We start from the raw sequence: 88,975 nt of genomic DNA, 5'->3' as shown, positions 1-88,975 counted from the left end.
GAGGCGACACCTCCCGCTACTGAGCAGCCTCAGACCGAGGCAGAGGCGACACCTCCCGCTACTGAGCAGCCTCAGACCGAGGCAGAGGCGACACCTCCCGCTACAGAACAGCCTCAGACCGAGGCAGAGGCGACACCTCCCGCTACTGAGCAGCCTCAGACCGAGGCAGAGGCGACACCTCCCGCTACAGAACAGCCTCAGACCGAGGTGGAGGCAACACCTCCGGCCACAGAGCAGCCTCAGACTGAGGCAGAAACCGAGGTCGAAGAACCCGTCAACATTGCCGAACCTGAAGGCGAACTGATGATCGACATAAGCAATCAGGACAGCCGCGGAAACATTGGCAAAGTGCTGGGTTACTCTGACGCCGAAGAAATTGCTTTCTCGGTCGAGATGACCCGAGGTGGAGAGGATACCGGTGCCGAGCGGCTTATCTGGAACCACTCGAACTTCGGCCTGAAACTGACCAAAAAGGGGCATCTGGTCGCGAAAGTCGACAACAATGATGGCGGTTTCCGTGACGGTTATAAGATCAAGAATCTTGATCTGAATGACGGAGAGACGCACCAGGTGACCATGATGGTCGATCAGAACACCGATCGCCTTCAGGTTCTGGTAGACGGTGCTGTTGTCCTGGACGAAACCGAAACGGATTTCGACTTTGCAGGCGGCCGGGAACGCGACTGGTACGTTGGTGACAGCGTGGAAACCTTTGGCATCGGAGATGATGCCGATTTCCTGGACACATCATCGAATCCATACCCGGATTTGTTTGCCTGACGGCAACAACCCCCTCTGGCTAGAACAATTGTCGATCAAACCACGGGCGGGGCTCAGATTTGAGCCTCGCCCGTGTCTTCTCCGGGCTGGCGCGCTGTGGAACATGTGAAACAGCGCGGATACGCCCTTTATGCGGCATCCCTGTTGACTTAAAGCTGATTGCCAGCAACGCCAAATTGATTACGAAACATGCAAAAAAGGGTTTTGGCCACATTCAGGAACTTTGCGCCCCATATCGCACCCCCTTTTCAAGACCGGGCTGTCCAAACGGATCGGTTCCTTAACGGGGTTGCGGCAGTTTGGCCTTCCGGGGTGAAGAGTATTTGTCTCGACACATGATCCTGCATCGGCATCATATATGGCAGACATACGGGCCATGACCTTGCTTACGAGTGAACTTATTCAATTACGGGACCACGAAATGAAACCTGAGAAAATGCCGGTGACCGCAGCAAGCTACCAAGCTTACCTGAACAGCCCGTACAAAAGCAGCAAGCATTCGACTTACTTCGATGTGTATGACAAGCTTTTCTCTCCTTATGTCGGCAAGCCGATTACCTTCGTCGAAATCGGGGTTCTGAGCGGCGGCTCTCTGTTCATGTGGCGCGAATTTTTTGGACCACAGGCCCGCATCATCGGTGTTGAACTGAACCCCGGCGCAAAGCGTTGGGAGCAGGAAGGCTTTGAAATTTTCATAGGCAGCCAGAGCGATCCTGCCTTTCTCGAAAAACTTGCAAACGAGATCGGTGAAATCGACATTGTCCTGGACGATGGCGGCCACACCTATGAACAACAGATTATCACAACAGAGTGCCTGCTGCCGCATATCCGCGATGGAGGCATGCTGGTCGTGGAAGACACACATACATCCTATATGGAAGGCTTCGGTCCCAAGCACCGTTCCTTCGTAAAATACGCCATGAGCATGGTAGATCGCGTAAACCGGCGCTTTTCCAAACTCCTATCGGATGCTGCGGAAAAGCGGGTTTGGGGCATCCGTTTCTATGAATCTTTTGTTATATTCGATGTGAACCGCAAGGCGACCTCTATCGTGTCCGTACCAACCGACAATGGCGGGGAGGACCTGAACGCAAAAGACTTCCGCCACGCGGACAACCAGACCTATGAAAATTTCCTGAAAGCGTCTAAAAGCCTGTCGGCCCTCAAGGTCATCCCAGGTACGCGATCCTTGGCCAAGCTGGCCCGACATGTGATATCGCTGCCATCAAACCTGAAGCATGCGCGGAAACTGAAAGAGTTTTTCTGAATTTCCACCGCCTTTTCGGCTGAACGCATTGCCGGTTTCAGATCGTCAACATCCCTGGGATCGTCAGGTCGATGCGCTACAAGACTGTTCGGGCATACCGAGCTTGTCCCCGGCAGAGTTATACACCGCAATGGTCAGGAGAATGCTCGCTTCATCTTTTTGGTCATGGGTTTTTCGATCATGGAAAAAACCAGACACCCTGCGGCTACGCTGCTTATCAGGCACAAGATGGACAGAACGTCACCATTTACGGGCCTGAGGACAATCGAAGACACTTTATAAAAGGCGGGAATGGTGAGTATCTGGACAAGGTAGATGCTGTAGGATGCATCTCCGAGATAAACCAAAAACCGATTTGAAATCTGCGTCGCAAACAGCAGCCCAAAAACGATAAAAAACGACGGTACACCCCAGATAATGACACGGTTTGTTGGGTCGACCTCAAGTTCACTCGACAGGGAGGCACATAAAAGAAGCATCCCGAAAACAAATATCAAGACCCCTGTCTTTTCCCTGATTTCAAACCCCTTGTTGTAAAAATACGCAACAGCCATCCCAAACAGGAACTCAAGCGATATAAAATCACCGGACGCCAGGGACACCCCGGCCAGAACCAGGCTGACAACCAGGAAAACATGGCCCCACGACCTCAGGAAGAGAGACAGTCCAAAAACAAAGTAAAAGAGCATCTCCCATTCCAGGGTCCACCCAACATAAACAATCGGCGGCTCACCAAGCACCAGAAGCGAAGAAAACAGAAGCGATGACAATATGATGGTTCCTGAAAGCTCCATGGACCTGAAGATCCCGGGAACAGCGTAATAAACCGCCACAACAAAAAGTGTGATCAGCCAGTAAATTGGCACGATCCTTATAATTCTCGACTTCAAGAAAGCGCCTGTGTGCCGCTTTTTCTGCATTTGTGTGTGCAGCATGACAAAGCCGGATATCACGAAAAAAATATCGACCCCATTTGCACCCCACCCGGCCAGGAAGGATAAATAATCGGTGCTTTGTCCATATGTTGATGCCGTCTTGATGACATGGAGGAAAACCACATTTATGGCAGCAAAGGCTCGTAAGGCTTGAATATTATTGATCATCTGTTTCGAGTTTATTTCCCGGATAAAATTCTGACCGAACTGGCACGTCACGGATTGAAATGCTGTGACTGCCTCGCCCCTCAGCATTCACTGATTCAAGAGTTATCTTTCCTCCAGCCGACAAATCGATGGCGGCGCATCCTGTCGCCAATGAACGGTCCCATTTCGGCGGTGGACCCCCTGTCCGATGGGCAAGAACCCCGCTGAAAGAATGCCGCGTTCTGACGACAAATTACTGTCACTGCAATCAATATAAATACGCGTGGTCCCCTCTTCTGCCAGCGTGCGGCACACATGTTTCAGAATTTCCACATAATACCCCCGGCCCCGCATATCAGGAACGGTAAAGCAGTGAGAGATCAGAGCACAGTGCTCGGTCATCGGGAAGAAATATACGTTCACGTTTTGCCCGGAGCGGGTTTGCGCAATGGTTGCCGGAACCCCGCCGGAAAACCCGATCCAGACGGACATGCCCGCGTTCAGATCGCCTTGAACATCCCAGTGGATCTTGTCCTGATTGCGCTTCAGAAAGTCTTTGCTTTGATCATCAAGATCGGACCAACTGCGAAAACACTGCACGGTCAACGTGTTTGACATGCTGTCGATCTGCCGGGCCTTGCCGCCACTCATGGCAAAGAGCAACCTATGCTGTCCGACGACACGATCCCTGAAAAGCATCCATATTGTCTTCAATCCGCCAACACCTCCCCCCCGGCGAAAGGACCGCAAGACAAGATTGAGTCGGTGGAAAGATGCCATCAAACGCCCCTGCCTGGTTTTGCCATCCGGACGGCAACAGAACCGGTATTTCGTTCGACTTCAAGAAACACAGGCCGCATCCCCTGCGATCTTTCGGAAGGTGCGGTAGCTAAGAAAATACGCTCCAACACCTGTGAACAGGTTGATAAGAATTCGTTTTCCGGCGTTATGGGGGTTAATTTGGCAGATGCGGCAAAGAGGCTGGCTCTTCCGAAACCAGACGTTTCTGGGTCAATTTCTGGACCCGGCCTGAAAGTATCAAAGCACCTGTGCTTTGCCTTCACGCAAGATGCTTTCACTCTTTTTCGAATTTCGAATGTCATGCATCGCCCTTTCACTTCTGCACAAACCTTCCTCAATCAGTTTGAGATGTATAGTACTCACTATCTTCATCTTGATGAGCATTCGGTTTTCTTTTTTCGAGCCCCAAAAGCGCGCGCTTGGTTACTCACATTGATCACGCTAAAAAAGCCGCTATTCCCGATGCGCACCATGAATTACTTATTGGCGGTGAAAAGGTACTAAAAATCGAAATTTTGCGCGCCCATACAGAACCTTTTGAACCGAAGTCAAATCCATGATCACCTGTGTCCAGACGAACGGGAAAAGATACGCGTTATGACGCCGTTAAACATTAGTACCCCCACAACTCCGTCCCGGGAAAAAGCCTTGGACCAAAGCGCTCCGACGCTCAGCATCATCGTGCCCATGTTCAATGAAGAAGAGGTTCTGCCGGCCCTGTTCGAACGTTTGGGGCAATTCCTCGATCAGCTTGGGGAAAGCTACGAGATCATCTGCGTGAACGACGGCAGCACAGACGCGACCGCCAGGATTCTGGCCGCCGCGTATGAGCGCGATGATCGTATCAAGGTGCTTAACTTTTCACGTAATTTCGGCAAGGAAATCGCATTGACGGCGGGGCTGGATGCAGCTGCGGGTGAAGCCGTTGTTCCCATAGACGCGGATTTGCAGGATCCGCCTGAACTGATCGAGACATTTCTGGAAAAATGGCGCGAAGGGTTCGATGTCGTCTATGCCGTCCGGCGCCACCGCGACAGCGATACCGCGATGAAACGCTGGACAGCGCGGAAGTTCTATCAGGTCATCAACCGGCTTTCGGGGGTACCGATACCCGCCAATACCGGCGATTTCCGCCTTATGGACCGGCGCGTGGTTCAGGCTGTAGGGCAGCTGCGCGAGCACAACCGCTTTATGAAGGGCCTTTTTGCCTGGGTCGGGTTTCGGCACACCGAGGTGGCGTATGACCGCCCCGAGCGTGCGGCGGGGCAGACCAAATTCAACTACTGGCGCCTTTGGAACTTTGCGCTGGACGGTATTACCGGGTTCAGCACCGTACCTCTCAGGATTGCGGGCTATGTCGGCATGCTGACTGCGTTGGCCGCGATCATCTATGGTGTTTTCCTGATCTCACGCACCCTTGTCTACGGGGTGGATGTACCCGGCTATGCCTCATTGATGGTTGCAGTGCTGTTGATCGGTGGCCTGCAACTTGTCGTGCTGGGCGTCATCGGGGAATATCTGGGGCGGCTTTATGCAGAGGCTCAGAAACGCCCGCTTTACATTGTCGAAAGCAGCCTGGGGCTGAATGATCAGGCCCTTTGACCCGCCTGCGGACAAGCCACCTAGCCCGCAGACCAGCATTTGTCTGCCAGACACGGCCATCCTTCGTAACAGCGCCACCAGAAGGACCACTCGGGTAATTAATGCCCGGTGTCGGGCTCGAAAAGCTCGGCGCTGGCCCGCAAACGTTCAAGTTTCAGAGTGAGTTCATAATTCTGAAGAGCTTCACGCCGTACATCGTTGATAGCGGATTGTCCCACATCGGGCCACGTGAGTAACCAGACCCGAGCATCGGGATTACGTCGCAAAGCCGCGCCATAATCCGCGACGATGAATTGTGCGTCATTGATGTAGTAGAATAGCGGCGTATCAACCCAATTACGGTCCCGCAGGAAAACGAGGTCTCCATCTTTCATTTCTGGCCGCACGGCGGTTGCAATACCCTGATAGTCATTAGGAGAGCCCGGCTTGCCAGCGGCGTAAGGTATACTGGCTGCGAACACCACCACGCACAGGCTGATCAAAGCTATCCTGAAGCGGTGGCGCTGGAACAGCCAGACTGCACCCGCCGCACACAGGATCAGCAGATAAGGCACAAAAAGCAAAAAAGCCCTGGGAGCAAGGATAGAAACCTTGTGAGACGCTGCGAACAGGATCAGCGGAGAAACAACCGCGATCAGCCACAAAAGCAGTGTCCGCTCCTGAGGGTAGTGCAACGTGTTCGAAGGTAACCTGGGCACAAAGCTCCCCCATATGCTGCCCAGAACGGGAATAAGTAGCGCCAGAAAGGGTAAAACAGACATCGCCATCAGCGCTTCGTTTCTGCGATGGGCGATCGAACCCAGCCAAAACATGAAACAGGCCAGGCAGACCGCCGACGACACCAAAACCCATACCGGGATTTTCTGCTGCGCGCGCATCACTGGCACTTCGCGTTTTGGAGCTTTCAGGCTGGCCGCTAGGAGCAACAGGGCGAAGCCCAGAACCAGCCAGGTCCAGATCCGCCCGATTTGCAGCAGCGGGACAGCAAAATCGTCTATCGCAAACAGGAACCCAAAAGAGAAATACTCGACCAGGAAATCAAAAGAAGGATCAGGAGCTGCTCCTTTGCGCGCTCGATAAACCGCATGTGTTAGGGCCGGAGCAGACAGTATAAAGGCAAGCGCTTGCACCTGCAGCAACCGTGGGGCTTGCCGCAGACCGATACGTTGACGGAACCGTAGGCCATCCACTTTTGGTCGGGGCAGCACCAGGGCAGCCCAGAAGACGTGTATCATGATCAGGGGCCAGAACAGCTCAACCGTCAGAACCCCTGCGATAACCGAGGCGACATAAGCAATCTCAAAACCCGGGCGCGGCTCACGTGTTCTGACGAGACAAAGAAGGAGCCAGGTCGCCAGCAACGATAGAAAAGCCCCCGCGACGTACATGCGCGCCATCTGACTCCAGAACACATGAAAACCGTGAAGAGACAGCAACAACGCGGCCAGACACCCCACGGTCGATCCGAATATGCTGCGGGCGATCAGGAAAATCAGTGGAATCGAGCCGACGGCAAACAAAACGCTGGGGAACCGCAGGGCAAAATGGGATGTTCCAAAAGCTTTGGTCCAGCCCAGCATGGACACATACCAGCCCATGGGATGCGGTTCATCGTGGAAATGCCACCAGATGGTTTCAGCCAGGTTATGGCGCGGCGGCGGTTCGGATATACCGGAAACCAGGTTGATGCCAGGGACATAGATTTCCGGATGGGACATACTGCGCAGATCAATTCCCCAGAGCCGCAGTATCAGCGTCAGCAAAACCGCGATCGTCAAGGCAAACAGGACGGCGCCTGTGCGATACTCGCGTCTGTTGGGAAAAACAGAACCTTTTTCGGATGTCGTCATGAAATTTTTGTCTCTTACTGCGCGTTATGACCGCGGGAGGAACACAATCGTCCCGGTAGAAACCGTCCAGGTCTCGTCACGGAATAAACCAGCCTTTAGTTCACCATGATGCGACCAAAACAGTCAATTCGGGCTAAGTCTGTTTCACAGCTCTCTCGACCGAGATGTATATGCACCGGATTGAAACATAATTACACATAGCTAGAAATTGTTTCGTTAAACTGCGATCATCAGCAGAATAAGTTCCTGATGATCCAAAAATTGATATGAGTGATAAGAAATGAAATCTCTGTCGTATTCTCGGCACAGGTAGAGCCGGGTTTGCAAAATTCCGCAGAGCACTTAGGACATAAACGTTAATGGTATTGAGTACATAGTTGGATGGGCAGGCTTTCTTTTGGCGCTTTGGCGGGAGTGACGGGTGCTATTTTAGGGCTGCTTTTACCAGTCGGTCTGTTCACCTGGGTGTTGCGCGGCACCGATCCGGCGGCCGATCCAGCCTTTACCCAAGGGGTTTGGCTGTTCAAGGCCGGTCTCATCATCATAGGGGCATATCTTCTTTTACTGCGGCTTCTGCCTATTGGCCGTCCGCTATCTCCACAGCGCCCCGAGGTTTCTCCCGCTAGCCCGGTCCAGACACTGATCTTTGGCCTTCTGCTGATTTGCGCCGCGGCTTTGCGGTTTTACCGACTTGATACCGGCATCTGGTATGATGAAATTCTGACATCCGTAAATTACATGCCCCTCACAATCGGGCAGATCGTCAGCACCTATCACGATGCCAACAACCATGTCCTGTTTTCGGTGCTGGCGCGCCTGTCTTTGTCGGTCTTCGGTGACAGTGTCTGGGCCTTGAGATTGCCTGCGGTCGGTTTTGGCATTGCCGGCATTGCCGCTATTTACTTTTTTGCCCGCCGCGTCGGCCCGACTCGTGAGGCTCTGTTTGCGGCGGCACTAATGGCGTTTTCCTATCACCACATCTGGTTCAGCCAGAATGCACGTGGTTACACCGCATTACTGTTCTTTGCCCTGCTTTCCAGCACCTGGTTTCTGGACGCCATGCGCCAGGGGAGCCCCCGCAAATGGGGGCTGTATTGCCTTGCCGTCGTCCTAGGGGCGTATGCGCACCCTACCATGGGGCTGATGGTGCTTGCGCATTTTGCAATCTGGAGCGCGGCCTGGGTCCAGCAAAACAAGCAATGCAAGCGCTATCGCTGGAACGGGTTGTTTTGTGGCTTCATCCCGGTGGGTCTGTTTACGTTTCAGGTCTATGCTCTGGTCTTGCCCAGTATGGTCGGCGGGGCGCTATTGAATTCCGGACTGAAGGGCGAAGACAACGAGTGGACCAACCCTTTTTGGGCATTGGCAGAACTGTTCAGCAGTCTGCAAATCGGGTTGGCCAGTGCGGGTGTTGTGATAGCCGCCGGTCTTGTCTTTGCGATTGGTGTCATCAGCTTTGCCCGAACGCGACCGGCTGTTGTGGCGTTGTTTCTGATCCCGGTTGGAGTCGGTTTCATAGCAATGACCAGTATCGGGTATACCCTGTTCCCAAGGTTTTTCTTTTTCACCTTCGGATTTGCGATACTTATCGTGATCCGCGGTGCCTTTGTTGCCGGCCAGTTGACTGCGCACCTGGCACGGTTGCCCGCCGCAGCCACGAAATGGCTGCCCGGACTGATATGCGCAGGCATTGTGGCGGTATCTCTTTTATCCCTCCGGCACGTGTATCTGCCAAAACAGGATTTCAATGGTGCCATCAATCTGATTGAAAGCGACCTGCAACCCGGGGACACGGTTCTTGCTGTCGGGATCGCAGGATTTCCGTTCAATGCATACTATGACAAGGGGTGGGATGTCATCGAAACGACCGATGATCTGGATCGCCTAGCCTCACAGTCAGGCAGAACCTGGTTGGTCTATACGATGCCGGTGCACGCCCGGACCACATATCCGGGAATACTGGAGAGGATCAAAAAGGAATACGCTACCGTTGCGCGGTTCCGGGGTTCTCTGGGCGGGGGAGACGTGGTGGTCAACCTCGCAGATCCGACCAAGGCCCAAGCCACAGGAAAGAGTACAAGTACTGTAAAGGATAACGATTGATATGTGCGGAATATGCGGAATCCTGCAGGTCGACCCGGCGGCTGATCGCCCCGAAAAAGAGCTGATCACGGCAATGGCAGCAACATTGGCCCATCGCGGACCAAATGATGATGGCGTCTGGCTGGACGAGGACGTTGCGCTGGGTTTTCGGCGTCTTTCGGTGATTGACCTGTCTTATGCAGGTCATCAGCCAATGACAAACGAGGACGGCACTGTAGTGATTGTCTTCAATGGCGAAATCTACAACTTTCAGGAACTGAAAGAGAAATACCGCCTTGAAGAGCGCGGCCATGTCTTCAAGTCCCGCACGGATACCGAGGTTCTGATCCATCTTTACGAGGAAATTGGCCTCGACATGATCCCGGAACTCAACGGGATGTTTGCATTTGCGATCTGGGACACGCGCAGTAAGTCATTGCACTTGGCGCGTGACCGCTATGGGATCAAACCCTTCTTCTACCAGAAAGATAATGACCATTTTCGCTTTGGCTCTGAGATCAAGGCGATCATCGCCGATGACCGGGTTGTGCGGAAACCGTCGATGCAGGCCCTGCATGACTTTCTGACCTTCAACTACATCCCGGGAACCCAGACAGCCTTTGACGGTATTTCCGAAATACCGCCGGGGCATCACATGACGGTCACCCGTGACGGCACAATCTCGATACGGCGGTACTGGGATCTGAACTTCCATGTCGATCCCGGTATGACCGAAGCACAGGCGATTCAAAAGTCTTATGAACTCATGGACAAGGCTTTGCAGCGCCGTCTGGTCGCGGATGTTCCGATTGGCGTGTTCCTGTCGGGAGGACTGGATTCCAGTACCCTGGTCGCACTCATGCACAAACATGTGGATGAGCCGATCCACACCTATTCCGTCGGCTTCGAAGATCAAAGCTTCAATGAGCTGCCCTATGCCCGAATTGTGGCCGAAAAGTTCAACACCAAACATCGTGAAGTAACCGTCACCGCCGATATGGTGCGGGACATGCTACCAAAATACCTGAGCTTCACCGATGAGCCATATGGCGACGGGTCTGCAATACCGACGTATTTCATCAGCGAACTGGCCCAGGACGAAGTGGTTGTCGTTCTGTCGGGCGAAGGCGGCGACGAGGCGTTCGCCGGCTATGATACACACGCAGCCTACAACATGTATAAACAGGCCCGAAAGATACCCGGGTTCATTCGGAATGGCGTGATGAAACCGCTGGTGAACTGTTTGCCCGTGTCAGACAAGAAGCTCAGCTTCGAATTCAAGGCCAAGCGGTTTCTGGGCGGGCTGGACCTGCCGCCTGAAGAAGCCCATCTTTGGTGGCGGATTGTCCTGGGCGAAGCTGAAAAACTGGACCTTTACGCAGATGGTGTGGCCGAAACCGAGACTTTGCAGCCTTCAGTGCGGCATTTTCAGGCGGCCTACGAACATTGCGGCGCGGAAGAGACCCTGTCACGTCTGATGTATATCGATTCAACCATCTTCCTGCCCGACGATCTGATGATCAAGAATGACCGGATGACCATGGCGCATTCTCTTGAGGCCCGGGTGCCCTTTACCGACCCGGAGCTGACCGGATTCATGGCCACAGTCCCCTCACATCTGAAAATGAAGAACCGGCGCAAGAAACATCTCATGCGGCGGGCAATGGAAAACGATCTGCCCGACAGCATTCTCAACAAAAAGAAGGTCGGGCTTGAAATGCCCTATTCCCGCTGGCTCAAGATCGAGCTGAAGGATCTGATGATGCGCTATCTCGGGCCCGAGAATATTCAGCGTACAGGCCTGTTTCGGGGTCAGGCGGTGCAGACACTGATCAACGACCATCTGAGCGGGAAACGGGACAATGGCCGCCCGCTCTGGGGTCTTTTGAACTACATGATGTGGTACGAGCTTTACATCGATGCCTAATCCGGTTTGCGGAATACCCAGAGTGTCGAAATCACATAGCTGGTAACAAAAGATGCCCCGATCGCAACCAACAGGATAAACCAGAAAGGCAGGGTGGTCGCATATCCCAGCCCTGCCACTACTGCGAGGCGGGCCACCAAAGATGACAGGACCGCCAGAAGGTATTTCCCATACCCCAGGAGCGAGATTGTACCTTTGTCGGTGTGCTCATAGCTGAAGATATTATGCCCGCAGTAATTGACAAATGAGCCCAGCACAAAGCCGCATATCGAAGCAAAAACATAAGGGGCTGCAAAAGTCAGAACGAGCAAAAGCGCCAACAGGTAATCCGCAATCGTACCCAGAACGCTGATACTGAGAAACCTGAGGAGCAGGCGCTTATCTTTGAGCTCTGAAATCATGGCTTTAAAGCTTCAAAATGGTCATTGGCTGGAGATAACGGGGAAAAATGGTTTCCGTTTAAATAACTATCAAGAACAAAGTTAATCCGATGGAAATCTGAGAACGATGTATTGCTCAAATCTCCCTCGTTTAGCTCTTAGGACGTATGACAGGATAAGGTGGTTGTGTTACAAAATAAAATCTTAACTAAATACTCGGCTTTAAACAGAGTCTTGTCGGAACCTTTGCGCTTAAACAAGAAACACTCACCCGATCAAACCCGGAATGTTAATAAACCCAAGCGCCCATGTTTTGAAAACATTCGATATCAGCCAAGCTACCTTTGACGCTCCTTACACAATATAATGGGGTAATAATCCGACACTAACCCGTATTGTCCTGTTTGCAAATCGGGCGCTCCATACACATCATCGCAGGGATACAGGCAACTAGGGCACGCAGGAAGTTTGGAGCCTTTGTACCTGAGAGCTAAAGTGCTAACCTTCTTGACGATTGCATGAGTGCTGCCCCGCTGTACCGTACTTATGTGAGTTGAAGATTGAGGTGATAACCACAATGCGTATATTAATTCTTTTATCCGGGTTACTTATCATTCCAACGACCGCACTGGCGTATATCGGACCCGGGGCTGGGCTGGGCGCAATCGGCACGCTTGTCGCACTGGTCGGAGCCGTACTGCTCGCGATTATCGGGTTCGTGTGGTACCCGGTCAAACGCATGATGCGGCGGCGGAAACCTGTGGACGGGGTATCCGGAGACGACCCGAAATCAAATACGTGATCGTAGCCGTCGGATTGACCGCAGTAGTCGCGTTTGTGCTGGCTCTGGTCGCGTTGCGCCTCATACCGACAGCAATATCAGCGATCAATATTGCTTCTGCTGCTGTTGCGGCTATGCGCGACCCTAGCCTGAACGAAGAAGCACGCGAAACTGCCGTACAACGTGCATCGCTGCGCCTATTCGGTTGTTTCGGACAAATACTCTGGCGCTTTCTGACAATCCTTGCCATCAGCGCGGCCCCAATCCTGACAGCGAACGCTCTAGGGCTTGCCGAGACTGAGGCCGTCACTGCCTGGCTTCTGCGCTGGGATGTGATCATCATCCTGTCTGTCTCTCTGATCGCACTTTGGTATTTGAAGGGGCGGGTGTGGACTTTGAAGTAAGATACAACCGGTCTGAGCGGATATTTCACCGGCTGGCTTTTTCGGGCCCGTCCGTCCAAATGGTCGCAGCTGATATAGAAAATATCACATTGGCCCGGCAATTTACGGGCGCCAATGATCGTAACCCCGTGTTTATTACATCGTTGGCCCGTGCCGGAACAACACTGGTATTGGAGCTTTTGTCCCAACATCCAGATTTAGCCTCTCATACATATCGCGACATGCCGTTTGTTCTGGCACCGGTTTTTTGGGACCGGTTCTTTGGGCGCTTCCGTCGGGAGGGCGAAGCCCGCGAACGCGCTCATGGCGATGGGGTACAAATTGGGTTCGACAGCCCCGAAAGCTTTGAAGAGGTATTCTGGAAGGCGCATTGGCCCGATCATTATCGACGCGCGAAGCAGATTCCGCTTTGGAAACCACGTCATCTCCATACAGAAGCGACGGCATTTTTTCGCAAACACATGCAAAAGATCGTGTCCCTCAGGCGGCCCGAGAACAGCGCTGTGGCGCGCTATGTCTCAAAGAATAACGCTAACATCGCACGTATCGACCTTTTGAAAGAAATGTTGCCCGATGCTCATATTCTGGTTGTCTTGCGTCATCCGCTGGAACACGCGGCCTCGCTTTTGCGTCAACATAGAAATTTTGCGATGCAACAGGCCGCAGATTCGTTCGTCACACGGTATATGGCAGATATCGGCCATTTCGAGTTTGGAGAACTGCACCGCCCATTCGGATTTCCCGGGCTGTCAGAACGCGCAACACCAGACGCGCATGATTATTGGTTGGCCTATTGGATCGCTGCTTTCCAACATGTCGAAGAACGGTACGAACACGTACAGATATTGCCCTATGAGGCGCTTTGTTCTGATCCCGGACCGGTCCTGCAACAATTGTGTCTGACGCTGGATCTGGATCCGGATGAATTATCCGGAGCGACCGATCTGATCCGCCCACTGACACGCAAAACCGATCCCGGGCAGTTTTCACCGGCGCTGGTCGCAGAGGCGGAGGCGATCTATGCCACACTTTCCACGCGCTCCGGCTACCCGCACGCGCATGCTGATCAGGAACAGACCCAGACGGACCGATCAACATAATCCAAGGGATAGCGCCGCGCCTCTTCTACGAGCGCAGCCGAGCTGGTTCCGGCCACAAACACCATAGACCAGACAAGCTCTCCGTCTGGGGTGATTTCGAAAACACGGCCAGACATGCTTTCGGTCACAAGGATATTCCCATTAGGCAAAGTCTGGTGCGTGCCCATTATAAAGCTGAAAAACAAATGATCCTCTGTTGACGGATAAATCGTCTCGGTCAGACTGGTGGCAGGATCAAAGCGAAGAATACGTGCCCCGGCGAAATCGCGCCCGGGCACCATAGCACCACCGCCATTATCAAAAACCGTGATGGTCCCGTCCGGCGCTATGTCCGGATCATGCTGCTGTACCCATGGCCCGTGCTGCATCCAGACGATCTTGCCACTGGCTTTGTTAAGCACAGCCAGCGCGTTGAGATTGCGCATGGACAGCAGTAAGTCACCGGCTTCCGCACCAGGAATGCGCGCACTCAATTCAGGAGTGACAACTTCGATATCATTGAGATGTACGGGATCTAGATCTTCCGGATTGAGCCCGTGGATGATTTCAAACTCTTGGTGCTCGGCCAACCAGTCGATTGTCGGCTCAAGGATCGGGATATCTTCGACAACACGCCCCTCCGGGTCAATCCGCAGGGCTGAATCGGCATAATAATTGTCGGAATTCAGGATAGCCTCGACTGAGGCGCCCGGAAGCATGTATTCCGGAGCCACCGTTGAAGGATCACGCTTATTTGGAATCCAGTAGCTCCCGTCCGGGTTTTCCGTGATCGAGTGGTGGGTCATCTGATCAACGGTCCAGACGACATCACCACAAGGGTCAAGACGTACCGTGCCACGTTCTGCGAAATTGATCAGGACAGACCCGTCTTCCTGCAGAGCAATTCCTTGCGTGTGATATCCCCCTGATCCTTGGGGAATTGCGCTGGCAGGCACGATATGGGTCGGATCAGGCCAGATGGCGTGGAAATCAAGCGGCCACTCACGCAGAAGCGTACCATCTGTATCGTAGACCCGTGCCTGTATGCCCTCGTCGAACATGCCCTGCATAACCGTAAGCCCGGGCCAACTGCGTTCAGTGTCATGCTTTACCAAACCAACGCCTTCATACCGGCGCGGCATCCACCGGGGATCACGGTACCACGGCCCCCTGATCAGTTCCTCTGCGGTATCCTTTGCCTCGCGGATTAAGGCCGTCGGTGGCAGGTTCAGCACCGCAGCCGAAATGCCCGCAAGAAAAGCAAGTAGCGCGCCGCTTGCCAGAAAAATAACAAGCCCAAGTACATTCCTGCTCCCCATTGCGACATACTCCCGTTAATTAAATGTATCGAATATTTCCTCCAGAGGGCGTGCATCCTTCACGTCATATTCGATCATCCACGCCGTTTCGGACGCTGCCAACTTATGCTCTATCCGCAAAGTCGAGAACGGGAGGTTAGCCGTCTCGACAAACCGATAACAAAGGCCGTTCATTTCGGTATCTTTAGCTTGCCAGTAAAACTGATTCGACCTGATCCATCGCCCGGCTTCATCCAGCTGTGTCGCAACAATCTGACCAGTACCGGGATCAATATCGGCGCAGGTCTGACCGATCAAAACCGCCATCCCATCAGAATAACAAATCGCACCGCGTGCATTACCGCCCAGTGGAAAACAGGTGAGTTGAACTCGCAAGGGGTTCAGGTTTTCGAAACAGACAAACAGTGTATCGTCGACCATAAAAACCGATCCATCTACCGGAAACCCCGTGCATGCCTGCGGCGGGGTCAATACCGACCCAGCGTAGTCTGTCGCACCATAGCGAACCTGAAAAATGGAGTTCATATCCACACCGCGATGAAACGTGCTTTGGGTTTGAAAATCGCCGAATTTCAAAGACGGAGACCAGGGCTCACCGACTGAGCGGATCGGTGTAGATCTGACATTGAACCCATCCAGCAACCGGGCTCGTTCTACAATAGCGTCCGCCAATTCTATGTCCCGCTCCGCCATTTGGTTAAACAGGGGCCAGATATGTGATGAGGCGACTACCTGACCGACGCCATAAACCAAGCACAAACTCATCACTCCAGCCAATACCAAGCGTGATATAGACACCCCATCGGCCGCCTGCGCGATAACCGTGCCCGAAGCCAAAACAATGCCCACAAAGATAAACCCGACAAACCCGATGCTACGCCCGATCAAATAGGGTTCCGGATAGAGAAACCAGATCAGAACTGGCAAAATGAAAAGCGCGCCTAGTCCTCCGACTAACACGCGCAATCCTCCTATCAACCCACTAGCAGAAAGCCTGCCGGCAGCAAAGACTGCTATCGTCGCCGCGGCCAAAACCAAGATGCAGGCGGCGGCCAGGCTCAACAAAAACAGACGCCGATAAAAAGACGGCATCCCCAGGAGCCCACCGCTATGGATCAACTTCTCAATCCAGTAGAGAGCAGACAGCTTATCGGCAAGGACAGCGGTATCTATACCACTCGAGAAACGGAAATCTACCTTGAGATCCAGAGCGTAAATCGTAGCGTCACGTTGTAACTGATACAGGATCAGAGCTGCACCAGAGGCGATCAGGACCCTCAACAGAAAGAACAGGCATTGCCGGTGGTCAAATCGATCGACCCGGATCAGAACCAGAGCCGGTATAATAAACCCCAGCAAAACATAGCTTTGATAAAAGCCAATGGATATAGCCAGCAGTTCGGCGGCTACGGCCATTCGTAGAAGCAGTCCGGAACGCGACCACCGCCCCTGGGGCTTAACCAATACCATGGCCCCAACGGATGCGAGTAGACCAAGACAAAACCACGGTGCCAGCGTCTGATAGTGCAAAAGCTCGGTCAGATAAACATGCGAAGACCCGGCCAGAAAAACTGTTAGGATGGAAGCTACGACCATGGCTGGCCCCGTCGTCGCAATAGCCTCACGTGCAATCAGAGCAGCAACCCCAAATAAAGCCGCAAAAATGATGGAGACTAGGATTGCAATCGACGCACCCTGTTCAAAAAGAACCTCGTGAGCCCAATGCGCCGCCCAGCGACCGTGAACTTCAGCAAACCCTCGTTCAAGGCCAGCCGCAAACCGCCATTCATCCGGATTGTATCCAGATCGTGCGATACCGATCCCGGCAGTAGGCAGAAACAAAACGGCAGCAATGACAGCTGATACAAACAGAAGCCGTGCTGGTATCCTTGCATCGGTCATGGGGAAGTCCAATTATGAACCACACAAACCAATACCACCCGACAAGACCTTTCTTCGAAATCCGCCTCTGTTATTAGTAAATCTCCCACCTTTTGTCATCCGACGCTCTGAGGACGAGCAATAAGGGAAAGAACTGTTTCCGAAATGCGCATTATTGCTCCGAAATTGTTATTTTACACAATAAATGAGGTCAAAAGCTTTAATCCGCGCGCAGACCGGAAAGAGTTGTTGTAACGATGATCAAAGTACAAAAAACGGATGCGGAAAAACGAATGGAACAGGCCAGCGTCAGCTTGTCAATCGTAGTGCCCTGCTTCAACGAAGAAGCGGTTTTGCCGGAACTCATTCGCCGGGTCAGCTCCGTGGCCGAAACATGCGTTGGATCATCCTGGGAACTCATCCTGGTCGATGACGGGTCCACCGATCGCACACGGGGCATGATCATGGAGCTTGCGGAAACCAAGTTCAATATCCGTGCAATTATCCTGTCTCGAAACCACGGCCACCAGAAGGCACTTTCAGCCGGGCTGACGTATGTGCGCGGGACAAATATTCTGGTGCTGGATGCGGATCTGCAAGACCCGCCTGAACTCCTACCCGATATGCTGGATCTGATGCAGGACGGAGCTGATGTCGTTTACGGGCAACGTCGACAACGAGCGGGAGAAACGGTGGCCAAACGAACAACCGCAGCTGCGTTCTATCGCCTGTTGGACCGATTGACCGATGTTGATATTCCTGTCGATACCGGAGATTTCCGCTTAATGTCCCGAACAGTGGTCGACTACCTGAACGCCATGCCGGAAGAAGACCGCTTTATCCGCGGAATGGTCAGTTGGCTAGGGTTTCGGCAAGTCCCATTGCTGTATGACCGGGCTGAACGCTTTGCCGGGGAAACCAAGTACCCGTTTAGAAAAATGCTGCGCTTGGCGGTTGATGCCATCACCGGATTTTCCATTGTTCCACTGCGCTTGGCGACGTGGCTGGCACTTTTGACCACAGTACTAGGGCTGGCTTTGATCGTATGGGTCTTATTCCAATGGTTTACCGGGGATGTCGTCTCAGGCTGGTCCTCGGTGATGGTGATAGTGCTATTGGTAAGCTCGGTTCAGCTTCTAACAATCGGTATTCTTGGTGAGTATATTGGCAGGCTCTACCTGCAAAGCAAACAACGCCCCCGCTTTGTGGTGGAGCGCGTCGTTTCAGGTCCGGACGAGCACTCGTGAAACCCTTTGATCTAAGAAGTATCCTGTCCTTCGGGGTTGTTGGTATCCTCGCGACAGTCACTCACGCTCTTGTTGCGATTGCATTGATTGAAATCTGCAGCCTGCATCCATTCTCAGCCAACGCATTTGGCTTTGTAACAGGGTTTATGGTGTCTTATTTCGGCCATCACCGCTTCAGCTTTCAATCCGAGGCCGGCCACAGGCGGGCCATGCCACGGTTTCTGGCGATTGCCGGCCTTGGTCTGTTTCTCAACCAGGTGATCGTCTACCTCATGGTCAACCTGGGTGGGGTGAACTATTTTCTGGCTCTTTGCGTGATTATCTTAACGGTTCCGGCAATCACGTATCTGACATCCCGTCGATGGGCTTTCGCCAAGCCATCTTCATGAAGATGGTTTTGGATACCCCGCTTACTACAGCGCCTAAGACCTTATATTCAGAATTATTTGGCTTTTTTATATTGAGGCTTATGTCAAGTAAAACGCAAAAAGTTCCGAAAACGAGGCCTACAGTATTTTCTGATTTGTTGACCATTCATATTCGATAAGTATTCCTTATCACGTTTGATTGATTTTACCCAGAAACTGGCTCAGAATGGCGCGTATGAAGCCCCCTGCCCTATATCTCCCCGCCGCCGCCCCTGCCCTGTCGCAGGCAGATCAGGACGCGCTGAGTGATCTCTATATCCGCGGCACCCCCGCCAATACGCTGCGCGCCTATGAACGCGATCTGATCTATGTGGCGGCGTGGAAAATGGCGCGCTTCGGGGCGGCGCTGGACTGGCCGGAATCTGAGGCCACCGCCCTCGCCTTCATTCTCGATCACGCCCGCGACCTCAGCGACGCACCAGAGGCCGACATCGCGCGTCAGAGCGCCGAGATGCTGATCAAACAGGGCCTGCGCAAATCCCTCGCCTGCCCCGCCCCATCGACGTTGGACCGGCGCATCGCCTCGTGGCTGGCCTTTCACCGTATGAAGAACCTCACCAGCCCGTTCGACGCCCCTCAGGTCAAACAGGCCCGGGCCAAGGCGCGCCGGGCGGCAGCACGCCCCCCTGCCCCAAAGTCGCAGCATCCGATCACCCGCGGAGTGCTGGAACAGTTGCTTACCACCTGCCGTGGGTCGCGGCGCGATTGCCGTGACCGAGCGATCCTGATGCTGGGCTGGGCCAGCGGCGGGCGGCGCCGGTCCGAGATCACCGGGTTGATGCGCGAGGATGTGTCGCTGAAGGAGTTCGACAAGACCGGCGTGGCCTGGCTTTCTCTGCTGGAAACCAAGACCACAGCCAAGGGAGAGACGCCGCGTCTGATCCTAAAGGGCCGTGCCGCGCAGGCGCTGGTGCATTGGATCGAAGCCGGAGACATTACAGGTGGCCCGCTGTTCCGCCCCATCTCCAAGGCGGACCGGGTGCTGAAACGCCGTCTGACCCCGGATGCGATCTATCAGATCATAAAGCATCGACTCAGGCTGGCCGGATTGCCTGAGGATTTCGCCTCGCCGCATGGATTGCGGTCTGGCTTTCTGACCCAGGCCGCGCTGGACGGTGCGCCGATCCAGGCCGCCATGCGGCTGTCGCTGCACCGCTCTGTGGCGCAGGCACAGAAATACTATGACGACGTGGATATTGCCGAAAACCCGGCGGCGGATCTGTTGGGGTGATGGGAGGATCTGTTTCGCGCGCGAAACATCATGTGCCGCGCGCGTGCAGCCAGGCTTTCAGCTCTGCAAGAAATGTCTCGGACATTCCCTCGCCGGACAGGGTGACCTGTGCACCGTTTCGACTCTGTTTCAACTGAATGCCGCCGAATGTCTCTTTCAGGGGGGTCTTGGCAGCAGGTGGGTTTTCCCCATTCGACCCCAGGCCGTTCACTGCACGGGTCAGAGCTGAAATCTCGGCTTCCCCGTTCTGAGGCGCGGCCTTCCGCAGAGCGGTGGTGATCAAGGAAGCTGCTTTTGCCTCCTCTTTCAGGACCTTTGCAATCGACAGCCCCAACCGTTCAGGAATAGCTGACGCAAAGCGCAGATGGTCATCCAGGGCGTGATAGATCGCGATGAACGAGCCAATCTTGGATCGCTTCGCCCGGCTGGCCGAGGCAAACAGCCCACGCAGGGCCACAGTTTCATCCGGGTAAACGCCCTGCTCTGCCGCGCGCGCCACGATCCGGGCGCGCTCGTAATAGCTCAGCCCGACGCGGATTTCATTTTCCTCGACCATGGCCACATAGGCATCAGATGCGCTCTGCGGCTGCCTGAGAAAGGCACGCACGGTCTCAAAGCGGGCCTCGCCCGTCTCCTGCGCCAAAGCCCGCAGCGCTGTCAGACGCCGCCAGCCCGAGATCAACCCGTAACGTCCGCCCTCCAGTTCCACGACCTCGATCGGGGTTTGCTGCCCGCGGGTCTTCAGGCTTTCCTTCAACGCCTCCATATCCGCGTCATCTGCCGCCATGCGGTCACGGACCAGATAAGTTTCCTCGATGGCGTCCAATGGCACATCCTGCACCAAACGCCCTTCGGCCCGCGCGGCACGCAATTCTCCGGACAGCTCTTCTAGCGCCGCCTGAGCCGCCGTGGCCCCGGCCACCTGCGCAACCGGCGGCGTGGTCCGGGGGGCGTCTGTGGGGAACATCGGGTTCAGCCCAGGGGCAGGGCGGTTGTCTTCCAGATAATCCGGCCGGGCAGGGGTCAGTCGTTTGCGTTTTGCCATTGGTTTCTCCTTTTCCTGCGCGGATCAGACTCGGTTTCGGGATGTGGCAGGCGTGTTTCGCGCGCGAAACATCGCGCTCAGAGCGACAATTCCGGTGTTCCCGCCTCTTCGGCCTGCCGGGCCCGTTCTTCGCCCCGCCAGACGCCGATCAGCAGCTTCTTGAACGAGGCATAGGTGGCATCAAAGGTTTCCCGCCCGCGCACATAGGTCTCGCGGTTGAAATCGCGGTAATCGGCCTCGTAGATACCGTTGACCTGTTCCCCCGCCTGACCGATCAGCGCTGTGTAACCCTGCCAGTGTGGCGACAGGGTCCGGCCCAGATAGGCCTGCATCAGCCCGGCCAGTTCCGCCTGCTGGCTGCCGTCATAGCGGGTGATGATCGTGCGCACCGCATCCCACTGAAACGCCATCTCGGGCCGCCCCAGGGCGCGGGCGGCCATGTTCTCGCCATCCTCGATGGATTGGAAGGTGGAATGCAGCATGTCAAAGAAGCGCCCCGTGGAGTCGAACTCCAGGAACGAGGCCCCCATGGGCACCAGAAGGATATCCGAGGCGGCCAGCCCGTTGATCGTCAGATAGCCAAGGGCAGGGGGGGTATCGATGAAAATGATATCGTAATCGTCCAGCACCCCATCTTCGTCCAGCGTATCCGTCAGCGCATCCCACAGCTTCCAGCTGCGGCCCTGCATTCGCCAGACGGGGATCTGGAATTCCGCCCAATAGAGGTTCAGCTGCGCTCCGATCAGATCGATATTCGGCCAGTGGGTGGTTTGGATCAGATCGCTGCTGCGGGTCTTCAGCGCCTCGGACAGGGTGTCGTCGATCGGATGCGGGGCCTCACCCCGGTCAAGACGTCCCTGATTGTCCCGGCGCAGATGGGTGGCGTAGTGGCGGGCAAGCAAGGGGAACACCGTCTGCCATTCATCGCTGACTTTGCCGCCAAAGATCGACGTCATCGAACCCTGGCTGTCCAGGTCGATGACCAGCACCTTGTAACCGTCCAGAGCTGCCGACATGGCCAGATGCGCGCAGGTCGAGGTTTTGCCAACACCGCCCTTGAAATTGGCCACGGACACGATCTTGGCGGGCAGACCCTCGGGGCGGTAGGGGCGGTATTCTTTCGCCTTGGATCCTTCCGAGGCGAAATGTGCCCGCAACCGTAGAACCTCATCCAGCGTGAACCACTTGGCACCGCCTTCGGTTTCGGACTGTCCCTGGGGCAAATCCGGATTGCCTTTCAGGACCCGGCGAAAATGAGCGGGCGCCACAGGGATCAGATATTTGGTGATTTCCCAGGTCGAAAACAGGCGCAGCTTTTTCTGACCGTTTTCTTCCAGCCCCCGGTTCGCCAGGTCGCTACGCCCCCGCGCACAGGCATCCGCGATTTGCGAGAACTCATGTGTTCCGGTTGGGTCGCCCAGTTCAGCATAGGCCAGATCCGGGTCGATATTGAAATACGGGGGAAGCCCCTCGGACGTTGCTGCTCGCATTGAAATGCTGTCCATGTGCTATGTTTTCGTCAATATACCACAAAAGAAGGCATGTGAAAGCATTATGAGCACAAAACCGGATTTTCTAAGCAAAATTAAAGGGTAGAAAGCCTTCGAGACGCTGCTTTTGGGCGTATAGCAAAAAAATGTTCAGTTAGAATCCTGTTATCTTATTAGTTACGGCTGAATTTGAACTCTATTAAGTATAAGAAAAAAAAGCGCTTTTTGTATCTTTTGTAGGTCACACTGAATCTGATCCCACGATAGAGTGACTCTGATCCCACGTTGCAGTGACTCTGAACCCACGTTCCGGCGGCTTTACGCATCCTGTGGATAACTCTACGGTGAGCGTCAATAAAACCACGAACAAAGATTCGGGCAGGACATATGGGCAGGGCAGTATGAGCGGGTCAGGGGCGTTGTTGCCTGACCGGCACCCAACGGGCGATTTTTTTGTATGCGATATCTTCGATGCGCTGCCCAAGACAGATATGGGTTCGATGGAGCATCCTATGTTTTCGCTCTCGACCCGGCCGGACCGGCGCATCCTCAATTACGAACATAACGGGGTCGAGATCACGGTGACGCCTTCGGTGCGCGGTCTGGCGACGATCCACGACAAGGACATCCTGATCTTTTGCATCAGCCAGCTGATGGCGGCGATCAATGCGGGCCGCACGGTCAGCCGGGTGTTGCATCTGAAGGCGCATGATCTGCTGGTGGCCACCAACCGCGAAACCAGCGGTGACGGTTACAAGCGTCTGCGCGAAGCGTTCGAGCGGCTGGCCGGCACAAGGATCACCACCAACATTGTGACGGGTGAAAAGGAAACCACCACCGGGTTCGGCCTGATCGAAAGCTGGGAAATCGTGCGTCACACAAGGGCGGGGCGGATGGCCAGCGTCAGCGTGAAGCTGTCGGACTGGCTGTTCCGTGCGGTGCTGGCGAAATCGGTGCTGACCCTCAGCCGCGATTACTTCCGCCTGCGTAAACCGCTCGAGCGGCGGATCTATGAGCTGGCGCGCAAACATTGCGGGCGTCAGCCCGAGTGGCGGATCTCGGTCGAGGTGCTGTTGAAAAAGTCCGGCTCGGCCTCACCTCGGCGGGTGTTCCGCAAGATGATCCGTGACATGATCGCAGCCGATCACCTACCCGATTATGAGATGACCGAAGAGCCGGGCGACCTGATCCGGTTCTCGCGCCGGGGTCAGGTGGTCGAGGGGCCGGACAAGCCGATCCTGCCGCCGCAGGCGCTGGAGGAGGCCAGGGCGATGGCGCCGGGCCACGATGTCTATGCGCTGGAAGCGGATTGGCTGGCTTATTGGGCCGCGTCAGGCCGCCCACAGATCAGAAACCCGCAGCGGGCGTTTCTGGGCTATGTGGCCAAAAGGGTCGCCGGACGGGACTAGGCGCTTAGCTGGAATAGGCGGGGTTTTGTTTCTGCACGCGTGTCTTCACGATTTTGACGGCGCCGATAACAATGAGGGCTGCAATGATGAACAGCCAGCCGAAGAGGATGTAGCTGCCCAGAGCCATCAGGATGGACGCACCGGAAATCAAAGCAAACCCGCCGGCGCACAGGCCAACTAGAATGGCTATCCCGATAATTCCAATCATCTTCTCCAAGTCCTCCGGCTATGGTCTTGGTCTTGCCAACCCCAAGTGGGCGCCGTCATGCCATTGAGCAGATGCCCAAAATGATTCCGCGATGAAATCATGGCAAAACTTTGAACCACCAGAGGTTAAAATTTGGTTATTTTTACCGGGAGGAGCATTGCTCCACTACTCGTGCGACACTGCTTATAATTTATTGAGACATGAATATGTCTGAACAGATAGTTCCCTAAAACTTTTGTGACAGCAATATAGAATGCCGACGACCCCAGAAAATGTGCAAAGGCCCGCCTATGACACAGTTTTGTCAATCCGCGATCATTTGGATGGAATGGCAGACTCGCGCGCTTTGGCCATTGAATGATCAGAGGTTTTGGGGGGTCACATCTTGACCAGCCGTCCGTCTGCCACCCTGATCCCCTGCTTTTCAAAGACGTTGCGCGTGTCGAAGACCAGCGCGGCCTCGCGCGCGACCAGACCATAATCCGGGGCGCTGTGATCGGTGATTACGGCCACCGCCGCATAGCGTTTCAGGTTGTCCGCCGTCAGCGGCTGCGAGGTCCGGCCCGCAAGCTGCGGGTATTCGCCACCTTCGGGCAGGCGGGGGAAATACGGATCGTGATAGTCAACCTCGGCCCCCAGCTTTTCCAGCTCGGCCAGCAGCACCAGCGCCGGGCTGCGGCGGGTGTCCTCGACATCGCGTTTATAGGCGATGCCCATCAACAGAATGCGCTGTCCGGTCAGGGGTTGCCCGGTTTCCGCCAGTGCAGACCCGTTGCGCGCGGCCAGTTCCGCCGCCATCCGTGCCGCCAGCATCGAAGGGACCGCGTCATTGCTGGAGCGGGCCAGATTGATCAGCGGCGTATCAGATCCTGCATCCGCGGCGCGCCAGGCCAGATAGGCCGGAGACACCGGGATGCAGGCCCCACCAATTCCAGGACCGGGATAGAAGGGCATGAAGCCAAACGGCTTGGTCGCCGCAGCCTCGATCACTTCCCAGACATCCACGTCCATTGCTTCAAGCGCGGTCTTCAATTCGTTGACCAGCGCGATATTGACGGTGCGAAAGCTGTTTTCGACCAGCTTCACCGCTTCGGCGGTGGCGGCCGAGCTGACCGGCACGGCGCTGGTGACGATGGCGCGATAGAAATCCTCGACCAGTTGCCGCGATTGCGGATCGTCGGCACCGACCACTTTCGGGATGCTGTGCGTGTCGAACTTGTCATTGCCGGGGTCTTCGCGCTCGGGCGAGAAGGCCAGGAAGAAATCGGAACCTGCCCGCAGACCGCCCGCTTCGAGGATCGGCTGAACCAGCGTGGTCGTGGCTCCGGGCCAGACGCTGCTTTCCAGCACCACCATCTGACCGGGGCGCAGATGCTGTGCGATGGTCTGCGCGGCGGCGGCGACAAAGCGCATGTCGGGATCTTGTGCGTCGGTCAGCGGGGTCGGCACACAGATCAGGATGATATCGGCCTCGGCCAGTGCTGCGGCGTCCTGCGTTGCGCGAAAGCGCCCACTCTCTACCGCTTGTGCGATCCGGTCGGATGCCAGATAGGAGATGACCTGATCGCCCTGATTGATCCGCGCCACCCGGTCGGGGTTGAGATCAACGCCGGTGGTATCAAACCCTTCATCATAAGCCGTCAGCGCCAGCGGCAGGCCAACATAGCCCAGCCCGACCACGGCAACCCGCGCATCGCGCGCCGCGATAAGCTGCTTGAGGGACTGATGGTGCGAGGTTTCGTAGTTCATAATCTATCCTGATCGTACAAAGTCACACTGAATTAAAATTAGCTTAGCAGATTGGAAACCTTCTCTCTTCATCGGATAGGACAGATCGGGAACGAAGCCAACTAATTTGTCGTTCCCGGCAAAGACCCGGAATGGGTGTTTCCAAAAACAAGGCAGTCTTGAATCAGCGTGCCGATTGTTTTCGCATATGCTCGATCCATTCGTCGAAGGAAACACGAGGCACATACCCGATCTGATCCTGTGCATGTCGGGTTGAAACCTCTGGCTGACCGGCAAAAAGCCTGCGCCCCGCCATATCAGGCATCACGGGCCGGGGTTTCGCCAGCCGGGCCTGAACGGACCGTGCCCAGTTTGCGGCGGCCTCGACCCGGCGGCGCCCGACAAGGCGGCGCAGATGCGCGCTGAGCTGCCCCGCCAGAGAGGGGCCTGAGGGCGCATTGCCATTGGGCGACGGCGGCGGGGTCGGGTTCGCAGCCGGATCAATCCGAACCTCCCCGCATCCGGCAAGCCGGGCATAGCCTTCGAAAAACGTCTTCCACCCCAGCGTGTCCGGGCCGCTGATCAGGTATCGCTCGACCCCGGTCCGGGGTGATGAGGCCGCGCGCAGGGCGGCTTGTACCACGTCATCGACATGCACGGCCGGGCATTGTCCGGGCGGGTCGGGCAGGATGATGCCGCCCCTGCGCATCATCGCCAATGGCCCGTTGGTCCAAAGCGCACTGCCGGGCCCATAGACGATGGTCGGCTGCAAGATGGCGGCGTCGCATTTCCCCTGCAACAGTCTCTGTTCCATCGCAATTTTGGCGCCGCGATAGCTTTGCACATCTTCCGGCGTGATTGGGTTGCGTTCGGTGATCGGCCCGTTGGGCCAGCTGTCATAGACCACGGCGGAACTCAGATGCACGATACGGTTGCAAGACCCGTCTTCGGCGGCTTTGGCAAGCGCGTCGAAGGCTGCAAGGTTGTCCGCGCCGGGGGCCCGGAAATCGTAAGCCAGATGAAACAGAGCCGCCGCACCGTCCAGCGCCTGCGTCAGAGCCGGGCCGGGGTGCAGCGGGCAAACCAGTGCCTTTGCTCCGGCCTGTTCCAACGCGGCAGCCCCGTGGCGCGTGCGCAGCAAGGCGGTCACGTCACATCCCAGTTTCAGCAGCGCATCGATCAGGCGCCGGCCGATAAAGCCGGTGGCGCCGGTCACGACCACGCGCTGGCCTGCAAGCCCGTCGCCGGGGCGGGGGTCCACGTGTTTTTCGGTCATGTCCGCAGGTTCAACATTCTTAATGCGTTGTGCAACAATTCAGCCCTTTTTCCAAAACTGTGCAGGCCTGGCCTGTCAGCGCACCATAGCGGTATCTACCATTTGGTGGCCACCGATCCCTATGCTAAGCCTGTGGCATTAGAGTGGATTCTGTTGGTACGAGGGTTTTTCATGCAAATATTGATCACGGGCGGGGCCGGTTTTATCGGATCACATCTGGCCGAGCGTCTGATTGGCAATGGGCATGAGGTGACGGTGCTGGATGACCTGTCCACCGGGTCGCTGCAAAACCTGTCTTCCGTTCAGGGTCATTCCGCCTTTCGTTTTGTCGAAGGCAGCGTTCTGGATGCCACATTGGTCGAGGAACTGGTCGGGGCTGCTGACGCGGTGTTTCACATGGCCGCCGCGGTCGGGGTCAAGCTGATCATGGATCAGCCCAGCCAGTCGATTGCAACCAATGTGGACGGCACGCAGAACGTGTTGCGCGCGGCCCTGCGCAACAAGCCGCTGGTCTTCATCGCCTCCAGTTCCGAGGTTTACGGCAAGGCCTCGAAATTCCCGTTCAACGAGGATGACGACCTGACGATCGGCGCAACCAGCGTGCTGCGCTGGTCCTATGCCTGCGCCAAAACGCTGGATGAGTTCATGGCACTGGCCTATGCGCGCGAGGTGGATCTGCCGGTGGTCGTGCTGCGCTTTTTCAACACGACTGGCCCGCGCCAGACCGGGCGCTATGGCATGGTGGTGCCGAACTTCATCGAAGCGGCCCTGGCCGGTCAGCCGATTCAGGTTCATGGCACCGGCGAGCAATCGCGCTGTTTCAGCCATGTGGCCGATGTGATCGAGGCGCTTGTGCGTCTGCTCGATGTCCCCGAAGCCCGGGGGCAGGTCTTCAATATCGGTGGTGAACAGGAAGTGACGATCCGGGGGTTGGCCGAAAAGGTAATCGCGATGACGGGCTCAACCTCGGAAATCCGGCTGGTGCCTTACGAAGAGGTCTATCCCGAAGGGTTCGAAGACATGGCCCGCCGTCTGCCCGATGTCTCGAAGCTGCGGCGGTTCACCGGGTTCAGCCCGGCGCGCACGCTGGATGACATCATCGCTGACATCATGGCCGAGAAACGCGCCAAAGCCTACGCATGAAGAGCCAAACACGATGACACCGGGACAAAGAGTTGAAAAGCTGGTGCGCGACACCGCGACCGTGCTGCTGCCGGAACGGCTGCGCAAATGGATCCGCAAGCAACAGCGATTGCACAATCTTCAGTCGGTGCCGGTTGGGTCGGTCGATTTCGGCGGCTTGCGGCGGCTGTCGCCGATCAGCGCCGTGTTCGGGCAGGATCGCGACCTGCTGACCATCGAACGCTATTACATGGAAGAATTCCTGCAAAACCACAGCGACGATATCCGTGGCCGGGTTCTGGAATTCGGCGATCCGGCCTATACGAAGAAATTCGGCGGTGACCGGGTCACGCAGGCGGATGTACTGAGCTATGTCGAGGGCAATCCACAAGCGACCATCGTGGCGGATATCACCGATGCGCCGCATATTCCCGACAACAGTTTCGACTGCATCATCATCACCCAGACCCTTCAGATGATCTTTGAGGTCGACAAGGCGATTGCTACGCTGGAACGCATTCTGAAACCCGGTGGCGTGGTGCTGTGCACCTCGCATGGGATGACCCGTGTGGCGCGGCGCGAAGGCGTGGATGACTGGGGCGAATACTGGCATTTCACCAGCCAGTCCAAGCGCCGCCTGTTCCGGGCGGTCTTCCCGGCAGAGAATGTCGAGGTGTCGACCGTTGGCAATGTCTTTACCTGCATCTGCAACCTGCACGGCCTTGGGGCCAGTGAAATTGCGCCCGAAGAACTGTCCACCCATGATCCCAACTATGAAATGCTGGTTCTGGTCCGGGCAGTAAAGGCGCAGTGAGCGATCTTGTCATAGGGTCCGGGCCTGCCGGGGTTTCCGTCGCCCGGGCCTTGCTGGCGCGGGGACGAAACGTCACGATGCTGGATGCCGGGGTGGAACCGGGGCCCGGGGTTACGGATCGGGTGCAGCAGATGTCCCGAACCCGCGCCGAAGACTGGAGCGCCGAGGCGCGTACAGCCTGGATGGAGCCTCAGTTTCAGGCCCCGGAGGGCGAGGTGTGGCGCTATGGAACAGGTTATGCGCTGGCCTCATCTGCGCGTACACTGGTGGAAGGGGCGGATTGGTTTGCTTTGCGCGCGTCGCGGGCGGCGGGCGGGCTGTCCAATGTCTGGGGCGCTGCGGTCTTGCCGTATCGGCAGGCGGATATCGACGACTGGCCCATAACAACCGACGATCTTGCCCCACATTACAGGGCGGTGGCGGACATAATGCCCGTGTCCGGGCAACAGGACGGGCTGCAAGACCTCTTTCCCACCTGCGATATGACAGGCCGAACACCCGTTCCACCAACCGCGCAGGCCGAGATTCTGCTGGCCCGTTCCAGGCAGAAGGCGAAGGCATTGCAGGGGGCTGGGGTGCATGTCGGTCTGGCGCGGCAGGCGGTTGGGCCGGGCTGTCAGACCTGCGGGCTGTGTCTGCACGGGTGCCCGTGGTCGCTGATCTGGTCTGCAAGACAAACCCGCATGGCGTTGCAGGCAGAGCCAGGCTTTGCCTACCGCGCGGATCACGTGGTGCGGCAGGTCCGCGAGGAAGGCGACGAGGTTGCCGTCACTTTGGCAGATGGCAGCGATGTCCGCGGAAACCGGGTGTTTCTGGCCACCGGGGTGCTGGAAAGCGCGCGTATCCTGTTGGCGTCACCCGGCTTGCGGGGCAAGGAACTGGTGTTGAAAGACAGCCAGCAGGCCTTTTTGCCGATGCTGCACCGCTGGCGGGCGCCCAGGCGGCCCGATGTTTTGCCCTATCAGACGCTGCCGCAGCTTTTTGCCGAACTGGATGACCCGACCGTGTCGCGGCAACTGGTTCACGCGCAGATCTATACCTGGAATGAATACTATGCCCGCGATCTGAAACAGAACTATGGCCGCCGGATACCCGGCAGCGGGCCGCTGCTTGAGGCGCTGGCCCGACGTCTGATCGTGGCGCAGGTTTTCCTGCATTCCGATCATTCGCATGAAATAGCCTTGCGTCTGGCAGAGGATGGGCGGCTGCGCCCGGAACTGAACGAAAATCCCGCAACCGCCGAGACAATGCGGGCAGCGCTTGCGCGCTATGGCCGGGCCTTGCGGGGGCTTGGTCTGACCAGCCTGTCTTTTGCAGCGCGGTTCGGGGCGCCGGGGGCCAGTTTTCATGTCGGAGGTGATCTGCCGATGTCGGATGACCCGGGCCCGGGTGAAAGCGATGTGCTGGGGCGCCCGCATGGCGCGACGCGCATTCACGTCGTTGATGCCTCTGTCCTGCCGACCATCCCGGCGACGACAATTACATTCAGTGTGATGGCGAATGCCCACCGGATCGGAACGCTTGCACCCGAAGTCTGACACTCAGTTGATGGGCAGCACCCTGCTCAGCCCGCTTCGCACGCCGCGCATCAGTTTGCGGGCCGCCAAATAGGACCCGCCGCGCCCGGCAAGATGAGCCTGCCAGCGGGCGATGTCGGTGAAATAGAACATCTCGAGCCGGGGCAGGTCGTGGATGTCATCCCCTGGCCCGGCCACGCCCAGACGGGTGCCGACCGAGGTATCGTAGTGCCGGGCAATCTGTGCGCGTACATTCGGGTTTGACGCGCCATAGGGCGGGGCAAAATGCCGGACGGGTTGACCAAGCCGGGCGGCAATATCCTGACCGGATCCGGTGACTTCTTCCTCCAAGGTCTCTGCATCCAGCGTCGACAGATCGGGATGGCTGACACTATGTGCGCCAAAGCTGACCCCTTCCGCTGCCAGCGCCTTGACCCTGTCCCAATCCATCAGCGGGCGGGGCGGGATGTTGCCCCCGGCCCAGCTGTCGGTGCCACCCATCAGGCCCGAGGGCAGATAGACGATCGGGCAGAAGCCATGTTCGCGCAGGATCGGCCAGGCGGTATCGGCGAAATCCTGGAACCCGTCATCGAAGCTGATGATGACCACACGGGGGGCAGGCGGGTTGGCCAGCGCGTCCGGCGTCACCACCGGCAGGCCGGACGCCGCCAGCGCCTGCATCTGCGCCGCAAAGATGTCGGGCGCGATCGAGGTTGGTCCCGGCGCGTCCGAGATCGAATGATACATCAGGATATCGGCCTGCCAGGCGGGCATGGGTCAGTCTTCCACCACATGGGTGGCAAAGACCTCACGATAGCTGTTCCATTTCGCGCGGTCGACATTGCCCTTGTCGTCGATGCAATCCGCCGCGCCATAGGCCATGGCAAAGGCGTGGTGCGTGTTGTCGTGGGCGAACAGGCCCTGCCGTCCAAATACGAGCAATCCGTCCATATCCGAGAGCCACTGATCAACCGTATCGAACCGGTCTTCATAGCCCACATCGTAGACCGGATAGGCATGGCTCAGCCGCCGGGTTTCGCAGCGGCGCACCGGCACGGTGACGGGCAGGCCCAGTTGCCCCAGCCATTTGGTGAATTCCTGCCCCAGGTCCTCGTCGGACATGGACCACCATTTTTCATCCGGGTCGCAGGGCAGTTCGGCGCACAGAACGGTGACGCCCTTTGGCGCGCCACTGGCGTTATAGTTCTTGGGCTCCGACATGCGGCTGATCGGGATCGACAGTTCCGGGAAATAATGGGCATCGAACTCGGTGAACTGGTCGGTCTCCAGCACCAGATACAGCAGGATCATGCCGCGGAAGCGGATGGCGCGGGCGGCCTCGACCACCTCTGCCGGAGGGTCGCCGATCAGGCGCGTCAGCCCGGTCAGCGGGATGGTCGACAGGATCAGATCGCCGGTCAAGTGCCGCTCGCCCTCTTCGTCGCGGATCGTCAACCCGGTGATGCGATTGCCGTCCCGTTCGATGGCGGTGATTTCGGTATTGAACAGGAAGGTGGCGCCATTGGCCTCGGCACTGTTGCGCATCGCGTCCGAGATCTGCCCGAACCCCTTGCGCGGATAAAAGAACCGACCCGCCGTTTCGCTGCGCAGCCCCGGCAGCAGGCGCAGCATCTTCATCAGGATCTTGCCGACCGAGCCGCTGCCCACCCGACGTTCGGCCAGTTTCACCGCCAGCTTGTCCGGATCCAGCCCCCACAGCTTGCGCACGTATGGGAAATAGAAATTGTCCGAAATCGTCGGCCCCAGCCCATCATACAGCACGGTCGAGAACGTCTCGGGGCCTTCGCTTTTCTTGCGGAAGGGTTTCAGCACCATGTCGCCGATCAGCGACGCGGCAAAGGGTTTGGGCAGGCGCATCAGCGCGTCGGTCAGTTTCAGCGGAAAGTGAATCCATTTGCCGCCCAGCCGGATGCGCCCGTGGCGCGGGCGCAGCAGCAGATCGTCGCCCAGCAGCGCTTTCACATCGGCCAGAACCTCGGGCTCTGCCGCCGGATGAAACCTGTGCGAGCCGTAATCACAGATCACGCCCTCAATCGGGAATGAGGCCGAATTGCCCCCGGCACTGGGCGCGCGTTCGATCACGGTCACTTTTGCCTGCCCGGTCAGGGCATGGGCTGCGGCCAGACCGGCCGGCCCGGCGCCCAGAATGATGACTTCAGGCGTGTCGCCGCCATTGGGTCGGGAAACATCCGTCACTTGTGCATTCCTTTACTGCTTCAGAAAATTTGTGTCATGCCCAATCAGGGTCTGAGATGCAGCCGTGAGATCATGTCGGCGATCAATCCCAATGACCAGATCATGATCGCAGCAAGGAACGCGAACACCGTGGTTCCGCTGAGGTTCAGGTAGGTGAGGTCGATAATGAACTTCACAGTCCCCAGAGCAAAAAACACCAGCCCCATAGGAATGAAAACCCGCAGCGGATTGAACAGCGTGCTGATCCGCAAGATCAGGATAATAAAATTGATGAAATCAACCGGCCGGATTTTCGATTTGCCCACCCGCTTGCCGTATTCAATCGGCGTATAGATCATCCGCTTGCCGTTCGAGGTCATGCACAGCGTGATCGTGGTGGTGAACGAGAAATTCTGTGGCAAGAGCGGCAGGAACGGGATCAGCTCGGATTTGCGAAACACCCGCAGGCCGGAATTCAGATCGTTGATCTTGCGCTCGGCCAGGAACGAGGCAAAGGCGAACAGGAATTTCTTGGCCGGACGGCGCAGCAGCGGCACGTTCTTCATCGCCGCGCCCCGGTCGCCCACGACCATGTCCTGATCGCGGCACATGGCCAGCATTCCGGGCAGATAGCGCGCGGGATAGGTGCTGTCGGCATCCAGAATGGCTACATATTCATGCTGCGCCATTCGCACCCCGCGCTTGAGGCTGGCGCCATAGCCGGAATTGACATCGTTGAAGGTGACGGTGGCACCGCTGGCCTCGGCCTCGGCGCGGGTGTTGTCCTGGCTGGCATCGTCCACCACGATGATCTCGTAGGGAATGCCCAGCGGCTCCAGATGGGTGCGCACGTCCTCGACCGTGTGGCGGACGGCGTTTTCCTCGTTATAGGCGGGGATGACCACGCTCAGGCTCATGCCGGCGGTTTCCGATGCGATCAGCTCTTCGGGTGTGGTGCTGTTCGTCTCCACCGGCTCTGCGACTTTGTTCATGAAAATGAAAACCTTTTATTCACTCAATAATCCCTGCCCCAGCCCCCGCTGCAAGAATTGCGTGGCGCCTGGAACATGACGGGCATAATTCCCTGTATTGCGTATAGTATTCGAACACGTACAGACTGAACATAGACAATAAATTTGACCAAATTCGACCGTTAAGGCGTCAAGTTTGCAATTGCGCATACTGTGCGCAACAGGTGTGAGTGTTTGAGCCATGTGTCCATCGGCACTTGGCAGGGGGCGGGCAGCAGGAAGGAAACGGATGTCAGGGCGGCAGAGTTTCAGCAGCGGAGTTGCCTGGATGTCGGCCGGTATCTGGATCGAGCAGGCGTTCAATTTTATCATTTTTGCCATTCTTGCCCGTATTTTAGGGGTCGAGGCCTTTGGTCTTCTGGCGATGGTTGCAGCCTTTGTGCTGTTTTCCGAATTCCTGGTGCGCGAAACGATTTCCGACATTCTGCTGACCCATGAGGCGCTGTCACCAGAGCGGTTGAACTCGGTTTTCTGGTTGTTGGCGCTGCTGGGGGGTATGTTGACGGTTGCGCTGTATCTGGGGGCGGGGCCGGTCTCATATTTCTACAATGAGCCGGTTGCGCGCGAATTGTTGATCGGATTGTCCCCAACGGTGCTGATGATTTCACTGACGGCGGTGCCGGTTGCGATCCTGCGCCGGGAAATGCGGTTCCGTGTTCTGGCCATCCGTGCAGCGCTCGGCGCGGCGGTCGGAGGGGTCGTGGGCATTGGCATGGCGCTGGCGGGATACGGGGTCTGGAGCCTGGTCGGTCAGCGGCTGGCGATGACGGCCACCAATATCGTGATGGCCTGGGGGGCGGTCTCCTGGCGCCCGGCATTCCATGCGTCGCGGGATCATATGCGCAGGGTCTTGCATTTCAGTCACCGGATTCTGGGCCTGCGCGCGGCGGAACTGGCTGCGGTGCAATCGCCTGCGGTGATCATCGGCGCGATGCTGGGGCCGGTTCCGGCGGGGTATTATGCAATCGCCTGGCGCGTGATCGAGACCGCCTCGTTCCTGATTATCACACCGCTGCGCACCGTGGCGCAGCCTGCCTTTGGTGCGGCGGCGCGCGATGGTGGTCCGGCGACGGATTTGCTGATCGACGTCATGCGCCTGACCGGGTTTCTGGCCTTTCCGGCCTTTGCCGGGCTGGCGGTTCTGTCGGAACCGGCGCTGGTGCTGCTGTTCGGTCAGAAATGGGCTCCGGCGGCTCCGGTCCTGAGCCTGATGTCGGTGTTTGGCATGTATCTGTGTGCCGAAAAGGTGCAGCAGACCTTTTGTCTGGCGGCCGGTCAGCCCGGTCGTCTGGCGGTTCTGTCCTGGGTCGAGGTGGCGCTGGCGGCGGGGGTGATTGTGGTGCTGGCCCCGTATGGGTTGCCGGTCGTCACAGCCGGTTTTGTGGCTGTCTTTCTGCTGGTCTGGCCGCTCAAATTTGCCAATCTGGGGCATATTGCCGGGCTGTCCGGGCCGGCTTTGATGCGGCAGCATCTTGCGCCGCTTCTGCTGTCAGGGGGGATGGTGGCGGCAGTGCAGGGGGTCATGTGGCAACTGGACGGCCTGTCTCCGGCTTTGCTTTTACTTGCCGGCACGGTGACGGGTGTTCTGGCCTATGGTTTGCTGGCTTTTCTGCTCCAGCGGGACAGGCTGCGCCTGCTGGTTTCGATGCTTGGGCCGCAAGGCGGGCACCTGCCTGCGGCTGACACTCAAGGAATTGAGAGATAGATGAAATCGTTACGCATTTTGATGTTCACCACATTTTATCCCCCCTATTCCTTTGGCGGTGACGCCATCGGCATTCAGCGCATGGCGCGGGCGCTTGTGGCGCGCGGGCATGACGTGACGGTGGTGCATGACGAAGACAGCTATCTGATTCTGGGCGGCAAACCGCAGCCCGAAGGCACCCCTGACGGGGTGCGGCGGGTCGGGCTGCGCAGCCGCAATGGCGTGATGTCGAACCTGCTGACCCAGCAACTGGGCCGTCCGGTTGTCCATGCTGCCCGCATCCGCGAGTTACTGGCCGAGCGGAAGCCGGATATCATCTGGCACAACAACACATCCCTGATCGGCGGCCCCGGCCTGTTGCCGATGGGCGAGGGGTTGAAAATCTATGAAGCGCATGAACACTGGCTGGTCTGCCCCACCCATGTTCTGTGGCGGCATGGGCGCGAGCTGTGCGATGAGCGCCAGTGCCTGCGCTGCGTGTTGCAGCACAAGCGTCCACCGCAGCTGTGGCGGTATACCGGTGCGCTGGACCGGGCGCTGGATCACATGGATCTGATCATTGCCAAAAGCGAATTCAGCCGCGCCAAACATCGTGAATTCGGCCTGCGGCAGGACATGCAGGTGCTGCCCTATTTCCTGCCCGACCTGGATCAGAGCGCCTTGCCGGAACCGGCGGCGCATGACCGCCCCTATTTCCTGTTTGTCGGGCGGTTGGAAAAGATCAAGGGGTTGCAGGATGTGTTCCCGGCCTTTGACCGCTATCCCGCCGCGGATCTGCTGATCCTGGGTGATGGCGATTATGCGGATGAGTTGAAGGCACAGGCCGCAGGCAATGACCGGATCAAATTCCTGGGCCGCAAGACGCCGGACGAGTTGAACGCTTACTATCGTGGCGCACTGGGGCTGATCGTGCCCTCGGTCTGTTATGAAACCTTCGGCATCATCCTGATCGAAAGCTTCCGGCTGGGCACGCCGGTGATCGCCCGGCGGCTGGGTCCGTTCCCCGAGATCGTCGAGCGGGCAGGGGGCGGGGAACTGTTCGAAACCGAAGATGATCTGATCGCAGCCATGCGCCGTTTTCAGAACGGAGGTGCCGCGCGGGATCAGATGGCCGCAGCGGCGCGGCAGGGGTTTGAGACGCTCTGGCGTGAAGATCAGGTATTGGGCCGGTTCGGCGCGGCTTTTGCGCAGGCCGCGCATCGTGCAGGGCGGGCCGATCTGGCCCATGCCTTGGAAGCTGGTGCTTTCGAGAACGGCGCGGCGGGCTGATCGGGGGTTATCCCCGCCCGGCCAGTTGCCGATACAGCTTTTCAAACCCGCTATGCACATGGGCTGGCGAGAACCTGTCTTCTGCACCGCGCGCCGTGGCATTGGCGCTTAGCCGGTCATATTCGGCGCGGTCGGTGCAAAGATCGCGCAGCGCCTGAGACAGGGCATCAAGATCATCGACCGCACACAGACGCCCGACATCGCCATCCACCAATTCACGCACACCGCCGCAATCGGTGGCGATCACCGGCAGCCCGGCGCGGAACGCCTCGACAATTGAAATCGGCAGGGCCTCCCACCGGGAGGTCAGCATATAAAGATCCGAGGCCGCGAGATAGGTGGCGACATCCGAGATCACTCCGGGGAAACGGATGATGTCGGAAACGCCGGCCTGTTCAGCCCAGGCTTCGACCTGGCCGCGCAGCACGCCTTCGCCCCCGACGACGATCCGCAGACCGGGCAGATCCCGCCGCACACGCCGGGCCACTTCGATCATCGCGTCGAGGCCCTTCTGGTGATCCAGACGAGACAAGGACAGAACCAGATGTGTGCCATCTTCGCCCAACAGTTCACGCCGCAGGGCATCCGCGGCTTTCGGATCGGCGGGCGGGTTGGGGCGCACCCCCAAAAGCATCACCCGTGCCTTGCCGGGGTCGACCTGGCGTTCCAGCAGGGATTGCATGACGGTTTCGCTGGGGCAGATCGCCAGATCGGCTTGCTGCCGGCAGGCGCGGGCCACCGCGTTGAGACGGTCGGGCGACGAGCCGTGATAGGTCATCACAATGGGAATTCCCATTCCCAGACTGGCCAGACGAGCCGTCAGAAGCGGGGCGGTCTCATGCGCATGGATGATATCGACCTTATGGTCTTTGAGCGCCCGCCGCAGGGTCAGGGCCGAACGTGCCAGCCAGTAAAGCCGCGTCACAAGGCCAAGCTGGCCGTTGGCAGCGTGATCGCTGACACGGTCGAACCGCAAGGGCAAAAACAGACTGCCATCCTCGGGGGCAGTGGCTTTTCCGGGGGTTCCGGCTTTGATTACCTTGTGCCCGTGTGCCATCAGAGAGGTGCTGAGGTCGTTGATATGGCGTTGAATGCCCCCACCGAGGGAGAAGAAGGAACAGGTTTGCAGGATACACAACCCGGCGGGCTGAGTATCCCGGTTGATTAAAGGCGGCGGGGCTTCGCTTACCACAGGGGTCGTCCCAGGCGGAAGGTGGCGGTTCTTGTGTCCGTATCCGGTTTTTGCAGATGGGCAACGATGGTGTTTTCCATGTCCGAGGGCAGTAGCTGAAAAGATGCTATGGCAGTCTCGCCTGTTTGCATGAACTCAAGCGGCTGCACCTCCTTCCCATTGAATTCGATGGATACGGTTTCGACATCGGGCTCGCTGATCCGCAATTCGATATCCAGGGGGGTGTCACGTCTGAGTGGTGCGTGCATGAGCATCCAGACCGCCGAGGGCGGCGCATCAACTGCAAACGCGCTGGTTTTAGAATGGGATCCGGGGCCGAAGCGGAGAACAGCAACCGCTATAATACCCATCATGAGCAGCAAATACGCCCACCGGGTCCATCCCATGCCTCGCCAGATCCGCCTGATCGGACCGAGATGCGCCGCTTCGGGAGCAAGTCGGCCTGCAAAAATCAAAGCACCGGTGATGGCGAGGCAGGTCGTAATCAGCCCGAGGACGATCCACAGCGCCATCGAATATGCCTCACCCCAGGTGCCGAAATGCAGCATGTTCATCAAAGGCTTCCAGTAGGCGAGCCCGCTAACCTCGCTTGGGGTGTAAGCTCCCAGAACCTCAAGCGTCACGGGATCAATCGATACGTTACTTGGTCCAAAAAAAACCGAATGCCCTGCGACATGTCCGGTGAACCCGAAAGAACCAGTTGGTTTATCTGGTAGGAACATGATGAACGGCTCGAACCCGGGTAGCGCGTCGCGGGCGCTGGCCTCGGCCTGATCGATAAGGTCTGAACCGAAATTGGCTGGCAGGACGGTTTCACGTGGGACGGGTGGTTTGGGCTGTGGTTGGGTGCCTTCGAACCCCAAGCTGCCCAATAGGAAATAGAAACTGGTCACGGCGGTCAAAATCAGGAGTGGCGCTGACCATAGAGCTGTCAGCCGGTGTGTGCTGCCCGCCCATGCGCGCAATCCGGAAGCGCGGCTGGGCCAGCGAAAAAACCCTTTCCAGAACCGCCTATAAGTAATGAGGCCGCTGATGATCTGAAACAGCAGGATCACGGATGTGGCGCTGACCAGCATGAACACGACCCGTTTCTCGGTCAGAAAGGTATCATGCAAGTCCCGTAGGATATCGCGAAACCCATTGGGCCGCGTCTCACCGACGATAGTACCGGTTACCGGGTCTGTCCAGAAACTGACATTCTCTCCCCAGCCCGTGCGACCAAAAGTGCGATCCGCAAACCAGGGGGTTGGACGCTTGATCATCAGAAAAATGCCACTCTCGGGGTGGGTCTCTTTGATGCCGTCATAGATCATGCCGAAGCTGGCGGTGCGCTCTTCCTTGTCGATCGTGGTCCAGATGTCCGGGCGGCCGATTGATTCAAGTTCGAACCCGGCAACCAGCAAAGTGCCAGTAAGGAACATGAACGCGAAAAAGAGTGATAGATGAAGCCCCAGCCAGGTGTGAAGTTTGAAGAGTGAATTTCGTAGTTTACGGTTCATCTGCGTCTTGCCTACTTACAATCACGTGAAATAATAGCGGACGTCGGTTTAACGGAAACAATAGCCGCAGGGTATTGTTGCTACGAAAAAATGATTTTGCCACACCTCTGTGGTGATATGCGCGCATTATTTCATATCATTCCTGCGGGTTAAGTGTTGGCGAATCCTGATCTTCGCGGGATGGTATGATTATACCCGGTTATTGGTGGGGTAAGCGGTGCCAACTGATGTTAAATGAAGATATGAAAACAATTTCCATTGTATCGCCATGCTTCAATGAAGAAGATAATGTGGCGCATTGCTATGAGACCGTAAAGGCGATTTTCGACAAGGAACTGCCGGGCTACAGGCGCGAGCATATTTTTATCGACAATGCCTCTTCTGACCGAACTGTGGACATCTTGCGCGAGATTGCAGCACAGGATCAGGACGTGAAGGTAGTGGTCAATGCCCGAAATTTTGGGGTGTTCCGCTCAACCTTCAACGGGCTTCGTTATGCGACCGGTGACGGGATCGTCGTCATGTTGCCTGTTGACCTACAGGATCCGCCCGAGTTGATCCCTGAATTCGTCGAATTGTGGGAAAGCGGATATGACGTGGTCGCTGGGGCTCGCAGCATCCGTGAAGAAGGGTTTGTTATGCGCAATATGCGCGGCATCTTTTATCGAATTGTCAACGGGTTATCTGATGTGTGGTTGGAACCGTCTGTCGGAGAGTTTCAACTGATCGACCGCAAAGTGTTGAAGGCGGTTCTGGCACACAAGGATCACTACCCCTATATCCGCGGTATCATCGCAAGTTGTGGTTTTCGCCGGATCATCAAACCTTATGTCTGGCAAGCGCGGAGAAGCGGGTTGACCAAGCACAGCCTGATGGCATTGACGGATCAGGCACTTAACGCAATCTTTTCCTTTACGCGCGCGCCTATGCGTTTCTGCACGATCAGCGGGTTAGTGATTGCCGCTGCCTGTATTCTGTTTTCTCTTATTTCCGCAGTGCTGTTTTTCATTAACCCCGATCAGGTACCACGCGGGACAACAACCATTATCGTTTCCCTGTTTTTCCTTTCGGGCATTCAGATGCTGTTTATCGGCATGTTGGGGGAATACATAACCTCGATCCATAATCAGGTGCGGGGTGGTCCGATCGTCACTGAACAGGAACGCATCAATATCGAAGGTCCCGCAAGAGACCCGGCGATTGTCAAAGACGAGCATATGGTGTGATTGTTCCGACAAACCGGGGATTTTGGGGCTGCTTGGCACTGGGATTTGCCATCTGTACCGGACCCGCATTGGCTGCCGACACTGCTGTCACCAATGCCACGCTGGTTGAGCTTCGCGTGTGGTTTACTAGCGTGTTTATCATTTCGCTGCTGTTTCTGGGTATTTTCTGGGCGCAGGCGCAGGTTCTTTTCGGCGTTCTGGGTGCACTCCTTCTTCTGGGCGGTTCGGCCCGGCTATGGCTGACCCAACCCCTTTGGTTCCCGAGATTGGATATCTCGACCACTCCACCTGAAAACCTGATCATGCTGATGATACTGGCCGCACAGGCGGTGCTGACGTGTGTTGTTCTGATGCGTCCTGCAGGCCGGGAGGCTGTCAGGGGACTTTTCGCCGGGGCGGGGATTGTTCGCCTGTTTCTTCTGATGGTTCTGGTCGCGGTTTTCAGTCTGTCCGCAACACCCTATGTGGCCTACGGCTATTACATGGCCTTCGGATTGCAGATAGGTGTTGGCGGTGCATTATCTCTTGTCCAGATGGCCACGCTGGTCGCCATGTTCGCCGTGGCAGGTCCCGATCGCATGCCACGTATCCCGGTGGCTGCTCTGGCGGTCTTTGCAACGCTGGCCAGCGCGGCTCTGGCCTGGGCGGCGTTCGACCGCGTGCCTCATGTCGAGGATGAGGTGGCATATCTGTTTCAGGCGCGTACCTTTGCTGCGGGCGTCCTCGGAAGCCCGGCCCCCCCCGCAGCGGCGCAGCCCGCATTGGAATACTATCTGTTCGACATTCGCGGCGATCAGTGGATCGGCGTGCCGGCGCAGGGTTGGGCCATCGTTCTGAGCCTGGGCGTGCTGGCCGGGGTGCCGTGGCTGGTCAACCCTGTGCTGACCGGGATCTCTGTCTGGCTGGCGCATGGCATCGTGTGCCGTGCCGTCAGTCGCGAACGGGCCGATCTGGTGGCGTTGCTGATGGCCACGTCGCCCTGGGTGCTCGCCGTCGGGGGCACGCTGATGGCACATTCCACGACATTGGTGATGGTGCTGCTGGGATGGTGGTGTCTGCTCAGAGCCGGAGAGGGATCAACGCGCAGGGATGTCTTGCTTGCGCTTGTTGCAGGTCTGGCTTTGGGCTGGGCCTTTGTCACCCGACAGCTTGATGGGTTGATCATAAGCGTTTTGACCGGCCTGTGGTTGCTGCGGCGCCTGCCGGGGGGGATCGGACAGGTGATCGCCTGCGCCTTGGGCGGTGTTCTGTCGGGTGGGGTCTTTTTGCTGCTCAACCTGATGATCACCGGAGACGCGCTGCTGACCCCGCAAGCGGATTACCTGAGCCGGTTATGGCCGGACACGCAGAATGCCTATGGGTTTGGTCCCAATGTAGGGCCACCGGCCGAGAGCTGGGGCGCGCTCGACATCTGGGTCGGGCATAGCCCGGCCGAGGGTCTGCTGAATCTGATCAATGGTTTTGCCGCGCTCAATTACGAACTTCTGGGCTGGACATTCGGGTCCCTGGTTCCGGTTTGGATTGCGTTCATATGGGGCAGGAAACTGACCGGGTTCGACCGGGCCATGCTGGTGGTGTTCGCGATCCTTGTGGGGGCCCTGTTTTTTTACTGGTTTACGGGCACGTTCTATCTTGGGCCGCGCTACTGGCATACGGCTTTGTTGCCGGCGCTGGCTTTGGCGGCGGCCGGGATCGAGACCGTCCGGGACCGGCTGCCCGAACGGCATCGTGGCCGCCTGCACTGCGTCATCCTATTGCTGTGTGCGGTGTCTGTTGTCAGCTTCACCCCATGGCGGGGGGTGTCGAAATACAATGGGTATGGTGGCTATACCGGTGACATACGGCGGCAGGCTGCCGGGCTTGGAAACGCTCTGGTCTTTGTTTCGACACAGGGCGATATCGGGTCTGCACTCTATCTCAACGATCCGTTCCTGCCCGAGGGCAAACCGATTTTCCTGCGTGACATGGGGCCCGAGCAGAACGCAGACATCATCGCGGCCTTCCCGGGCCGTGAAGTTGTCTATCTGGGGGATGGGGAATAAGCCCGGGGCCTATTCGGCTGCATGCCGGTTTTCGCCTGTCACGAAGTCGCGCCGGAAATCATTGGCAAACATCGTTCGTGTAAACCGGCCGAGCCCCGAGGCATGCTCGCCAAAGGTTTCGATCCGTGACAGCAGAGTTGTTTTAACGCGTGGGTCGACCTGCGTCTGGAATTTGCGTGGCGCGTCGAACTGATGATCGGTCAGGGCGCCCTCATATCCCGAGTTCCGCCAGGCCTCGACATCAAAGGATGAGCTCCAGATCGGTTCGTGCTCCAGAGTTTCCGAGAAGGGCACATGCAGCATCACGGCACTGTAGTAGTTGATGATTGTATCCAGCATCGCATGAGCTTCGTGATCACCTTCATCCAGCAGGTCTGAGATGGCCCGCTTCAGGAAAACAAGCGCTTCGTCCAGTACAATGAACCGGCCAATCATCGAGTATTTGCTGAGCAGATTGCCCCCCAGTTCACCGCTGATCAGGTCATCGTAATTGTCCTGCGCCCAAGCCACGCAATCGACGCGGGTTTCAAACAGCTCAGCCTGGTTCTCTTCCAGATAACCAGCCAATGCATTGCGGAATGGCTCCGGTGCCTGATCCAGAATCTTTTGCATATGTTTGATGATCTGGAACGGTCGGATGTCCAGAGAACGCGCCAGCCGGAAGGCTTCTTCGAAATTGTCTTCATAATAGAAGATTGTCAGAAGCAGATGGAAAACACGGGTATCCAGATAATCCTGGAACGAGAAATTCTCGGACTGGACCACCATTTCCTCGGTCTCGACCACGGTTGGGCCGGTATATTTGCCCAGGCATCGGGCAACGACCCGGTGCAGGGTTTTGAACCCGAATTTCTCGCGGCTGTCAGGATTGGCCAGTGGCGCGCCATGCAGCAGCATTAATTGGTGTGCCGCCACCCGGCTGACACCGGTTTCGATCAGCTTGTCGACAGCATCCATAAAGGATTCCTTGGTCTCACCCGGCATGCACAGGATCAGCTCGCCATAGGATTGCATGCCCTTTGAATGCAGCTCCTGCTGTACCTCGGCATAGGTGTCCAAGCTGATATTGTCGCGTTTGATGTTCTTCAGAACTTCCGGATTCAGAGACTGAACCGACGAGGTCATCGGCAACCGGCCCTTGGCTTTGCGCATCACCTTGATGATCCGGTCGCCGCGGTTCTTGCCCGTGGTGGTGCGGATGTATTTCGGCCAGTCGTACCGTTCCATCAGATGGCCCAGGTAATCGGCCACCTCTTCGTCCTGCACGTACATGCCGAAATTGTCATCCGCGAAACAGAGCGGGCTGGCATGGTTGATGCGGGCCACGATGTAATCCAGATCGGCCTTGGTCCGCTCAAACGAATGGCGGAAGACTTTCGAGTTCGATTTGACCGCCGAGTTGCAGAAGGCACAGGTGAACGGGCAACCACGGGCCAACTGCATCAGTGCAAACAGGCCGGTGTCAAAGAACTTGTCCATCAACCCGGCAAGATAGGGCGAGGGGATTTCGTCCAGATCACGGATGCGGGGCGGTTCGTCCCCGCGCAGAATCTCTCCGGTTTCAGGGTGCACATAAAGCGCGCCATCGACGGCTTCCTCCCACATGCCTTCGCGGCGGGCACCGACATCGATGAACCGTTGCAACGTGCTCAGGAACGCGCGCTCGCCCTCATACGTGGGGCCACGCACATGCATGTCGATCTGCGGCATGGTCCGGATCCAGCTGTCCTGCTCTTCTTCGGTCAGCGGGAAGTTGGGGCCGCCCATCAGGGTCAGGCTGTTGGGATTGACCGCCTTGATGTAGTTGGCAAAGGACAGGGCCAGATGGTGGTTCCAGGAATAGCTGGAAAAGCCGACCACATCGGGCGGAGCTGTGTCGACGGCCGCTTTGAATTCCTGCGGATCACGAAAGATCGCGACCTCGATCGGTGTCGGGCTTTTTGCATGAGCCTGGGCATAGGTCGCAAGATTTCCAACGCCCAATGGGTAGGTGTCCGATGTCGCGGTAACGAGGTTATGGCCGAGATCGGCAAGGTAAAGACGCATTAGTTAACTATCCTCGCGGTACAGTACTTATGTCAAATTTCAGACTCCATGGTCAGTTTGGTCGTCAGTGGCTATTGAGCCAGAATTTTATATTTGAGCATTTTTCACACCTCCTGTTGCCATGGAAAGCGATCTGTCAGCACCCGGGAAATCAGGATGAAGGCCAAGATTGCGGCCGGAAGGGCGATCATCCCCTGCGCAATGATTGGTTGAAATCCCACGGACAGCAGGACCTCCAAAGACAGGGCATTGAATGCATAAACCGCCAGATAGGACAGGAAATAAAATGGCAACCGACCGAGGCCCTTGGTATCGAACACAAGGCGCGCATGGGTCATGAAATTCCACAGAACGCCACCGGAAAACGAGATCACCAACGCGACTTGCGGGGGTAGGCCAGAAAGATTGAGAATGGTGAAGAGCGCATAGCCGAACGCCGTGTTCAATACTCCGACCATAGCGAAGCGCATGAAAGATTTCTTGCGGGGGACAAGCAATTTCTTCACGTCTGTCCCCCTTCGAATCTGAGAATGTCGGCCACGCCAGAGGTGATGTCATATTGTGGCATAAAACCGGTCTCGTCCCGCAACCGGGTCACGTCCGCCGCCAGCCGGGGCGGATCGTCCGCTGCGCGGGCGATGGTGCCCAGGCGGATCAGATCGGGCCGGTGCATCTGGTTCGCCACCTCTGCAATCAGGTCTCGGACCGGGATTGCGGTGCCGCTGGCGACATTGACCGGGCCGGTTACATCAGTTTTCAGCACGCGTAACAAGGCGCGTGCCAGATCGTCGACATGCAGGAAGTCGCGCTCCTGCAGGCCATCGGTGCAATCTACGGGTTGGCCCGCTTTGAGGTTCGAAATCAGGTCGCCGAACAACCGCCCCGGCGGTTCGCCCGATCCGTAAACAAAAAAGATACGGGCCCAGGCCAGGGACAGGCCAAGCGCGTTCTGCCCCGCGCACAGTGCCATGCCGGCCCCGGCCTTGGCCGCCCCATAAAGGGTTCGGGGGCGCAGGGGGCTGGTTTCGATCAGCTCCGGTACCGACCAGTCATATTCGGCACAGCTTCCGGCGCAGACCGCGCGCTGGCCTCCTTTGCGTGCAAACTCCCGCACCAGATGCAGGGTGGCGGCCATCCAGTCCAGATTGGCCCCAGAAGTCCAGCGGTCGCGCGCGCCGTCATGCCAGGCCAGATGCACCAGATGGCTGGCGCGGGCGGCGTCGAGGGCTGTCGTGGTGGCACCGGGGTCCAGCAGATCGCAGGTGATGTCGCTTGCCGGGTTGCGGCCCAGCGTCACCACCTCGTGGCCCGCCTCTGTCAGAGCCGTGGCTGTCGCGCGCCCGATCAATCCGGTTGCGCCCGTCAGCAGAACCCGTGCCATCAGCTGATCCTGATCTCTGGCACGGCGGTCACGAAGCGGGTGCCGTGCGCCTTCAGGTCGGACAGTTGATCCGTGACCTCGTCCCGGATGTTCCAGGGCAGGATCAGCACGTAATCCGGCGGCGTCTCGCGCAGGGCTTCGACCCCGTGCACGGGGATATGGCTGCCGGGCAGCAGCGTGTTCTGCTTGGCCGGGTTGCGATCAACGCAGTAAGAGATCAGGTCGGGGCCGATCCCGGCATAGTTCAGCAGCGTGTTGCCCTTGGCGGCGGCACCATAGGCGGCAATGGTGTCCCCCCTGGCATTTGCTTCGCGCAGGAAGCCAAGCAGCCCGTCGCGCAGCGCTTCGACCTGAATGGTGAAATTCATATAACCCTCAGGCCGGTCGAACTGCGCCGCAGCCTCATCCGCGCGGACCTTGGCCAGACCGGGCCCTTCGGGATGGCTGGCACCCTCAAGGCAGGCGAACACCCGCAGCGAACCTCCATGGGTGGGCAGTTCCTCGACGTCGAAGACACGCAGGCCCGCCTTGGTAAAAATCTTTTCCACCGCCAGCAGCGACAGATAGGAGTAATGTTCGTGATAGATCGTGTCGAACTGCACTTCGTTGATCAGGTTCAGAAGGTGCGGAAACTCGACCGTATAAACCGCATCACCCGTCAGAAGCGTGGCGATGCCCGCAACGAAATCGTTGATGTCAGGCACATGCGCCAGCACATTGGCCGATGCGATCAGCGCCGGGGGCTTTTCGGTTTTGGCAACCTTTTGGGCCAGCGCTTCGCCGAAATAATCGACCAGCGTGCGCACGCCTTTTTCTTCGGCTGCCGCCGCCACGCTGCCCGAAGGTTCGATCCCCAGAACCGGGATGCCTTTCTCGACGAAATACTGCAACAGATACCCGTCATTCGAGGCGATCTCGATCACCAGATCATCCGGTCCCAGATCGAACCGATTGACCATTTTTTCCACGTAATCCCGGCAATGGGCCAGCCAGCTGTCCGAGAAGCTGGAGAAATAGGCGTAATCGGTCGAAAAAATCTCTTCCGCCGGTACGACATCATCCACCTGAACCAACCAGCATTCGGTGCACACGCGGGCGTGCAACGGATAGACCGGGTCCGGTTTGTCCACTTTCGCGGGGTCGACATAGGAATTGGCCAGAGGGGACAGTCCGAGATCGACAAGTGTCATCTCAAGGTTCGCGCCGCAATTGCGGCAGGTGGGATGGGTCGTGCCGGTCATACCTGTCTCATGCTCAGTGTTTCGAATTCAGCAATCTGGGCGCGGCACAGCTCGGTCGCCGGGGTACCACGGGCCCAGCCCGCATACCAGTCTGCCGTCAGCCGGACGGTATCGTCAAAGCTCAGGACCGGGCGCCAGCCAAGCATTGCACGCGCCTGCGATACATCCAGCCGAAGCATTGTGGCCTCATGCGGCGTATCCGCCGGGGTGTCGATATCGATCCGGCCCTGCCCAAGCGCCTTGATGACCGCCTGGGCTACATCCAGAACCGGGCGTTCATCGTCACGTTCAGGGCCAAAATTCCAGCCCACTGCGAAGGCAGCGTCCTGTTCGAGTTTCTGGGCTAGCATCATGTACCCTCTGAGAGGTTCCAGAACATGTTGCCAAGGGCGGATTGCGCCGGGATAGCGTAATACGACGCGTCCTTCATCGCTCAGACAGCCGCGCACGATATCGGGAACCAGCCGATCCTCGGCCCAGTCACCGCCGCCAATGACGTTGCCAGCCCGCGCGCTGGCAATCCGGGTCGGGTGCGCATCTGACGCATAATAGCTGCGCCGCATCGCCGCGACGGCAATCTCGGTCGCGCCCTTGGATGCGGAATAAGGGTCATGCCCGCCCATCGGATCGGTTTCGCGATAGCCCCAGACCTGTTCGACATTCTCATAGGCCTTGTCCGAGGTGGCGACCACCACCGCGCGCAGGTTGGGCGCGGCCCGCAATGCGTCCAAAAGCTGAACCGTGCCCAGAACATTGGTGGCGAAGGTCTCAACCGGCGTGCGATAGGAGCGGCGGACCAGCGATTGCGCAGCCAGATGAAAGACGAATTCAGGGTCGGTTTCCGCGATGATCCGGTCCAGGGCCGCGCGATCATTCAGGTCACCGATGACCGACCGTATTTTGCTTTGATTCAGCAACGTCCAGAGATTGGGTTTCGTCTCGGGGGCGAGGGCGTACCCAGTGACTTCCGCACCTGCCTCGGACAGCCAGGCAGCCAGCCAGGCGCCTTTGAAGCCGGTATGCCCGGTAACAAGCACCCTGCGTCCAGAAAACGCGCTCGCACTCATTCCCAGATTTTCCACGGTGCGTTGCCTGTGGCCCAGTGCTCTTCCAGTTCCTGACGTTCGCGAATGGTGTCCATGGGCTGCCAGAAGCCTTTATGTTCAAAGGCCATCAGCTCGCCATCGCGTGTCAGATTCATTAGGGGGCTGCGTTCCCAAGCGGTATTGTCGCCGTCAATGTAATCGCCCACTTTCGGGGACAGCACGAAAAACCCGCCATTGATCAGCCCACCATCTCCGACGGGTTTCTCGGAGAAATTCAGAACCTGGTTGCTTTGGAGCTCGAGTTGGCCGAAGCGGCGGGGCGGAGGAACTGCTGTGACGGTTGCAAGCTTGCCGTGCGCCCGATGAAAATCGATCCCGGCACGAATGTTGATATCACCAACACCGTCGCCATAGGTCAGGCAGAACGCTTCTTCCTCTTTGAGAAGGTGCATGACCCGCTTAAGTCGCCCGCCAGTCTGGCTGCCGTCTCCGGTATCGATCAGTGTCACGCGCCACGGTTCTGACTTGCTGTTTGCAATTTCAAGACCGCCATTGGCCAGGTCGATCGTGACGTCCGAGTTGTGCAAAAAGAAATTCGCGAAGAATTCCTTAATGACATAGCCTTTGTACCCCAGGCAGACGATGAAATCAGTGACGCCATGAGCCGCGTAGATTTTCATGATATGCCAGATGATCGGTTTGCCGCCGATCTCGACCATGGGCTTTGGAATCTTGACAGTTTCTTCGCTGAGCCGGGTTCCCAAGCCGCCGGCCAGAATAACACACTTCATAAAATCGCTCCCTCGTTAACAACGAGACTGGCTACCAATACACTCGTCTTAACCCGGATCTGGGTATCTGGTCTTTTGCAAACATTTGCACGCATTAGGACGGCAGTGCTGCCACCCTGTCAAGATTCACAAGGCCACGAGTCGTGAGGCGCTGAATTCCCTGTTGCTCTGACGCTCAACCATACACAATGCGAGAAAAGTCACAGCATTGTTGATGCGCCCTTTCGGTCCGCCGATACAGTGAAGGACATCACAGACGCAGCCTGAAAAAAGCGGTCATGGTCCAGGTCAGGCGCCGGGCAAGAGGTGTATGGATCCAATGTATGTTTCGCTTCCGGGCGGGGAGTTTTGGTTGGCTGTGACCGTCAGTAATCATCGTTATGTTTCAGGGCATTGTGGAAAACGCGTGCTGTTTCGGGCGGTGTGAAAGGCCGTCGGTTTCGCAAAGCCGGAACCGGCTTTGGGCACAGGCGACCCGGTTCGGGCCTGCCATCGATTTGAAAAGAAGGACGCGAGTGCGGTTCGTCAAACCGGATGGTTGATTTTTCTACACGGAAGGGGTGGAACTCAAAGCGCAGGAGCCCCGTTTCGGGAACTGACAGGATTTTGTTGTGAATCTCGGATAACCTCTTGTAGCTTTAGGTCAGTGTTTTGGTATGGGTGTTAGTGATTTGAAAAAAGATATTGTTCCCGTTGTCGTCATTGGTGGTGGTCCGGCAGGGCTGACAGCAGCCTATGAACTTCAGAAACTGAGCGACACGCATGTTCCCCGGGTGTTCGAAGCCTCGGACATGGTTGGTGGCATCTCGCGAACCGAAACGCACAAAGGCTATCGCTTCGACATTGGCGGGCATCGGTTTTTCACCAAGGTGCGCGAAGTCGAGGATATGTGGCACGAGGTGATGGGGGATGATTTCATCACCGTGCAACGCCTGAGCCGCATCTTCTACCGCAACAAATTCTACGATTACCCGCTGCGTATCTTCAACGCTTTGGGCAATATCGGCCCCTACGAGACCTACAAGATCATCGGCAGCTTCGTGAAATGGAAGCTGCGGCCCAAGCCGCAGGAAGACACGTTCGAAGAATGGGTCATCAACCGCTTTGGTGGGCGGCTTTATATGCATTTCTTCCACAGCTACACCAAGAAGGTCTGGGGTATTCCGCCGTCGGAAATCCGGGCCGACTGGGCCGCGCAGCGGATCAAGAACCTGTCCCTGCCCAAGGCGGTCTGGAACGCGATTTCCGGGGCCAATGACACCGCCAGCCTGATCGAGGAATTCCAGTATCCCCGCCTGGGCCCCGGCATGATGTGGGAAAAGACCCGCGACCTGATCCGGGAAAAGGGGGGCTCGGTCGAAACCCATTCCGAAGTGATCCAGGTGAACCGTGATGGCAATCGCGTCACGTCAATCGATGTGCGCCACTGGACTGAAGATGGCGAAAAACACACCGAGCGGGTGGAGGGCGAAGAGTTCGTCAATTCGATGGCCGTTCGTGATCTGATCCATGCTTTTGATCCGCCGCCACCACCCGAGGTGGTCGAGGCGGCAGACCGTCTGCGGTATCGTGATTTCCTGATCGTGACCCTGATCCTGGATCACGCGGACCCGTTCCCGGACAACTGGATCTACATCCACAGCCCGCAGGTGAAGGTGGGGCGCATCCAGAATTTCCGCGCCTGGTCCGCGGAAATGCTGCCCGATCAGAACACCGCGTCGATCGGGATGGAGTATTTCTGCCAGAAAGGTGACGGGTTGTGGTCGTCAAGTGACGAGGATCTCAGGCATCTCGCCAGTGAAGAGCTTGAAAAGCTGGGTCTGGCCAAGGCCAGCGATGTCATCGACCACGCGGTTATCCGGCAGCCCAAGGCCTATCCGGTCTATGACAGTGAATACAAGGACGCCCTGGACACGGTCAGCGGCTGGCTGAAGACGCTGGAAAACTTCCAGACCGTGGGTCGCAATGGTCTGCACCGCTACAACAACCAGGATCATTCCATGCTGTCGGCGATGTACGCCGCGCGCAATATTCTGGGCGAGGATCATGACGTCTGGGATGTCAATGTTGAGCGCTCTTATCATGAAGAGTTTGAAGCTAAGCCCAAGAAAAAGAACCAGACGTCTTCAGACAAACTTAGTAACAGAGCGGCGCTCTGAACTGGGTTATTGATCATATCAGCGGTTTTTCCGCTGCCAGATAATCGGAGGTGACACTGACCAGGATAGTGCTGGTGATCCGGTACACGCCTGCTCTGATTCACAGATTGGGTGTGCCGTGCGATCTTGCACGGCGTACAATTCAAGGCCTGTTCCCGTGCAGGATGTCATCTGTGCAATCCGGCATTGAAAACAGACTAGGATTTTTCTTTCTCATCGCTGAGGCCAACTCTGACGCCGGATATTGAACCTGCTCCTTTTGTTTTCACTGGATCGCCAATGCTGCTTAATTTGCCGTATTGATGTCGCATTGCAGGTGTAATTCACTCATTCAGAAAAAACTGACAAAGCAACATGACTTGCATGTTATCAACAAGTTGGTGGTTTAAAGGAACGGTATTCAGCAGGACAACGGGATATCCGTCATCGGTTAATTTTCACCTACTATATTTAACGAGTTTATATAAGACGTGATGGTATTTCGCCTTTCTTTGTTTCTTATTGTATTGGCCGGTATCTTACTGGCCGGACAGGATATTGCGGCAACATTGTCTGCAAAGGCTGCCTTGGCAGATGGAGCGTCCCCTTATTTCGTGACGGATGAGGCGTTGTTTCTTTACATCTGGGTTCCGTTGGTCGCTTTGTCCGCTTCCGCGCTCTTTTTGGCCCCGGGGCTGATTTTAGCATGGGCTGTCCGCACGCCCAGCGATCGGTTTGAGCACTGGTTGCTTAAAGGGTTTACGCTTTCCCTGTTCGGTGTCCCCGCTATTGCGGCGCTGGTTCAGGTTGTCAGTGGCATTCAGATGACGGAAACAGCCTTTATTTTACTGATCCTGATGCTTTGCCTGCTGAGCCTTTACTTGTTCCCCGCACATTTTTTTGAGCCACAGATGTTTCGGGGCAAAAGCTGGGATATTATCGGTATGATCCTGCTACCTCTGGCTGTGCTGTTGCTGATGTCTCCGAAATTCTATTGGGAGGTGTTGAATGACGACGGCGCGCACAGCTTTCTGAACGCAATGCTGTTTATTATCAGGGGCCTGCCATTCTGGCCTCCGGACTCTGGTGCAATCGGAGGGTACCCAACCCCCAAAATGATGACAGAGACATTTATGCAAGCCGGGTTTATGCGGATATTCGGGCCGTATGAAGTTTCTATTCGCCTTGCCTATCTGCCAGGTATTTCGATCCTGTTCGGCGTTATGCTGGCCCTTGTTCGCCCCGCCAAGACAGACGGCGGCATGCAGGCGGTGCTTGGGTTAGGCCTAGCCTTGCTTTTGTTTTCTTTCGTGATGGCATTCAACCCATCTTACAATCCGTATTTTGCTGATATTGCTCTGCCTATGGCACGCGAGCCGATGATCTTGCTGGGCGTATTGGGCTATATCTTGTTTTTTAGCGAACAGAAATTCGGCTGGATGGCGGCTGTATCAACGCTGGGTTTGTTGACCGCGCCGAACGGTCTTCTTCTAATCGGATTTTTTCTGATATCCTATTTTCTTCTAACCCGCCCTTTTCCGATCCGACAGGTGATCATTGGAGGGGGGATTGCTCTGGCCATTCTGATTTTGGCATCGCTGTTCGAAATGCTGTTGGGGCGGTTCGGAGTGATGAACCAGTCCACAGAGTTCAATACCGACAGCATCTTAAACCGCCTACGCTTCATTACGATATTTGAAACTGAACGTACTCTGTTCTGGTTGTTACCCAGCGGAATTTTGCCTGGTTTGGCCTTGCTTGCCTGGCCTTGGCAAGACAAGTTGTCCAAGGCGCTGACGCTATCTGTTATTGCCTATGTTCTGTTCTTTCATATACAGGCCTACCGTATTCTGCCGCATCATTTCACGCCTGCCATGATCATACCGCTGATCGTGTTCTGGCGTCTGCGTCTGGTTCAGGCGGCCCCTACGCCAGCTCTTGTCTGCGCATTGAGCGGGTTGGCGGTCAGTCTCTGGATCAGCTGGCCTGAAACGCTGCGCCCTTTCACTCTGACCCGAAATCTGGCCGATCGAATCAAGTTCGAAGTCGAAGCTGGGACATTTCCCGATGCGGAGGAAATCAACGCGGTACAGACACTGATCGACGAGGCCTTCCCGCCCATCTGGACAGAGGCAGAGCTAGAAGAACGCTACATGGCCGGGGCACTGTCGGTTTACGTACATGCCAGGATGCCAACACTTAAAGATACTGCGGCGGATTATTTTATTCGAGCGACAGATACGCCGTTGCACCCTGGTGAAAGCATAATTGGCGATACGGTCGACGACTGGGTGCTGGTGACGCGGGACAGCGCAATTTACGAAAGCGATCTGCGCAATACCGATCAGCCGATCAGTATCGCACCAGTCTATCATGTGCCGTTTGACATCATTTTCGGACGCGGTGCGCGTGAGGCCCCGTATCCAGTGTGGGACATCGCGAGGGTCGTCGGACTAAGATAGCCGGCAGCTGTGGAATTATGTAATTGCCCGGGCAATGACAATGGGCTGTTAAGTGGAGAACTTTATGAAGCAGAATCTTACCAAACTGGTTGAAACATACCCGTTCCTCCAGAAACCTGCCTATTTTGCGTATATCGGCGTGGTCAGCTCTCGAAACTTAAGTCGCCGTTTTGCGATGAAGAATCTTGGCTACTTGCCCAAACGGGTTTCGGACCGGGGGCAGGATATGTGGGTGATCAACGAAGTTTATAATGGCAAGCGCAATGGTTTCTTTGTTGAGCTTGGCGCGGCTGACGGATTTTCGGATTCCAACACGTTTGTTCTGGAAAAGCATTATGGCTGGACCGGGTTGCTGATCGAACCAAACCCCGTCAACTATCACCGAATTACCAACTGGCACCAGCGCACGGCAACTCCGGTTCCGTTGGCCGTTGACCCCGAACCCGGCCAGTTGGAATTCATGATTGACGGTCAACGCAGTAGCCTGCTGGTAGATGAGGCCGACAATATGAACGAACGCCGAGCCTCGAAACTGGCCAAGTTTCGGGAGAAAGGTAAAGTAGTTACAGTTGAAGCGGTGCCGTTGGATGAGGTATTCGATCGTTACAAGGCGCCAAAAGAAATCGACTATTTCAGCTTGGACGTCGAAGGATCAGAAACACGGATACTGCGTGATTTTCCTTTCGACAAATACCGTTTTCTAGCAATGACAATTGAACGCCCGACACCAGAGCTAAATGAACTGCTGTTTGTCAACGGCTATCATTTTGTACGTAACTCGCTCTACGACACGTTCTATGTCCATGAGCGAAATCCACGTTTCGATCAGGTCGAAAAATTACCGTTTGAACAATTGCCAGCAAAGCAATTTTGATTATTGTCTTCAAGACCCGGTCACGCCACGCGGGTCTCTAGTTCCGCGTGACACGCAGTTTCTGCTTTTGCCCCAGCATGTGATATTCGAACAGGCACCAGACATAGATGGTGGCCGAATAGACGTAATAGACCTGGTGGTAGAGCAGACATTTGAACGCAAACCACGGCCCGCCATGCCCGGACATGGCGCGCACCAGATCCAGATTGGCGACAAAGGCCGCGGCCAGTAACACAAAAGGCAAAGGCCAGCTTCCCGGCCAGAACGGCAGGGCCAGAAGCGACAGCAGCAACAGCCCGGCGATTGCGGCCCGTGTCCGCTCGGCCATCGAGGTGTTCAAGTCATCGGTCAACCCCTCGCGCGAGATCATCAGCCGGGCCCAGGGCAAGGCGCGGCAGAAGATATCCGTGCTCAGGCTGTTGCGGATGGTCCAGACCTTCAGATGTTTGCCCTGCAAAAGCGGCTCGACCAGGATACGTCTGCCGGTGGCCGCGATCCGGTAACCCAGTTCGATATCCTCGATCGAAGGCACCTCATAGGTTTTGACATCAAAGCCACCGACTTCAAGAAACACGTCGCGCCGGATGGCGCCACACCCGGCCCAGAAGGTGCGCGCCTCGCGGCGGGCGCGTTGATGGTGATAGCGGTGCAGAAGGTTCTTGTAGCGTGAAAACCAGGCCTGCCCGTCCGGGGCATCATCATAGGATCCGAACACGGCGCCCACATTGTCTTCGGACATCGCCCGGCGAATATGATCCGGCCCGTCCGGCCAGGCGATGACATCGGAATCCACGAACCACAGGATATCGCCCGTGGCCTGCTGGGCGGCCAGGTTGCGCGCAGCCCCTGGCCCGCCATTGACGGGCGTGGTCAGAACGGTTGCGCCCATTTCCCGTGCCAGCGCCGCGGTGCCGTCGGGGGATTGATCATCCACCACCAGAACCTGCTGCACCTGACCGGTATTCAGCATTTCAATCAATGGCGGCAAAACGCGCGGCAACAGATGTTCGGCATTGTAGGCCGGCATGACCACGCTGATGGAAAGGGGTTGATCTGAACTCACGAAGGATCTCCGGCAATGATACGCGAAGCGCCTGAGCGCTGAACAAGGAAAAGAAAGGCCGCCGTAAAGGGCAACAACCACATCACGCGCGCGCCGTAACGATCCGCGGGTTGTGATACTCCTCCGCAGACCAGAGCGTTGACCGCTATTCCGATCAGGATGAACAGCGCAAACAGCTTCATGTCACGCGACACACTACCCGGCCGCAGCAGAATGAAAACGATAAAGGCAAAAGAGACGGCATAGATCATGCCGTGCACGATATCGGCCGTTTCTATCCAGCCCCTGTCCCAGGCCAGGTTCCCTTTCTGAATCAAATCGTACTGCGCCTCGTCGAGGCGGGCCAGCGTGCGCGCGTTGGTCAATTCCACATCCGTCGGGATTGTCATGGTGATGCTGTAGCGCATAATCTGATGATAGCCGTTTTTGGCCAATGCGAAAGACGTCGCAATCGGCCTAGACAGGAAGACTGCCTTGGCAAAGTCCCCCTGTGCCAGCGCCACTTGTTTTTGCTTCTCCGGCGACAGCAGACGGAACGATCCCAACCGAGAAGAGCGCTCGAAAATGATATGGGATGCGGTCAGTCTGTAAGGGTCGTCCGACCATGAAAGCGCCTCATACAGCGCGCAGGTTGGTATACTTGCATCCGGGCAGACATCCTTCAGATAGTCCATCCCCGGCCCGTCAACGATTAGCCGCGCAGTGATATGCGGGGTATAGACAACTTCCTTGTTCATCTGGGCTTCAACGGTAATCTGGAAGGCCTTGCGTTCGGCCGCCGCAAGCGTCAGGAGCATCACCATCAGGACCGTTGCGCGCCAGCGCCCCGGCATCCTGCGACCCAGAGCCGTCAGGGCGACAAAAGGGATCATCAGACCTGTGATCGCCAGATGCGACGGATGCAGCACAATGCAGAACAGAGCCAGCCCTGAGATCAGAAAAAGTTCCCAGAGGCGCATTGTCTGCCCAAAGGCGGTGAGCGCCGCAGTCGCGATCAGGAAAATTGGTGCGAATATGTCCGGCATCATATAGGCGATGTAAAACGGCAAAGAGGTGCTGGCCGCCGCCAGAAGCGGGATTGCGGTCATCAGCATTGTGTTCTGCGTACCGCCCAGAGACCGGCCCGCCGTCCGCGCCAACATCCAGACCGCAAAAAGCGTGGCAGCCAGATGGATGACCGGAACAGCGTAAAGGGCGTCGGCGCGAAAAAACGTAGCTATAATGAGGCCATAGATCAGCGAGCGGGAGCCGGTTGCAGTCCCGTCGTCATCTGCGGTGTAAGTGCCACCCGTCGTGCTTGTTTCGTTCACCGGCGGCAGAAGACTGTTGAGGGCCACGCTGCCCTGCCGGATATAACTGCCTGTGTCGAAATAATAGAGCGGGCCGCCGTTGATCAGAAACACGGACAGGCAGGCAAGAACCGCCAGCGTGGCCAGCAGGGCCGACCGGGTCTGAAAGGCCAGTTTGTCCGAAGGTGCCGATACGCTCATGTCATTTCCGCAGCATTTGGTCTGGGCTTGCGGGATGCAGCCACGCCTGGACTGGGCCTGATGTCCGGGCGCGTGTCATTGAGATTTGAAACAGACGTGTTCATCAGCGTTCCTGGCTGCCTCCGTCCAGCGGGCTGTGGGGCCGAATTCCACTGTGGCCACCGCCCAAAATCGCGCTAAGCAATCATTTGATAGCAAGAAAACCTTCAAAACAAATATACTTCTGAATACTCATCACATCCTTGAAACCGGCCCGGCCCAGCAGATCCAGATTGCCCTGGGTGGAAAACGGCTCCAGCACGCTTTTCAGGCTGCGCGCCTTTTCGACGATTTCCTCGCTTGAGAATCCGTTACTGATTTTGAATTCGTTGTAGAGCTGAGTCACAAGATCCTGGAACCGCGCATCCGGCCCCCGGACTTTTTCGAACATGACAAACGCACCGCCCCAGTTCAGGGTGTTGTAGATCTTGGTGAACAGTTCCTGCCGGTACCGGGGCGGGATGAACTGCATTGTATAATAGCTGACGATCATGTCCGCCTTTTCCATCTCCATATGACGGGCATCGTCATGAAGAATGGAAATGTTCGGGACATCCGCGCAATGAGCTTCGGCGACCTTCACCATTTCAGGTTCGACATCGATCCCGATCCAGCGTGCGTCAGGCTTTCCTGCATTATGTTCTGCCAGTTTGCGGATCAACTCCCCGGTCGATGTGCCGATTTCATAGCAGAGACTGTCATTGCGGACGAAGAAATCGGAAACCTGACAGATCAGGCCGTGACCCATTTCATAAAGAGGAACAGACAATTTGATGTGGTCAACAAACGTATCGGGAACACTGCCCCCAAAGGTCCAGTTCGCATTCTCAGCGGCTATGTTCTGGCCAACGCCCATGCGCAATGTCTCCTCGCTAAATAGGCAGGCACAATGGACAAACGGCTAAACAAGGGCTTCCGATTGAAAATGCGTGCCTGAACTAAGTACAATAACAATCCAAAGCTACACGAAACTTTCGGACCGTCGAAGAATAAATATGGTGGAACCCGGGTTTGTGGCCTTTTTCCCTTCTGTTGCGACCCGCAGGGCCCTTGTGCCGGGCTGAAAGTAGACAGTGCGCTGAAATGGCTTGTATTGTTTCTCGCCTTGCGCAGAGCGGGGGCGCCCGTCATGTGAAAGGGCGTGCCGGTTGCATTTCATGACAGAGTGATCGGGGTTGGTTCTGCATCGCCCGAACCGGTTCGGATTATGCTTGGTGCAGTGTGAAAACGCTCGGAATCGCCGGAAAGTCGGTATGTTCTCCAGACGCAGATTCGCCTTATTGGGGTGATTCTGGTTCACGATAGGGAAACAAACGGTAACTTAGACATCCATTGTGCCGGTCAATGGGCGTTTGTGCCCATAAAAAGCCACAATTCTGAGAAAAATCCTTCGCAATCAAATAGAAATGAATTATTAATGATTGCAGTAGGTGCCCTGCCGAGATTTCGAGCGGGTTGTGTGTATAAAAATCAAAGGTGGGACTTTGTATGTTTAGAAGTTTAAAAATGATGGCGGCAGGGATTGTTGCTGCTGTGATGATGGCCGGATCGGCCAGTGCGCTGACCTCGGTAACGGCAGGCGGCAGCTATGACATTAAATCTGATACGGCCTTTATCGGATCTGTTTCCACACTCGGTGGGCCTGGCTCGTATTCAGTCAACTTCACATCGCCGATTGATCCGCTCATTGGAGTAGCGAATGCGTCGGTTACCATTCGGGTACTGGGTGCGTTCACAGGTCTGACCATGAGCTGGGTCGACGCAGCGAACCCCAGCAACGTTCTGGCGAGTACAGCGGTTCTGGGTGGTATACAGACCACGCTCAGCACATTGTTCAGCAGCGTAAGCCCGAACTCCCTGAGCCAGAACCTTGTGTTCAGCTGGGCGAATTCGCAAGCAACGACGAATGGTGGTCCGATCAGCTTTGACTTTGACGTGGCTGCAGTTCCGCTACCCGCCGGTGGTCTGCTGCTTCTGACCGCGCTTGGTGGTCTGGCTCTGACGCGTCGCCGCAAGGCCGCCTGAGCGACACACAAACCTGACGAACAGGACAAGGGGCCGTTTCGCGGTCCCTTTTCTTTTGATCAGATGTTGCCACCTGCCGCCTGGCGCAACATCCAGATCATCCGCTGACATCTGAGCCGGAACAATGTGATGACCGCCCGACTGGTTTCGCCCGCCGAGGACAGCTTGTCGCTTCTGAGGATTTTCGGGGTGTGCACAATTGCACTGGCTGGCATGGCCAACCCACGGATCGCCCACCGCATGCGCGCGGCGGCGTTGGTGCCATGCAGCAGATATGCCTCTTGTGTCGTGCGCCGCCACTTGGCCTTGAGCGCGGGCCAATTCTGCCGGGATGGATGGCTGACACGAAAGTTGTCCCGGTAGATCAGGCTATAACCGCGCGCGACCGCGCGCATGGTCCATTCCCGATCTTCCGAGACACCGTTGATGAACCCGCCGATCGCATCGAACACATCGCGTCGGGTCAGCAGGTTGCCGGCGCCGGAAAACCCCTGAACCTCGATATACCTGCGGAAGTTGAATGCAAAAACAGCCTCGAACGCTTCTGCGCCGCTGCGCGGGGGTGGGGTTTCGTCAAAGACATCTACCCGGCCACCAATCAGATCGGCCTGATCCGCGACCTGACGCCCGACGCTCAACCAGTCCGGCGCGGGTACGCAATCGGCGTCAATGAAAAACAGTCGGGGCGCTCTGGTTTCTGCAGCTCCGCGATTGCGGGCATGGGCCGCGCCCTTTTGGGTTTCCACCACGAAATGCACCTCGGGAAAGGCCTGGCGCATCGTATCCAGCGAAACCGGAGAGTTGTTGTCAACGACAACGATTTCAGTTGCCGTCAGATCATTCTCTCTCAGGGCAAGAAGACATCGTTCCAGCCGGGGCAAATCGTTGTAATGGGGAATGATCACTGCATCGGCCGGAGCCGTATCAGTAGTATCCGTACTCATTGCCAAATGTCCCGCTGATGTATCGGCATTTGTTCAGCACGATCCCCATGACGCTGGTCAGTTCCGCCAGTTGCTGTTCGGCAACGTCAATATGGTCAATGCTGGTTTCTTCGGCGGCAGCCAGAAGCAGGGCACAATCGACGTTCCTGAGAAAGCCGTGGCTGTCATCGCTCATCATCAGGGGGGGCGTGTCGAACAGAATGACGTCGGGTTTGTAATCCGCCTCAAGCTGTTCGAGAAATTCAATTGCCCGTCGGCTCTGCAAGATTTCCGCCGGGTTGCGTGTGGATGCGTAATTCAGTCCGAAGATCACGTTATTGCCATAACGTACAGCATGTTCGCGAAACGGGACCGCTCCTTGAATGACGTCTGCCATGCTGTGGCTACCGGTTTGTTTCAGGATCTCGGCCAACCCCCTGCGCCGCATGTCGAAATCTATCACGATCGTGCGCAGCTCTTCCTGCCGCCCCAGACTGAAGGCCAGATTGGCGGCCGTCGTGCTTTTGCCACATCCGCTGTACGGGGATGTCAGCGCTATCCGGTGCCAATCATTGGAGAGAGTCTGCTGCAGCATCTTGGTGCGCAACATGTCATAAGGTGATGCATCTGCGCCCCCATAGAATGACATCAAACGGTTGCGAGAGATAAGGTGTTTCTCGATCTTTATCTCTGGTACAGCCAGCCAGATATCTTCATCGACACTTACTTGCTGTGCCGGGGGCTGCCGAGCTTCTGTAGCCGACACGGGTTGAGATTGCTGCCGGCTGTTGCGTTCTTCACGCGCTTTCTGAATCGCTTGCTGAAGACGGTCCATTACATTTCCACCAAATCAATCGAAACAATGCTCACCAGAATGTCTCCAGTTTATCCATGACTCTCTCTGCAATAAGATCGAGGGGCAGATAATAGATGTGCACGGCCCAGACTGCTGCGGGAACCCCGATCAGAATGGCCAATATGATCCCACCCCAAACGGTTCGCTGTATGATGACTTCGCCACGTGAGGGGGCATAGGGGATCGTGGCGATCGGCCAGACATCAAGCTTGCTGATCAGATCTTCGGGGCGACGTACGGACCGATTTAGGATCTCCAGCAGAACCACAAGCCCCAGCCCCAGTGCGATGCCAAAGGCAGCGCCCCCTCCGGCGATCATCAATCGGTTTGGCTTGGACGGCTCGGTTGGCGTGGACGGGTGTTCAATGACGGAAATACGCTGCCCCTGGGACGTGACCTCGATTCGTTCTCCGGTCGAGGCCTCGGCCAACCGGCTGACCGCGACATTATATTGGGTTTGAATATTGTCGTGTTCGCGCTGCAGTTCTGCAAGCGTGATGGCATTGGCCGGGGTCTGATCAATCGTCAGGGTGAGTGCGTCAAGCCGGTCCTGAAGCACGCGGCGTTGGTCTTCGAGTGCAACAATCTGTGAGTCGACCTGCGCCAGCTGCAGGTCAAGGGACGAATTGCCCGTCTGTACGTCAGGTTGCGTCGGGGCTGTTGCTTGTTCGGCAGCGACAACCTGCTCAAGCTTTTCGATTCTTGCGCGAAGCAGTTTGATCTGCGGGCTGCTCTCGGAATAGACCACGAGTTGACTGTCGAGCTGAGTCTGCAACAGACTTAGTTGCTGCTGTGCCTGGGTCTGGTTTTGCGGCGAAACCCCGACAACCTGACCCGTCGAGCTGAAGATGCTTATGAGGTTTTCCCGCTGGGCCTGGAGGGAAAATATCTGCTGATCCGTTTGTTCAAGATTGGTTTGCAATGCCCCTTGCTGAGCCAACCTGAACTGCAGACTGTCGGGGAGCGCATCGGAATTATCATTCTTGAACTCGAGAATGCGGGCGCTGCGCCTGCTTAGTTCGTTGCTCAGGCGATCAACTTCCAGCTGGAAAAAGGCCAGCGTGTCGGTCGCGCGCTCCTTGCGATACGAGACGTCCAGCTTTTGGATTTCGGTCAGATACGCGTTCAACACACCAGCTGCGATCGGACCGGTTCGCGCCTCGAAACTGATTGTCATCAGATTGGCCTGATTGAGACCGCTGGAAATCCAGATCGAGGTGTTCTTGCGCATGGCTTTGACAACCTGATCGGGGCTTGCTTCATCCTGGTCGGGCAGAACCTGAAACTCGCGCGCGATTTCCAGAAGGGTCGGACGGGTCAGCAGGCGCTGTTCGATGATCTGAAGCTGTTCCGCTGCAGGTGTCGTGACGGTGCTGGCAGCCAAATTGCCCGGAATCTGAGGCGATTCAACAATAAGGCGCATCGTCGAGACATACGTGGCAGGCAACGCTCTAGCGACAATGAATGACGCTACAGACACGATCAGGGCGACGATCAGAAAATACGGAAACCGTCTCAGGAAAATGGAAAAGTAATAGCGAACCGGGCCCATATCAGACTGTCAGCTCCTTCTCGAGTGAGTTTCCGCCAAAGAACACGCCATCTTTGACCACTTGCTCCACAACCTCTTCATCCACTTTCTCGGCCTCATTCGTCCAGGCATAAAGCAGGGCAAAGTCGCAGAACTGATTTACAAGTCGCGGAACACCGCGCGTTTGTGTGAAAATCTGCTTGCAGGCCTCTTCGGTGAACTCATCGCCTGAACCGCCAGCCGTTTTCATCCTATGTCTGATATAGGCTTTGACCGAAGACTCATCCATCCGTTCAAGATGAAAACTTGCGGCAACGCGCTGTGTCAGCTGGCGCATCTTGGGATCAAGAACCATGTCGCGCAATTCAGGCTGACCAACCAGAACAAGCTGGATCAGCTCATCCGTATTCGAGTTGATATTGGTCAGCATCCGGATTTCTTCCAACCCTTCGACGGTCAGGTTCTGCGCTTCGTCAAAGATCAGAACCACCCGCCGGCCCTCGGCATATTCCGCGACCAGGAAATCCTGCAGCGCCCGGAATATCTGTACATAGCTTGCATCCGCCTCGATCGGCAGACCCAGCGCGTGCAGGACCCATTGCAGCAGCTCTCCGCGACCGCCTTGCGCATTCGAGATCAGCCCAACCGTGATCGACTGCTCCATCTCGCTGAGGAGATGCTGTATCAGGGTGGTTTTCCCGGCCCCGATTTCCCCGGTCAGCACGGTGATGGGCGCACAGCTCATGATGCCGAATTGCAGGACCGAGTAACCGCGCTTGTGCAACGGCGACCAGTACATGAATCCGGGATCCGGAAGCAGCGTGAAGGGCCGTCGGTCAAGCCCGAAATAATCTAGATAAAACCCGTCGCTGGACGCCATTGCACCTCGGTTGCCTTCTGCCTTGTCAAACCTCGTACTGGCCCCCCGGAGATTATCCAAACTCATACTCTGAACCACCAGAAATCCCTTACACAACGAACACATCACATAAACAAAAAGTACTTGGGTACTAGTTTGTCACAAAATCAAGATAGCAGGCACCACTAAACTGCACACGCGGTGAATTGACCTTCCCACTTTCTCAATCTGAAGTGATCGGTGCGATTGTTTCCGTTGCGTCCTTATTAGGTTGACCAAAAAAGAGGCGACCAGAACCTGATGCGATCACACATTAAAAAAGATTCTAAGGGCGGAAATCAAACCTAAAGGGTGGAATTTTCGCTCATTGTGTCCCACGGGGAAACGAAAGTTCATGAATTTGCGGCCAATCAGCTGATCGTATCTTCACGATACTGTAAAAAAGCACCTGTATTCAGCGACCAGAGAACACGTTCGCCAGCATTAATGTTTTGCAAGGCAGGTGGAATTTGTTAACAGTTGGATACGGGAAAGCGGCCTCGCAAGTGAGTAAGTGCAGGGTCGAAGTGGTATAAAAATATAAGATTTTAAATATATGTGGTTGAGGTCGAGCGTGTTCGGTTCGTAAGTTTGGTGAGTGGTTCGTGAGTAATTGTGTGTGTTGGGGGTTTAAATAGTGACAAGTCATTCGAAAGAAGTGGCCAACGCTGGCGCGGGCTACTCCGGTATTTCTGTTGTGCCTGCTGCAGTGTCATATCCAGGAATATACAGAAGCGGGGGCAAGCGTCTTTTTGACATAGCGTTCGCAGTGCTTGCAGCGCCTTTTGTCGTGCCGGTGGTGCTGTTGCTGGCCGCGTTTCTTGCATGCCAGGGCGTGACTCCGTTTTATCGGCAGGAACGTGTCGGCAAGAATGGCAAAGCCTTCAAGATGCTTAAGTTGCGCACCATGGTCCATGATGCTGAAACCGTGCTTCAGGAACATCTGGCGAAGAACCCCGAAGCCCAGGAAGAATGGGACCGTGATCAGAAGCTGCGCAATGACCCGCGTATCATCAAGTTCGGAACTTTCCTGCGCAAATCCTCGATGGATGAGCTGCCGCAGTTCTGGAACGTTTTTATCGGTGAAATGTCCGTGGTCGGCCCCCGCCCGATGATGGTGAACCAGAAAGAACTTTATCCTGGAAAATTCTATACCGCCATGCGCCCCGGCCTTTCGGGACCCTGGCAGGTTTCGAAACGCAATCAGTCCACATTTGCTGAGCGTGCGTTTCACGATACCGAATATTGGAAAAGCATGTCGTTCAGTACAGATGTTTCAATCGTGTTCCAGACCATCTTTGTTGTCCTGCGCGGCACGGGTTGCTGAGAACGGGCCATGCAGCCGAACAGGTTGATTGGTTGTATGCTTTTTCCTTAAGTTTTGCAGGAGAACAGCAATGAACTGGATCGTACCTCCTATTGGCGCACGGCTGATCGCAGCTCTTTTTGCGGCGACGCTCCTGCTGAGCGCGTGCGACTCGGCCGAGGAGCGGGCCGAAGCGCATTTCCAGGCCGGGCTGGCACATCTGGAAGCCGGTGATGTAGAGCGCGCACTTGTTGAGTTCAGAAATGTTTTCAACCTCAACGGCCAGCATAAAGAAGCGCGACTGACCTTTGCCAGGGTGGAGCGCGAGCGCGGCAACATCCCGGTTGCATATGGTCAGTATCTGCGGCTGATAGAACAGTACCCAGACAACCTTGAGGGCCATCGGAGCCTTGCCGAGATGGCTCTGGAAGTGGGGAATTGGGAAGATGTCAGGCGTCACGGCGCATTGGCAAGTGCTCTGGCTCCGGATGATATCGAAATCAAATCCATCAATAATATGCTGGCTTATACAGACGCGGTCAGGGATGGGGATTTCGCAAGTGTGGACGTAGCCGTCCATAGAGCCCGCGAGATGATCAAAAGCCATCCGGAACTGATGACCGCGCGCCAGATCGTAATTGACCATCTGATCCGCGATGAGGACTGGCCGGGTGTTCTGCAGGAAACAGAGGTGGCCATAGCCACCGATCCAATGGAAGAAAGCCTTTATGGAATCCGGCTCCGCGCGCTTCAGGAACTGGATATGCCCGCAGAAATCGAGGCGTTTCTTCGGCAGATGGCCGTGACATTCCCTGACGATGAGGGCGTCGAGCAGTTGCTTGTGGAACATTATATCGATCAGGGGAATCTGGATGCGGCAGAACAGATGCTGCGGGCCGAGGTGGATCCGCTCGCTGAAGATCACATGCCGACACAGCGGTTGATCGCCTTTCTGAACGATAACCGCGACTCTGCAGCGGCAATTGCCGAGCTGGATACGATCATCGCTCAGAACGGCCCGAACACGTTCCAATTCAAGACGGTGCGTGCAGCGCTGAAATTCCGATCGGGTGATGAACAAGCCGCGATCGCCGAGATGCAGACACTGCTGGAAGGCGCGGAAAGAAACATACAGACCCGCGCTAGTGAGGCAGAATTTGCCCTCATGCTGTTCCAGGTCGGCCAGCCCGATGAAGCCCGCGCTTTGGTGGAAAAAGTCCTGTCCGAGGATGCAGCCCAGGTCAGCGCTCTCAAGTTCAAGGCGTCCTGGCTGATTGACGAGGACAAGACCGGCGATGCGATTGTGCTTTTGCGCGAAGCGCTCGGTCAGGCGCCGCGTGACCCGCAATTGATGACCCTGATGGCCCAGGCGCATGAGCGCAACGGAGACAGAGAACTGATGGGCGAGATGCTGGCGCTGGCGACGGAAATTTCGGGGAACGCACCGGACGAAACGCTGCGCTATGTCCGATTTCTGATCGCGGAAGGTGATCTGGTGATCGCCGAACGTGTTTTGGCCCAAGCCCTGCGCCAGACTCCGGAACATTCCGAGCTTCTGCTTTTGTTGGGAGAAGTATATCTGAGCATGCAGGATTGGGACCGCCTGGAAACCGTCCTTCATGCCATCAGGGATCTGGACAGCCCGGGAACACGGCGCTCCGCGAATGAGCTCAGGGCGCACATGCTGGCCGCACAGCAACGCACACAAGAGCTGACCTCTTTCTTGAACGAGCTGGCGGATGATCCCGAATTTGGCCTGCCCGCCGATATCGCGCTTGTTCGCCTGATGCTTACAAAGGGGCAGACGGCCGAAGCCTTCGCCCATCTTGACCAGTTGCTTGCAGAAGACCCGGATTCTTTGCCAATCCGCCTGATCAAAGCCCGCGCGTTGATCAGTGAAGGCGACCGCGGTGAGGCTGAGCAGCTCTACCGTGTCATTCTTGAGGAATATCCGACTACGACGCGGGCATGGATTGCGTTGCACGGATTGGCAACGGAACGGAACGCGCCCGATCAGGCTAGGGAAATTCTGACCGAGGCATTGACCAATCTGCCTGAAAACCCGGCCTTGCTCATGCTGCAGGCGACGGAGTACGAACGCAGCGGGGATCTGGACCAAGCAATCGCAACATACGAAAAGCTCTATCCGATCACCAATCGCTCTCTGATTGTAGCCAACAATCTTGCAAGCCTGCTGACAACACATCGTAACGATGAGGAGAGCCTGCGGCGCGCGCAAGTTTTGGCGCAACGTTTGCGCGGCACACAGGAACCGGTCTTTCAAGAAACATATGGCTGGGTCGCCTACCGGGTGGGAAATTATGAAGAGGCGGTCGCCTATCTTGAACCTGCGGCAGCGGCGTTCCCTGAGCATCCCCTGGTACTATATCATCTGGGGAAAACATATGCGGCTTTGGAACGGAACGAAGATGCGCTGCGTCTTCTCCATAAAGCCAGGGCTTTCAGCGGGGCTTCTACGGAAGTCGCATCATTGGTAGAGGCTGAGATTGAACAGCTGAACGCTGTACCCACCAACAGCCACTAACGCAGAGCTAATGACGCCGCTGCATTTCTGCCGCATCTTGTATGTATCAGACTCCCTGCTGATTGTTTTGCAGCTTGTGGGAAGGCATAAGTAGGAAAAAGTGAGAGATTTGAATATGCGTACAGTCATCGGGTCCTTGACCGCACTTGTCATTACCATGATCGTGGCCACCGCATCATGGGCGCAATCCTATCAAATCCAACCGGGTGATGCGCTGCAGGTTGAAGTTCTCGAAGACCCCACCCTGAATCGGACCATTCTGGTTCTGCCGGACGGGTCCATCAACTTTCCGCTTGCCGGCTCGATCCGTGCGGCCGGTCAGTCGACCAGCGGATTAAGCGCGTCGCTCTCATCGGCGTTGGCCTCGAATTTCAATACGCCGCCGACAGTCTTTATTTCAGTGGCGTCGCTGGCTCCGCCGCCGCTTCTGGGCGGACAGGCCGCATCCGGACCAACCATCGATGTTTTCATCATGGGTGAGGTCAATGTGCCCGGCAAGCATCTGGCAACCGAAGGCACAACAATTCTCCAGGTTTTGGCTCAGGCCGGTGGCCTGACCAATTTCGCGGCTCGCAAGCGCATCGAATTGCGCCGGGCTGACAGTAAAACAGGCGTGATGAGAAAATACACCTATAACTACAAAGGCTCGGGCGGTGGCATCCAAGGCAATACAGTGCTTAGACCCGGAGACGTTGTTGTCGTACCAGCACGCCGCTTGTTCGAATAGGGGCTGATACAGGTGGGGAAATCCAGGAGCAGGCTGTCCACCATTCTGGGGGGCGGGATCGCTGTCATAAGTTCGTTTACACCAGCTGTCGGGCAGCAGGCCTCGACACAGCAAACGACTGCGCAGCAAACACAAACCTCGACACAGCAAACATCCGTGCAGCAGACAACCGTCGCACCGACGGTTGTGCAGCAGACACCCAGCCAGCAACTGATCGCACAACGGGCACAACGAAACCCGGCCCGAAGGGTCGGCCTGCCGACCGGTCAGCAGATTGGGACCGGGACCGGCCTGAGTGTGACCCTGGATTATCTCTCGTCGCTCAGACATGACAGCAATCTTCGCCTGACCGATCCTTCGCTTGGGTCCACGACCTGGTGGGAGAATACGCTGGCATTGGGTATTCTGAAGCAGACCTCGGATTCGAGATTGGCTCTTGACCTTTCCGGACTGTACCGGATCGCCAATGAGCCGATTATCGGGACGGATTCCAGCTTTGCGGACCCGTCTGCCCGCCTGTCGTATCAGCGGTCGCGCCAGAACAGCCAGCTTGACCTGCTATTGGATTACCGCGAACAGGATCTGGCTTTTAATCGTTCACTGACCGACACCAATCTGGATGGCAGAATTGATGCCGCCGATGTGACCGGAACCATCGGGGATCAGGTCAACTCCTTGGGCAACCTGAATTGGCAAACCGGCCTGAATGATCCAATCGGGTTCCAATTCATCTACAGCTATAGCGAACGCACTTATACAAACACAATCGATCCGAACCTGTTCGACAACAAGTCAAGCAATTACACGGCGATCACGACATTGCGGGTGTCACCGGTTTTTCAGGCCAACTTGCGTCTCGGCTACACTGATTTCTCTGCAGAAGACAACGTGCGAACCGATGAGCAAACAACGGTTGTGACAGTTGGCGGAACCTATGACGTATCCCCTGTCACCACCGTCAGTGCGAATATCGGTTACAGTCAGGTGGATGACACGCAGCGCACAACCAATACCAACACCGTAACCGAGGATTTCGTCTGGGATTTCGCATGGAGCAAAACCCTGCCAGACGGCTCGGCGGATTTTCAGATTGACCAGACATTCGGGGTTAATGGGTCACGGATAAACGCAACGGCCGGCCGCAGTTTTCAGCGCGCCAACGGCGTGTTGAGCTTCAACGTGGGCCTGACCAGAGGACCATTCGACGAAGTCACACCGATCGGGCAGCTCGACTACAGCTATCAGCTGGCCAGTTCCCGGATCGGGGCAACGGTGCAACGCCGGGTCGGCACCAGTACGCAGAGCATAGAAACACGCGAAACACTGGTGTTTCTGACATATGACTATTTCATCAACCCGGTATCGGGGCTGTCTTTCAGTATCGATTACATCGACCAGGAAGACGAGGGAACCGGTCAACCCAACCCGCGCCAGCGCGGTACGTTCAGTGCGTCCTATACACGGGCGGTCACGAAAGACTGGGCCGTAAACGTGGGGTACCAATATGAAATGGACGATCAGAACGGCTTTAAGGCAACTTCAAACTCGGTCTTTCTGACTTTGGGCCGGCGCTTTTCTCTCAAACCCTGACGCTCATTCACGCGGTTCATGATATCGACAATCAGGACATCCCGCGCCCAATGTCCCGAAAACGGATCAAAATAGCGGGAGCTTGAGCCGTCATAATTTCAGGCCGCACCTTATTGTGCATGATGGACCGTGATGCATCACCTCGATTCGAAAAACAGCCGCAGTAATATCCTTGAAGCGGCCAGAAGAGGCTTGCCGGTCATGAACACCGTCGGGCTGTTCTGGTTTGTCCTGCTGCTGCTTGGATCGATACCCGTCTTCTGGATCGGGATCGTGTCTCTGGGCGCCGCCTGGAGCACCCCCGAATACAGCCATGGCCCGCTGATCCCGATCATCTCGCTGTATCTGTTCCTGCGTGAATTGCGGGATATGCCGCCCCCCAACCCGGTTGTGCATGATCGCTGGCCGGGCGTGCTTGTGATTGCCGCGGCCCTGATCATCGCCATTCTGGGCAACCTGGCCCGTATTCCCGATATCGTCACCTATGCCATGATCATCTGGGTGGGCGGCGTCATGCTGACCGTGTTCGGCTGGCAACGGGGCAAATACCACCAGCTGCCCGTGCTGCATCTGGTGTTCATGCTGCCGCTGCCGCAGTTCGTCTATTGGAAGCTCACGATCTTCCTGCAATGGATTTCGTCCGAGCTGGGCGTCTGGTTCGTGCAGATGGCCGGTGTTTCGGTTTTCATCGAAGGCAACATCATCGATCTGGGGGTCTACAAACTGCAGGTGGCCGAGGCCTGTTCCGGGCTGCGCTATCTGTTCCCGATCCTGAGCTTCTCGTATCTCTTTGCCCTGCTTTACCGTGGCCCGATCTGGCACAAGGTGGTTTTGCTGGTTTCGGCGGCCCCTCTGACCGTGCTGATGAACTCGATCCGCATTGGCGTGATCGGCGTGCTGGTCAATCAGCACGGCATCGAGCAGGCTGAAGGCTTCATGCATTTCTTTGAAGGCTGGATCATCTTCCTGCTCTGCGTCGCCATTCTGTTCTTGATGGCCATCGGCTTGCAGCGCCTGGCGCCGAATCCGCAACCCTTTGCCGAGACCATTGATCTGGATACCCAGGGGCTGGGTTCTGTTGCCTTGCGTATCTTTGGCATTCGCGCATCGGTGGCGCTGGCGGTTGCGGCCCTTCTGACGCTTGCGGTTTCAACCGCTTGGACTCTGCGGCCCGCTTCCGAAGTGCGGCCTGTGGAACGTGACCCGTTTGTTCTCTATCCACGGCAGCTTGGCCCCTGGTCCGGGTCGCCCACCACGTTGGATCCACAGGTTGAACAGGTTCTGGGTGCCAGCGATTACCTCAATGCCACCTATATCGACACCAGTTCGGGCGACTTCGTGAACATGTTCGTGGCCTTTTACGACAAGCAGACCGACGGCGACGGCATCCATTCGCCCGAAGTGTGCCTGCCGGTGGGGGGCTGGGAAATCTTCAGCCTCGAACCGTATGAGATCAACCCCGGCAACACGCCTTATGGCAGCTTTACAATCAACCGCGCCGTGATCCAGAAAGAGCTGTCAAAACAGCTGGTCTATTACTGGTTCGAACAGCGCGGCAAACGTATGGTCAATGATTTCCGCGCCAAGATGAGCGTCATTCAGGACGGCTTTACCATGGGGCGCACCGATGGCGCTCTGGTCCGGTTTGTGACCCCCATCCTGCCCGGCGAAACCGAAGCGGATGCGGATGCAAGGTTGCAACGTTTCATGGAGCCAAGCCTGAATCGCCTGCCGCGCTTTGTACCGTTTTAGAAAGACGGCAAGCTCGATGTGATCGCAGCGCCCTGGCCACCAGATCTTTCCCCTGAAGTCATTGCGTCCCGGGTGTCAGATGGCATTAAGCACTATAGATTGCACAATGATCTGTTACTGATATCTGAGGGATCAGGTTTTTTAGTTCTTGGTATGTGGGTGGAAATGTGCCTGCGGCAGCAATGATTACGACACTTCGACGCCGTTCACTGCGCCCGGTTCTGGCACTGACTCTGTTTGCCTGCCTCGTTCCCCTGTGCGTAACCCCTGTTCTACCGCTGACAGATTTCTACGCCCATATTGCCCGCTATTATATTCTGGCCAAGTTGCCGGACTCGGTCATGTTGCAACAGAACTACGAAGCCGCTTGGCAACCGCTGCCCAATCTCGGACTGGACATTCTAGGCACAGGTATCATGCATGTACTGCCCCCGCTTTTGGGGGCCAAGCTGATAGCGGGGTTGATCATTGCGGCCCCGTTCGCGGGTATTCTGTATCTGTCACGTGTTTTGCACGGCCAACTCTCGGTACTGACCGTTTTTTTGGCCGGTCTGGTGGCGTATAACCATATTCTGATCTGGGGCTTTTCGAATTTCCTGCTTGGATTGGGGGTTCTGCTGGGCGCTATCGGATACTGGATTGCGACACAGGGCCGGCCTGTCCGGCAATTGACCGTGACTATGTGCATAGGTGTGCTCCTGTTTTTCATTCATGGGCTGGCCTTTGCGTTGTGGGGGTTACTGTTGGGTGCGGTCGAGCTGTCACTTGCTCTTGGACCCGGTCACCCGGGGGGGCGTACCCTTTTTTACAAAGCTTCAAGGCTTGCGCTGGTCGCTGTCATACCAACCCTGTTGTTTACCCAAACGAAAACCATAAGTGCGGGAAGCACCATACCGATAGAAAGTATTCTCGCCCATGCCGAACAGGGAACATTATGGGTTCGGCTGAGCACCGAAGCCTATCTGAGAGTTGATGGCTTCCTTCGCGTGGCCGAAACCACATGGCAATCGATCGACTGGGGCTTTGGCATCGTATTGTGGGGCGTACTGATCGGCGGGCTCGTGACCGGGATATTGCAGATCGACAGACGCATGAAGCTTGCAGTGGCCCTGTGCGTGCTGCTGATCCTGATCGTACCCCCGACCCTGTTCGGTGTCGGGCATTTGGGCGAACGCATCCCGCTTTTACTTCTGGCGCTTCTGGCCGCAAGCCTGTCTCTGGCTCCCGATGTGAAATCACCGTCCCGCGAAATCGTTATTGCGATGATCGCAGGACTTTTTCTGGCACGAAACCTGGTGCTGAGCATCGGATGGTATCAGGACGGCAGAAGTTACGCCTCGTATCTTGAGGCACTGAGCAGCCATGATACGCGTAGCCTGGGCGCGGGTGCCTATGTCGAAGACGCCAGGGATCCACGCTTTTTTCGGCCCAATTGCCGACCCCTGTCCTTTCTCATGATTTTTAACGGCACCGCGATCCCCACCTTCGCCGATCCCACCCAGCACCCGCTGCACATCATCGGGCCGCTGGCCCAGGTGCAAAACGTGGTTCAGAACGTTGCCTCGGACGCACATCATACAGTGCCGTCCGCAATAACCACATTGTCAAACGCCAAAGCTGACACAATTGTCGTTTGCTCGACGGAATCGTTTCCGCCAAAGATCCAGGGATTCAATATTCTTGCGACAACCGCACCATGGATATTGTATCAAAGATCAGCTTCCAAATAATTGTGTATCCCATGATAGTGCCAGTGACCTAGAGAACCGCAGATGAGTGAGCATAATGTGCATGTGATTTCGGGGAAGCCTGCGCTGTTTATCGCAGATCGATCAGACGGGCGGGATAACAATTTCAATCTGATCCGGATCATCGCGGCCAGTCTTGTGCTGGTGTCACATGCCTATCCTCTGAGTTTGGGCGCCGAGTTCGGGCAGCCGTTTGAATCCACACTGCATGGGCTGTCGCTTGGTCTGATGTGCGTATGGGCTTTCTTTGCAATTTCGGGTTTTTTCATTACACGCAGTTTCGACCGGAACCCGTCTGCAGCATCATTCCTGATCGCCAGAGCCCTGAGGCTGTTCCCAGCGCTTGCCGTGGTAACCGTAATCACCATTCTGGTTGCCGGGCTTCTGTTAACACAAGCGCCCCCTTCTGTTTTTTGGGGCGAAGCCGGCAGCTACTTCATCCGCAACATACTGTTGTTCAAACTGCAATACACATTGCCAGGCGTGTTCGAATCCAACCCCTATGGTGCCGCGATCAATGGCTCGCTCTGGTCTCTTTCATACGAGGTCACCTGCTATGTGGGCGTCCTCTTATGTGGCTTGCTTGGATTTTTGGGAAACAAAAAGATTTTTGCCGGTCTAACGCTGTTATTCCTGTGTTTCTATACAATCATCGTCGTATTCATTGACGTGAATCCAAGGATCGAGGTCCTCACAAGGCTTGGTCTGCCTTTTCTGTCGGGAATGGTTTTTTACATCTGGCGCCGGCACATACCATTGTCCTGGTCGCTGCTGGCCCTGTCCGCCGCGTTGTCCTTTATGGCCTGGTTCACACCACTGTTTCTACCTGTCTTTGCGATCAGCCTGTCTTATGCCGTGGTTTTTGCCGGCTATGTCAAAATCCCGCTTCTCTTGCGCTACAACAAGCTTGGCGACTATTCCTACGGGGTCTACATCTACGCGTTCCCGATCCAGCAACTGGTGGCGCAGTCTGGCGTCGTGACGCCAGTCATCAACATGGCGATGTCTTTCCCCCTCTCCCTGTTATGCGCGGTCCTGTCATGGCACTTCATTGAGGCTCCGGCCATGAAGCTTCGGTTTCCGAGGAAAGCGCATGGGCAGGCAGGAACAAAACAAGTAGCAAAGTAGCGCTCTGGCCGGTTACCCCTTCCAGATCCGCTGATACGCCGCGATTAGCGCGGGCACCTGATGCGGCCAGGCCATCTCGGACTCGACCCGGGCACGCCCATAGCGGCCCATGGCGGCGCGACGTTCGTCATCGGCCAGCAATTCGGTGATCTTGTCGGCCATATCCACCGGATCGTTGGCCTTTGCATAAAGCGAGGCCTCCTGCGCCGAGAACCGCCCTTCGGTCACGTCGAACTGAACGATGGGTTTTTCGAAGGCCATGTATTCGAGGATCTTGTTCATGGTGGATTTGTCGTTCATCTCGTTCACCCGATCCGGGTTCACGCAGACATCGGCGGTTGACAGGATCTCGAACAGATCCCGATCCGGGGCACGGCCGGTGAAGGTGACATAGTCCGACAGGCCCATTTCAGCAGATTGTTCGCGCAGCTTGTCCAGGCTGGGACCCCCGCCCACAAGGCAGAACTGGATATCGTCGCGGCCCTGAACCTTGACCAGATGCGCCACGGATTCCAGCAGCAGGTCGATCCCTTCCTGATCGCCCATGACACCGACATAGCCCACCATGTATTTCCGCCCGTTGCGCCAGTCCGGGTTCGGCGGCAGGTGCTGCAACCGGTTCAGATCGGGGCCGGAGCGGACGACAAACACATCCTCGGGCGCCATGCCGCCGCGTTCGATGGCGATCTTGCGATAGCTTTCATTGGTGGCAATCGACACACGGGCCGAGGCAAAGGTCAGCCGCTCGAACGTCTTCATCAGTTTCCAGAAAAAGCCGCGCTTGTTGAACTTGGCCTCGTAAAGCTCGGGGTTGATGTCGTGGTGATCGAACAGATAGCGCACGCCAAACAGCTTGAACGGCAGCGCCACCAGAAAGATCAGATCAGGCGGGTTACAGCCATGGATGACGTGAAAGCCGCGGGTGAATTTGATCTTCAGCGACAGCCAGCTTTCCCAGAACAGCGCCGCGCCATATTCCAGCAGATACCCCAGCGCCCCGCTGGCATCCAGCGGCAGCGGGTGGCGATAGACCTTGATGCCTTCATCTTCCCACACGCGTTCCTCATGGCCCTTGCCGGTGGGGCAGATGACCGAGACCAGCGCGCCGGCGGCGGCTAGCGTGCGCGCCTCCATCCAGACGCGGCGATCAAAGGGGACGGGCAGGTTTTCCACCACGATCAGAACCTTGAGGCCCTTCAGGGGCTGGCTCTGGCGCAGCTCTTCGAACGAAATCGGCTGAACGGCGGGCACAGGGCTAGTCATATTCATAGGTTCTTACCACCTCTGCATCACCCAGGTTCAGATCATTCACGATCCGGTTTGAACCGACCACCAGATCCCAGGGCCCGGCCTCGGCCGTGGCGCGGTCCACCAGCAGGCTGCCCACGTTGGGCAGGTGGGTAAAGGCATAACCAAGGTTCTGCCCCCGCAGATCGGCCGGTTTGATCGCAGGATCATAGACCGACAGCTGATAGCCCGCCTGCAACAGCCGCCGGGCGATATCGACATTTGGGCTTTCGCGCAGATCATCGGTTCCGGCCTTGAAGGCCAGCCCGGCCATCAGCACCCGGCCCCCATCAGGCAGCCGCGCCATGATATCCTGCGCCTGATAGGTTTTATGCGCCTGATTGGTCTGCAACAGGCTGTCGATCAGATGCGTATGCGCCCCCACCTCACCGGCAATATGCTGCAATGCACGCACATCCTTGGGCAGGCAGGATCCCCCGAACGCACCCCCCGGACGGGTGTAATAGGCCGAGATGTTCAGCTTGGTGTCCGAGACGAAAATCTCGTGCATGGTTTTGGCCGACACGCCCATGCTGTGACAGATGCGGCCTACCTCATTGGCAAAGGCCACCTTGGTCGCGTGCCAGGTGTTGTCGACGAATTTGGTGATCTCGGCCTCTTCAAAGGCGGTGTAGAACACCGGTGCATTCAGGCCTTCGTGCATTTCGTCCATCACCGCCGAGCGGTTTCCATCTGCCGTGCCGACAACGATCTTGGGCGGGTTGAAGAAATCATCCACCGCCGACGCCTCGCGCAGGAATTCGGGGTTATAGACAATCTCGATCGCCTGCCCCGTCCGATCGCCCAGATAGCTGTGAAAGATCGGCTCGATCAGCTGCCGCACCGTGCCCGGCCGGAAGGTGGACCGATAGGCCACGGTCAGCGGTCGCGCGCGGTCGGGCGAGACGGCCTTGGCAATCTGTCGTGTCACCTCGGCCACGAAATTCATGTTGTGCGAGCCGTCAGTGGAACTGGGCGTACCGACGCAAACGATGGCCAGATCCACATCGGACAGATCTGGAATTTCAACCGTTGCGCGGATCAGGTTCTTTGCAAGCGCCTCGGTCAGCAGCTCGGCCACCTTGGGTTCCTTGATCGGGGGTTGCCCGGCATTGATTTCCGAGACCTTGTCGGCATTCACATCGACGCCGATCACCTCATGCCCCTCACGGGTCAGACAGCATGCTGCCGTGAACCCCACATACCCCAGACCAAAAATCGCAATCTTCATACTGTTATACCATCTTGAAAACAGGCACCGGGTCCGGAAAACACCGGTCTCTTCTACTTGTTACCCTTGCGCAGTCAGAATCCAATCTGAGACACTGAGGCGAAACTTCATTTTGCTATGTAATATTCAGCGCCGACTCGCTGCGACGGTACTGATTGAAACATGGTGTACCTCTCTGAAACTGGAAAAACATGCGATTTCAACACAAAAATATACTTACAGGTTTGACTAGCAGCCAGCCGACTAAATTCCTAGAACAGCAAGTGCTGGTTTTTTGAAGCGATGTTGAGGGTAGCCAGATTAGAAACATTGGTACGTTGATAAGTTTTTTGTTCCGAGTATGGAAAGGCAAGTCTTTTGAAGCCTCCAGTTGAACCAGGCGTGACGATCGCCCCGGGCACACCCGATCACAGCGCGACCCTTACCAGAGGGGCCGCAACATTGTTTGCATCGGGCGTTTTCAGCCAGTTTCTGGGCGTTTTGACATTGGTTGTGACGGCCCGTCTTCTGACGCCGACGGATTTCGGGATCATTGCCTATTTCATAATCGCGGCCGCGTTTCTGGAAATCGTCCAGCGGGCCGTTTCCATGATTCTGATCCGCCAGCCCGAAATCACCGACGATCACCTGAACACCGTGTTCACGATGCAGGTGCTGTTGGGCATCTTTTCGGCACTCCTTATCTGGGCCAGCGCCCCTCTGATGACATTCTTCGGGCTTGCGGAACTGACATCGCTGATCCCCCCGCTTTGCTTCATTGCCATCGCAACTTCCATCAAAAGCACACGCTTCCCACTTTTGGAAAGAGATCTCCGGTTCGGTTTCATCGCAGGCGAAGAAACGACCAGCCGAATTGCATATACATTGATGGCCATCAGCCTCACATGGATCTGGCGTGATTACTGGGCCATCGTGGTCGCCAGCGTCATCACTCAGGTCATCCGGGTCATCTGGAGCTTTTCCGTTGCCCCGATGCGGCCCAGGTTAACGCTCCGATGCTGGCATGACTGCATTGATGTGTCATCATGGTCACTGGGGGCCCAGATCACCCAGTTTCTGATCAACAACATGCCCCAGATTGTCATCGGAAGCATGCTGGGTCTGGCCGATGCAGGGATTTTCAGGGTCGGCTATCGCCTTGTGGTCCTGTTCACCAGCCAGATCATCGGCCCGTTAGAACGGGTCGTTTACCCAAGCCTTGCCAATACTTCCCGGACCCAAGGCTCCAGCCGGGAAGCCTTCGAACGGGCCAACGCCATCCTCTTAGGGATCATCGTTCCAGCCAGTGTCGGCATGGCTCTGGTTGCCAATCACCTGATCGTTGTCGTGGCCGGTTATCAGTGGCTGGCCGCCGCACAGGTCATCTGGGTGCTTGCCCCTTTGAAAGCGATCGAGACATTGCAGGCCAATGTTCGGTCTGCAAGCTACGTCGAAGGCTCTACAAAGCGCCTGTTTCTCCGCAACACGATCCTGCTGATCGCCACAACTGCGCTGACGGTGCTGGGATCGAACTACGGCTTTACCGGCGCGATCCTCGGCTCCGGAGCCGCCAGCCTGTTTGCGATCGGTCTGGCGCTGATCATGGCCAAGGATTTCGGAACCGGTGGGTTTTTGGCACCGATCCTGATGGCCTGGCGTACATTTGCGTCGACCTTTGCCATGTTGCTTGCCGTTCTATTTGTCAGCAGTGCCTATGGCAGTGGCGACGCAGTGGGATGGGCTTACGAGACAGCGGAAGACCTGCCGCTGCTGCGTATACGGTTCTCGGTCAAAGTTCTCGTCGGAGTTTTTGTCTATGTTGGCACACATCTGCTGCTCTGGCGCCTTGCCGGGAAGCCAAAAGGGTTCGAGAGCCTGGCGCTGGAGCTTGCCGCAAAACTCAAACGCAAGCTGTCCAAGGCAGCGTGATGGCCCCGGTTACGCTGACCTCACTCTGCATAAACCGCCCGCCTGATCAGGCCACAAGTTCACTTTTGAGTTGCGCTATTATGTGATCGATATGCGCAGCCGAAAGGTACTGGTGCACTGGCAAAGATACGACATTGTCTTTCAGGGTCATAGCCTCGGCCTGCCCTGACCAGTCGAGATTGCGGTTGAAGCCCGCCCACCAGGCAGTGGCACCAATCCCGCTTTTTTGCAGCGCCCGTACGACCCGGTCACGCCCCGCGACTATGATCGGCATATTCAGCGGACAGGCATCGACCGGAAGCTCCGGAACAAGCATGCGTATCTCGGGAAACTCGTTGAGAACATCCCGGTACCGCTGCCAGTTCGACCGCCGGATCGCAATGGTTTCTGCTACGGAATAGGCCCGCAATGGACGGGATGTGAAGACACTCATCTGTGCGCCGCGCAGCGCCGGGTCGAAATAATAGTGCCCCGGAATGTCTTCCGGTTGATCCCCGTCACTGTGGGGCGGCGGTTCTTGTCGGCCGCGTACCTTCTGAAGCATTGCCTGCATGCGGGACAGCCCCAATACGGTTGCCAAACCAGCGCGCAAAAGTGTTTTGGTCACGGCCTTGCCCGGGGCAGGTCGCGGAAACGGATGCCTGGCGCTCAGGTCCGGCGCATTGATGACCATGGCCCCACCACCCAAAACAGGCACAAATTTGTAGAAGCAGAAAACCGATACGTCTCCGGTGCGGCCTTCTGCCGGCGAAGCACCGCTGAGAAGGCTCAATGCACAATCTTCGATCATCCGCAGCCCATGCTGATCGCACAAGGCCCGCAGGTCCGCCAGGTATGGCTGCAGCACACCAAAATAGTGGATCACATATATCGCCTTCGTCCGCCCGGTAATAAGTGGCGCAATCCGTGCGGGATCGACACGCAGGTTTTCGGAAACCGGATACAACCGAACCGAAAGGCCCGCATCAATCAGCGGGTCGACCTCGGAACCACAATTATAGGCGGGTGCCAGAACTTCATCCTCGGGCTGCAACCCCAAAAGGTCACAGGACGCCCGGATTGCCACACGGGTATTATAGCTCCAAAACACCGACCGGTCCTGGAACAGGGCCGTGTACCCGCCAGCAGAATCCCGGCGAAACAGATCGGACAACCGCATGACAGGATCGCCGCAATAAAGTGCGTTCCCACGGTCAGTCATTCGATGCCAAACCCAGAGGCCAAAATTTACCCAAACCCGATCTTAATACTGTCTTGTCTTTCAAGGTTTCGCACCGTCAAAATATTACCTCAATATACTGATCTAAATGATTTGACTTTTATAGCTACTTTTCGACAACAACGGTCCCGGTACGGTCACGTTTTAAGTGTTCACAGAATGTGGCAGTGGTTAAAATTTGGAATGTAAGTGGTTAACGAGAGCGAAGCGTCATGGTTTCATCGCCGCCCGGCACGAGTAGCGAATACGCTGTATCTATCATTATCGTGAACTGGAACACCCGGGACATTCTTCGGGATTGCTTGGCGTCCATTGCGCATGAGACCCGGCTGCCGCACGAAATCATCGTTGTCGACAACGCCTCCAGCGATGGCTCACCTGAAATGGTGGCCGATGAATTTCCTCAGGTCCGGTTGATCGCGAATACCGAAAATCTGGGCTTTGCCGCTGCCAACAATCAAGGGCTCGAGATTGCTACAGGCGCCAAGCTGCTGCTGCTTAATCCCGATACGATCATCCTGGATCATGCGATCGATGTAATGAGCGCCTGGCTCGACGCGCATCCGGATGTCGGATGCGTCGGCTGCCAGGTCTTCGAAGACCCTGAAACCATCCAGCTGACCTGTTTTGCCGATCCCGGACCGCTCAGCCTGGCAGTGATCGAATTCGGGCTGAAACGGCTGTTTACCTGGCCCGAATATGGGGGCTGGGACCGAACAACGCAGCGCGACGTGGATGTGGTGTCGGGCATGTTCATGCTGGTACCACGCCCGGTCTTCGAAGAAGTCGGTTCGCTGGATGACGCGTTCTTTATCTATTCGGAAGAAGCTGACTGGTGCCGACGTATCCGCAATGTTGGCAAACGCTGCGTCTTCGCGCCTGAGGCACGGATTCTGCATCTTGAAGGCGGCTCGAAAAGCACCGCTCAGATCAAATCGCGCATGTATGTGCAAAAACAGAAAAGCAAGACGATCTACGCCAGAAAGCACTATGGCCGCAGTGGTGAGCTGATAACGCGCGCGATCTTCCTGAGCAGTGCAATGTTGCGCGGAATTGCCTTTGGACTGATCGGGCTTCTGCGCGCCACACCTGATCGCAAGGCAAGGCTGCGCCTGTCCGGAGCGGCAATCCGGTATCATCTTTTCGGTCAGGAACCGATGGCATGAGGGACGCCATTTCCAACAGTGCAGATATCGAGCTTGAGTGTGTCGAAAAACCTGCACACAAGCTGAGCGTACAAGCCAGCTGGGACAGTTTTGTCTCAGCGTCCGGTGCCGAGATATATTTCCTGTCCGACTGGCAATCTGCCTGGTGGGACCATTACGGCAAAACGTTTGCCGCCAGCCGGCATCCCGTCAGCTATATTCTGCGGAACGGTTCAGAGCTTGTTGGCGTTCTGCCCTTTTGCGTTGAAACCCTTTGGGCCGGCCCCATTCCGGTGCGCGTCGCCCGGCTGGCGGGCGTGGATCCTAATTTCGCGGTCATGGAACTGCCCATTGCCGCCGGTTACGAAAACACAGTTCTCGGGGCTGTCATTGAACACCTGACCGATCATTTGAAATGTAGCGTCGTAAGCCTGTCGCCATTGTCAGAACGCGCAGGACAACTGGAAAACCTGCGTGCCCTGAATGGGCGTGGCCTATCCGTTTTACGCGACATCAGCACCCGCGGGCATACACTGATGACTCTGCCTGATACCTTTGATGCGTTTATGGCCTCGCTTTCGAAAAGCCGCCGCCGCGAAGTCCGGCGGGACATCAAGCGCCTGACACCGGCAGGTGAGGTCTTGCGCACTGTCAGTTCCACGCCGGAAACCGTCGATGCAATGATGGATCGGTTCATCGCATTGCATACACGACAATGGGAGGCCGCCGGGAAAGGGGGGCATTTTTCCGACTGGCCGGTTGCGGCAGCGTTCTATCGCAGCCTGATGCAACGCCTGAGCCCGAAAGGCCATGCGGCAATCGATGAACAGTGGCGGGATGAAACGCTGCTGTCCAGCCAGTTACGTTACACCCTGAATGGCAAGGTGCTTTGGTGGCTCAATGCACGGGAAGTCGATGCCGAATTTGCAAAGGCTGGCCTGGGCCGCGTCGGTCTGGTCGCGCGTGTTGAAGAGCTGATCGATCAGGATACGCACCTGATTGAAGCCGGCGCCGGCGAGTATGAATATAAGCTGAGCTACGGAGGAGATCTGGTGCCGCTTTACAATATCGTTCTGGCACCTGATCGGGCTTCCGCGCGGCTTCGTGCCCGTGCACTGCTTTTGTGGGCGGATGCCTTGCATTTCTTTTACTACCGTGTCTGGTTCCTGAAAGTCCGCCCGCGGTTGGGAATCCGGCCGAACAGCCTCTGGAGCAGCTGGATACGGATGCAATTATGAACACGACCCTCTCGTTTCAGAAAGTCACCGCAGAAGAATGGCCCCGGATCAGCGCCAGTTTTCACGATCTGACATACGAACAGACCCTGACGTATGCGCAGGCCGCGGCACAACGGATCGGTGCCACGACTGATTTTATCACCCTGTCAGATCAGGCCGGTCACTTGACCGCTGCGGCCTGCCTGCGCGTAAAGCGCGTGCCCGGCCTGGGGCGTGGTATCGCCTGGATCGCAGCAGGCCCTATGATGCATCACCGCGAACAGCCCGAAATCGACCAGGACCGGCTGGATGCAACATTTGCGGCACTGCGCGCCTATGCCCGGAAAACCGGCCATATCCTTCGGTTGCGGCTTCCCGCCCTGCCATTTCATGACGTTCCGGTAATAGATCGGTCTGCGGCCTCGGCGGGGTTTCATCCCACCGATCGTTCCCGGCCTTATCGGACCGTCATCATCGATTGCGATCAGGACGAAGAAATATTGCTTAAGGCGCAACATGGCAAATGGCGCAACCATCTGCGCAAAGCGTTGAAAAGCGATCTGTCGCTGGAAAGCGCCCCGATCTCCGAAGCCTCGGGCAGATTTCATGAACTCTATCAACAGGTGCAGGCCGCCAAAGGGTTCGAGCAACCTGATATTCCCCCCGAATTCTACTACCCGCTTCAGGGTGCTGATTTTTCCCACGAGGTTCTGTTTGCCCAAAAAGATGGTGTCGACATAGCCGGCATGACAATCGGCCGGACAGGAAATTTCGCGGTCTATCTGTTTGGCGCGACAACGGATGTGGGGCGCCGCTGCAATGCCGGCCATTATCTGATGTGGGAATCCATCCTGCGGCATCGGACACAGGGCATAAAATGGTACGATCTGGACGGTATCGACCCTGACATCAATCCGACCGTCACAGAATTCAAACAACGGACCGGTGGAACGGACTTGTTGGCGGCCGGACCTTATGAATACCGACCCGCCGGATTGGGTTCGGCTTTGATAGGCACCGCCGAAACGCTTCATTCCCGCTTGAAAAAAGCACGCCAATGACCACTGGAACGAGTATCATTTTTCACGGCATCGGCACACCGGAACGTGCCCTGGAACCGGACGAGGCCCCTTACTGGCTGTCAGTCAGTCAATTCGAATATGCGCTGGATCAGATCGCCCAAGCCCCCGATCCGGGCCATTTCACGATCACTTTCGATGATGGCAATCTTTCAGATTACAGTATTGCCCTGCCCGCCCTTGCGGCCCGTAACCTCCGGGGGCGCTTTTTCGTTCTCACCGATCGGATCGGGCAGGTGGGCTCGCTGGATGTCGAACATCTTCACACCCTGCGCGACGCGGGCATGACAATTGGAAGTCATGGCATTGCTCACACGGCGTGGCCCACCCTGGATGATGCTGCACTGACCGAAGAGCTGTGCGCATCACGTGCGCAGCTTGAAAAAATCTGCGGACATCCGGTGACAGAGGCGGGCATCCCCTTCGGGCGCTATGACGCAAGGGTCCTTCGGGCCTTGCGCGATGCGGGGTACACCGCTGCCTGGTCAAGCGATGGCGGCAATTGGCGCGCAAACAATTTTCTGCGGCCACGGACTTCGTTGCGTGGTGATATGTCCACGCACGAGATGGGTGCCACTTTATCCGGTCAAATGCCGCCCCTGCGCCGTTTGCGGCGGGCTTTGGGAATGTCTCGGCGGCGCTGGATGACGACCGGCTGAACCGGTTCTGACAGCCCGCCTTGCTGTTAACTCACCCGGAACAATCTGTGGAAACCGCGTATAACGCAATTTCCTGCCTTCAGTCGGTGTCTGTACACTGTCGCCGCCCTGGCTTTCCTGATCATCAGCATCAAAAAGCCAAACCCCCGCCCCCAGAAGAAACATGAAGAAACAGAAGGTAGAGTCCCACAAATGCACCGTGATCGCGGAAACACATAGGCCCAGCAACGCAATCAAATACCCAAGACGGGCGTCTGCGACGGCGCCGGTCAAATTCCTGTTGCCGGCTTGGAAAAAGACAACCAACACCGCACCCAACAGCAGAAACAGCCCCGGGAATCCATGCCGCAATGCTATCACCAGCCAGAAATTGTCCACCGTGGTCAACATGGCCATCCAGTGGGGTCGCGTATAGTCATTCAACCCGATTCCAAACAACGGGTTCTGCAGAACATCGTCAGAGGCGAAGGTGAAAATATTGATCCGCGTAAATGCGGTGCCCGGTGTCAAAGTGAAGTGTGTTGCGAATATCTGAAACATAGTCCGATTGGAACTGACTTCGCCGACGAAGTACAAAAAAGAGAAAATATAGAGAAGAATTTTCCACCTATTCTTCAGGAACCAAAATATCCTGTTCCACGCCATCAGCATCATCTGAAGTATGACATTCATGAAAGCACCCGACGACAAGGAACAGAAGACGGTGCCCCCAACGATGGAAACGAGACCAACCTTTTTGTTAAAGGATTTATTCCATCCCAACACATACCAGGTAAGTGCAAAAGCCGGTGCACAGAACACTCCAAACAAAATCGGATGCGGCATCGTTGTCTGAGCGCGCAGCAATCCCAGTCTCGGTGGAAAATACCACTTTTGATAAACACTCATCACCTTCCCAAACAGATTCAGGAGCGGCATCTTACCCGTGACAGCTTCATAAGCCGCAAACGGTAAGAGAACCATGATCAGAATGAAGAGGCATTTCACAAAAAACCGGAACGAATCCAAATTGCGAATATAAGTTCGGGCAATAAAATAGGGGGTTAGCGTTTCTATTATGAACATTCCGATGAACTGCCACAGTTCCTGAATGCCGTGATTGACGGCCAAAGTCAGGCTGGCCCAGAACGCAAAGCCGATTACTAAGAAATCGACCGCCCTGATTTTACCTGCTTTACCGCTCAGCCACCCAAAAACTGCGGGGAACATATAGAGGAGAAGGATCACACGATAGCCATTGAGTTTCAGCCCGCCGAGGAAGAAATAAAATGGCATCGCAAAAGATATGACAAGCAGCATCAGGACAAGCGGTTTTGCCACCTGTTCTCTCGTTTTGGCTGACGAAACAGCGATCATTCGAATTTCCTGCCCTTAACTCAAGTAACTCTTCAAAACCAAAAAAAACTGGTGGCTTTCATAGCCACGCCCTTGCCATTAAACACGCCAGCGGAAATCATCCATGTCAGTCTTCATTGAGTGGGATAGTTCTTTGCCAGCGTTGATCCGGCATTCAGGCGATCCATGAGACTGCCGGGACGCACGCCAAACTCATTATAACCCTTTTCCCGCCCCAACGCATGGTAGATGAACTGCTGATCATAATACCCTTCCTGAGACGGGTTTTGATCCTGAATCATGGCATTGTTAAGAAGCACCCAATCGCGCTGGTTTTCATACCCCATGATGTTTGCCGCGGCGTTCTGTTCGATGACAACGGATGTAGAGTCTGGTGAGATATTGATCACCGGCACAGAATGGCCACCAGGAACATTGATCAGAGAGTTTTTTCTGACCGAAATGTTGTCGGAACCGTAGATGGAGATGCCGTGGACATGGCCGTTGTAAATCATGTTGTTTTCGATCAACACGTTCCGATGCCGTACCTCGGGGTCTCCGATGTTCTTCCCATCTCCGCCGGCCCAGATCGTCTGGGCAAAGTCGCCTGCACCTACATCGAAGATATTGTCCCGGATCGTGATATTGGCGCTTCCACTGTTATTGGCCCGCTGGATCTGGATCATATCACGGTGATCGCCAACTCCATCGGCCCCGCCAAAGTTGTGGATGTAATTGTTCTGAACCAGGATGTCGTCGACATTGTCGAACACCAGACCATCCGAGCGGATCGAATGCACGTCGCTGTCAGTGATCTTTATGCCGTCTGTATTAATAGCGATGATCGCCTTCCACCATGTGAGAAACTCGGAGTTTGAAATATCAACATTGGCGGCGTGGAACACCAGCAGACCTGTGCCAAACCCCGCCCCATCTTCTGGCGTTCCGGTGCCGCGTGCGACATCCCCGCTGAACACGGAGTTGGAGATAGTGATGTTCCGGCTGTTGCGAACAACAAAGTTGGCCAGATGATACGGGTCAGCGTTCTTGAAGGTATAGTCGAACCTGATGCCATCCAGATGGACATTTTCGGCCCCGTCAAGAATGGCGACACTGAAACACGCGAGGCTGGCAGGGTCAGCCGATCTGATCACCACCGGCGACGGGTAAGCCTTGCCCAGTTTCAGAGTATCATAGTTCCCCGGTGCAAGCAGATAGACCTCACCGCCACGGGCATTCTGCAAAGCACTTGCCAGCGTTGCTGCGTCGGAAATAGCCTGACCTTGGGTTTGGGCCGTGAATCTGGGTTTGAATTGCTGCCTGTCGCAAGGGGTCTTTGCATGCAAGGCAGGGCTAAAGAACAGCAGGATCGTACCTGCCAGCGCAAGAATACGTGATCTGGACATGACGTACCTTTCTGATCTGCGACCGTTCGAAAGCTTAGTCGAACCCCCGCATACTGTCTATTGTGGTGCCCCTCGGATCGCATGACATTTCCGAGACACTCAGCGGTGCTTTTCCGGGGTGGTCTCAATTAAATCTGCAAGTTGCCGTAGGGGCACCGGGCAATTCATTGCCGACACCTACCAGAGATACGCAAGGACGCGCCGGAATAGTGGCAATTATGTGTTCATTGTTGCTTAACGGGAATCAATTATCCAAACAGGCGTCAACCGCCAAGGGAAGTGGAACAATTCCCAGTATCGAGTATCGAGTTCACTCGGAAATGAAGGCAAAGGGACGTCATTGTCCCAATGCAGGCAACAATTTCCAAACATAGCCATATTTAGGCCACTCTACTGCCCTCGGGCAGCTGTTCCATTTGTCCTGGGTGTGCGGGAACTCGTGCGCTGCCACTCACAGCGCCTATGAAACAGAAGGTGAAATATGTCGACGACAATTACGGTAACCTCTGCGGCAGAGCTGAACCAGGCCTTGTCACAGGCGACAGGTGGGGAAACAATACTGCTTGCGGCCGGCAATTACGGCAAGCTCAGCCTGAATGGTAAACAGTTTTCATCTAACGTAACGATTAAATCCGCTGATCCGAATGCAAGCGCAAGCTTCTCTGAAGCGCATCTCAATGGGGCGTCGAATGTAACGTTCGACACGATCAAATTCGATTACACGTACAGCTCTGGAGACTATCACTTCCAGAATAAATTCAGCGTCACCAACAGTTCGAACATCACATTCCAGAATTCGAACTTCGAAGGTGATTTTGCCAGCGGCACCGGAACATCTGCGGATGGCACCGGATATGGCACCGGACTGATGATCTCCGGTTCCAACAATATCGACGTCATCAATACCGAATTCTCGAAATGGTGGAAGGGCGCCATCGCTCTTAACTCCGATGGGGTGAGCTTCACCGGGAACGACGTTCATTCGATCCGCTCGGATGGTCTGGTATTCGACAATGTCGATAATATCCTGGTAGAGAACAACTATATTCACGATTTCGGCGGCGCTGCGGGCGCGGGCGATCACCGTGACATGATCCAGGTCCAGCGCGCAAACGGCAGCGGCAGTGACAACATCACCATCCGCAACAACGTCTTTGACATGGGCAACGGAGATTACACCCAGACCATCTGGTTTGGTGGGGACGGCAAGGATCTCAGCGACCCGAACGTCATCCACCACAATGTCCTGATCGAAGGGAACGTGATCTATAACGGCCATCTGCATGGCATTTCGGTTTACGGTGCGGATGGTATCACCATCACAAAGAACTCCGTTCTGCACGTAGATGAAAAAACACAGACAGGCGGCATTGAAATTCCGCTCATCTTCGTATCGAACGGCTCCAGTAATGTCGCGATCACCCAAAACATCACGTCGCAGATTCTGGGGCATAGTGGTCAGCCGGACTGGAACGTCGGCAACAATGTCCTAATCAAGCCCACAGAGTACGACCAGCACTTTACCTATCAGGCCACGGCGCAGACGGATGGCTACAATCAGTACGTCGTCATACCAGGAAGCCCGGCGGATTTGGCAAATGCAGGTTCGGACCTCGCAAACAGCATTACAGGCCCTTACATCGATTGGCTCAAAAACAACGGGTATACTGTGATCAGCGCTCCATCCCAGCCCAATACTGGAACGAGCCAACCCAATATCGGGGTGAACCCACCTGATACCGGGACAAGCCAGCCTGACACTGGGACGAGCCAGCCCGATACCGGAGAAACTCAAACCGGGACAGAGACGTCCCCTCCGGCCACAGAGCAGCCTCAGACCGAGGTGGAGACGTCCCCTCCGGCCACAGAGCAGCCTCAGACCGAGGTGGAGGCGACACCTCCCGCTACTGAGCAGCCTCAGACCGAGGCAGAGGCGACACCTCCCGCTACTGAGCAGCCTCAGACCGAGGCAGAGGCGA

At 56.4% G+C, this 88,975-nt stretch carries 70 protein-coding genes and 1 pseudogene; 37 read left to right on the top strand and 34 right to left on the bottom strand.

From position 1 onward, the window contains the following. Positions 1-780 (top strand): annotated as a pseudogene (locus ACR0C6_RS19310) (hypothetical protein); the annotation flags it as partial. A gap of 376 nt (positions 781-1,156) precedes the next feature. Beyond that, a complete protein-coding gene (locus ACR0C6_RS19305) occupies positions 1,157-2,047 on the top strand; it encodes a class I SAM-dependent methyltransferase (protein ID WP_253283610.1) in 891 nt (296 codons plus the stop codon). A 134-nt stretch (positions 2,048-2,181) separates the two neighbouring features. Here ACR0C6_RS19305 and ACR0C6_RS19300 read toward each other — a convergent pair whose 3' ends face one another. Next, a complete protein-coding gene (locus ACR0C6_RS19300) occupies positions 2,182-3,237 on the bottom strand; it encodes an acyltransferase family protein (RefSeq protein ID WP_480620715.1) in 1,056 nt (351 codons plus the stop codon). A 15-nt stretch (positions 3,238-3,252) separates the two neighbouring features. Continuing rightward, positions 3,253-3,780, bottom strand: a complete 528-nt coding sequence (locus ACR0C6_RS19295; RefSeq protein ID WP_480447527.1) for a GNAT family N-acetyltransferase — start codon at positions 3,778-3,780, stop codon at positions 3,253-3,255. A 15-nt stretch (positions 3,781-3,795) separates the two neighbouring features. Here ACR0C6_RS19295 and ACR0C6_RS19290 point away from each other — a divergent pair, with 15 nt between their 5' ends. Both ACR0C6_RS19290 and ACR0C6_RS19285 read left to right on the top strand, forming a co-directional pair. Beyond that, positions 3,796-4,434: a hypothetical protein gene (locus ACR0C6_RS19290; protein WP_171331785.1), complete on the top strand. Its 639-nt coding sequence runs from the start codon at positions 3,796-3,798 to the stop codon at positions 4,432-4,434. Between the two features lie 144 nt (positions 4,435-4,578). Further along, on the top strand, positions 4,579-5,532 hold the full coding sequence (locus ACR0C6_RS19285; RefSeq protein ID WP_480447526.1) for a glycosyltransferase family 2 protein: 954 nt from the start codon (positions 4,579-4,581) through the stop codon (positions 5,530-5,532). Between the two features lie 98 nt (positions 5,533-5,630). On the opposite strand, the gene ACR0C6_RS19280 is transcribed toward ACR0C6_RS19285, so the two are convergent. Further along, entirely contained in the window at positions 5,631-7,310 is a 1,680-nt protein-coding gene (locus ACR0C6_RS19280; RefSeq protein ID WP_480620712.1) for a glycosyltransferase family 39 protein, read from the bottom strand. A 486-nt stretch (positions 7,311-7,796) separates the two neighbouring features. On the opposite strand from ACR0C6_RS19280, the gene ACR0C6_RS19275 reads away from it, so the two are divergent. Beyond that, positions 7,797-9,485, top strand: a complete 1,689-nt coding sequence (locus ACR0C6_RS19275) for a glycosyltransferase family 39 protein (RefSeq protein WP_480459135.1) — start codon at positions 7,797-7,799, stop codon at positions 9,483-9,485. A gap of 1 nt (position 9,486) precedes the next feature. After that, entirely contained in the window at positions 9,487-11,391 is a 1,905-nt protein-coding gene (gene asnB / locus ACR0C6_RS19270) for an asparagine synthase (glutamine-hydrolyzing) (protein ID WP_171331789.1), read from the top strand. Here the strand turns inward: asnB and ACR0C6_RS19265 are convergent. Next, complete coding sequence (locus ACR0C6_RS19265; protein WP_171331790.1) at positions 11,388-11,792, bottom strand: GtrA family protein; 405 nt, start codon at positions 11,790-11,792, stop codon at positions 11,388-11,390. The genes asnB and ACR0C6_RS19265 overlap by 4 nt on opposite strands. A 556-nt stretch (positions 11,793-12,348) precedes the next feature. Between ACR0C6_RS19265 and ACR0C6_RS19260 the strand changes: the two genes are divergently transcribed. From ACR0C6_RS19260 to ACR0C6_RS19250, 3 genes are read left to right on the top strand one after another with little or no spacing between them, the layout of a single operon-like run. Continuing rightward, the gene (locus ACR0C6_RS19260; RefSeq protein ID WP_171331791.1) at positions 12,349-12,573 is read left to right on the top strand and encodes a hypothetical protein; all 225 of its coding nucleotides are present in this window, start codon (positions 12,349-12,351) and stop codon (positions 12,571-12,573) included. After that, entirely contained in the window at positions 12,570-12,956 is a 387-nt protein-coding gene (locus ACR0C6_RS19255; protein WP_171331792.1) for a hypothetical protein, read from the top strand. Before ACR0C6_RS19260 ends, ACR0C6_RS19255 begins: the two co-directional genes overlap by 4 nt. Positions 12,957-13,015: 59 nt before the next feature. After that, positions 13,016-14,056: a sulfotransferase family protein gene (locus ACR0C6_RS19250; RefSeq protein WP_253283618.1), complete on the top strand. Its 1,041-nt coding sequence runs from the start codon at positions 13,016-13,018 to the stop codon at positions 14,054-14,056. Here ACR0C6_RS19250 and ACR0C6_RS19245 read toward each other — a convergent pair. Both ACR0C6_RS19245 and ACR0C6_RS19240 read right to left on the bottom strand, forming a co-directional pair. Further along, positions 14,023-15,354 carry an arylsulfotransferase family protein gene (locus ACR0C6_RS19245; protein ID WP_480620709.1) on the bottom strand — a complete coding sequence of 444 codons (1,332 nt, stop codon included), beginning with the start codon at positions 15,352-15,354 and terminating at the stop codon, positions 14,023-14,025. The two genes, ACR0C6_RS19250 and ACR0C6_RS19245, sit on opposite strands and share 34 nt — an antisense overlap. A gap of 15 nt (positions 15,355-15,369) precedes the next feature. Further along, a complete protein-coding gene (locus ACR0C6_RS19240) occupies positions 15,370-17,256 on the bottom strand; it encodes a hypothetical protein (protein ID WP_480447522.1) in 1,887 nt (628 codons plus the stop codon). Positions 17,257-17,528: 272 nt separating this feature from the next. Here ACR0C6_RS19240 and ACR0C6_RS19235 point away from each other — a divergent pair, with 272 nt between their 5' ends. From ACR0C6_RS19235 to ACR0C6_RS19225, 3 genes are all read left to right on the top strand, one after another. Beyond that, on the top strand, positions 17,529-18,482 hold the full coding sequence (locus tag ACR0C6_RS19235) for a glycosyltransferase family 2 protein (RefSeq protein WP_171331796.1): 954 nt from the start codon (positions 17,529-17,531) through the stop codon (positions 18,480-18,482). After that, a complete protein-coding gene (locus tag ACR0C6_RS19230) occupies positions 18,479-18,871 on the top strand; it encodes a GtrA family protein (protein WP_171331797.1) in 393 nt (130 codons plus the stop codon). The genes ACR0C6_RS19235 and ACR0C6_RS19230 overlap by 4 nt, the downstream gene beginning before the upstream one ends. 214 nt (positions 18,872-19,085) lie before the next feature. Next, positions 19,086-20,141, top strand: a complete 1,056-nt coding sequence (locus ACR0C6_RS19225) for a tyrosine-type recombinase/integrase (RefSeq protein ID WP_171331798.1) — start codon at positions 19,086-19,088, stop codon at positions 20,139-20,141. A 28-nt stretch (positions 20,142-20,169) separates the two neighbouring features. Here ACR0C6_RS19225 and ACR0C6_RS19220 read toward each other — a convergent pair whose 3' ends face one another. Continuing rightward, complete coding sequence (locus ACR0C6_RS19220) at positions 20,170-21,186, bottom strand: ParB/RepB/Spo0J family partition protein (protein WP_480447520.1); 1,017 nt, start codon at positions 21,184-21,186, stop codon at positions 20,170-20,172. A gap of 77 nt (positions 21,187-21,263) precedes the next feature. Beyond that, entirely contained in the window at positions 21,264-22,691 is a 1,428-nt protein-coding gene (locus tag ACR0C6_RS19215; protein WP_171331800.1) for an AAA family ATPase, read from the bottom strand. Between the two features lie 386 nt (positions 22,692-23,077). Between ACR0C6_RS19215 and ACR0C6_RS19210 the strand changes: the two genes are divergently transcribed. After that, entirely contained in the window at positions 23,078-24,085 is a 1,008-nt protein-coding gene (locus ACR0C6_RS19210; protein ID WP_171331801.1) for a replication initiator protein A, read from the top strand. Positions 24,086-24,089: 4 nt separating this feature from the next. Here the strand turns inward: ACR0C6_RS19210 and ACR0C6_RS19205 are convergent, their stop codons facing one another. From ACR0C6_RS19205 to ACR0C6_RS19195, 3 genes are all read right to left on the bottom strand, one after another. Next, complete coding sequence (locus ACR0C6_RS19205) at positions 24,090-24,302, bottom strand: hypothetical protein (protein WP_171172364.1); 213 nt, start codon at positions 24,300-24,302, stop codon at positions 24,090-24,092. Between the two features lie 369 nt (positions 24,303-24,671). After that, entirely contained in the window at positions 24,672-26,042 is a 1,371-nt protein-coding gene (locus tag ACR0C6_RS19200; RefSeq protein WP_480620706.1) for a nucleotide sugar dehydrogenase, read from the bottom strand. A gap of 163 nt (positions 26,043-26,205) precedes the next feature. Further along, on the bottom strand, positions 26,206-27,297 hold the full coding sequence (locus ACR0C6_RS19195; protein ID WP_480447519.1) for an NAD-dependent epimerase/dehydratase family protein: 1,092 nt from the start codon (positions 27,295-27,297) through the stop codon (positions 26,206-26,208). Between the two features lie 171 nt (positions 27,298-27,468). Here ACR0C6_RS19195 and ACR0C6_RS19190 point away from each other — a divergent pair, with 171 nt between their 5' ends. The 3 genes from ACR0C6_RS19190 to ACR0C6_RS19180 are packed head-to-tail and all read left to right on the top strand — an operon-like array spanning position 27,469 to position 30,771. After that, positions 27,469-28,440, top strand: coding sequence for an NAD-dependent epimerase/dehydratase family protein (locus tag ACR0C6_RS19190; protein ID WP_171233808.1), 972 nt, complete (start codon positions 27,469-27,471; stop codon positions 28,438-28,440). Between the two features lie 13 nt (positions 28,441-28,453). Beyond that, positions 28,454-29,233 (top strand): class I SAM-dependent methyltransferase, encoded by a 780-nt coding sequence (locus ACR0C6_RS19185; protein ID WP_480620703.1) that lies wholly within the window; start codon positions 28,454-28,456, stop codon positions 29,231-29,233. Next, positions 29,230-30,771, top strand: coding sequence for a GMC oxidoreductase (locus ACR0C6_RS19180; RefSeq protein WP_480620701.1), 1,542 nt, complete (start codon positions 29,230-29,232; stop codon positions 30,769-30,771). Before ACR0C6_RS19185 ends, ACR0C6_RS19180 begins: the two co-directional genes overlap by 4 nt. Before the next feature lie 3 nt (positions 30,772-30,774). Here the strand turns inward: ACR0C6_RS19180 and ACR0C6_RS19175 are convergent, their stop codons facing one another. From ACR0C6_RS19175 to ACR0C6_RS19165, 3 genes are read right to left on the bottom strand one after another with little or no spacing between them, the layout of a single operon-like run. After that, a complete protein-coding gene (locus ACR0C6_RS19175; RefSeq protein ID WP_480620699.1) occupies positions 30,775-31,524 on the bottom strand; it encodes a polysaccharide deacetylase family protein in 750 nt (249 codons plus the stop codon). A 3-nt stretch (positions 31,525-31,527) separates the two neighbouring features. Next, positions 31,528-32,967 carry a protoporphyrinogen/coproporphyrinogen oxidase gene (locus ACR0C6_RS19170; RefSeq protein WP_171331807.1) on the bottom strand — a complete coding sequence of 480 codons (1,440 nt, stop codon included), beginning with the start codon at positions 32,965-32,967 and terminating at the stop codon, positions 31,528-31,530. Between the two features lie 44 nt (positions 32,968-33,011). Further along, the gene (locus ACR0C6_RS19165; protein WP_171331808.1) at positions 33,012-33,938 is read right to left on the bottom strand and encodes a glycosyltransferase family 2 protein; all 927 of its coding nucleotides are present in this window, start codon (positions 33,936-33,938) and stop codon (positions 33,012-33,014) included. A 307-nt stretch (positions 33,939-34,245) separates the two neighbouring features. Here ACR0C6_RS19165 and ACR0C6_RS19160 point away from each other — a divergent pair, with 307 nt between their 5' ends. Together ACR0C6_RS19160 and ACR0C6_RS19155 are read left to right on the top strand one after the other, a co-directional pair. Then, complete coding sequence (locus ACR0C6_RS19160; protein WP_480620696.1) at positions 34,246-35,682, top strand: lipopolysaccharide biosynthesis protein; 1,437 nt, start codon at positions 34,246-34,248, stop codon at positions 35,680-35,682. Next, complete coding sequence (locus ACR0C6_RS19155) at positions 35,683-36,951, top strand: glycosyltransferase (protein WP_480620694.1); 1,269 nt, start codon at positions 35,683-35,685, stop codon at positions 36,949-36,951. A gap of 7 nt (positions 36,952-36,958) precedes the next feature. Here the strand turns inward: ACR0C6_RS19155 and ACR0C6_RS19150 are convergent, their stop codons facing one another. Next, positions 36,959-38,143, bottom strand: coding sequence for a glycosyltransferase family 4 protein (locus tag ACR0C6_RS19150; RefSeq protein WP_480447513.1), 1,185 nt, complete (start codon positions 38,141-38,143; stop codon positions 36,959-36,961). Beyond that, positions 38,137-39,642 (bottom strand): PepSY-associated TM helix domain-containing protein, encoded by a 1,506-nt coding sequence (locus ACR0C6_RS19145; RefSeq protein WP_171331812.1) that lies wholly within the window; start codon positions 39,640-39,642, stop codon positions 38,137-38,139. The genes ACR0C6_RS19150 and ACR0C6_RS19145 overlap by 7 nt, the downstream gene beginning before the upstream one ends. 242 nt (positions 39,643-39,884) lie before the next feature. Here ACR0C6_RS19145 and ACR0C6_RS19140 point away from each other — a divergent pair, with 242 nt between their 5' ends. Then, on the top strand, positions 39,885-40,868 hold the full coding sequence (locus ACR0C6_RS19140; RefSeq protein ID WP_171331846.1) for a glycosyltransferase family 2 protein: 984 nt from the start codon (positions 39,885-39,887) through the stop codon (positions 40,866-40,868). Positions 40,869-40,900: 32 nt separating this feature from the next. Further along, on the top strand, positions 40,901-42,910 hold the full coding sequence (locus tag ACR0C6_RS19135; protein WP_171331813.1) for a hypothetical protein: 2,010 nt from the start codon (positions 40,901-40,903) through the stop codon (positions 42,908-42,910). Positions 42,911-42,919: 9 nt separating this feature from the next. On the opposite strand, the gene ACR0C6_RS19130 is transcribed toward ACR0C6_RS19135, so the two are convergent. The 6 genes from ACR0C6_RS19130 to rfbF form a co-directional block, all read right to left on the bottom strand. Beyond that, the gene (locus ACR0C6_RS19130; RefSeq protein WP_171331814.1) at positions 42,920-44,956 is read right to left on the bottom strand and encodes a B12-binding domain-containing radical SAM protein; all 2,037 of its coding nucleotides are present in this window, start codon (positions 44,954-44,956) and stop codon (positions 42,920-42,922) included. Between the two features lie 104 nt (positions 44,957-45,060). Next, complete coding sequence (locus ACR0C6_RS19125; RefSeq protein ID WP_171331815.1) at positions 45,061-45,426, bottom strand: GtrA family protein; 366 nt, start codon at positions 45,424-45,426, stop codon at positions 45,061-45,063. A gap of 32 nt (positions 45,427-45,458) precedes the next feature. Beyond that, complete coding sequence (locus ACR0C6_RS19120; protein WP_480447509.1) at positions 45,459-46,337, bottom strand: NAD-dependent epimerase/dehydratase family protein; 879 nt, start codon at positions 46,335-46,337, stop codon at positions 45,459-45,461. After that, positions 46,337-47,578 carry a methyltransferase domain-containing protein gene (locus ACR0C6_RS19115; RefSeq protein WP_480447508.1) on the bottom strand — a complete coding sequence of 414 codons (1,242 nt, stop codon included), beginning with the start codon at positions 47,576-47,578 and terminating at the stop codon, positions 46,337-46,339. The genes ACR0C6_RS19120 and ACR0C6_RS19115 overlap by 1 nt, the downstream gene beginning before the upstream one ends. Then, the gene (gene rfbG / locus ACR0C6_RS19110) at positions 47,575-48,645 is read right to left on the bottom strand and encodes a CDP-glucose 4,6-dehydratase (protein WP_480447507.1); all 1,071 of its coding nucleotides are present in this window, start codon (positions 48,643-48,645) and stop codon (positions 47,575-47,577) included. The genes ACR0C6_RS19115 and rfbG overlap by 4 nt, the downstream gene beginning before the upstream one ends. Continuing rightward, positions 48,642-49,415 (bottom strand): glucose-1-phosphate cytidylyltransferase, encoded by a 774-nt coding sequence (gene rfbF, locus ACR0C6_RS19105; RefSeq protein ID WP_171331819.1) that lies wholly within the window; start codon positions 49,413-49,415, stop codon positions 48,642-48,644. The genes rfbG and rfbF overlap by 4 nt, the downstream gene beginning before the upstream one ends. 671 nt (positions 49,416-50,086) lie before the next feature. On the opposite strand from rfbF, the gene ACR0C6_RS19100 reads away from it, so the two are divergent. From ACR0C6_RS19100 to ACR0C6_RS19090, 3 genes are all read left to right on the top strand, one after another. Then, positions 50,087-51,574, top strand: a complete 1,488-nt coding sequence (locus ACR0C6_RS19100; RefSeq protein WP_480447505.1) for an NAD(P)/FAD-dependent oxidoreductase — start codon at positions 50,087-50,089, stop codon at positions 51,572-51,574. Between the two features lie 473 nt (positions 51,575-52,047). Further along, entirely contained in the window at positions 52,048-54,015 is a 1,968-nt protein-coding gene (locus ACR0C6_RS19095; RefSeq protein ID WP_480447504.1) for a hypothetical protein, read from the top strand. A 64-nt stretch (positions 54,016-54,079) separates the two neighbouring features. Beyond that, the gene (locus tag ACR0C6_RS19090) at positions 54,080-54,889 is read left to right on the top strand and encodes an FkbM family methyltransferase (RefSeq protein WP_171331822.1); all 810 of its coding nucleotides are present in this window, start codon (positions 54,080-54,082) and stop codon (positions 54,887-54,889) included. Between the two features lie 37 nt (positions 54,890-54,926). Here ACR0C6_RS19090 and ACR0C6_RS19085 read toward each other — a convergent pair whose 3' ends face one another. From ACR0C6_RS19085 to ACR0C6_RS19075, 3 genes are all read right to left on the bottom strand, one after another. Then, the gene (locus ACR0C6_RS19085; protein ID WP_171331823.1) at positions 54,927-55,952 is read right to left on the bottom strand and encodes a glycosyltransferase family 2 protein; all 1,026 of its coding nucleotides are present in this window, start codon (positions 55,950-55,952) and stop codon (positions 54,927-54,929) included. Beyond that, positions 55,949-57,442, bottom strand: coding sequence for a hypothetical protein (locus ACR0C6_RS19080; RefSeq protein WP_480620690.1), 1,494 nt, complete (start codon positions 57,440-57,442; stop codon positions 55,949-55,951). The genes ACR0C6_RS19085 and ACR0C6_RS19080 overlap by 4 nt, the downstream gene beginning before the upstream one ends. 184 nt (positions 57,443-57,626) lie before the next feature. Next, positions 57,627-58,337: a methyltransferase domain-containing protein gene (locus tag ACR0C6_RS19075; RefSeq protein WP_171233828.1), complete on the bottom strand. Its 711-nt coding sequence runs from the start codon at positions 58,335-58,337 to the stop codon at positions 57,627-57,629. A 632-nt stretch (positions 58,338-58,969) separates the two neighbouring features. On the opposite strand from ACR0C6_RS19075, the gene ACR0C6_RS19070 reads away from it, so the two are divergent. Beyond that, complete coding sequence (locus tag ACR0C6_RS19070) at positions 58,970-59,506, top strand: VPLPA-CTERM sorting domain-containing protein (protein WP_171331826.1); 537 nt, start codon at positions 58,970-58,972, stop codon at positions 59,504-59,506. Positions 59,507-59,565: 59 nt separating this feature from the next. On the opposite strand, the gene ACR0C6_RS19065 is transcribed toward ACR0C6_RS19070, so the two are convergent. From ACR0C6_RS19065 to ACR0C6_RS19050, 4 genes are read right to left on the bottom strand one after another with little or no spacing between them, the layout of a single operon-like run. Further along, positions 59,566-60,450, bottom strand: a complete 885-nt coding sequence (locus ACR0C6_RS19065; protein WP_171331827.1) for a glycosyltransferase family 2 protein — start codon at positions 60,448-60,450, stop codon at positions 59,566-59,568. Continuing rightward, positions 60,431-61,264, bottom strand: a complete 834-nt coding sequence (locus tag ACR0C6_RS19060; protein ID WP_171331828.1) for a CpsD/CapB family tyrosine-protein kinase — start codon at positions 61,262-61,264, stop codon at positions 60,431-60,433. The genes ACR0C6_RS19065 and ACR0C6_RS19060 overlap by 20 nt, the downstream gene beginning before the upstream one ends. A gap of 31 nt (positions 61,265-61,295) precedes the next feature. Next, positions 61,296-62,837, bottom strand: coding sequence for a GumC family protein (locus ACR0C6_RS19055; protein WP_171331829.1), 1,542 nt, complete (start codon positions 62,835-62,837; stop codon positions 61,296-61,298). A gap of 1 nt (position 62,838) precedes the next feature. Next, positions 62,839-63,696, bottom strand: a complete 858-nt coding sequence (locus ACR0C6_RS19050; RefSeq protein ID WP_171120590.1) for an ExeA family protein — start codon at positions 63,694-63,696, stop codon at positions 62,839-62,841. A 655-nt stretch (positions 63,697-64,351) separates the two neighbouring features. Here ACR0C6_RS19050 and ACR0C6_RS19045 point away from each other — a divergent pair. The 7 genes from ACR0C6_RS19045 (at position 64,352) to ACR0C6_RS19015 (ending at position 74,510) form a co-directional block, all read left to right on the top strand. Beyond that, the gene (locus ACR0C6_RS19045) at positions 64,352-65,041 is read left to right on the top strand and encodes a sugar transferase (protein WP_371809364.1); all 690 of its coding nucleotides are present in this window, start codon (positions 64,352-64,354) and stop codon (positions 65,039-65,041) included. A 70-nt stretch (positions 65,042-65,111) separates the two neighbouring features. Beyond that, positions 65,112-67,565 carry a tetratricopeptide repeat protein gene (locus ACR0C6_RS19040; protein ID WP_171331831.1) on the top strand — a complete coding sequence of 818 codons (2,454 nt, stop codon included), beginning with the start codon at positions 65,112-65,114 and terminating at the stop codon, positions 67,563-67,565. Positions 67,566-67,680: 115 nt separating this feature from the next. After that, positions 67,681-68,292 carry a polysaccharide biosynthesis/export family protein gene (locus ACR0C6_RS19035; protein ID WP_170346999.1) on the top strand — a complete coding sequence of 204 codons (612 nt, stop codon included), beginning with the start codon at positions 67,681-67,683 and terminating at the stop codon, positions 68,290-68,292. 156 nt (positions 68,293-68,448) lie between these two features. Further along, the gene (locus ACR0C6_RS19030) at positions 68,449-69,882 is read left to right on the top strand and encodes a hypothetical protein (protein ID WP_171233832.1); all 1,434 of its coding nucleotides are present in this window, start codon (positions 68,449-68,451) and stop codon (positions 69,880-69,882) included. 201 nt (positions 69,883-70,083) lie between these two features. Further along, positions 70,084-71,634, top strand: a complete 1,551-nt coding sequence (gene xrtD / locus ACR0C6_RS19025; RefSeq protein ID WP_480620687.1) for a VPLPA-CTERM-specific exosortase XrtD — start codon at positions 70,084-70,086, stop codon at positions 71,632-71,634. A gap of 182 nt (positions 71,635-71,816) precedes the next feature. Then, the gene (locus ACR0C6_RS19020) at positions 71,817-73,364 is read left to right on the top strand and encodes a hypothetical protein (RefSeq protein ID WP_171331833.1); all 1,548 of its coding nucleotides are present in this window, start codon (positions 71,817-71,819) and stop codon (positions 73,362-73,364) included. A 42-nt stretch (positions 73,365-73,406) separates the two neighbouring features. Further along, positions 73,407-74,510, top strand: a complete 1,104-nt coding sequence (locus ACR0C6_RS19015; RefSeq protein ID WP_171331834.1) for an acyltransferase family protein — start codon at positions 73,407-73,409, stop codon at positions 74,508-74,510. 12 nt (positions 74,511-74,522) lie between these two features. Here ACR0C6_RS19015 and ACR0C6_RS19010 read toward each other — a convergent pair whose 3' ends face one another. Beyond that, a complete protein-coding gene (locus tag ACR0C6_RS19010) occupies positions 74,523-75,779 on the bottom strand; it encodes a glycosyltransferase family 4 protein (protein ID WP_480620685.1) in 1,257 nt (418 codons plus the stop codon). Continuing rightward, entirely contained in the window at positions 75,766-77,028 is a 1,263-nt protein-coding gene (locus ACR0C6_RS19005) for a nucleotide sugar dehydrogenase (protein ID WP_480620684.1), read from the bottom strand. Before ACR0C6_RS19005 ends, ACR0C6_RS19010 begins: the two co-directional genes overlap by 14 nt. A 381-nt stretch (positions 77,029-77,409) precedes the next feature. On the opposite strand from ACR0C6_RS19005, the gene ACR0C6_RS19000 reads away from it, so the two are divergent. After that, entirely contained in the window at positions 77,410-78,936 is a 1,527-nt protein-coding gene (locus tag ACR0C6_RS19000) for an oligosaccharide flippase family protein (RefSeq protein WP_480620682.1), read from the top strand. A 46-nt stretch (positions 78,937-78,982) separates the two neighbouring features. Here ACR0C6_RS19000 and ACR0C6_RS18995 read toward each other — a convergent pair whose 3' ends face one another. Continuing rightward, on the bottom strand, positions 78,983-80,137 hold the full coding sequence (locus tag ACR0C6_RS18995) for a DegT/DnrJ/EryC1/StrS family aminotransferase (protein WP_480459139.1): 1,155 nt from the start codon (positions 80,135-80,137) through the stop codon (positions 78,983-78,985). Positions 80,138-80,367: 230 nt separating this feature from the next. On the opposite strand from ACR0C6_RS18995, the gene ACR0C6_RS18990 reads away from it, so the two are divergent. From ACR0C6_RS18990 to ACR0C6_RS18975, 4 genes are read left to right on the top strand one after another with little or no spacing between them, the layout of a single operon-like run. Next, the gene (locus ACR0C6_RS18990; RefSeq protein WP_480447494.1) at positions 80,368-81,321 is read left to right on the top strand and encodes a glycosyltransferase family 2 protein; all 954 of its coding nucleotides are present in this window, start codon (positions 80,368-80,370) and stop codon (positions 81,319-81,321) included. After that, entirely contained in the window at positions 81,318-82,538 is a 1,221-nt protein-coding gene (locus ACR0C6_RS18985; protein WP_480447493.1) for a GNAT family N-acetyltransferase, read from the top strand. Before ACR0C6_RS18990 ends, ACR0C6_RS18985 begins: the two co-directional genes overlap by 4 nt. Beyond that, on the top strand, positions 82,535-83,578 hold the full coding sequence (locus tag ACR0C6_RS18980; RefSeq protein ID WP_480447492.1) for a lipid II:glycine glycyltransferase FemX: 1,044 nt from the start codon (positions 82,535-82,537) through the stop codon (positions 83,576-83,578). Before ACR0C6_RS18985 ends, ACR0C6_RS18980 begins: the two co-directional genes overlap by 4 nt. Continuing rightward, a complete protein-coding gene (locus ACR0C6_RS18975; protein WP_480447491.1) occupies positions 83,575-84,255 on the top strand; it encodes a polysaccharide deacetylase family protein in 681 nt (226 codons plus the stop codon). The genes ACR0C6_RS18980 and ACR0C6_RS18975 overlap by 4 nt, the downstream gene beginning before the upstream one ends. Here the strand turns inward: ACR0C6_RS18975 and ACR0C6_RS18970 are convergent. Both ACR0C6_RS18970 and ACR0C6_RS18965 read right to left on the bottom strand, forming a co-directional pair. Further along, complete coding sequence (locus ACR0C6_RS18970) at positions 84,175-85,611, bottom strand: O-antigen ligase family protein (RefSeq protein ID WP_480447490.1); 1,437 nt, start codon at positions 85,609-85,611, stop codon at positions 84,175-84,177. The genes ACR0C6_RS18975 and ACR0C6_RS18970 overlap by 81 nt on opposite strands. 113 nt (positions 85,612-85,724) lie before the next feature. Beyond that, the gene (locus ACR0C6_RS18965; protein ID WP_480447489.1) at positions 85,725-86,996 is read right to left on the bottom strand and encodes a right-handed parallel beta-helix repeat-containing protein; all 1,272 of its coding nucleotides are present in this window, start codon (positions 86,994-86,996) and stop codon (positions 85,725-85,727) included. A 481-nt stretch (positions 86,997-87,477) separates the two neighbouring features. On the opposite strand from ACR0C6_RS18965, the gene ACR0C6_RS18960 reads away from it, so the two are divergent. Next, a partial coding sequence (locus ACR0C6_RS18960; protein ID WP_480620679.1) for a right-handed parallel beta-helix repeat-containing protein occupies positions 87,478-88,975 on the top strand: 1,498 nt, incomplete at its 3' end.

The sequence above is a fragment of the Ruegeria sp. AL12 genome (assembly GCF_056540885.1).
This window is presented reverse-complemented; position numbering and strand designations above follow the sequence as displayed.

Coding starts and splice junctions, on each gene's coding strand:
- ACR0C6_RS19185 (WP_480620703.1), top strand. CDS start 28,454: ATGACACCGGGACAAAGAGTTGAAAAGCTGGTGCGCGACACCGCGACC.
- ACR0C6_RS19220 (WP_480447520.1), bottom strand. CDS start 21,186: ATGGCAAAACGCAAACGACTGACCCCTGCCCGGCCGGATTATCTGGAA.
- ACR0C6_RS19245 (WP_480620709.1), bottom strand. CDS start 15,354: ATGGGGAGCAGGAATGTACTTGGGCTTGTTATTTTTCTGGCAAGCGGC.
- rfbF (WP_171331819.1), bottom strand. CDS start 49,415: ATGAAGTGTGTTATTCTGGCCGGCGGCTTGGGAACCCGGCTCAGCGAA.
- ACR0C6_RS19005 (WP_480620684.1), bottom strand. CDS start 77,028: ATGAAGATTGCGATTTTTGGTCTGGGGTATGTGGGGTTCACGGCAGCA.
- ACR0C6_RS18985 (WP_480447493.1), top strand. CDS start 81,318: ATGAGGGACGCCATTTCCAACAGTGCAGATATCGAGCTTGAGTGTGTC.
- ACR0C6_RS18975 (WP_480447491.1), top strand. CDS start 83,575: ATGACCACTGGAACGAGTATCATTTTTCACGGCATCGGCACACCGGAA.
- ACR0C6_RS19210 (WP_171331801.1), top strand. CDS start 23,078: ATGAGCGGGTCAGGGGCGTTGTTGCCTGACCGGCACCCAACGGGCGAT.
- ACR0C6_RS18980 (WP_480447492.1), top strand. CDS start 82,535: ATGAACACGACCCTCTCGTTTCAGAAAGTCACCGCAGAAGAATGGCCC.
- ACR0C6_RS19050 (WP_171120590.1), bottom strand. CDS start 63,696: ATGGCGTCCAGCGACGGGTTTTATCTAGATTATTTCGGGCTTGACCGA.
- ACR0C6_RS19225 (WP_171331798.1), top strand. CDS start 19,086: ATGAAGCCCCCTGCCCTATATCTCCCCGCCGCCGCCCCTGCCCTGTCG.
- ACR0C6_RS19080 (WP_480620690.1), bottom strand. CDS start 57,442: ATGAGCGTATCGGCACCTTCGGACAAACTGGCCTTTCAGACCCGGTCG.
- ACR0C6_RS19195 (WP_480447519.1), bottom strand. CDS start 27,297: ATGACCGAAAAACACGTGGACCCCCGCCCCGGCGACGGGCTTGCAGGC.
- ACR0C6_RS18990 (WP_480447494.1), top strand. CDS start 80,368: ATGGTTTCATCGCCGCCCGGCACGAGTAGCGAATACGCTGTATCTATC.
- ACR0C6_RS19290 (WP_171331785.1), top strand. CDS start 3,796: ATGCTGTCCGACGACACGATCCCTGAAAAGCATCCATATTGTCTTCAA.
- ACR0C6_RS19075 (WP_171233828.1), bottom strand. CDS start 58,337: ATGGGCGTTGGCCAGAACATAGCCGCTGAGAATGCGAACTGGACCTTT.
- ACR0C6_RS19090 (WP_171331822.1), top strand. CDS start 54,080: ATGAAGCAGAATCTTACCAAACTGGTTGAAACATACCCGTTCCTCCAG.
- ACR0C6_RS19020 (WP_171331833.1), top strand. CDS start 71,817: ATGATTACGACACTTCGACGCCGTTCACTGCGCCCGGTTCTGGCACTG.
- ACR0C6_RS19165 (WP_171331808.1), bottom strand. CDS start 33,938: ATGAACAAAGTCGCAGAGCCGGTGGAGACGAACAGCACCACACCCGAA.
- ACR0C6_RS19130 (WP_171331814.1), bottom strand. CDS start 44,956: ATGCGTCTTTACCTTGCCGATCTCGGCCATAACCTCGTTACCGCGACA.
- ACR0C6_RS19145 (WP_171331812.1), bottom strand. CDS start 39,642: ATGAACCGTAAACTACGAAATTCACTCTTCAAACTTCACACCTGGCTG.
- ACR0C6_RS19160 (WP_480620696.1), top strand. CDS start 34,246: ATGTCGGCCGGTATCTGGATCGAGCAGGCGTTCAATTTTATCATTTTT.
- ACR0C6_RS18965 (WP_480447489.1), bottom strand. CDS start 86,996: ATGTCCAGATCACGTATTCTTGCGCTGGCAGGTACGATCCTGCTGTTC.
- asnB (WP_171331789.1), top strand. CDS start 9,487: ATGTGCGGAATATGCGGAATCCTGCAGGTCGACCCGGCGGCTGATCGC.
- ACR0C6_RS19010 (WP_480620685.1), bottom strand. CDS start 75,779: ATGAATATGACTAGCCCTGTGCCCGCCGTTCAGCCGATTTCGTTCGAA.
- ACR0C6_RS19190 (WP_171233808.1), top strand. CDS start 27,469: ATGCAAATATTGATCACGGGCGGGGCCGGTTTTATCGGATCACATCTG.
- ACR0C6_RS19260 (WP_171331791.1), top strand. CDS start 12,349: ATGCGTATATTAATTCTTTTATCCGGGTTACTTATCATTCCAACGACC.
- ACR0C6_RS19300 (WP_480620715.1), bottom strand. CDS start 3,237: ATGCTGAGGGGCGAGGCAGTCACAGCATTTCAATCCGTGACGTGCCAG.
- ACR0C6_RS19265 (WP_171331790.1), bottom strand. CDS start 11,792: ATGATTTCAGAGCTCAAAGATAAGCGCCTGCTCCTCAGGTTTCTCAGT.
- ACR0C6_RS19060 (WP_171331828.1), bottom strand. CDS start 61,264: ATGGACCGTCTTCAGCAAGCGATTCAGAAAGCGCGTGAAGAACGCAAC.
- ACR0C6_RS19295 (WP_480447527.1), bottom strand. CDS start 3,780: ATGAGTGGCGGCAAGGCCCGGCAGATCGACAGCATGTCAAACACGTTG.
- ACR0C6_RS19175 (WP_480620699.1), bottom strand. CDS start 31,524: ATGCCCGCCTGGCAGGCCGATATCCTGATGTATCATTCGATCTCGGAC.
- ACR0C6_RS19240 (WP_480447522.1), bottom strand. CDS start 17,256: ATGACCGATGCAAGGATACCAGCACGGCTTCTGTTTGTATCAGCTGTC.
- ACR0C6_RS19305 (WP_253283610.1), top strand. CDS start 1,157: ATGACCTTGCTTACGAGTGAACTTATTCAATTACGGGACCACGAAATG.
- ACR0C6_RS19065 (WP_171331827.1), bottom strand. CDS start 60,450: ATGAGTACGGATACTACTGATACGGCTCCGGCCGATGCAGTGATCATT.
- ACR0C6_RS19055 (WP_171331829.1), bottom strand. CDS start 62,837: ATGGGCCCGGTTCGCTATTACTTTTCCATTTTCCTGAGACGGTTTCCG.
- rfbG (WP_480447507.1), bottom strand. CDS start 48,645: ATGAGTGCGAGCGCGTTTTCTGGACGCAGGGTGCTTGTTACCGGGCAT.
- ACR0C6_RS19115 (WP_480447508.1), bottom strand. CDS start 47,578: ATGACCGGCACGACCCATCCCACCTGCCGCAATTGCGGCGCGAACCTT.
- ACR0C6_RS19070 (WP_171331826.1), top strand. CDS start 58,970: ATGTTTAGAAGTTTAAAAATGATGGCGGCAGGGATTGTTGCTGCTGTG.
- ACR0C6_RS18995 (WP_480459139.1), bottom strand. CDS start 80,137: ATGACTGACCGTGGGAACGCACTTTATTGCGGCGATCCTGTCATGCGG.
- ACR0C6_RS19200 (WP_480620706.1), bottom strand. CDS start 26,042: ATGAACTACGAAACCTCGCACCATCAGTCCCTCAAGCAGCTTATCGCG.
- ACR0C6_RS19155 (WP_480620694.1), top strand. CDS start 35,683: ATGAAATCGTTACGCATTTTGATGTTCACCACATTTTATCCCCCCTAT.
- ACR0C6_RS19215 (WP_171331800.1), bottom strand. CDS start 22,691: ATGGACAGCATTTCAATGCGAGCAGCAACGTCCGAGGGGCTTCCCCCG.
- ACR0C6_RS19015 (WP_171331834.1), top strand. CDS start 73,407: ATGAGTGAGCATAATGTGCATGTGATTTCGGGGAAGCCTGCGCTGTTT.
- ACR0C6_RS18970 (WP_480447490.1), bottom strand. CDS start 85,611: ATGATCGCTGTTTCGTCAGCCAAAACGAGAGAACAGGTGGCAAAACCG.
- ACR0C6_RS19095 (WP_480447504.1), top strand. CDS start 52,048: ATGGTATTTCGCCTTTCTTTGTTTCTTATTGTATTGGCCGGTATCTTA.
- ACR0C6_RS19125 (WP_171331815.1), bottom strand. CDS start 45,426: ATGCGCTTCGCTATGGTCGGAGTATTGAACACGGCGTTCGGCTATGCG.
- ACR0C6_RS19235 (WP_171331796.1), top strand. CDS start 17,529: ATGGAACAGGCCAGCGTCAGCTTGTCAATCGTAGTGCCCTGCTTCAAC.
- ACR0C6_RS19120 (WP_480447509.1), bottom strand. CDS start 46,337: ATGGCACGGGTTCTGCTGACGGGCGCAACCGGATTGATCGGGCGCGCG.
- ACR0C6_RS19250 (WP_253283618.1), top strand. CDS start 13,016: ATGGTCGCAGCTGATATAGAAAATATCACATTGGCCCGGCAATTTACG.
- ACR0C6_RS19035 (WP_170346999.1), top strand. CDS start 67,681: ATGCGTACAGTCATCGGGTCCTTGACCGCACTTGTCATTACCATGATC.
- xrtD (WP_480620687.1), top strand. CDS start 70,084: ATGAACACCGTCGGGCTGTTCTGGTTTGTCCTGCTGCTGCTTGGATCG.
- ACR0C6_RS19040 (WP_171331831.1), top strand. CDS start 65,112: ATGAACTGGATCGTACCTCCTATTGGCGCACGGCTGATCGCAGCTCTT.
- ACR0C6_RS19140 (WP_171331846.1), top strand. CDS start 39,885: ATGAAAACAATTTCCATTGTATCGCCATGCTTCAATGAAGAAGATAAT.